Below are 115,343 nucleotides of genomic sequence, written 5' to 3' on the forward strand. Positions count from 1 at the left end.
TCGGATTATGAGGATTGTTTCATTCAATGAGCTGATACATAAAAAAAACCTGACAGATCGAGGAATTGTCAGGCTAAGGTGTAATATTTAGAGTATGTCGTTCTAAAGGAGCCTAAATATAATAAATATAAAAGACCAATGAAATTAAATTATAAAAAATAACCCAATGGACTACTCCATTGGGTCCTACCAAATGTAAATTATGCAACTAGCTATTTATACAAATATAAATAAAATTACAGAGGTATTGTTAACATTTCCATTATTGAGAACAGAGGTTGTGAACAAAAAAGTATAGTTATAATTTGTGAAATAATGATTAATATTTCATTGGATCTTTTGTCCTAACTTCTCTTTAATATATGTATCGTAAGAATTCAATATATTTAAAACTTTATAAATTAGAAAAGAATGAGTTTTTGAAAAGTCATTTTTATTAAAAAATTGGTAAGACTTAATGTGTTTAATGATGGAAAAATCAGAGTTATCGGCAGAAAAGGAAAAGATTTTCGAAATTATTTTGATTGATGATGATAGTATATTTTGCTTCCTTGTTTCAAAAATGATTCAATCATTTACCAACATGAAGATTGACCTGAAAATTTTTTCAGATGGAATTATTGCTCTTAACCATCTAAATGCGCTCCATATCAAGGGAGTCGCGTTTCCAAATGTTTTATTAGTGGATATTAATATGCCACTAATGAATGGCTGGCAGTTTTTGGAAGAGCTTGAAAGCATGAAAATCTTTGCTGGAATCGATGTACCAAGGGTCCTTATCGTAAGTTCTTCTGTAAGCCAGGAAGACCTAGCTCGTGCAAATAAAATTCCTTACATAGAGAGGTACTTGACAAAACCCTTTACCGCAGAGCAACTTTTTCAAGCATTAAATGTGTCCAATTGAATGGCACAGAATAATTAAAAGTTTATAAGATTTGGTTTAAATAGTGGTTAAGATAAGAGATTCTCAACACACTTCTCTTTTGGTTTCTATAATTAATTAATTCATTTTAAAATAATGTTTGTGATTTGTTGTAATTAATCATATGATCATTTTGACTTTTCTTCAATTAGCCACTTTGTTAATTCTCTGTATAAAATTGAGATACCATCGGAACCCTGAGGTACTGCTGAATGAATTGATTATTAGATTTGATATTGAATACAATCTGAAATTTTAATCTCGTTCTGGTTAATATTCCTTAAAAGAAATACTTTCTGGAGGGATTTTGAACTAAAACTTTAACCCTTATTTATTTCTATGGAAAGGACCAAACGTTCGTTAGAATAGCCCGAATTTGGCATTAAATCTGAAAATTTATATATTTTTGCTTTTCCGTGGAAATTCCAAAAATTATGAAAGATGAAAATTATAGTCTAGAAAATTATAAATTAAGGGAGAGGATCCTTGAGCTAGAATCAATTATTTCCTGCTTTGATGATATAGTTTTTGTGGTCTCTAGTGACGGTACAATTTTGGATTCTTGGACTCTTCAACCACAGGAACTTTTTTTGACCGTGATAGAATTTTGAACATTCCGATTGAAGACCTTTTTCCGGAAGAATTTGCCTCAACTTTGGTGGATATACTTGAAAAGACCATCAGGACGAAGAAGAGTCACCAAATAATTTATCAATCGCCTGTAGAGGCTTTTAAGGGAAGTTGGTTCAGATTGAAGACTAGATTTATGGAGAACTTTCCTGGAAAAGTGATGGTTGTTATTTCTAATATTACCAAAGAGATCGAACTTCAATACGAGGTTGAAATGGAAGAAGAGAAGTTCAATCAAGCTTTTATGCATTCTTCCATTGGAATGCTCTTGTTGGACGGAAGAATGAGAATTGTCGAACAGAACCGAGCTCTTTTGGAAATGTTAGGGATGGAGGATGAAAAGACTTTCCGGCACAAGGGATTTTCTGATTACATCCATCAAGACCATATTAAGGAATTAATGGTCGCAGTTACGGATTTAAGATTGGGAATTGTTCATAAAGCTGTTGTTGAAACTAGGGTTTGTACTAAAAATGGAAAATACTTATGGTGCTTAATTTCTTTTTCTTCTGTAAAAGATCAAGACGGACAGGTAACTTATTTTATTTGTCAAATCCAGGATCTTTCTGATTTCAAGGAAATTGAGAAGAAATTAAAATTCCAGAATTCGGCCCTTGAAAAAATAAATTTTGAATTGGAAATAAAGATTAAACAGCTTGAAACGATAAACCAAGTGCTTGCACATGATTTAAGGTCGCCTCTTGCAAATATTGAAATGATTACCGAACAATTAAAAACTGGCACTAAGTCTAGGCAGGATCGGAAGTACCTAGACATGATTTTATTGAGTGGTAACAAATTCAAAAATCATTTAGGTAGGATGATTGATTTTTTGGAAAGTTTGGATTCCTTGGATCATAAGTTTAAATGGAATGAAGTTAATTCTATTTTTAAGGACTCTGTAAATGAATTGGAAAAGCAAATAAAATGTAGTGGTTTCAATATTATTAAACAATCTCAACGCACAATGTTTTTTTTCCCAATGAAATATTTGAAAACTCTTTTTAAATATGTCATTTTGTGCAGCATAAAGGAAACGGGTAGTGAGAATAGGGCATCGCTATTGTTTAACGAATCTGAAAAAACACTGAAACTCCATATCAAATCCAATAACCAATCTGAAATGGATCCATATAATTATAATGTTGCGGCAGAAAAATTAAAAGAAGTAATGACCGTGGATTTTTTCATAGCTAAGCACCAAGTATTATCCGTAGGTGGGTCAATTAAATTTTTACAACCCGATTCACAGAACTATATTCTAGTCATCAAAATGCCTGATAATTACGTGGCTTAATGTTTAAAGAAGAGTTTGTTGGCTTACTATTTTGATGGATATTTTCCATAAAATAACTCTAAAAATATGAGGGTGTTACATTTTTACCAAGGGTAATTTTCAATTTTTTTGTATATCAAAGTATAAAGATACCATTTGAATTTTCTTACTAGCGAGCTAAGGTGTGTGTTGGTTAAATTTCACCATTGCCCCATATTTTTTGCTTTTTTTGCAAAAATATTGATAATCAGTTCGCAATTATTTATTTTGCAAAGAAATCACCATTAATAAAACTAGTAATTAGTTATGAAAAATTACAATAAGGGTCAAAATCTTTCTAAGGTTTACTCCCCTCCAAACCAAGATTATTTGGATATTTTACAGATTCAAGCATTGAAAATAGGGGAGTTAGCAGGATCCTTAGAAGGGGAAAAATTAATAATTGAAGGTTTAGGAAAGTGGCCAGAATTAATTAGATTTGAAGTTCATAGGTTTCAAGAGTCCATGCAGCGAAATGGAGAGAGTATTCCACTTCTGTGAAATAACTTATGTTTTATGAATTATAGTGAATATTTAACATAGTTTAAAAAAGAATATTTATCTTCGGATTTTTAAAACGTAGGTATTACATTTATTGGAATGAAAAGATTTTTATATAGGAATTGTAAAGCAACTCTTTTGTTCATAGGAACTTTTCTCATCGTATTCGGTCTTCTCATGCATTTTATTAAATAATCTGCTGACGGAATTTAAAACGATTATGGCTCCATTCATATTTTTGAACAAGATATTTTCGTAATAATAGTGGTATGGGTCATTATTCGACTCGTTATCAAATATAAACTTCAAACTTTCAAAGAATATATATTCTAAAATATATAGTGATTTTTTGAAGATCCTAAGTAGACCATCTCAATTATAAAAATTTATCTAATTACTTAGCTAATAGTTCCCAATGAAGGTGCTTCACTTCCATTAGCAAAAATATTGTCACGTGTTTATTCCATATGAAAATAACTATTGGCCCCTGAAGGTTGGTAAAAAACTAGATTTAATTACATGATTGATGTGGAGCTAAGATGGAAAAAATTCAAGAAAATAATGATCATGGATGGTAATAATAGTAATAGGAACTTTCAGTGTTTATATTGGGTATTTTTGTAATGTTTTGATTAATTCTTGATATTTCAGGTGAATCTAAAAAGGCTAACTTCTTTTGTTTTTCAATTGAAATAATTGGTTATTAATGCACATATATTTTAAGGTTAAAGAAAAACAACAATAAAGGTCCAATAACTGGATTGATATTGGACCTAAACTGAAATAATCAGAAAGCTTTGAAGATTTAAATATAGAAAAAATACAACATAATATCTTTAGTAAAAAGTCCTATCTATTTTAATTATATTCCCGTTAGTTGATAAGATTAAACAAAAACTGGACAACTTAAGTAGGTAATATATGCAAAACTTAAAATAATCTTTGATTTCAATCCTCTACTTTCATCTTGTCAAAGTTTCAGATTATTGATAAACTGAATGGAATTTGCCGCATAGTTCTTCATTTAAACCTAATGTGTATTGTTTTAATAAAATTATGCCATAAGGCTTTAGGATTAATTAGTCTTATATCTATTCATCTATTCTAACTCCCAAAATTCTATAGTTTTAACGGATTACGGCTCTCGTTAGATTTTAATAAATCGTAAAAAATATTTGAATTTTGCTGAAATAATACTTTATATTTGCAACTGTTTATAATTGGTCTAAATAAAAACAATTGTTTCATTTATTAGGTAATTTGAATGTAAAATAAGAATGATACAATTCCTATTTAAACAAAAGAGCGCCATACGTAAGACGGTAATCTTCGTATGACGCCTTCTTAAACCAGCGGTAACTAGTTTAAGAATCCATACTCATTCGTATGGGACCTTCAACATGCAATTATGGAAGGACATGCAATATAGGAAAATTCAAACAAATCTATAGCTGTTTGATAATTTGTCGTATGCTGTCCTTTCATATTCTTCAGATCGATTATTGATAATCTCAATGAAGAATAGAGAACAGATAATTAACAATTAAACGTAAAAGAATGCCAAAGCATTTTTTTTAAAAATTACAGAACGACAAATTCTTATAAAACATGAAAACCATAAAATTATTAATTATTTTTTTTGCCATTTTCGGATTTAAAATGGTTAGTGCCCACTCCCTGTGGATTGAAACAACACCTTTTGGCGAGAAGAATAAAACCCAAAATGTTAGAGTTTATTTCGGTGAATTCATTCATAATTTTATTGACCCAATCGAGAATTGGCATTCAGATGTTCACGAATTTAAATTATATCTAATTTCACCAAGCCAGCAAACAACAGCAATCCAAGCAACTGAACATCCAGATTATTTTAGCGCAACTATTTCTCCAACGGAAGAAGCTGTTTATATCCTTGAGGTTGGACATCCAGCAAAAGAAGTCTTTGGAACATCAGCTTCTGAATCTACTGTAAATTTAATAATTCAAGAAAGGAGAAAGTCAGCAACTCTTACCGAGCTATCGTCGACTTTAGATATTGAACCAAAGTATCACTATGTAAAGGATGTTTTCCAAGACATTAAACCCAAAGATGGACCATTTTTAGAGGCTAAAGTAGATGTGGTATTTCCGAGTGGATGGATTAAAAAGTTCAAAGAAAATGGCAAAGGAAAGATCTGCTTTAAATCTCTAAAAGCCGGAAAGTACGAGGTTGCCGAAACGGAGAATACAAAGAAAAACATGTGTAGCAAATCCATCGATAAGCATTGGAGCACAAACACTTCATTAATTCTTGTTAACTAACACAAACAGCACGAATCTCTAAAAACTTAACAAATGAATTTATTTGGTTTAACGTCGCTGTTAATCACTGATATTAATCTTAATATACAAGTGCTTAATCGATTTCGCAGAGAGCTTATCTTACTCTTATTTTTGCTCTTAAGCAATATGGTCCACTCACAGAGTAACTTCAGCCTAACCGGGACCGTTAGGGATAATCATAATCGAACCATTGAAGGTGTTACTATTCGATTAGCGGGGCATACGGTCCTAACCGATAGTTACGGCAATTTTAAAATTGAAAAAATCAAAAATAGCTCTTTTGAGATTATAGCTAAGGCGATTGGGTATGATATCTTTAAGAGGAAGATTGAGATTAAAGAGGGAAATAATCATCTTGATATTTTACTTTTTGAAAAAACCCAAAAAATTGAAGAAGTACCAGTGACTGGTTTAACCAAGCCTCAGATTACCAATCGCATGGCCTTTAACGTGACATCCATTGATGCTAAAAAGTATTATAACAGTACAATAAATATTTCTGATGCTTTAGATCAAGTGCCTGGTGTACGTGTCCGAGAACAAGGAGGACTAGGGTCAAATCTGAATTTAGCAATAAATGGATTTTCAGGAAATCATATTCGCTTCTTTATTGATGGCGTGCCAATGGATAACATGGGATCCACCTTTCAAATGAACACCATTCCAATCAATTTAGCGGAGAATATTGAAGTCTTTAAAGGTGTAGTTCCAATTTGGTTAGGATCAGATGCACTTGGAGGTGCTATAAACATAGTAACTAATAAATCTAACAGGAATTATATTGATGCTTCTTATTCATATGGATCATTCAATACCCATAGGACTACAATCAATACAGCAGTAACGAATAAGAGTGGGTTAACCTTTGAATTAAATGCCTTTCAGAATTATTCTGACAACAATTACAAAGTATTCATTGAAAAGCATAATAACAGGAGAGACAACTACGCAAATGATACTGAGGTAGAGCGATTTCATGATCAATTTCATAACGAATCTATCATTGCAAATTTTGGTTTGGTTAACAAATCATTTGCAGATCGGTTGGTATTTGGGATTACCCTTGGTCATAACTATAAAGATATACAAACTGGCGCCAGGATGGAGTCGGTATTTGGAGCCTGGCATCGAAAAGGAAATATTGTAATGCCGAGTTTGAGATATAGCAAGAATAACCTTATCAAGGGATTAGATGTTATGTTGAATGCGAATATAAACCTGGGAACGGAACAAACTATAGACACAGTTGCAAAGCGATTTGATTGGTTTGGGGACACATATGCAGACCTTCCATCCACATCAGGAGAGCGTTCAAGGACACTGTATAAATACAAGAATAGGGATGGTATTATCACGGCAAACGCAAATTATAATTTAGGTGATAAGCATGTTTTTACGATCAATAATGTATTCAACACATTCAATAGAAGTGGTTCCGATGAATTAAATCCTCAAAACAATGAATATGAATATGCCAAGCTATCACAAAAGAATGTATTAGGTTTTGGCTATCAAATAAATAAAGAGGGACGTTGGAGTGCCAATATTTTTGGAAAATTTTTATCTCAAAATAATAAGAATGGTAATTCAAGTTCTGTCAATTCAAGTCGGTTCGGTTACGGAACTGCGTTATCCTATTTCTTAGATACCAACTTACAATTGAAGGCAAGTTATGAGTTGACCAACAGAATGGCGACGCCATATGAATTGTTTGGGGACGTGGAAAACCAAGACGCGAATACAAATCTAAAACCTGAGAGCAGCAATAATATCAACTTTGGTATTATGTATCAATTTGATATAGATAGGGACGATCATTTTGGGATCACTGCCGGGGTGTTATATAGAAATTCCAAGAATTTTATTTACCAGAGATTAAATCAGAATCAGAGTAAGTACATGGCTGATAACCGTGAAGGAGTACGAACATTAGGTGCAGATTTTGAGTTGCAATATTTCCATAAAAAATGGTTGTCAGCATCTACAAGCTGGACCTATCAATATTTGCAGAATATGCAGAAATATGAGAATGGGTATACTGAGGTGAGCCCAGTTTATAAAGATCAAATGCCTAATATACCTTACTTATTTGGGAACCTAGATCTAAACGTTCATTTGCCAGTTTTTTCTGGTTCTGGAGATATGCTTAAAACCGGATACAACCTACAATATATTCATGATTTTTATCTGTATTGGCCTAGTCGAGGAGAGACCAAAAATACGATTCCTCAACAGTTGAGTCATGATTTTAATATTGTTTACAGCTTTAAAAAAGGCCGATATAATATAGGGCTTGAAGCAAGAAATATTACGAACGAGCGATTATATGACAATTTTAGTATGCAAAAACCAGGACGAGCATTCTATCTGAATCTACGATACTTTATCAATAAAAAATAACAATCTAATTAAAAAATAATTCCACATGAAAATTAAAAATTTATTATTCACGGCCTTTACACTAAGTACCATTGTTGCTTGTACAAAGGATAAAACAGAACCTGCGGCGAAGGGTAATTTTATTGTTGCTGTGACACCTGTTGCAGAAACTGGTGTTGCAGATTATCTACTTACAACAAGTAGTTTAGATACCGGCAAGGTATCCACTGCAGGCAGAGGAGTTGAGCAAGACGGAACCTATAGATACTATGTTACGCATAACAACAAGTTTTTTAGTATGCTTTATGGACAAGGGAATCCTGGAGCTGTTACGGTTTACAATATCCTGGATGGTAATCTGACCAAGCTAGCAAACTCGGTCACGGAAACAGTACAAGCATTTGCTCCAGTAAATGATGATATCTTGATGATGAAGATTTCAAGAAGTATTACTAATCCAGTAACGAACTGGTATCAGTTTAATACAAACACGCTCAACATTTCCAGCCAAGGGAATATCAATACAGCGGAGTTAAATAACAATGGTGAACTTGCTTTCTTCAGTTGGATTAAGCAAGTAGGTTCAAAGGTCTACGCTCCTTATTTTTCTGTAAAGGGATGTTGTTCAGCGACCTTTGGAACTGATTATCCTAATCAGGCTTGGGTAGCAGTTTATTCCTATCCAAGCATGAAGCTTGAGAAGATTATTAAAGATGATAGAACAAGCTTTATTGGAAGGTATTTTACGGATGGTTTGGAACTTGTAGAAAATGGAGATATATATGCGTTCTCTGCATCTGTAGCAACATCTATGGGAACAAATGCTACTATGAACAGTACAAAACCTTCGGCAGTAACGAGAATTAATTCAGGAAGTACAGAATTTGACAAATCATTTTATATCAATTTCGAAGAGCTATCCGGCGGATTAAATATTACTAACTGGTTATATGTTGGGAATAACAAGTTCATTACTTTTTCAAATACTAAAGAAGCTAAAGGTGCATACAATATAGGAAATATTATTGGTGTTCTTGATGTATCTGCAAAAACTTGGAAAGCAGTTACCGGATTACCAAAGACTACAGATGTTAAGGGAATTACAGATAATAATTATTCAGATAGAGCTGGCCGATTTGGCTATGTCGGTGTGAACTTAACTTCTGGAATAGGTTATGTATATAAAGTGGATGTAAATTCAGCAACAGCAACACAAGGTCTAAAAATTGAAGGTGGTACATTAACCGCAATAGAACATTTAAATTAAGCTAATTATCAACCATTTATTGCCTATCTGTAAGGACTAAAATTTATAGATGGGCAATATTATTCTCTATCAATTATGTATAGCATTATTTTAGGAATGATCTTAGTTGCCGCTTTTATTTGGTTTAATACGAGTAAAAAGGTAAAGTTTCCTAGGCGTACAGCATGGCTCGAAAAAATAGTATCCAATAGGAGGAGAGCTCAAATTATATGCACAATACTAACGATTTTTAGTCTACTATTCATTGTTTGTCTACAAGGTATTGGGGCGGGTATTTTTGCCTGGATAATTTATTGTATGGGACTACTCAGTTTAGTAGTCTTGCTTTTTCCTTATCAATACATTAAGTATAAACATGTGCTTTTTCTAATTATTTTTTGCCTTATTCTTGAACTAACCTTTACCTATATATCATCACAATAAAGCCATGCCAGCAAATAAAAAATATTTAAGTAGTCCGTTCCAACGGTTTCTAAAAATTTCCGCCGGATTTATTGGTGGATACTTAGTGATGATTAGCTTTCATTTGTTTTTGACTTATCTCTTTGAGAAGAAGAATGTCATTGTTACAGCAGGCATTACAGGTTACATATTGTGGGCCACGTTACTTTTAATTGCTTTTTTAGCTAAAAATGGTTGGAAAATATGGTTTCTATATCTTCTGCTAGCAACACTATTTTATCTTCCATTTTTAATCAAGTAAATCTCAAAATGAAAATTAGAAACTATAATATCTATTTTAATACACACACCATTTCAGGAATAATCATCTGTGCTCTCTTGTATGTTATTTTTTTTGCAGGTTCATTTTCATTTTTCAAAAAGGAAATTTCAGCCTGGCAAAACAATATCAGTCTTTATAATCAAAAAGTTGAAGCTCAGCAATACAGTGGTTTTTTAGATTCTGTTTCCAATGGTTACAATTTACAAGGTAGAGATATTATCTTTTATCTTCAAAAAAATGGGGCAAAGGGATATGTTAATTTTAGTGCATCTAAGGATACAATTATTAATAAGGAAAACTTAGCTGCACAAGCGAAGAAACCGGAAGGAGCTAGTAAAGGCAAAGGAAGGCGCGGCCGTGGGGGAGATGATGATAGTAAGTATTTAAATCATGATTTTATACATAATAAAACCGGTGACTATTCGGCAAACTATGATATGGGCGAATTCCTGTATCGCCTACATTTTTTGGCTCAATTAAATGAGGTCCCTATTCGAGTGGGAATAGCTCCTTTTGGATATTTAATCGCTGGAATTACATCTTTCCTATTTCTATTTGCTCTAATCACTGGATTATTGCTCCATTGGGATAAAGTTGTCTCAAATTTTTTTGTTTTCCGTCCGTTTAATAAATGGAAAACAGTTTGGACAGATATGCATACAGCTTTGGGCGTGATTGGATTTCCTTATCAATTCATGTTTGCGGTTACTGGGGTGGTTTTGATCATAAATACAGTATTAATTACCCCTTTTGCCAACGTTTTATATGAAGAGAAAACCGATAAATTGTATGAGGATTTAGAAACCATCCATACTTATCCATTAGAATACAGCTATAAAAAATTGGAAAAAGAGTTTAGGCTGTCGGATTATTTGGAAAAAGCCAAGAAAAAATGGCCCCTGAGTGAATATAAACGTATAAGCATCAAGAATTTTGGAGATGAAAATATGTACCTAGTAATTGAGGTTGAACCGCATTATAACCGGAGTTTTGCTGGCTCAGGCATTCTGGCTATTCAGGTTCTCAATAATAAGGTTTTGGAAGAAAAATCTCCATATACAGATGTTAACTACATCAATCGAGTCCGTAGTTTGATTTATCGTTTACATTTTGGGGATTTTGGAGGATATCCTGTAAAAGCTGTCTATTTTATATTGGGTGTCTTGGGGTGCTTAGTGATAGTATCCGGGATATTGATATGGTTAGTAGCCCGGGATAAAAATAATGTGATCCCAAGGAAGAGAAAATTTAATTTTTGGGCCGCTAATGTATTTTTGTCCATTTGTTTGAGTATGCTGCCTGTCACGGCTTTTACTTTTATTGCCATAAAAATAGCCTCTCCTGTTACACAGGAATTTATATATGCATTTTATTTTCGATCGTGGCTAATAATTTCTCTATACTATATCATTCGCAGGAATTTGAACCGGACGAATAGAGAAACCTTGTTTCTAGGGGCTGTCGCAGCCATACTAGTACCCATTGTTAATGGAATAAAAACCGGATGTTGGTTTTGGGATAATTTCATAAGTGGAAAGATGGATTTGTTCATTGTAGATTTTCTATGGTTATTGTTGGGAATAGTAAGTTTATCTGTATTCATGTATTTACTGTCCTCGAAAAGGGTTGGAGATGTTTCGCATCCAGTTCAATACAATTTAAGTCGGAAGGCAAAATAAGGCAAAAAAACTATTTTTACCTTACAGATTATTAGCTAATAACTTGCGCTCGAAATTCCATTCTCCTACAATTAAAACAGCTAAAAAAGTTAATTGAGAATCCAAAATTTAATATATGCTTATTGCCAGCTTTTGCTAGAATTCTGTTATGATATTTTTTTAGGGATTTTAATGAAACTACTAAAAAAGATAATAGAATATTATCCTTACCAATTTTCGGGTTAAATTTGGATTTGAGGAATTTGACTATTTCTAGGAATAAAAAAGCAGTAAAATTGTTTTTAAACAACCTATGGCAGCCCCAGCTCTATGATCTAGCCGGGGAAATTGATTGGGCTAATATGTGATTTTGTACTGCTTATTTAAAATTAATTTAATAGATATAACAATCTGAAATCCAAATAGGTTTTAGAAAATTCGAGTTTTTATCTCTTGATGATAAAGTGTAGCTTACGTGATTTTTTTAAAGTGATTTAATTGAAAAATAATAATATTGATAATCAACAATCTAGGTTACATGTTTAAACATCAGTACATTAAGTAATTGTTAACGAAGTAAAAATCGATAATTATTTTATAAAATTGCATCAAAATATACTGAGATGTTTGTAAATGGTTCAAAGAAACAAAAAATAGATTTCCTTAATGATTTTTACAAAACAAGATACGAGGAAAGAAATTTTAAATTTAGACCGGTAGAAATTAACTCAAATGTTAACTCTATTCTTCTTGAGGAAATGATTCATGATATTTCTCGGTATACAGAATTTAGAGCGATGAAATTTTATGATAAAGAAGGAGTCTATTTTGTGATCTGTAAATTATAAGGTCCATAAATGGGATAGGATATTTCTTTTACATATTTTTCCAAGAGTAAATGGTGAGAAGGATTTCCACATATTTCTTTTTTGATTTTATATGAGTGAGATTGTTGGCGACTGTAATAAATCATCACGTTTTAATCTAGAGAAATTCTCAATATATCGCAAATAATTTGAAGAATTCGATTCCTTTACTCCCGAAGGAAAAGAGGTATTAACCTTAACGTCTCATGATATTTCTAAAATTGAGCAATCAGATGAATTTTTATTGATTTATTTGGTTTTTATAGTTTTTCCATTTTTTTTTATAAACCTTAAACTTGTATAAAAAGATAATTTAAATCAACTGAATCCCCAAATTGAAGTGTATTTTAAGAAACAGTACAGAAATAGACATAACAAGGCTTGAACAATTTTAAGAATTGATCAGATCGATTAGGAATCATACTTTTTTTGTCAAAATTAATAAATTGAGTGTACATATAGGTTTTCACCAATTTCAATTTAAGTTTTAAACTATATGAGGATTTAAGAGGAATATGTGTATAATTGGGTTAATTAAATCAAACCGAAAAATCATTTAAAAATCAGGTAATCATCTTGCATCTCATAAGCTTTTGGGATATTTTTTGGATTTTTCCTGCGATAGGAGCTACCAAGCATTAACTAGCGGTCAATATAAACATTCTTAAAGAAATACTTAAATATGGTATCAATGGTAATAGTTCCTGTTTAAAAAATCTTTTTGAATGTACAAGGATCATTTAATCTGTTCAAGGGAAATTTACCTATGAAATTTTTGGCATGTGAAATAAGTTCAAATCCAATCTTTTCCATTACTCCATTAATATTAAAAAGTATTTTTATTTTCAAATTTCAATATGATAATCTGGGGTTTTTGCCACTATCTAGATGCAAAAAATATACTTTCAAAATGTCCTATTGTAGGTGAAGGGTTGTTAAGTTTCTAACTATTGAAAATGTTTCTAGTTAAATCTTATCAATTGATGGGGGATTAAATGAAAAAGATGTAGATAAATTACAAAAACCCAATAGAAATATATCTATTGGGTTAATAAAAACAATTCTGGTACTTATGAGACTATGGAATAATCTTATATGGAAGTAAGATAAGGCAAATAAATGAAATAAGAAAAGTACTATGATCATATTAAGATGAGTCCTAGCTTAATCATAAAATTAAGCCTACTAATTCCATTATGAAATAATATACGCTTTAAATTATTGGACAGTATCATGAGGCTACTTGGTGAAAACGATTGTGTTCATAAAGAGCAGAGGGTAAGGTGATTAAGAGCTCGACATTTGAGAGGTATCAACATAAAATAAAAAACCCAGTGGTTTTCCCTCTCCACTGGGAATTCAAACCGAATATCGGCATATTATCTGCCTTATCTTTTTCAAAGATAAAAAACCTTGGGGAAATGGCAAGGAGACATATAACAAATTTCAACCCAATGGATCACCCTGTTCCATTGGGCATGACTTACAATAAACTACAAATATGAATGTCATTTAAAGGTATCAGAAAAAAAATGATGGAAGGTTTTCAATGAATTAAGATAATCAGATCTATTGTAAGTTAGCATAACATTATGCTTGCATTTTAAGAATCATATATTATCAAAGAAAATATGAGATATAAATTATTATTCAAATAAAGAAACCAACAGCAGGGGACGCTATTGGTTTCCCAACAATTATAATATAATTAACGTTATTAAATATAGGAAATAAATAACAAAACCCAATGGAGTTCCTATCCATTGGGTCGAAACAGAGCTTAATCAGATAAACGATTAAGTCATTAAAGTTAATAAAAATATACAAAGAAGCCCAACACCTGGACCATTGTTGGGCTGAAGAAACCTTGAAACACACCATTTGGGATGGAGTTTCAAAGAGTTACTAAATTATGTTTATAGTGAATTCAAACTTTATTAATTTAAGAAAGATAAGAGAATACTCTATACAAGCCTAAATAGTATTTTAACCGTGTAGTCCAATGGCTACTATTTCCTTAATATTGTTAATAATTCATTGAAAAACGGGAAATACTAAATCTATTTATTTAGGGTAACGAAGTTTATAATTGGAATTCGGGAATTCCTGAACAAAAAATTGTTGATACAAGTATTTTCAATACTTGTGTAAGGTGTAATTTGATAGGGTAAGTACTCTAAAATCGGATAAAATTTTGTCCAGGGAGATTTATTTGAAGCTTAGGAAAGTGCCATGATTACTCCATTTCCTGCTTGTTTTTTGACTCTATCCTCTAGCGATCTTTTATTTACCCTGGTGGTGGAATTTGCCCACGGTCTAATTATTAAAAAAATTAAGTGGTCAATTAATAATAATCGTCTTAATTCCTAACTTCGACCAATATCAAAATCAGACTTGTTTCATACCTTTTTTTATCATTGAAGGGATAATCGTTTATCAAGTTAATAAGATTGCTCATTTTACCCTCTTTCTTCCTTGGCAATATTCTCTGTTAACAAATGATAATATGAATAATGTTATTCATATTATCAAAGCTTAAGAAGGGATTGAACTGCAGGTTTTTTCTTTTGGCACATAGATTGCAAAAGTATTTACAATACAACCTTTAAAAACTTTTTTTGACTGGAATTTGTACGTGCAGTTTAATTTTAGTGTTGAATAATCAAAACCATCCCTGTCAAGGGATGTTTTGCATCAGGTTTAAATAATCTTTTTTATCATGAACAAAAATTTTATTAAAAATGAGGTGTTGATTCATACAGACACCCTATTACAATATGCGAACAAATTTACCAAAGATCAAGAAGAAGCTGAAGATCTACTCCAGGAAACCTTGATTAAAGTTTTGAAATACCAGGATAGCTTTGAAAAGAATACTAACCTGTTAGGGTGGGTTTATACTATTATGAAGAACATTTTTATTAATGGGTGTCGAAAAAAGGTTTTAGAAAAAAATTACTTGTCAAAAGTTCAATCTATTGGAGAAACATTAAAGCAACAAAGCAATAACAAATGCTTAGATAATTTTATGAGAGAAGATTTGAATTTGGTTTTAAGATCGATTCCAGAAAAACACTACATACCATTTATGATGTTTTTTGAAGGGTATAAATACTATGAAATCGCCGACCACCTAGGATTGCCGGAAGGAACTATAAAGACTCGAATACACACTGCACGGAAACTTTTGAAGCAGAGGTTAAAAAGTTACAGGCAAACTTAATATCACTTAGTCAAGACGGAAAATAGGTCGCTGCAGGTATGTCTCTATAATTTTTGATAATTTGGTTTAACTAAATTAATAGTTTCTCATTGGATTGAAATTTAATATTTCTGCCATATCGCATAAATCAGACAAAACCTTACGATTATATATTTATCTTAATTTATGGGACTAGGAATAAAAAAAACTAACACCATGTGCAAGTTCTATAAAAAATGCCACCTATTTTTGGGGTTTTAGGTGGCATTGGAGTCAAATACATCATTATTTCTAAAGAAAACAGCATTTTTAATGAAATGGTTTTGGATTTTCTTTAAAAGAACTCTGGTAGTGTAATTAGCTATATCTAAACATAACCATAGTTTATACTTCTATAGTCAAATAGCCAAGCCTAAACATATAAATTTCTGATTTCATTTAATATGATTTCAATTTAGGTCGGATTCTTTAAATCTCAGCAAATGTTTGACGTTATTTAATTGCTCAAGTCATAGTTGATTTCCAAAACTAATAACCATTATCAATTTGGGTTTATTGATTATTTAATTTTTTGAGCCATACGTCCAGGTTCATTCTTTTAAAATATCTTAATATTGTCCTACTTAAAAAATGCTTATAATAAATCTAAATAAAATTCTAATTCCATGATAATATCCTGGTGCAATTTTTAATGTTGGATAAATTTTAAACCCCATAATCAATTAAAAATCTTAACTGCATTCTATTTTTCAACTTAGAAATCTATTCAAACTATTGGTAAGGTTATCATGTCTTGGTGATATGTTATACGGAGGATTGACTGGACTTTTATATTAAAGATCAATTTTGGTTAAATTTTTGTTAGCAATTAAGTTTAGCCTGTTTATGAGTAAAAAGAACCTATGTTTTCTGGTAAATGGAAAAGACCTGATTGAAATGGAGGACAGTAATCTAGCTACTTTCCTTACATATGATATTCTTGAGGTTTCAAAAATTTTGGAAACTGCTCCGTCCCAATATGTGCTCGACTCTAGGATCTTTTGTCCACCCATTCTTGAAAGGGAAAGTATCTGTCCTATTTCCGAGTATTTCTTTTTTGATATTGCATTATTCCAAGACAGTCATATAGAAGCGATTTTTAAAGGCAGGGAAAGTGATGTCCATTATTTCCGAATATCCAAAAAGGAGTTCCAACACTTAAGGGCTATGAATGATATGATCAAAACCTATCAGCGAAGTGATGAGGAATCCAGGTATTTGATTATATCTAACCTATTAAAAAACAACGTTCTTCATTTGAAGCATACATTTGAAAAGCAAAAAAGTTGGAGGATGGACGATACTGAAGTCAATATGGTCTCAGTGACGTACGTAAATATTGCCGATAAATTTAAAAAACTCGTTTCTCTCCACTCAACAAGGCATAAAGGAATTCATTTCTATGCAGAGTCTCTTAACATTACCGTAAGGACATTGTCATCCGTTACGAAAAAAGTCCTTAATTGTACTCCTAAAGAAATAATAGATGGATTTATCATGGATCTAGGAAAAAAAATGCTCGAAGATCCATTATTATCTATTAAGGAAATTTCGCAGAAATTGGGTTTCATCTCACCCAACGGATTCTGCATGTACTTTAAAAAAATATATGGAAATCCACCTTCTACATATAGAAAATGGATGCTAGGAGACGAGCCCCATTTATAAAATCTAGCCTGATAGATTTATTTTACGATATCATAATTTTTATGTGAAATATGTTTATTGTTTTTCTAAATACTTATTTTAATTGGCTTTAACATCCCGTTCTGGCCAAAATTTTGTATGAAAAATGCCACCTAACTTTTCATCTTCTATTAATAGGTGAAATAATTTAGGTCTAATTGTCGACAATTCTCAAATGAAATTGCAATGTTATCTTGAAATCAATTAGGTATTTAGAGAAGTAAAGTATTTTCTAGTTAAGGTAATTAAGGGGCTTATATGATTTGATAGAGGTTAAAAGTTTATATTGCGGATCTTACAAAAAATCTCAAATTGAATTCCCGAGCTCATGAAAAGACTCTTAGGGCGTACAGATTTCGGAAAATCAATTAACTATTCTGGAAAATTGAATATAAATACATTGATAAGCAATTTAATTTTGTTTACTTGAAAAGTAATTTTTGACGCAGATTTTGATTTAAGCAATTTGTTATTATCAATAGTTATTAGGTAATGGTTAATTTGCGATTTAACTAATTTACGCGATTGATGGTTTAGAAAAGTAAAATTGATAAATACTTCAAAAACTATAATTAATTATTAGGTGCATATATGATAACAAATAATCGCCATGCGTCATTTTATTTTTTATTATTCATACGGATATGAACAAGAAAATATTTATCTGTGAGGACAATATTCATGTCCTTAATGCTATTATGGATGTTCTTTCGGTGACAGGAGCTGAGTTAATCGCTGAATTGGATAGTACAAGGGCATTGGAGAGAATGCTTACTATCCGTCCTGATGTTCTAATTTGTGACATTGAGATGCCAATTGTCTCGGGTTCTGAATTAATAAGATTAATCCGGAAATCTGAAATTTTAAACAATGTATTTGTTCTCGGTATTTCGGCATCGCACAATGGAAAAGAAGCATCCATGTTAGCGGGAGCCAATGCATTTATTGAAAAACCCTTTGATATCTGCGATTTTATGGCTGCTTTGCCTTTTTAACCACAGAGGTTTAATTTTTGTTGATTATTATTTGTAAATATTTTTTTGTCGCGTTCAAATAGCGGTTTTATCAATATTAATTTACAAATAAGGCTTGGAGGAACTTCCTTAGGAATTGTTTTCCTTAGTTTTAGAAGATATGCTTTCTAATGATTTTTTAAGATATATATCCATTAACATAACTAAGCAATATATTGAATTTTGAGTATTCGAACTTGTTCAAATGGCTGGGAGTGCCCTGCGTGATCATTCTTCCCAATGTACCTGAATTCACCATCATTGACGCCAATGAGGCGTACCTCGACTTGGTCGATCTTAATAGTGAGCATGTGATTTCAAAAGGTTTTTTTTCTGTATTCCCTATTTCAGAATTTATTGACGAATTGGAATGGGAAACACTTTTTGATGAAGTCCTCAAGGAGAAACGGTTTGTTTCCAGGGGAATTAAGACCTGGTTAGATCCCCATGAAAAGAAGACATCAATTGAAAATGTGAAATACTTCGAAATAACCCATTTCCCTGTTTTTGATCAGGATGGAGAAGTATTGGTTATTGTTCGTTCATTAATTGATGTAACTGACTATGTTATAGACAGGAGACTCCTGAGCGAGGCGCAGTTTGACGTAAGGTTTGGAAATTGGTGGATCAATATCGAGAAACGAACAATCAAATGGTCGGTTGGTATGAATGAGCTGTTTGAGACAGGAAAAGAGTTTATGCCAAATTTTGAAAACGTGAAACAATTTTATCTCCATGCTGACGATGAAGTTTTATTCATGGCACAGCTCTTTGAAGCAATTAGAAACAAGAGGATACTTAAGACTTTTGTTTCCGTAAGGACCCGGAGTGGAAAATTGAGGCGGCTTAAGGTGGTGGGAAAACCAGATCATTTGGGTGACGCGTGCATCGGTATCCATGGTACTGCAATAGATGTTACCAAGCAGCATGAGGACCAAAATATACTAAAGGAAATGTACTTTCTCCATAACCATGAACTTAGGGCTCCCCTTGCCCGCATCATCGGCCTGGCTGAACACCTCAGGAGAGAAGGTAGCCATGATCAGCGATCCGAATTTTTACTTGATGCTTTATTAGATTCAGCAAATGAACTGGATAGGATAATACGTCAGATAGTTGATCGAGAAGAGCAAAAAGGAGAGAAAGATGTTTAGGATCATTTTGGTTGATGACGACAAAATCTCATCCTTTCTCTTGGAAAAGATGTTGGAATACCTAAAGATGGGAAATGTTTTCGAAAAATTTCTCAATGGGTCAGAGTTCCTAAACTGGTTAGACCTTCAACAAGACCATGACCATAGCTACCTTGTTTTCTTGGACATCATGATGCCGATCATGGATGGATGGGAAGTGATGGAAGGGCTTAAAAGGCATAGATTATGCAAAAGGGTTTCTGTAATTATGGTCAGTTCGTCCCTAAGTCCATCGGATAGGAAAATGGCCATGGAAAATGGAATGGTCCTGGAGTATTTAACAAAACCTGTAAGGCTCAATGAATTGGAAAGATTGAGAACCTTTCTGGGTTAGGAATAGTAAATGTTGTTGATAAAATAAGTCATATGGGGGCAAATTATTTTTAATTTCAAATGGAGGTTTTATGGGGGATTTTGCCTTATTTTTGATTTCCATGAATCTTTAAGAGTCCAGTGTCGTTTGAGAAATAACATAATATTTATTGAGGGGCCTTCGGTTGACTACCTAGCTGATAGTTGATTGATATTTTACGCATTCTTATAGTTTTGTTGAAATGCTAAAAATCATCACTCCATTTTTCTGGTACTATGTAGTAACTTTAAAGTGCTTGATCTTACTCTATCTAAATTTTATAAATTACCAGAAACCATTGAAATGGGAAAAGGTCAAACTGACTTTTTTTTAAAGCGGTTCATATTTAACCTAACCCTAGAATAAGAATATTGAACGCTTATTGAAATAAAAGATAAGTCAAATTTTTATTTAGAGTTTCAATTTGGGCTACAGTTTGTTAAATCATAAATATTTATTAAAATGAAATATAGACTAATAACTTTTAATAAACGCTGATGCATGGAATTAGTAGAAATCAAAATTATTATCGATCACAGATAGCGGGAAATTAACGCTAAAAAATCATCCCCATTCTTTCGTTATATATAGTAACGTCCAATCTTCTGTAATGAAAACCAACCATTAATCAAAGCGAAATGAATGATTATATGGGTTCTTGGGATCCAATTTGAACAATTCATTAAGTTTTCTTATTCCAATCCTATAATTTTCAATAATATTGATTTAATATTATTTAATTTGCAGCAAGAAATTAATGAAAAACATATGACCTTAGATGAAAGATTGAAAATTTTTAACGAATATTTTCATTATAAAGAACGTCCTGAACTATACGAGTTTGAAATCTCACCGGAGAAAATTGCTTATAGAAATGAAGCTTTGCGAAGTGGGGATAGAAATTTGTATTTAAAATATCTAACAGAAAAATATGCTGATAAATTAGAGAAAGAAATGGAGAGGTATGATCTTGCAGCACAAAACCTTGTCAAAGTTGATAGGGATTCAGCAAATGAATTATTTAATAGTTTTCAGGTCAACATGCTCAAATCTGACATCAGTTTTCTGGACAATGATGCAATTTATACGATGTATAAGGTTAGTCCAGAAAGTATAGAATTATTATTGGAAGGTTATCGAGAGGATCTTATTGATGTTTTCGTTCCAATTAATGAGGTTTTCCAAAATGGAAGAAAAGAAATTTATCTGGACAAAACCGGAATTTACGCCAATTGATAAGTTGCTGTTTGATTTCTAGTAACAGGGAGCTTTTGCATTAGGAGAATGTTTTAATTCCTAATCCCCTTGCCTTTTTTGAAGACACTTAACATTTTATTCTATCCTTGGAAACATAATTAGTACCTCCCAGGCTCTTTAATTGAGTCTGGGTTTTTTGAATTAGGGTCGCTATCCAATAGATCCGGAATTGTTCAACCTCCGACATTTTCCGCATTTTCTAGGCGCTCCATAGTTTTACCAAGGAGGTTGCTGCTGATGAATATAACGATGAAAATTTTCAACCGTCTAATCATGGATTATTATTTTGATTGAACTGTACCAATTCTGTAAAAACAGGCACCTCTCAACTTGCAACACAAACAAAATTCTCATTTAGCTTGTTATTTATCTGATGAGGAACAAAAAAAAAGTGCAAATTTGGAAAATCAGCATCGTTATTCTATCGACTCTGGTTTTATTGTTGTTGGTCGGATCATATTTTGTTTCTCATAAGTTAAAACCTTTGCTAGGTAAAAGGTTGGAGGATACTATCGCCGAATATTCGAAAGGTCTTTACAGCATAAAATATAGCGATCTGGATCTAAACATTGCTGGTGGTAATTTGTCTTTGAAGGATGTAAGGCTTGTCCACGACAGTATTATTTACAAGAATCTGGACATCTCCAAGAAAGCTCCAAACACCAGATTTCAAGGAAGAACAAATAGTTTGAGAGTAAGCGGCTTGAATCTTTGGGATATTTTTGTAAAGAAGAGAATCCAAATAAGTTCTATTGAGCTGGATTCATTAAAGTGTAAAGCTATTTTAAGGAGTCGTTCGTACAACATGGATAAATCAGAGAAAAATCTTTATGATAGGATAAAAAATCGTTTTAAGTCCATTGCTCTAGATGAATTCCGGGTGAATTCCATTGATTTGGAGTTTGTGAATCTAAATAATGAAAAGAGCAATTCAATTACTGTCAATGGGGCAAATCTGACTGTGACGAAATTTTTGCTTGATGAACAATCTCTCAAAGACAGCATGCGTATTTTATATGCAAAGGACATTGCAATTCATATTCCAGAATTCACTACCGATTTGAAGAGAGCTCCCTATAAATTTAGAATAGAAGATTTCAGGTTTAGTTCTCAGGACGGAATGATGAATATTGGTAATTTAGCGCTTCAGCCTACTTTAAATTTGGAGAATTTTGCCAAGCAGGATAAACTCAATAAGCCAAGGATCGATATGAAAATCGATTCTATCCATATTTCTGGTGTAAATAGCCAAAAGCTTTTGTTGGGAAAGATTTTTGAGGCTGACAGTATGCATGTTAAAGGGGGCCTATTTGAACTAGCAAAAGATAAACGATACCAAAAGGAAAATGTCTCTAAAATTGGTCAATCTCCTGCTCAGCAATTACTTGAGGTCGGTGTTCCCATTTCCATTAAGGGTGTCAAGGTTAGCCACATTGATCTGAGTTATGCGCAAATTAGTGACAAATATTTCAGAGAGGGGAAAATTGATTTCAAGAATATCAGCGGGACATTTCAGAATGTTAGTAATGTAGGATCTGTCCTACGTAAAAATAGAAATATGAATGCCGATTTGCAAGGAAGTGTTTATGGTCAAGGTCAGCTGAAAGTCCAATTTTCCTTTGACATGCTAAGCGATATCGGTAATTATTCTTATGCAGGCAAATTATCTGCCATGAAGGTTTCAGGGTATAACAGAATCTTAGAACCACTTCTCAACATTCGTTTGACGGAAGGCAATTTAAAAGCAATTACCTTTGACATGGAAGGAAATGACACCAAGAATTGGGGGGAATTCAATTTTGAATATGACCATCTGAAAGTTGAATTACTTAAGGATCCAGGTAAGGGTAGAGGTAAAAAAGGGATCTTATCATTTATTGCCAATAAATTCTTTATCAACGACAGTAACCCTGATGCAAATGGTAAACTCCATGTAGCTCAGGTGGATTATGATCGAAATCCAAATCATCCCTTTTTCAAGGTGGTTTGGAAAAGCCTATTGCAAGGGATAATTGAATGTACTGGGACAGATTCCAAATACTTTCCTGGTATTTAATATAAGTAACATATCTAAAAAAGAAGCCCCCTTGTATGGTCTTAATTCAAGCTCATTTCTTAAAATTGGTCAAATGGAGGAATTGAACCAACTACTTTTTTAGGATTTCAGCATTTAGCTTACTTATGACCCTCGTGCGAATCACAAAGGATTTTCATTAACAGTCTTCAGAAAATCTTTAGATAATAAATATTAACAACGTTGTGTTTACACGAATCTTACCGTTATTTGAATTAGAAAGTTTTTCCGCTAGAATTAAACATATATTTTGAAAACCATGAAAACCTATTTTGTCTTCATTATATCAACTTTATCGATACTACCTTCCATCTTCGCTCAAGAAATTAAATGGAATGGACCTTCCGTTGATTTCTCACATGGTAAATTAGTAGTAGATTCTAGCCGGAGATTTTTGGCCTTTGAAGATGGGGACCATTTTCCCTATTTTGGTGATACTGCATGGGAATTATTTCATCGACTTGATAAGAAAAGTACGGAAACGTATTTAGAAAATCGGCGACAGAAAGGATTTACGGTAATTCAAGCGGTAATTCTTGCGGAATTAGATGGATTGGTTGTTCCAAATAGTGAGGGGAATGTACCTCTTTTAGGAAGAGATCCTAGTCACCCCAACGAGAATTATTTTAAACATATTGATTGGGTTGTGGAACGTGCATGTGAAAAGGGGCTTTTTATTGGTCTGCTACCAACTTGGGGTGATAAGGTTGATAAAAAATGGGGGATAGGTCCAGAAATATTCACTGAAAAAAATGCCTTTGAATATGGGGAATTTTTGGGCCAGAGATACAAAAGTCACCCTAACATTATATGGATAATGGGAGGTGATAGGTCTGGAGGCGGGAAAAACTTTGATATTTGGTGCTCCATGGCGGAAGGTATTAAATCGATGGATAACGAACATTTAATGACCTATCACCCAATAGGTGAACGAAGTTCTGCTGAATGGTTTCATAATGAGGATTGGTTGGATTTTAATATGGTTCAGACTGGCCATGCCAAACGCACATCAGAAATTTATAGGCGTATCTTAGTGCCTGATTATCATCGCGTACCTGTAAAACCTATCATGGATGCAGAACCTCGGTATGAAAATCATCCTGTTAACTGGAACCCTAATGAATTAGGTTGGTTCGATGATGTGGATGTGAGGCAGTCGCTATACTGGTCAATATTTTCTGGTGGGTTTGGTTATACATACGGATGCCATTCGATCTGGCAAATGCGTGATGAGTCCAATGAACCCGTTGGTTTTGCAAGAAGTTTTTGGACTGACGATTTAGATCTAGAAGGGGCTTGGGATATCATCCATGCACGTAATCTCCTAGGTTCGAGAAAAGCTAACCAAATGAAACCGTTTCCAGAATTGATTCTGAATACTGATGGAGCAGATACTGATTGGACAGTTGCTTCAACGGGAAATGATTTCGCTATGGTTTATCTACCCAATGGTACGGATGTGATCTTGAATTTACCCGTACTTGATCGAATTGAGATTGAGACTGTCTGGTATAACCCACGCAATGGTAATTGGCTGACTAAAAAGAAGTTGAAAGGAAATGACATTGCCAAATTCTCTGCTCCTTCAAGAGGACGTGGAAATGATTGGATTCTGGTGCTCGACTTTTAACCTATAGATCGGCTTATAGTAGATTTAATCTTTAGGTCGTTCCAGAGGTTTATTTCTTAGAGGAAATAGGGATTATTAAGTATTTTGATAATCTTATATAATATCAGTCATTGATAAGCAGTTATTTTCACTTTAGTCTAACATTGGATACGTGTTGAACAATTTATTATGTTTTGCAAGCAGAAATATACCCAAACGAATTTCTTATTCAGGAGGTTATAGCAAATTGATAATTAACACATCCTATTAATTAGGGTAATTTGCGAAACTAATGTAAAATTTATCCAATAATCTATTGACATTTGATTTCTTAACCTCAAAAAAACCTGATAGGAAATATCCCATCAGGTTTCTTGATTTTCCTTTAAATGGTTGTATAGAGGATTTATCATAATTTACTAAAAAACGTTGAAAATTGCAATTAAAGATTTGATTTAGATAAAAATTATATCTTCATTGTCGCGAATTAAAATTATCATTTTAGTCAATTAAAAGGAGCGTCAATAGGTTGTGGTCTTAGTGGTTTTTAAAGATAGAATCTCAAATCATCAATTATAATATGAATGTTGGCGTCCTTCGGCCAAGCAGCCCAAGCAAAATTCTTTTTTCAGCCAAGTTCAGTATGGGGCAATTTAAGTTAGCCTTGGAGTAGAGCATTTTTGAGGAGTCCATAGCTAGGTGTGCTCGGCATGTACTATCGCATGATTCTACCTAACTAAGAATATATGTGTTTTTTCTTTGTGAATAAGCTGGACATTTGTGAAAGTGTAATGCAGGGAGAAAGATGAATTTTATTAATTTTCTTTATTAAAGGCCAATAAACACATATAGTTTGGAACTAGAAATCAAGAATTTTTTCATGACCATTTGAATATGGATAAAGTTAGGGGAGAAGAAAGCCTACATGACCTAAGTGCAATAAAAAGCTCAGCAATAAAATCACTGAGCCACCTGAGATTAAAAACCTATGAGAGGTTTGCATATTGCAAAGGTTAAGTTAAGGATAATAATTAAAAAAACCAATAACGAAAAAGTTATTGGGTAGCCTTATTTGATCAAATGTAAAAAATTGAACTTGTCAAATATAACAAAATTACCCAATGAACGTCCCTTTCCATTGGGTAAGATTGATAATAAAATGTATTTATGATTATACAATAAAGCTAGGAGAAATAATTTGAATAAAAAGCCCAAAAGCAAAAGCAGTTGGGCACAAACCGATCTATTGTAGAATTAATACTTAAAGATAACAAATAAAAATAAAATTCAATAGCGGGAAATGCTATTGGGTAAAAATCTAATTTTACTATCTGTGATATTATGAGATAATCTGTAACCTGTTTTTTTTCTTGAAAAAAATCTTGGTGAAACAAAAAACCAGCGGTGATCCCTCCACTGTGAAGATTGGGTGCTGACTTTTATGAGTTACTTAAAATTACTAATTAACTTATAAATAAAACAATGCCCAATAGCGGGGGACGCCATTGGGCACAAACCAATTATTGTAGAATTAAGGAGCTTAAAGGTACCAATTATATATATCCCATGCAATAACGTTTGTTCTAGTCAGGATTGTAAATAAACCGATATGTAATATAATAATTAGGCTTGATAAAGAGATTTTAATAATTCGGCTTTGCAGAAGTTGAATATTACGTAAGAATGGTCCGTATAGGTAATTATTCAGCTGGTTGAAATATAATAATAGACTAAAAGAAAGTAAATACCGATTGTCCAATCTGGAAAATAAAAAAGACAGTCTGTTTAAATCTAATTAACCTTTATCTAAATTAAAATGTGATGAATGGCATATAGAAATGTGAATTAATATTTGGACGAATACTTTGTTGTCATTATCGAATAGTATATAGAATACGAATTTTTCTCTTTCATTCCTTCTTGAAATTTTCGACGGAAATATTAAGAACAAAATGATAGAAGAGATTTGGAGTAAATAGAATTAAAAATAAAAAGTTACCGGAAATAATCATCCAATGAAAAAAACAACCGTATCCACGGCATTGAGCTTTTAGAATATAGTAGAGGGGTCTGTTGTAAGATTAAAAATAAAAGGATCCCTGATCAGATGTACACATAAAAATCCCAATGGATTCATCCAATTCATTGGGAATGATTATCAACAAGCTATTTTTTGGAAGACAATTTAAGAGAAGCAAAAACAATAGAGATCAAAGAGTCCAATAATATATATTGTACATTGTGGAGGCTTCTGGACAAAACCTTAATAGAGATCAAATTAGGCAATGAAACTAAAAAAGCCCATTGAAATTTTCCCAATGGGCCAAACTAAAAAACATACTACATTTTATGATACATTAAAAGTGCATAAATTATGGAATAAATTTAAAACCAGAACATTCCGGCGGAAGATCTGGACCTAATTTATTTTAATATTCGCTTTTTAAAGCATTTTTATAAATGTATCAAATAATATGGGAAATAAATCACGGTAATGTGAATGTTGCAAATAGAAAAATCTCAACAATTGAGGTCCATTGGGTGAATTATTCAGAAATTGACCTTGAAAAGAAAAAATAATAGAGATCCATGAAATTTTAGGAAAGGAATTTCGAAGGTAAAATTGAAATAAACTGATAGAATCCAAACGGAGCAGTTATTTATGGACGCTTTGGAAAGAACCGAAACTAACAGACGGTATACACACCTTCTATGCAATGTGACGAGGTTAATTTCTAAATTTTTATCAATTTTTACCAAGTTCTGTCCATTTGTCGACAGGTTTTATAAATTACAAGAAAATTGGTCACAAATTATGAGGATTAACATAGGATTTGATTTTAATGTCCATTGGGAAATTCCTTGAATGTCATTTTTTGGCTTTTAGTCGTTATGATTATTGTTAAATCCAATATTTCTTTTCTCACGTATTTCATCTTCGAGTGAAAATTTTTCTTTAAAATTTAGGGGATACTTATTATGGATTTAATCTTACAATTAAGCAAATATTAAGCGCGTAATTATCGTTTTTATTATTTAAAATTGAATTAAATTTCATCCAAATGTTTGTCAATGGAACAAAAAAAGATAAAATAGAATTCCTTACAGAATTCTACGAGAAGAGATATGCAGAAAGAAATTTCAGGTTCAGGTCAAATGAAATAAATAGCATTTTGGATCCTAATGTTCTTGAAAATATGATCATTGAAATTTCACGGCATACAGAATTCCGAGCAATGAAATTTCGTGATAAGGAAGGCGTTTATTTTGTTATCTGTAAATTATAAAGTTAGCAAATGTGGGAAAATCCTTCCTGAACAATTTTTCCAAATTACTGAATGAATTAGAATGACGTTTGTTTCCATATCCATTTAAACTTAATAAATTGTGGTAAAGTGGAGTCACCACCATTAGCCTTGAAAATAATTATTGTTTTTTCTAGCTTCTGTTGAAAAAATTTAATTCTTATGAGGACATGGAAAGGGAAGTTTTAACTTTTGTCTTTGATCAAGAGAGCCTATGTCGATAACTATTTTGGACAAGTAGTGAAAAAATATTAATTTGGTGGCATATTAGGATGAAACAAAACCTCATTTTTGCTGCCTTTGCACTATTACTCTTTCTACTGATTTCCATTGGACTAAATGTATTTTTGATAAAAAAAACAGATCAATTGAGAAAGGAAATTGATATGAGAGACTCTCTGATGGATCAAGCATTTGAAAAATCAAAAATAATATTAGAAAACCTTAATAATACCAATCCAATATATTGAACAAGCTGAATACTAGGATAAGTTGTTTTTAAAGGATAATTTCTCTCAGGTAAATATATCTCAAATACAATTCTGTGATTTTTGAAAACTAATAGGAATAATCACAGGATTCTTATTGTATATGACTTGTGTTTTGGGATATTATGGTTTATTCATAATTAATGATTGTATAAAATCCTGCAATTCAATTCAAGAAAATTACGAGTGAACATCTATTGGATAACCTATTCCCAAAAAGGTATTGGGAATATTCAAAATTTCAATTTTGAGATTAAAAAAACAGGAAAATCGGGAATATTTTATATTGGATACGAAAAAAATCATTTTCAAATTACCCTAAAAAGGAAAGAAAATTAAAACAATCTGAAGAGTAAGGAATAGAATTATTTGTGCATATCAAAAATACGCTTTCAGCAAATCAATTCAAGAGGTAAATGATGATATTTTAGGAATTTTATTAGGATTACAATTCAAAACCAATATTTAATAATACAGTGTATTGATCGCGGTCGGATAAGCAAATCCTTGAAAAATACAAAACCATTTATTCCAACATCCGTTTAATATAAGTTTTAAAATGAAACAGTGGAATCATTTTTGGTAATTTAGATCGGAAAATAAAAAAACCTAACATGAGGCTAATCCGTTAGGTTTTTTTTGATTTTCCTTTAATGGTTGTACAAAGAGAACTTAAATATAAGTAAAAACCCTGAAAATTCAAATCAGGGCTTTTAATATTTGAACAATGTTACTTTATGAACATTTAAATATAAATAAGTTTTTTCTTATTTTTTTATCAAAGTGAAACTATTATAATATGTGAATATTATTAAGTTTTTGAAATCTGGAATCATCCACGTCCATGATCCATCAATAACTTTATTCATATTCGAATGTATTAATTGTATTAAAGAAATTTAAAGACTAAAGTTTCTGTACTATGTATGAAAAAAGTTCAAATTTTATTTTGTTTGGCATACTATTTTCCTTTGATTGATCTTTCTACAATCGCTTATCATTGGTTAAGGTCTAATAGATCAATCATTTGAAGGAGATTGGAAATGAATAGGGATTAGGACCATTCTTTGCGTGTCCATCAGGTTTAAAAGAGAAAAGTATTGATTGAAGCGATTTGTAAAATTACCACTGCCACCACGGTCTAAATAGAGTTCAAAATCGAACTGAAAAGGTTTACTCATAAAATCTAAGCATATGAGCAGAAAACAAGACCTTGGGTTGAGGAGATGTTTTATATCGTTAAATTTCACATGTTATTCCTTATGTAAGTAAGAATTCAGTTCAGTGGTAATACTGATGAATTGCGAAATAAACATTATTGAATTCTGTAGCTTGCTAGATCTTGCTAATGAGGTTATACTTTTTAGAAATTTTAATCAAATTTAATCTCAAAGATTATATAATGCTTAATACCAAATTTTGCTCCCCATGAGTTTATATCTTTTCCGTGTTTATCCACTTCACAGTACATCTTTTGGCCATTTCTTTCATAGGGTAAAATATATGCAAAAGCAGGGAATGGATCACCTACTTTTATTTTCCAATCCACGCCAATGTCACGCATAGAATAATCATCAGACTGAATAGCCTCAAAATACCTTTCATTTCCTTGGCCTTGGAATTTAAAAAATACCTTAAGCCTTCCCTCCATCTTCTTTCCGGTAACTGAAAAACTGAGACTATCAGAGGCGATCCTCGGATCTCCGGTCTGCTTAGAGTTCACGATCGTATCTATATTTGTGTTAACACCATCCAAATATGTTTTTGAAATCAAGGAAAAATTTCTTCCCTTTAGCTCCTTCCCAGAGAAAACCACATTATAATGGTCAATATTTTCAAAACGCAAGAGTTCTCTCAATTCTTTATTCTTTGAACCGTACTCCGTTTTCATAATAATGTTTGAGGTTTCGGATTGGCCCAAAACCACAAAGGGATATAGAATAAATAAATGAACTAATAGAAGTTTCATATAATGATTTAAGTATGGTTCGAAAATATATAGTAATTTGGTTAAAGGCAAATATGGCGGTATAATTCTTTGGTTATATTTTTGTTTAATTGCTACTTAAAGCAAAAAATAGCAGAATGTTTTTTGGCTGGCGAACAACATTTCTGCTGTAACATTATTCATCCCTAGGATAAATTCTTTCAATACATAAAACATTTAGGAGTTTTTTTCTTTCATGACCAGATTTCTTCAAATAAAAATAAAACGATATGATTTTCGGACGACGATACTTGAAATAACCACCAATTAATTAACCAAGACATTTTTTGATAAGGATATTATTTTCTATAAAACTTTGCTGTGCGGATTCACATTAAATTTAATGGTGTAATTTGGTTGGTTACTGAAAAGAGTTCCCTATCAAACGTTCCACTGAAACTTTGAATAGATATTTTAATTAATGATCAAAAATCGCTAGGTTATAAATTCAATCAGTTTTTCGGATACTGATCGAGCCGCAATAACCGCCCCCTCCATATAACCAGGATATTGGGTTGCCGTTTCACTTGCTGCGAGGTACAAATTACCCTTCATATAACTGTGATGTAACAGCGGATGCCCGTTATCTTGATGCGGACGTTGGATTGTCAGATTACCAGTCAATATAAATTCATCTGACCAGACCTTATCAAAATAAGCAGTTGGGGTGAGAGCCTTTTTCCCAATCAATTCGCCTAATTGTTGTAAAACAAGCCCTTTTCTCACTTTGGGCATGTAAGCTGAAGCCCCTGTGTTTAGAAAACCCGTAAAGCCAAATCTATCCTCTTCAAAATTGGTATGGTCGTACATTTCAGTAATGATACCTGCATGGCTGTACAGCATTCCTGAATATCCCTGGTTCCGCCAAAAAGGTTGGTCATATTCCAATGTGAACTTTATTGATCCTGCCATCCAGGTTTGTACGTTGGGAAGAAGGGCCGTGAGTTCTTCAGGTAACAATGGTGAAAACATTATATTAGATACTAACTGTGGAGGAATGCACAGGATGACTTTGTCAGCCTCTATTTCTTTGCCCATATCATTTTCAAGCATCATACCTTCTCCTGTTTGTTTTATCGATCTGATCTTACAATTCAAAAAAATACGGTCTTGGGGTAGCTTAGCTCCCAAAGTATCGATCAACATTTGCGTGTCCCCGGTTAAACGGTAAGATGGTTTTTCAGCCTCGGGGATATAGAATTTCTGTGGTTGTTCAAACGATTTGGTCTGAAACAATGTTAAACCTTTTGAGAACTGTGGGTATTTTCGGAGTCCCAATTCATTTATTAAAAACAGAAGATTCGAATGCAGGTCGGAGAACCAGGTTGCGCCCAATTCCAAAGGAGTCTGTAAGGTTCCTGTGACGGTCTGTATCCTTCCGCCAAGTCTGGAAGATGCTTCCAAAATAATGAAATCTATATTCCTTTTTGTTAGCAGGTAAGCCAAAGTTAACCCACTCAATCCACCTTCTATGATAACAATACGTTGCTTTTCATTCATCTTATGGAACCGTTTTTGATTTTAACCTTCAAATTTCCATTTTTATCCCTTTGATATCAGTGGACAAATCGGAAAAATAATGGAACATATAGGAAAAAAAAGCGAATCTATATACTGGTGGATTTGGAGTATACACCAAATTTGTAAATTAGCAAAAAGGTACAGTGTTCTCAGTTGAGTGTCTATGGCAAAAGAAAAGTCGAACATAATCAATGAATATCATCTATAGGCACAAGCCTGAATGTCCACAGTTTGCTTTATATGATCTGAAGGCACATTTAATGGAAAATCAATGCCAAGTAGTAAGACCGCACATTCACAGCTTTTATCAGGTCATATGGTTTAAAAAAGGAAAAGGGAAACATTCTGTCGATTTCAAGACCTACGATGTTTTTGATAATTCGATTTTTTTCGTTGGACCCAATCAGGTGCATCACTTTGATGAAAATTACGATTATGAAGGTGTGCTATTTCATTTTAACCGGTTATTCCTGTTACAGGAACAAAGCCCATTAGATTTTTTCCTGCATTTCAATTTATTTAATAATTCCCTCCATCAATCCTCTTTAAACGTCAGTACGGGGATCGTCGATACCTTGGATAGGTATGTTTCACAGATAAAGGATGAATTGAACAATGAAGAAACATTTGGCAAGGAATTGATTTTGGGCAGCTACCTCAAATCATTCCTTATTCAGGTACAGCGCAAGAAGAACATTTTTGAACAGGGCTCTGAGGTCTGGTCTCCAACTTTCAACGACAAAAGATTGGTGCTTATGAGGTTCATCAATCTGATAGACGAAAACTATAAAAAAGGATATACCATTGCCGAGTATGCCAGTTCATTGCATATCTCTTCGAGGAGTCTGTCCGACCTCACCCACCAACAGCTCCATAAAACTCCTTCCCAAATGGTTCAGGAGCGAATTATTTTGGAAGCTCAGCGTCTATTATTGTATTCCAACTCCAATGTCAATCAGGTGGCTTACCGTTTAGGCTTTGAAGATGCCTCTTATTTTGTAAAATATTTTAAAAAATATACAGGTGTTTCACCGAAAGATTTTAGAAAGTCCATTTCTTAAAATTACCATTTGTTTTTCTATTTGCTCATTGTTTAAAAGCTGTAAATCAAAGACTTTTGTTAACCAAAATTTTACACCTATGGCAACGGCATATTTAGTGATTACACTTACGATTGTCGGTATGGATTTAGCGGGTGCAGCGGCAGTTTATTGCCTGTATAAACATCCCTTTCTAGAGACAATAAAAGGTGCTCTGTCGAAAGAACTATTATACCATATCGACGATGTGCTGCTGTTGCACGGTTTTGAGTGTGTAGAAGACGCTCAGGAATACCTGATGAGCAACCTTTTTAAAAAAAATGTGGTTACCTCCCTGAAACCATACATAAAGGGCAAGCCGAACATTAAGATTTATAGTGTATCTTAATATTTAGTACTGGAAGGAATGGTCCTTCAGGCCCTTTCGATTGTTGATTATTCATAAAGTATATAATGATGAAGACAATTAAAATGAAATGTTGATTTTTGAGTTCGGCACACAAGGCTGAATTGCTGGGAAATTTTCCATTTCAAAAAAACTATATGTGTTATCTTCACGGAGCTAGGCATTAATCCAAGTAGGCGAGGAGAAGATAAAAATGTTTCTGGGCGGCGCATGGCCAGGGACCAACCGTTATTTTTTACTATCGGATTTTTAATCTTGAATAAAGGTTGTCACTTTTTTATGTTAACCAATTCACTTTTTCCAATAAGCCTGAAGACTTTGTGTTTTTATCTTGAAGTTAAATTTGAATATCTTCTTTAAAACGTAAAAGGAACTATCATTGTATGCAGTAAGTTTTAGAGAAAGGTACCAAGTATTTGGCGTTAACTGGTGGAATCAAACAGTGATTTTTAGCATTTCATTAATGGGGGATTTTATTTGCAATCAAATGTGCTTTAAATTGTTAGCAATTTTAGGATTTCCAATTACTCATTGATAAAATATCATATTTATGATAATCAATCATATTCAGCTCTAAATACTACATTTAAATAGAAGAAAAAAGCAAGAAAACATCGCAAAAATGGTAACTATTTCAAAAAGGTAAAATAATCTTCTAATAAACCTACTTTCTGGCTCTAAATTAGCTCCCTCTTTTAACAGTGTTTCCTTAATCTTTTTTAACATTTCCTTAACCCTGGTTAAGAAATCAATAGTTGGTTTGGTACTCATGCTTTATTCCTTCCTATGACAATAAAAATGCTAGAATCATCAACATAACCGTAAAGGATATTTTGAAAAAATCAAATATGATTGATGTGAGCGGATCTTTATAATCCTCCTCTTCAATTTCATCAATATAAACCCTTTCAAATTTCTTGTAGGAAGTTTTTAATTCCTCAATTATCTTTTTCCAGTAAGATGGTTCCACAATCTATATTTAACGCAAAATTTAATTATTTTTCAAACCAAGTTACTTTAACGTCATTAATACATCCCTTTATATAAGTATTATAGCTATTACAGTATCAATTAATCGATGTTGGTTAAATTACTGTATATCTTAAAGTTATTCGGTTTAACAAATCCTGAACAATATCGGATAAAATACTCTTTTTTTAGAATAAATTTTTAAAAATATCCCCTCGTTGTGAAATAATATTTGCTTTAGCTCAGTTAAATAATTATTTAAAGTATTTTTTAAAGCTAATAAATTTGAAAATTTGAATGTACTGCATAAATCCGTTAGGAAAATCACCACTCCAGACTATATTGAAGATACCAATGAACTCTTGAACATAACTCTCGGAAATATGTTTAGTATTTTTCTTGAATATGACACAATGGTAGTTGTGGATTCAACCTATTTTGAACTATCTCAATACTACAAAAAAAAATAGCATAATTAAATAGATATTTTCAAGGAGTTGGCTTGCATTTACCAAGCTATATTGATATAAAATATTGGAAAGAGTATCTTTCTTTTATTTGGGTTAATAAATTCCTATGGATTGGTATTTATTAAAAACCATATTTAACTCCTCCTAAAATTCTAACAGATATAATTTATCTGTACGGAAAAATGTCCTAATTCTTTTTCTTCCTTAATGCTGATTATTTCGATTTATCGGTAATAGTTAAATTCAATTTATGATTGTAAATAAAAAACAATTAAGTTTTATTTTTATTTATTGATTAAATGCTTTAAAAATTCACTTTTTTGTTTAAAAAATCTTTTTTTATTAATCAATCGTAAACATGTTCTTAATATTGTATTAATAAACCGTAATTACTTTTGCCGTTATAAATCAACCTAATAGTGTGTACTATGAAAATGAAATTATCCTTAATTGGAATCTTCTTTTTTTCGGTTAGCTTATTACAAGCACAGACTGATGATGGCATTATGCGTTTAACAGAATTCGCATATCCAGTAAAACGGGAAAATCTAACTATTCCCGATGTCAATGGCTATCAAGTATTGAAATGTGATTTTCACATGCATACGGTATTTACCGATGGTCATGTATGGCCAAATGTGAGAATTCAAGAAGCCTGGCGTGAAGGGTTGGATGCTATTTCATATACCGAGCATATGGAATATAACCCCCACAGTGCGGATGTAAAGGTAGACCACAATCGTTCGCATGACTTAGCTGTTGAACTGGCTAAGGAGAATAATATTGTTTTGGTCAAAGGAACGGAAGTGACAAGACAAACGCCTCCAGGACATTTTAACGCTTTGTTTATTCAAGATGCAAACGAATTAGTATCAGATAACAATTCCAATTTAGATCAGGAAGCAATCTACAAGGCTTACGTCCAAAAAGCATTTATTTTCTGGAATCACCCTGGATGGAAAGCTACAGCAATTCCTGGATCCTATGAATGGATTGATTTTGTAGAAAAGATGTATCAGGAGAAAAAGCTGCATGGAATTGAGGTGGTGAATGGCTTAGGTTTTCATAAGAAAGCATTGGATTGGGCTTTGGACCGTAATTTAACCATTATTGGAAATACGGATATCCATAACCTGATTGCTCATGATTATAACATCGAGAAACAGGGGGTGCATAGAACGATGACACTGGTCATGGCGAAAGATCGTACAGCTGCCGGAATCCGCGAAGCATTGGAAGCTGGTAGGACGGTAGTCTGGTCAAGTAATTACCTGTTTGGAAAGGAAGAAAATGTTAGAGATCTAGTAAAAGCATCGATTTCAGTTTCTCCAGCCTACCATGAGAAAACCAATGTAAAAACCAAGGTAAGAACCAAATATTACGAAGTTAAGAACAATAGTGATCTATATTTTGAGTTGGAATTAAAAGGAGGGACTGGCACCAAGAGATTGGTTTTATATCCAGAATCCACTCAAATCTTGACTGCCGAAGCAGGGCAATCGAATTTAACCTATGAAATAATATCAACATTTATTCGGAGCGATAAGCATTTACAATTTGACATCAATTTAAAGTAAAAAGCGAATTCTAATTTTATGAAATCTTACATACCAATATTTCTATTGGCGGGGACTGTTTTGTCCTTACCAATCCAAAGCTCGGCTTCAAAATTGAGGACTGAGTTAATGAATTCAGTTGATTTTCAGCAAACTATTTCGGGGAGGGTAGTTGATGGGAGTGGAAATCCAATTGAAAGCGCGACGGTTGCTATTCAAGGCAGCAATCGTGCTACAGCGACGGATAAGAATGGTCAATTTACCTTGGAAAGTAGTAAATCCAATGTGACTTTGGTTGTCTCATTTGTCGGGTTTACCACCAAAACCCAACAGGTTTCTGGTGATTTGAACAATGTGGTTATACAGCTGGACAACAAGAACGATCTTGAAGAGATCGTAGTTGTCGGGTACGGAACCCAAAAGAAGATCAATTTGACCGGGGCCGTTTCACAGGTAACCTCAGAGGTCCTTGAAAACCGTCCTGCGGCAAGTTTAAGTAGGATGTTGCAAGGAGCACTTCCCAACTTAAACCTAAAGATGGTGGATGGAAGTCCGACGCGCGGAGCAACTTTCAATGTGCGTGGATCAACCTCGATTGGTGCTGGGGGAAGTGCATTGGTGTTGATTGATGGAGTAGAAGGAGACCCCAATATGATCAACCCGAATGATATCGAAAGTGTAACGGTATTGAAAGATGCCTCATCGGCAGCAATTTACGGATCTAGAGCCGCATTTGGGGTGGTATTGATTACCACGAAAAACCCGAAAGCCGGAAAAGCAACCGTAACCTTAAACTCTAACTTCTCCATGAATAACCGGGTGGTAGAACCAAAATTGGTGACCAATGGTTATGAATGGGCAAAGAATTTTAATGAAGCCTTCAATGCCTGGTATGATTATAAATCAACTCCAATTTCCGTAAATAACATATATCCATTTTCATTGGAATATTTGGAAGCTTTGAAAAAGCATTCCGAGAATCCAGGAGGCGAGGAAGTTGTTTTCAATAAGGCGACCAATCGTTATGAGTATTTTGGAAATACCGATTGGTACAATATGGTGTACAGGGAAAATATGCCGAGTACCGAACAGGCGATGAGCGTATCCGGAGGGGGAGAGAAAGCTTCTTATTTTCTTTCAGGCCGATACTTTCATCAAGGAGGTTTGTTCAATTTTAATCCAGATAAGTTCAACAAGTACAATATTCGTGGAAAAGGAGATATCAAAGTTACCGATTGGTTGACTTTCCAGAACAATACAGAAATCAGCAGTTATGATTATCACTATCCTATGTTTGCTGATGGCGATGGCAATATCTGGAGGCAGTTTGAGCACCAAGGATATCCCATGGCGGTAATTTATAATCCAGATGGCACCTTTACGCATTCTGCTGCTTATACCGGAATAGCATCCTTTATTGAAGGGAACAATGCTTCAGACCTGAATAATACTGTATTGAGAAATACTGCAGGAGTGATAATCAAACCAGTTAACGGATTGACTCTTAAGGGCGATTTCACCTATTCCAGAACTTGGGAAGATGAGCAAAGAACCAATAATTATATCAACTATAGTAATTCACCGGGCGTAATAGATCGTTTTGGACGTAGCTTATTGAGACAATTGAGCGAGCGTAAAAAATATCTAGGTGGAAACTTAACGGCAAATTATACCAAGAAATTTGCAGATAAGCATGATATCAATGCCTTATTAGGTTACAACGTAGAAACTCAAACTTTAAAAAGCTTGAATTCACAACGTGATGGTATAATTTTATCGAACAAACCGGATTTCAATTTAATGGATGGCTTGAATTTTAATATTACAGGAGGTGGAAATGAATGGGCATATTTGGGTGTATTCTACCGTTTCAATTATGCCTACGATAGCAAATACCTGATTGAGTTGAACGGTCGTTATGATGGATCCTCGAAGTTCCCTGAAGACCAACGATTTGGTTTCTTCCCTTCGGTATCAGCGGGATGGGTTGTTTCCAATGAATCGTTTTTCCAAGATGCAAAACCATTGGTTAGTAATTTGAAGTTCAGAGCTTCCTATGGTTCATTAGGAAATGGAAACGTAGCACCATACCGTTATCTTGAACAGATGTCGGTGGCCAAAACCGGAGTAATCCTAGGGGGTGTTCAACCAAGTTATACTTCCATTCCAGGAGTTATTCCATCTGGATTAACCTGGGAGAGATCCACAACGTTTAATGTGGGTGCAGATTTAGGGTTCTTCGATAATGCCTTGAACTTTACTTTCGATTGGTATAACCGGATGACCTACGATATGTTTACCGTGGGTGAGCCATTGCCAAATGTTTTTGGTGCCGCTGTTCCTTATGGAAACTTTGCGGACTTATCGACAAAAGGATGGGAATTGACGGTGAATTACAATAATCAATTTGAATTGGCCGGAAAACCATTTAACTGGGGAATCAATGGATCTTTATGGGATAGCAGATCCCATATTACTCGCTTCAACAATCCAAAAAAATTATTGAACAACTACTATGTAGGTCAGGAGATTGGTGAGATTTGGGGTTATGAAACCTTAGGTTTCTTTACATCTGAGGAAGATGTTGCCAACCATGCGGATCAAAGTTTTATCCGTAACTCGAACAACAATGTTTGGTTACCTGGAGATTTGAAATTTGCAGATTTACCAAATCCGAACGGAGATGTGGATGGTGTCATAAACTCAGGCGATAATACAGTAGATAATCCAGGAGACCGTCGAATTATTGGTAATAATTCTCCGCGCTACCAATTTGGATTTACCTTATCAGGAAAATGGAATGGGATTGGATTATCGGCATTTTTCCAAGGGATTGCAAAGCGTGATTATTATTTCTCACCAGAAGCAGGATTGTTCTGGGGTCCTTACAATAGACCCTATGGATACCAGCCAACCAAAATGATGGAGGATATGTGGTCAGAAGAAAATCCAGATGCTTATTTCCCTAGATATAGAGGTTATACCGCTTTGGGTACTGACCGTTCATTGGGTGCACCTCAAACTCGTTATTTACAAGATGCTTCTTATTTACGATTAAAATCATTGACCATTGATTATAATGTGCCACAAAAATGGTTACAGAAAACTAAGTTAGCCAATGTACAAGTCTTTGCAAGTGCGCAAAACTTATTCACTTTCTCAGGATTGTTTAAACATACCGAGAATTTTGACCCAGAAGTTATAGAGAAGCCAATTGGTGAATTAACCAATGGTTCAGGGGAGGGATACGCCTATCCACAATTAAAAACAACAACTTTTGGTCTTAACTTAACATTCTAATTCTACCATCATGAACTCAAAAATTAAATATAGTATATTAGGATTGGCTGCGCTGGCATTTACTTCATGTAGCAAGGATTTCTTGGACCGTGAGCCATTTGATAAATTAGTTCCAAACACTTATTTCACAACAGAGGCTGATTTACAGCTTTATGCAAATTCCTTCTATCAACAATTTATCCCATCTGGTTTATCCATTGTACAGGCGGATGAAATGGGTGAATATACCTCCAAGAATAATTCTCCGAAATTTATCTCGGGAAATTTCTCAGCTGTTGATCAAGGGGCATGGAGTTGGACGAAACTTCGGAATATCAATTATTTCTTAAGTAAATACGATAACCCATCCATTCCAGAAGAAGCAAGGAAGCATTATTCAGGGGTTGCCCGGTTGTTCAGAGCCATGTTTTATTTTGATATGGTCAAAGACTATGGGGATGTGCCTTGGTATTCAAAGCCATTGGCAACAGAAGATAAAGAGTTATTATATAAGGGTCGCGATCCCAGACATGCGGTAATGGATTCTGTTCTTGCGGATTTGAATTATGCGGTAGCCAATATTCGTGATAAGAAAGACAATACCTCTTCCATGATGACAAAATGGGTAGCCTTGGGGATGAAATCCAGAATTTGTCTATTCGAAGGGACCTATCGCAAATATCATCCAGAGATCAAGTTGACCAATACGGCAGAAAAATGGTTGACAGAGTCCTTGAATGCTTCCAAGGAGCTTGTGGATTCAAAGCAATATACCTTATACAGTACCGGCAATCCAAGCAAGGATTACCGAACCCTATTTACGAGTGAGAATCCCGTTTCAGGAGAGGTCATGTGGTCCAATGTTTATAACAATGCTTTAAAGAGATGGCATGAAATTACCTGGAAATTTAATTCAGCGACATTTGGTGCGAGATGGGGATTGAACAAACAATTTGTCAACACCTATTTGAATGTGGATGGAAGCCGTTTTACAGATCAAGTAGGATATGACGAGCTATTATTCGTAGATGAGATGAAGAATCGCGATCCACGATTATCACAGACGGTTCGCGGATTGGGTTATAAACGTTCAGATGGATCTGCAGCACCGGCGAATTTTGGGTATACCTTTACGGGTTACCATATTATGAAATTCAGTTTGGATGACAAGCGATTAGATGGTGTAACGGAGGGGTACAATTCCATTACGATGATGCGATATGCGGAGATCTTACTGAATTATGCGGAAGCATCAGCAGAATTGGGTAAATTATCGGGTGATGCTGCCCTGTGGAATGAGACCATTGGAGCGTTGCGGGTGCGTGCGGGAATCAGTTCAAAACCACCTGCTGATGTTGATCGTTATTTGCAACAGGTTTATTTTCCGGAAATTTCTGATAAATACTTGTTGGAGGTCCGTAGAGAAAGAGGGATTGAATTGGTTTATGAGGGTTTACGTTATGATGACCTGATGCGTTGGAAAAAAGGAACCTTATTAGAAATGCCATGGAAAGGTATTTATGTGCCGGGAATGGATCAAGAAATGGATCTAGATGGCAATGGAACGCCTGATGTATCCTTTGTGACCAAAACACCATCAAGTCCAAAACAAGGAGTGTCCTATTTTGTTGTTGATGGAAAAGCGGCGAAATTGACTGAAGGAACCAAAGGGCATATTATCTGGCGAGCAGACGAGAATCGGAGGTTTGATGATAAAAAATATTTGAAGCCAATATCAAATGCGGATTTAGTTGTAAATCCGGATCTTGGCCAAAATCCCGGATGGTAATCCACCTAACTGTACAATTGAAATTAAATCGTCCTTAGATTTTCTAAGGACGATTTAATTTAATAAGGCCATGGTAATCCATAGAAGTGCATTTTTGATATCGTTAATATACATTAGGATAAAGTGAGTTTTAACTTTCACGCATTACAACTTGAAATCTTTGTCAAACATAATAGCTTTTATGTGATTTAATGGTAGCATTGGTAATAATTGGGATGAAACTTGCTTTGGACAAAGCCCTAAAAAAACTATTATGAGATAAGGGAAAGGATCAGTGTTTCCCTAATTGTCCAAGTTTTGTTAAAGGATTTCAATCTACTATTTTCCTTGTAATATTTGATGAATAAATTTTATAAATTCATTCTACAGTAATTTCTCAAAAAAAAGCCTTTATGATGAGTTGTTGATGAATCTCATACAAATATGCATTAACTTTCTACTAAAGGGATTCCATGGCACTATGGGAAAGTTTCCTTAACAAAATCAAAAATTCAAGAATCATGTGGTGAAGATAAATTAATTTAGTCCTTAAACCCTTCCAATCAGGTGTTTTTTCGGAAAAAAAAGCCCCAATCGAATGCTGAAATACAATTGAGGCTCTAAACGATAATCATCATGCTAAAAGATGATGATCCAATATACAAAAAAATCCCCAAAACCTTGACGATCTGGGGAGCCTAATTAAACAAAAACATAATTTTCATATGTTTATATCTCTCTGTCAGTAACAAATGTCTTTAATAATGGTTTTAAAAAAGACCAGGAATTATAATTATATAGATTATGAATTAAAAAATCAAATATACCTTAAGACCTTTATCCGTCAATTATTTGGTTTTCCATTAATTTTAATAAAAGGGCTCCTTAGAACAGATTAAAAATTTCCTAGAATTCCAATTGGGAGGACTGCAGCTTGATAAGGTTTTTTGAAATTAGACAGAACCTATTCATCCTACCATTTGTCCAGTAAAAAAAGCAAATTTTATGGAAAAGCTCTTGAAATTGGACATTGAAAAATTCGTGCTGACACACGCTGAATGGATAAGAGATCATAAGTCATTGGAATTGGCCATTAAATATGTTGAAGAAGTCCTAAAGGATAACGATAGCCAATTAAAGAATGTAATAAAGAAACTATAGATAACTTCCGTGACGTTCAAAAATATAATCTTATAACTCAATTTTGGGTTCAGCCAAGTTTTTTTCTGTTATTTATTAATTCCTGGGGAAAATAGAAAACAGAGGTGTATCTAAATTGCCCAGTTAACAGCTAATGTTGGAGTTGGGAACAGTTGGTATCAAATGTTTATTTTTCTAAGGCTTTAAACTAATGAATGTTGCTATTGCCATTATCAAACGCGAAATTGAAAAAATGAATGAAAGGATTAAAATGGAAACAAAAATACAAGCGGGCAAAAGGCCAGAAATTGATAGTGAATAGGAGAACTTCGAAAGCGTTTCCCAAATTTAATAAACTGAACCAAGTCATAAAATATCTTAAAAATTTTAGAGTACGTGAACAACCATCACGCCAATTTCATCCTAAGATTAAGGTATTCGATTAGGGCTCGGATTTCTATTTGGAATGAAGATAAAAAAATATAGAACTATTATAAATAAGGGTTGTTCTTATTTAAAACAATCTAAAAATTTTCATTATGGCAACAACAAAATCAGCAAGTACAGAAACTAAAATTAAAGCAAAAAGTAATGCTGCTAAAGATTTAAAGGATCTATTTGAAGACGGTCTAAAAGATATTTACTGGGCCGAAAAGGAATTGGTAAAGGCGTTACCTAAAATGGAGAAAAATGCAACCTCGCAAAAACTAAAAACTGCCATTTCTTCACATTTGGAAGAAACCAAGGAACATGTTAGTAGGCTTGAAGAAGTATTTAAGTCAATCGGGGTTAAAGCTAAAGCAGAGAAATGTGATGCGATGGCAGGATTGTTAGAAGAGGGAAAAGGCATAATGGAAGAAACTGAGCCTGGTGCTGTCCGTGATGCAGGAATAATTGCCGCTTCGCAGAAGGTTGAGCATTACGAAATCGCTACTTACGGAACATTGGCAGCTTTCGCAAAGGTCCTTCAGCATAAGGATGCGTTAAAACTGCTTTTGGCAACCCTAAAGGAGGAAAAATCCTGTGATGAAAAATTAACCTCTATTGCCGATACCAACTTAAATTCCAAAGCCGAATAAAGAATATAGTATTAGAGTGCTTAACAAAATGCCAATCAAGAAAGATTGGCATTTTTTATTTATCATCCCTGCTTAAAAAATTAGATTCACTAAGAAGTGATTGCTTTTTCCTATTCTTTATATAAACTTTAGTTAATTTCAATAACTGATAAACCTTCTTTCAAATTATCTAATGGTAAAAACATCTCCAGAACCTAAAATTCTCCAAATATGAATTATCACAGGAATATTTGGCTAAAACCATCATTAACCCTACATCCTTTAAGATTCTTTAAAATTGCATTTCAAATTTTTCCATAGATATTATGGAGAATGATAAGGACAACTGTGACTAAAACAAAGACTTCTTGCTAGAAAAGCAAATTGGAGCAATTACTATAGAATTAAATCTAAGGATTTAAATAAAAACCCAATGGATTCACCCTATCCATTGGGAATTATTGAATAAACTCTCTATGATTGACTAGTAAAGTTAATGAAAAGATTCTTCACAAAAAAACCCAATAGCTACTATCCATTAGGCCCGTTAGTTAGAGTTCAAACGCTTTAGGGTCAAATATAGGAACGAGTGAGAAAAGATTGAAATTTCCCAAATGTTTTTTGCATTGATCCGGAAATTCCAGAAATAACATAACCCAATAATCTACTCTACGGGCAATGGAGTAAGTTGGCGAGAAAATGAACTATCGGATTTGTTTCTCTAACCTATGCTATATATGGTTATGATCGAAAAGATTCAAACCGTGGGCTTTTTTTGGTAATCTTTCCTTCTTACCCAGTTTCGATTTGGTTTTTAATATTCTTTCTCTGATCGAGAAATTCAACCCTAAGAATTGTGAAGATATCCGAAGGCGGTTCATTCCCTTGTTCGGGTAAAGATTAAAAGGGGAGGTCCATGCTGATGGTACCATATCAGTGAGGAGTTGGGAGTGTTGATAAAATCCCAATAAACTGATATTTATATAAATAATTTAATTCTGAGCAGAACTGGTCAATATGAACAGATATCTATATTGCAAACGGAATCTTTAGTTCCCTGAATTTTGTTCAGTGGGTTATCCTCGTGGATGGAGAAGATGAAGTCATTTGAAAACCCTGGATGTAAGAAATGTTCGATTGATTGAATTAAGACGTATCTACATTGTGAGGTCAATTGGCAAAAAAAACGCCTCGAGTGGCTGGAAGAGCTTGTTTTTTTATATATTTAGGAACTCCAAAATACTATAGTGGCAACCTCACGGCCAATAAATTTGTTAAGCGTATCCGGAGTAAGTCTACTCCGGATTTTTTTTATCATATCTATAATAGCAGCACTTGTTCTATCTTTATGGAATAATGGAAATCCAATATAAAATAATAGAATTCCTTATGCAAAGTATGAATCAGGGGGAAATCTCAACTGAACTCAAAGGTCAGGGCATCAGACCGAATAGCTTGAGTTTCATTGAAAAGTCCATCAATTCCATGAAGGCGAAGCATAATGCCAGAAGGATGTTCCAATTGGGGGTGATCTTATCCAGGTAAGAACGGTCAAGGAAAAAGCTTGTCCAAACTAGAAAGGTATCCAGCGGAAGTTATGAGGAAGTTTAAGCAATTCAGTTGGGATTGAATTTTAAACGCTTATTTTGAAGCCTCAACTAATTAGGGCAGTAAGTATCATTTTTAACTCCTCCAATTAACTTAAATTGGGTATAAATAACTATGTAATCCCAGTATTTTGCCAAAAAAATTGCTTATTAGTTTATTATTTCATACATTTGTTGCTCATTAATTATTTAACTGCAGAATTCTAAGCCAATATTCTGCAAATTAATCCCCAAAGTTTGATTGAAATAAGTGTTGTTGGTGGTGGAAGTTGGGCTACTGCTTTAGTAAAAATATTAACCGAAAACAAGATCCCAACATATTGGTACCTGCGAAGGAAAGAACAGGTAAACCATGTCAAGGAAAATGGAAACAATCCTAGTTACCTTCCGCAAGTTCAACTCAATCCTATATTTGTTTTTCCCAGTGGAAACCTGCGGCATGTGGTTGCTCAATCAAGGATTATCATTTTTGCCGTTCCAAGTGCCACCCTTAAGCAGGTCTGTTATGACCTAGATTGTTCACTTTTTGAAAACAAGATTGTACTAGCCGCAATGAAAGGTACTGTTGGAGCTAATTGTGAAGTCCCCAGCAGTTTTCTGAGCCAAACTTTGAAATTACCAGAGTCCCATATCGTGACCATTGCGGGACCTTGCCATTCAGAAGAAATTGCAGAAAACAAACAAACTTACCTGACCTTATCCTGCTCAAACCCAGATACGGCTGATAAGTTAGCTGTTTTGTTTAAAAGACCTTATGTTAAAGTGCGCAGCAACATTGATCCAATTGGAGTTGGTTATGGTTCTATCTATAAAAACGTATTAGGTATAGCTAGCGGTATGGCCAAAGGTTTAGGTTATGGCGATAATTTCCTGGCTGTTCTCGTTAGCAATGCTCTTTTCGAAATGCAATGTATCCTAGGGACTGAAAGGGATGCGCAAAGAGAGATCTTGAATTCTTCCTATGCTGGAGATTTGCTGGTGACGGCATACTCGAACAACAGCCGAAATCGTCGTTTTGGAGAATTTGTTGCCCAAGGGCATTCGGCAGAAGGAGCAATGGATAAATTAGGGATGGTAGCTGAGGGCTACTGGGCAACTAAAGGGCTTTTTTGCTATGCGAAAGAACAGGGATTGGGTTTACCCATCCTTGAATCTATTTATGAAATATTATACGGAAACCATTCCGTAAGATCAAAATTTAAGGAATTGGAAGGGAAATTAAAATGATGCTATTAGCGACTGACTTGGATGGAACATTTTTAGGGGGGTCAATGGAAGATCGCCTAAAACTCTATCAGATTATCAAGGGAAATAGGGATATTCAATTGGTCTTCGTTACGGGGCGAGGATTGGAATCTGTTATCCCTTTGTTGAACGATCCAACGATCCCAACACCACATTTTATAATTGCCGATGTGGGGGCTACTATTTGCGAGGGTGCTACACTCACTACGATAGACTCCATTCAACATGAAATCGAAAGTAATTGGCCTTCGGTATATGAACTTCAGGGGGATTTTTCAGAGATTCCCGGTTTGGTATATCAAAGAGTCCCCCAGCAGCGACGCTGCTCATATTATTACGATGCAAGTACGGATTTAGTTAAGGTTCGCGCTATTGCTGAAGGGAGAAATTGTGATGTGGTCACATCCTTGGGAAAATATTTGGATATTCTTCCTAAAGGCGTCAATAAAGGGAGTTCACTGAAAAAATTGGTGGCTCATTTGGGTGTGCCAGAAAACAAGGTTTTGGTTGCGGGTGATACATTGAACGACCTCTCCATGTTCCATACTGGATTTTTAGGTGTTGCTGTTGGGGAGTCTGAAACCGCACTTCTTGATGCTACTGAAGATCTGTTGAATGTATATCAGGCACGTCTTCCGGGAGCTGGGGGGATTCTTGAATGTATGGAAAAAATCGAATCTTTTGCCCCCTTCGTTGATAATTTCATTGAAGAACCCCTGCTTCGGCAATCTTCCAAAGATCGCCAGTTGGTGATGGTTTACCATCGACTGCCTTTCGAAAAGATCATGGTTGAAGGGAGCATGAAAAATGTTCCCCCGCAAAGCCCCAATGGAATAATCCCTTCTTTATTAGGACTCTTTGAAAAGGGGAGACCCGGCATTTGGATTGGTGAGGAAGTGGATCTTGGGGAAGGAAATCAGGATGTAAGGCAAAAGGTTGATATCGATAAATACCCTAACCTTGATGTCTCAGCTATCTCACTTTCCCAGAAAGACATTGATAAATTCTATAGGGTGTTTTCCAAGGAAGCATTTTGGCCAACAATTTTTTCTTTTGTCGATAAGGCTAAATTTAATCACCTGGACTGGGCTCATTATTTAAAAATAAATAAGCTTTTCGCCCAGCGGATAGCGAAAGAAGCCGAACCTGAAGCATTGGTATGGATTCACGAGTATAATCTTTGGATGGTCCCTTCATTCCTAAAAATGATGCGTCCAGATCTTAAAATTGGTTTTTTTCACCACACTGCTTTCCCCGCAGCAGATATTTTCAATACAATTCCATGGCGAAGGGAGATCATTGGGAGCTTGTTAATGTGTGATTTTATCAGTTTCCATATCCCCAGGTATGTGGAGAATTTTATTGATGTCCTGCGCAGTCACACTCCTTTTAAGCGGATGAGATCGGTGAATGTTTCCAAGCAGTTTCTTACCTATAGTATGGCGTTGGGTGTTGAAGAGATGACCAAAATAATCTCTGTTGATGGACGAACTATTCGATTAGGTGCACAACCGGTTGGAGTTAATTATGAGTTGATTGAGAGCTTGATAACTAAGGAAGGGATTGCGCAGCGGATCGAAAAATACAGAGCGGAGGCAGAAAATAAAGATATGAAACGAATTGTGTCAATTGAGCGGATGGATTATGTGAAGGGACCTTTGGAAAAGATATTGGCATTCGGGGAGTTTCTGAAGGAATATCCCGAATTTCGGGGAAAGGTCGAACTGATAAACGTCTGTACCCCACCATCGAAAGGCATGCGCATCTATGACAAGATCAGGGATCAGGTCAATCAGGCTGTGGGAGAAATCAATGGTAGGTACGCTACTCTGGACTGGACTCCAATTCAATATTTCTTCCAAGCGCTTCCATTCGAAGAAGTCCTTGTCCAATATGCTCTGGCAGATGTGGCTTGGATAACACCTTTGCGAGATGGTCTAAACCTTGTTTCCAAGGAATTTGTCGCAACGCAGGGGATCTTGAACCAATCGGGAGTTCTGGTACTTTCTGAATTTGCTGGTGCGTCTGTCGAACTCCCATATTGTGTCCCAACAAATCCCTATGATCGCCGAAGCATGATCGAGTCCTTACACCAAGCCCTTACCATGCCGGAAGAGGAAGCCCTTTTGCGGATCAAGAGGTCCTTACAACAAATTAAACATTATGATGTTCATTACTGGGGAGAGGATTTTGTCAGGGAACTTGAAACGAGCAATTACACTAACCAAGTAAAGGATCAAAACAAAAGAATGTAGATCAATTTGAAAATGTAATAAGGGAAATCGAGCAATTAATGATGGTACAATTGCGAATGCTCCTATTGTTAACTTTTCATTGGTGTCAGAAGAATAGGTACTGTTTTTTGAAAAATGGTTGATTTGCATGTTTCAAAACCTTGTCAAAATACCAATGGTGTGATCTAGAAAAAAAACAGATAATATTGCCTGAAAAGGCATAAATTTAATTTGATTAAAAAATAGAACCAGTCTATGTCAAAAACGAAAAATTTCAGATCATCCCTCAGCATGGGAGTCACCATTCCAAGCTTGATATTTATTGTAGGGGTATGTTTGGCATCAGCTATTTTCCCTGAGGCAGTGAACAAGATCCTAAATGATATTAAGGCCTTTATTTTTGTAAACCTGAATTGGGTATACGTCTGGTCGGTAACCATTTTTGTACTTTTCCTTTTATTTTTGATGGTCAGTAAATTTGGCGACATCAAACTGGGCAGGAACGACAGCTCTCCGGATTATTCATTTTTTTCATGGATATCTATGCTCTTTGCTGCAGGCATGGGAATAGGCTTGATGTATTTTAGTGTTTCAGAACCCATGCAACATTATACCAATGAGATTTTTGCCAAGAAGAGTTATGTCAATGCGGCTAAAAATGCCCAACTTTATACATTTTTCCATTGGGGTATCCACGCCTGGGCAATATATGGGCTTGTCGGTCTAGCACTGTCCTATTTTGCCTATAGGTATAAACTCCCCCTATCGCTAAGAAGTTGTCTGTATCCATTATTGAAGGATAGGATCCAGGGTAATTGGGGCAATGCAATCGATGTTTTTGCCCTATGCAGTACTTTCTTTGGCATAACGACAACCCTAGGCTTTGGGGTGGTCCAGGTAAATTCAGGATTGGAGATCCTTGGTATCGTTCCTAGTACCGATTTCATCTACCAGGTTTTCATTGTCGTTATCCTGGTATCGATTTCAGTTTTTTCAGCTACTACAGGAGTTGATAAAGGGGTAAGGATCTTGAGTAACATCAATATAGGGGTGGTTATTTTGCTGATGGTTTTCGTGCTCTTTCTTGGTCCGACCGTCTATCTGATAGGGAGCTTCACGGAAGGGATTGGAAATTACATCAATAATTTCTTCAGCCTAACGTTCAATACCCATGTTTATGAAGAAGAATCCTTGCCATGGTTCTACGATTGGACAATCCTGTACTGGGCTTGGTGGATCTCATGGTCCCCTTTTGTCGGCCTATTCATCGCCAAGATATCAAAAGGAAGAACCATTCGCGAATTTATCGCTGCGGTGCTTATCCTTCCTTCTATCTTCAATTTTATGTGGATGTCAGTGTTCGGCAATAGTGCCATATGGCTGGACAGCCATGTTGCGGAAGGTGCATTGAGCGCACTGGCAACTGATCCAGATTCCCTTATGTTCAGGTTTTTGGAATACCTGCCATTAACCAAATTGATCAGCTTTATGGTGATAGGGATCATCATGATTTTTTTTGTAACCTCGGCAGATTCAGGAATGTTCGTGATGAACAGCATCGCAACCAAGAATGCAAAGATTTCCCCTAAAAGGCAGATTGCAGGATGGGGCGGGCTGTTGGCCGTTTTGGCACTATTCTTATTGAATGCCGGAGGGTTGGAGGCACTGCAGAGCATGACCCTGATCACAGCACTTCCCTTTTCGTTAATCATACTGATGATGATAGTTTGCCTTGTTAAGGCCCTATCGATCGATAAGAAGTATTACGAACAAGAGTTCTCGGTATCGACTGTTCCGTGGTCGGGGAAATTCTGGAAAGAACGGCTAAAACAAATCGTAAATGCTGACGCCCGGAGCGATGTAGATGAATTTATCAACCAAATAGCTGCTGAAGCTATCCATGAGCTACAGCAAGAATTCATGAAGAATGGTGTCGAAGCTAAGGTTACCCAGGGTTCAGAACCAAAGTTCGTAGAGATCGAGATTCAGTATGACCTTGTCAACAATTTCCTCTACGGCATCAGGCGTGAATCCAGGGAAGTCCCTGAATATTTCCAGAGTGAAGAAAACCTTACGGATAGTGGGGAAGGGGAGGCCTACTTTCCTTTGGCATATTTTGGGGACGCCCGGCAGGGATATGATGTGAGATTTTTCACAAGGGAAGAACTGATCGCTGATATCCTTAAGCATTATGAAAGATTTGTGGCCATAATCTCTGAGGGAAAAAATGAAATGTTCATCAGCAGCAATGCCAATAGAAGGATCAGGTAGGAATTTCCTTTTCTTTGACCGGAAAAGGCAAACTTTTCCCAATTATCCTTGGGAGAGTTGATTATTTGACTTAGATATTTCTGTTTTCAATCGAACAGCTAGTTTTTCAATCTGCAATTTGATCATGTTTTCGGTTGCTTCTCTGACAATGTAGAGTCTTTGAACATAGATCTGCGAGGCATAAATTCCGCAAAGTACATAAACATCAGTTCCTATTGGCCAGCTCTCTTCAGAATGGAGTCTAGTATCTACTTTAGTTAGGCTGATGTCATAATAGTCAAAAATACCATCCAGCATTGACTTTAGGCAAACTAAGATAAATTGATTTCTCATCATAAACTGAATTGGTTCACTGGGCATTTTAAAAAACAAACCCAAAGCTAAAGCACTGGGACTGATTGAAAAATGATCTTGATCAGGATAATTGATGAAATTTTACATCAAATTTCTATAATTAACAAGGGTGCCAGTAATTATTCTATTAGATGTACCATTATATCCTGTCACTAATACCACAAAATATTTTAATCGAAAAAATACGTTAGGAATGCTCTCAAATAATTTTCCATGATGTAGTTACCCTTTGGGTTTGACGATAGAATCTATTTTACTCTTGAAATTTTCAAGAAATCCAATTCTATGGAAAAAATGTATCCATCGAGCATCTGTCATTAGTGGCAGGATATCGATTTAAGAAATCTAGGAATATTATTAAATCTTGAACCAAATCAAGTAGTTTTAATGAAGAGAGCCTAACTGATAAGGTTAGGCTCCCAGATTCTAAACTGTTATCTATGCTTCCTTATCCAAATCGTTTAACCATGATCTTACCTCTTCACGGGTCTTGCCCGTTTTTTCCTGCAGCCTTCCATAGAGTTCATCTTCTTTTCCTTCAACATAAAGAAGATCGTCATCCGTTAAATCTGCATACTTCTGTTTAACCTTACCTTTGAGGATGTTCCATTTTCCTTTTAAATCTAAAGAATCCATATATATTTAATTTAGTATAAACTAAATAACACATCCAATTAAATAAGGTTTTCGAAAATATTAAATTAGATAAAAAATAATGTTTATTCCACTTTGGATTACGAATAATAATAATTTTTTCAGTTTACGTTTATTCCATTTTGAAAGATGAGGGCCCTTATCATAATTTTTATAAGCACTGCAAAATCAAGAATATTATTTAAGGACAAAAAACGACGCCTGATTCGGTAACAGTGCCCAATTTTAAGGTGCAAAGCCGTATTTGGATGTGAAAGGCGAAGAGGTTTGATTGGGATGGGATTAAGTAAGTTTGGTGAACAAGGATATGCAATATTGTTATTTTCAAATTTAAAATCAAAATTTAAAAAAGTATAAAAAAATACTATTGTAAATAAAAATTAGTATAATTGTATAACAAAACAAACATGAAGTACGATATTTTAAAAAGTGTTATCGATCTAGTTGAAGAATTTGAGATAGAAAATTCGTTAGAAAACATATATCCTGATGATATCGAAGGTTTTAAAAGATGGATAAACGTCAAATATAACAGCCAGGAGATGGAGACCGAGCCTTATTGGGAAGGAAAAGAAAGTGGGCGCAGTGCAGAAAGTGTAATTAGTACCTTAATTGTCCATATGAACAGATATGCTAAAAGTTATTCCAAATCAGCCATATACGGTTCTGATTTCTCTTCGCAGGAAGACTTTATTTACCTGATTAACCTAAAGGCATTTGGTGAAATGACCAAAATGGATTTGATAAAAAAGAACGTTCACGAGAAACCTGCTGGAATGCAAATTATCAATCGTCTGATTTCTCAAGGTTGGGTCAATCAAACTGATTCTGAAATTGACAAAAGAAGTAAAGTTTTAAAAATCAGCTTCAAAGGATTGAATGTTTTAGAAAACCAAATGGACAGAATCAGGAAAGCGACCGAAATAGTTACAGGAGACTTAAACCATCCCGAAAAAATGGAGCTGATCAAATTGCTCAATAAACTCAATAAGTTCCATCAACGGATATATTACAAGAATATTGAAACAGAATATTTATTGAATGAAGCTTTAAAGGATAAAAGGCGATGAAGAAGAAAATAGCCATTATAGGGTCAGGATTCTCGGGACTATCTGCAAGTGCCTACCTGGCAAAGGCAGGTAATGATGTTCACGTGTTTGAAAAACATGATCGGCCGGGAGGTAGAGCGCGGCAGTTTTCAACCGATGATGGATATGTTTTCGATATGGGTCCCAGCTGGTACTGGATGCCGGATATTATGGATAGTTTTTTTGCTGATTTCGGTTGTCAAACTTCTGATTTCTTTGAGTTGATATCGTTAAACCCACAGTTTGAAGTGGTTTTTTCAGAAGGAAAAATTAGTATTCCCGAATGTCTGGAAGAGCTTAAAGTCCTGTTTGAAGGAATCGAAAAAGGAGCTGGAATGCAAGTGGATAAATTCATGCAAGCGGCAAAGTTTAAGTATGAAGTAGGAATGCAGGATTTTATTAATAAACCCTGTCACAATTGGAGTGAATTCTTCTCTCTCAAGATAGTCAAAAGTGCGATTAAATTGGATTTGTTGACGGGTTTCAGGCCTTACGTTGCTAAATATTTTAAAAGTGAAAAGCTAAGGACCTTGATGGAATTTCCCGTAATTTTCCTGGGTGCTTCTCCAAAGGATATCCCTGCATTGTATAGTTTGATGAATTACGGTGGTTATGCTTTGGGGACCTATTATCCGATGGGCGGGTTTTATCAATTGGTTTTGGCGATGAAAAAAGTAGCCGAAAGTCAAGGTGCTAATTTCCATTTCAACAAAACCGTTGAAAGTATAAACACATGTAGCGGAAAGGTTACCTCGTTAACCATAAATGGCAAGATCCATGAATTTGATGCTGTCATTGCTTCTTCGGATTATCATCATACAGAAACCCTATTAAGTAAAGAGAACAGAAATTATTCAGAAGAATTCTGGCAAAACAGAACCTTTGCACCCTCCAGTCTGATTTATTATTTAGGGATCGATCAAAGCATTCCCAACCTCGAACATCATACGCTTTTTTTTGAGAATGATCTTGATGAACATGTCGATTCTATATATGAAGAAAAAAAATGGCCACAGAGGCCTCTCTTTTATTCCTGTTGCCCTTCCAAAACAGACAGTACTTTAGCTCCCCCGGGCAAAGAGAACTTATTCCTTCTAATGCCGTTGGCAATCGGGATTGACGATGCAGAAACTACACGTGAACTATATTTGAACAACATGCTTTCAAGGATAGAAAGGCATACAGGGATACAAGATCTACGGTCAAAGATCGAATACAAAAGAAGCTACTGTGTCAGCGATTTTATTTCGGATTATAATGCCTATGGTGGGAATGCCTATGGATTGGCTAATACGCTAGGTCAGACTGCAGTCCTAAAGCCCAAAATAAGAAACAAAAGATTGAAAAATTTATTCTACACAGGTCAATTGACGGTTCCCGGACCTGGGATCCCTCCATCCATAATTTCAGGTAGAATTGTTGCAAACGAAATAATCAAACTAAAAAAATAAAACCATGAAACAGCTGTTTGACGAACTTTCATACTCGGTTAGCAAGATAACAACCCAGAAATATAGCACTAGTTTTTCCTTGGGAATCCTGTCGCTGAAACCCTCAATTCGATCTGCAATATATGCCATATATGGGTACGTGAGATTAGCCGATGAAATCGTGGATAGTTTTCATGGATATGATAAAGAGAAGCTCTTGAGCCGGTTAAAAACAGAAACCTATGTTGCACTTCACGAGGGGATATCCCTTAATCCAATCCTTCAATCCTTTCAAGAAACGGTAAATCTTTTTAAAATAGACATAATACTAATTGAAAAGTTTTTGCATAGTATGGAAATGGATCTGCGGAAAATAGACTACAATTCAGCGCTATATGAAGAATATATTTTTGGTTCCGCGGAAGTAGTCGGGTTGATGTGCCTGCAAGTTTTTACGGATGGCGACGCCGAAAGGTATAAAGAACTGGAACCTTATGCAATGAAATTAGGCTCCGCTTTTCAAAAAGTTAATTTTTTAAGGGATTTGAGGGATGATTATCAGGTTTTGGGAAGGACCTATTTTCCAGATATCGATATGCGCATATTTGATAATTGCGTGAAATGTCGGATTGAAAAGGAAATAGAAGAAGAGTTTAGAATTGCTTTTGTTGGAATTAAGAAACTGCCCAGCTCCGCTAGGTTCGGTGTATATTTAGCTTATAGGTACTATTTGTCATTGTTCCAAAAAATAAAAAGAAGATCCTCCAAAGAGATATTGAATAATAGGATTCGGGTTCCCAATGCCGAAAAGGCATACGTGGCGTTCAAAAGTTATGTACGATATAAAACGGCTTTTTTATGATGAATATAACTGGTTTGCTCATTAGTTCAGTATTCTTTTTAAGGATTTTTAGTCCAATTGCTGTAGAAGATGTGAGGTCTAATTACAGCAAGTTGGTATCAAACCGGGCATTGTGCGAAAGAATGATTGGAGAATTGATGGAATCTAAAAACAATTCGGCTACTCATCTGGGATATTTAGGTGGATTGCAAACTATTTGGGCCAATCATGTTTTTAGTCCGATTAGCAAACTCAAAACATTCAGAGAAGGAAAGAAAAACATCGAGAAAGCGATCAAAAAAGAACCTGAGAATGTTGAATTGAGGTTTATCAGGCTTTCTGTCCAAAAAAATGCTCCATCCTTTTTAGGGTACAAATCAAACATAAATGAGGATTCCGCTTTTATTAAGGAAAACAGTCTCCAAATTAGGTCGGAGATTCTTCTTAAGATGATAGGGACACTTTTAAAAGATTAATTTATGAGAAATCGGCTATACAGAGAGCAACAATTGAATTGTGACGTCGAAGAAGCCTGGCGTTTTTTCTCTTCTCCCAAGAACCTTTCCAAGATTACGCCTAAAGGTATTGGTTTTACAGTGCTGTCGGAATATGTCGCTGAGGAGATTGCTGAGGGTACGATCATCGATTATATCGTTTCTCCGTTACTTACAATCCCTTTGAAGTGGAGGACAAGAATCACCCATGTTGAACACAATAAATGTTTTATTGATTTACAGGAGAAAGGACCTTATAAGTACTGGAGGCATCTTCATGAATTCTTCCCCAATAAAGATGGGGTCTTGATGAAGGATACGGTAGATTACGAACTGCCTTTCGGCCTGGTAGGACAGATTGCACATTTGCTGTTAGTGAAAAGGAAATTGACGGATATTTTCGATTTCCGGCGCGACACCATAGAAAAACTCTTTAACCCAATTAACAACTGATATGGCTTTTTTAATCGTAATGATCACATTTACATTGATGGAAGGGGCAACCTGGATTATCCACAAATATGTCATGCACGGTTTCCTTTGGTTCCTGCACAGAGACCATCACGACCACAGCAGTGAGGGCGCTTTTGAAAAGAACGACTACTTTTTCGTAATATTTTCCATACCAACGATTGCTTTGATGTATTTCGGGTCGGTAGAAAATTTCAATTACCTGTTCCATATCGGTTTAGGCATTTTGCTGTACGGAATGGCTTATTTTTTTGTGCACGATATTTTTATCCATCAAAGGGTAAAATTTCTGTCCCAGACCCAAAATCCCTATTTTTTGGCACTCCGCAGGGCACACAAGCAACATCACAGGCATATCGGGAAAGAAGACGGTGAATGTTTTGGATTTCTTTTCGTTCCATTCAAATATTTTAAAATGTACTTTAACTCTGGAAAAAAATGATGGCTTATACCTATTCCGCAATATTGTTCTTTACGGTCATCATATGTTTCATTGCCTCATACGATAAACGAATTTATTTTAATCGTCATTTTGGGGAGTTTTTAAAATCTGCAATTATTGTTGCCATTCCTTTCATCGCTTGGGATATATGGTTTACGGCAAAAGGTGTTTGGTGGTTCAATACCGATTATACGCTCGGAATAGTACTGGCTGGGTTACCGATCGAGGAATGGCTTTTTTTTATCTGTATTCCGTTTTCATGTATATTTACCTATTTCTGTTTCGAGAAGTTCTTTAGGTTGGGATGGCTATCTGGGTTTAATAACCTGATTGTTTTTATCAGTGTGGTAATCTGTTCGGTTATGGCATTGTTGCATTATGATAAAATATACACACTTATCACGGCAATCGCTACCCTAACAACCTTAATCTACCTGCATTTTATTGTTCGGGCAGAATGGATTGGAAAAGCATCGCTAGTATTTACGGTTTTGATGTTGGGTTTCCTTCCAGTAAACGGCGTACTGACAGGAACCGGATTGGAATCGCCCATAGTGAACTACAACCCCCGGGACTTTCTTGGGGTACGCATATTAACTATACCAATTGAGGATGCCGTCTATGGATATACGCAATTCCTTTTGGTTCTCTATTTTTTTAAATTATTTAAAAAAAGAAATGATGGTCATAAAAAATAGGATTTTGGTAATCGCATTTTCTGTGGTTCTGTTTACGTTTCTAAATTCGTGTTCATCCATTCCCAAAGGTGCTGAAGCGGTAAAAAACTTTGAAATGGGTCGATACCTGGGAACTTGGTATGAAATTGCCCGGTTTGATTTCAGTTTTGAAAAGGATCTGGACAATGTTTCCGCTCAATACAGCTTGAACGATGATGGCTCTGTTAAGGTATTGAACAGCGGTTACAACTACAAGAAGGGGAAATGGAAAAAAGCCATTGGTTTAGCAAAATTTAGCGATAATATGCATATTGCTGAATTAAAAGTAAGTTTCTTCGGCCCTTTTTATTCGGGATACAACGTCATTGCATTGGACGAAAATTATCGATATGCGCTGGTTGCTGGAAAAAGTTTGAAATATTTATGGATTTTATCAAGGACAAAAGATATACCCGATGGGATTAAAAAAAGCTTTCTAGACAGTGCGCAAAGGATTGGTTATGACACCTCTAAACTGATTTGGGTAAAGCACGATAGGACCGATAACCCATTCCTAAATGAGAAATAAATTTTATAGGGATGGCTATATTTCTGTAGGTCTAAATCTTTTGAACCTTAAGGACTTCATTTTTTAAAAAAAATGTTTCAATTGCAAAAATTATATAAAAATAATAGTTCTTGTACAAAGATCTAAAGTTTAATCATTTTCAAGTAATTAATAGTTACCATGATTTTTAGTTGTTCCTAAATAAGTCTATCAAAAATTTAAACGTCAAATTTGTCCAGTAAATAGCTTCATCGCTATTTGTTATTGGGATATTGGAATCTAATATTGATTTAAATCGGTCCCAATCCTTTGGGGCAATATCTGATTTCTCGTTAAAATAATGATCGGTTGAAACGAAATCAAGTTTGTTAAGGATTTTAGCAATATATGGTCTTCCCAATGATGATCCTTGGAGAACATAATGCCTGTTGTTCAGAATGTAGATTCGTGAGGATTTTCATTTCCTTCAACTCAGGTAAATCTAATTTTAAGGCGACAAAATCATTCTCAATTTGTTTTAAGCCTAAGAAGAAAGGATAGTGCTCCGTAAATTGTTGTACATGTGAATTCGTAAAGTGATGTATCTCTTTGTTAAACACATAGAACTTTTTTTATAGATCCGTGTAATCTTTTTTAGAATTCATATTTCGGATATAATTAATAACCAATGCTTCGGAAATTTGATGGAATTTTTTAGTTTCTTGCTTTAAATAATCGGTGATTTTCATTAAATAAATTTAATAATATATGACTTGTCTTTAATCAAAATAAGGTTGGAATTCAATAGTTATTTGGGAGGGAACATCAGTTTTACACAAGTTCCGGTTCCAATTTTACTTTTAATGGTGATATCAATTCCCAATTTATCAGCTATTCTTTTTACAATGGACATTCCAATTCCTGAGCCTTCATAGCCTGAAGAGTTAGACATGCGCTTAAACATTTCATAAATAGATGTTAGTTCTTCTTCTTCAATACCTATTCCATTGTCTGAAACAGTATAGATTATGCCATTATCGGTAGTAAAAGAATCTACAGTGACCAATGAAGAATCCACTTTCGATGAATATTTTATAGCATTGCCAATAATGTTCAAAAACAATTGATAAAGCAAAGTTTTCTCACCGAGTACAGGGTGTAAGTTATTAACGACCACATGAACATTATTGGACCCGAATCTATTTTTGCTCATATTGATAATTTCATACACAAAGTTTTCAGGTTCTACCACTTCTTTTTCAAAATTAAATGAGCTTGCTTTTGAGAATTGATGGATCTTATCAAGCATATTCATAATGATGTGTACGGAATCCAGAATATTTGAGGTCATTTTCTTTAAGAGCTGAGGATTGACATCCTGCCGATATTGAAGAAATTCAGTTGAAACTTTTATTGCAGAAAGAGGATTCTTTAAATCATGGCTAATGGTATAGGCATAGGTATCCAGTGCATTGTTCATTTCAATCAGCTGGGTATTCAGCGAATCAATTTCAGCGGCTTTATTTAACATCGAGTCTCTTAGGATTTCTCTGATACGTAAGATAAAATGAAGGTGTTTGGAACTCCATTTTCTGGAGGTTCCGTTCACTTGTTCGCGCCAAACATTGAAAGAGGAACGCGGTGAAGGTTTGAGGGTTCCCGTCAGCATATCCTCTTCATAAAATTTTTCAGGTTTTCCTGCCCATTCTCTATTTAACAGGATTTCTTTTCTAAACCAAATGATAAAGAAGTCTTTTTTATGGTCAATATTGGCAAAAGTTAGACCGGCAATTGTTTTTCCAAAGGCTTCATATATTTGATTCTGAGAATCTAGAGCGTGAGTTGTAAAGATGTGATCTTGGGCTAATTCTTTTAGTTGGGGGACTTGAGATCTCAACGTTTCCTTTTCCGGATGTAAACCTTCCAGGAAAACAGAGTCTTCAAATCCAATGGCGATTCCATCCGCTTCCAAGATATGTATAAGGGTTTTTGAGAATTCCCTTAATTCAGGGAAAATATTGGTCTTTAGTAAAACCTTTTCTTTCAGCTGAAGTTCAAGTTCCTGAACTTCTTTCAGATAAATAATTCTTTCTCTATCTTCCGACTGTTGAAATTTATTCGCTGCAAAATTAGTGGCCATTAAAGAGAAATTGCGAATACTAAGATCAATATGTTTGGGTGTTTCATGTTGGCAACATACAAGTCCCCAAAGTTCTCCCTTGATTATTATGGAAAAACTAATGCTGGATCGAAACCCCGCATTTTTTAGATATTGTAAATGCACAGGCGACAATCTCCTGATAGAAATATTTCGAAGGTCGATATCCCTATTATCAAGAGAACTGATCACTGCCCCCTCTTCCTCCGTATCGACTATAAATCTGCAGTGTTTTGTTTTATAAAGTTCCCGTGCCTGTCTTGGAATATCAAATTCTGGATAATTCAACCCCAAATAAGAATGTAATTCTGGTCTATTTAAAGTTTCAGCGATGACGATTCCACTACTATCTTCATTGAATTGATAGACCATCACCCTATCTACCATTAGATTTTGTGAAAGTACTTCTGTTAAACCATCCCAGATGTCCTGCCCTTCATTTTGCAAGGCTATCAATTTATTGTTGATAATATTGCTAATGTTATTATTTTGAATGGTTGAGATCTCAAATTCCAAGTTTATAGCATCCAAGGAATTTGAGATGCTTAAATAGAATGGATTACCATCAATCGCTATTAAATTTGTGCATCTTTTGTGATCAGGGCGATTTTCAATTTCTTTAATGGTTTTGAGTATGAAATCCTTCTCTGCAATATTTAAAACAAATGCATCGGATAGGGATTTGCCTATAAGATCCTTTGAAGATATTTTTGGCAGGTACTTTTGGATATTTTCGCTAACTGCTTCAATATTTAAGGATTGATTAACAATTATTACAAATCCTAAATCTTGAATCTTACCTAGAAATTGGATCTTTTCATCCTCACAATTTATCTTTTCCATTTATGTTAATCTATTAGTTTGTAGAAATTCTTAAAAAGCAAATTAAGAAAATCAGTTCCTAACAAAGTAAGCAGAAAAATTTTAAAAATATGTTAAAACATATTGACAAATAATATAATATCAATCCCTGATCTTTCCTTTAACGTTTATGATATACGAAACGTGGTTTTATGGAGTGTGTATATTTCTCAAATTAAAAAATATTATTGGTTTTAAGACGGGCAATTAATTTAATTTTTGCCCTAATAATTCTTATTGCCTTCGTTTGTGGGATTTCAGGAAAAAATAGTTGTTTCCATATTTTGTTATCAAATCTTATGTTAGGAATGGAACTAAAATTGAAAATATCATTTTCTAGCATTAATAAAACCGGTTTAGAAACTGCATTATTTATTTAAAATGGATATGTTGTGGGTACCATTTCAAAAATTTGTTATTCTCGTTAATCGGAAGGGAGAAGATGAAGATTAGTGAAATTTACTGGATGCGGTGCTAATAGGGAATAAAAGATTAATATTGAAAGCCAGAAAAATTGTCTTTCCTGGCTTTTTGGTTATTTAGAGTTTTAATTCTCCTTCTTCACCAATACCTTCCTTACTTCCTGTAATCGCATTTTTCAACATACCAAATAAAGTTGCGATTTTATTGGAGCCAGAATCCCAATAGTGCGCTTCATCGGGTGTAACCTTAATTAATCTAATATTTGGATCTTCCTTTCCTTTTTCAAACCAGCCTTGCATCATCTTATTCCAATATCTGTCAATTCTTGCTTGATCTCTACTTAGTGTTGCAGTGCCATTAATACTTAAAAAGCTATAATTTTTAGGATCGGCATAAAACACTGAAATTTTATCATTCTTTTCTAAATTTTTATGCGTTTCACTTTCTGCAGAACAGATATACCATATATTTCCATCTTTATCCACTTCTTGTCTGCTCATAGGGACACCATGAGGATAGGGTGAATTTGGAGTAAATGTACAAATTGTACCGATGTCAATTTGATCAACAATTGATTTTAATTTTTTATGAGCTTCTTGATCTCTAATAATTTTCTCTGCCATAGTATGTTCTTTTGGGTTCAACACTTAATAGTTCACAATTGTTTAGATAAAAATTACCAGAACTTTTATTCAATTTTTTGTTAATGATTTTAAGCATTCTTCATGCTATTTAAAATAACAGGCTGCCTTTGACCTTGGAAGAGTAGTTACAGAAATTGATTTCTCTGATGATCCGCTCTTGCAAGGAAGGAATTTTTCATATATAGATCCTCAGAACTATAGACTGGGTGGTCCAAATTTCCATGAATTGCCCATCAATAGGCCGATAAATGGCACACACAACAATCAAAAGGATGTGTTTGCAAGAATGGATATCTTAAAGGGTAATACAAATTATTTTCCAAATAGCCAAGGAAATGGATGTCCATACCAAGCTATGCTTAAAGGGGAAAAAGCTTACCAAACAGGAAAACGACAGGTTGATGGTAAAGAAAGTAAGAGCAAAGTCGAGTTCATTTGCAGAACACTTTACTCAAGCTAGATTATTTTTTAATTATTTAAGTCCTGAGGAGCAAAACCATGTTATCAATGCTTTTAGTTTTGAGCTCTCGACAGTAAATAATGAAGATATCAGAAAGCGTGAATTGGCCAATTTAAATCATGTTCATCCAACATTGGCAAAAGCTATTGGGAAAAACTTAGGATTGACACCATAGAATCCCTTGATCCGCTTACTTTACAATTTGCAAGGCAAAATCACCCAAATTATCCATTAAAGCTTAATAAACCTGAGATTGAAAAGTCTGAATTCTTAAGTATGAAGGTTAAAGGTGAAGAGGGTAATATCCGTAGCCGGAAAATTGTATTTTAGTTGATGATAGTGTAAGTAAAGTATCGGTAGATTAAATGAAAAAATGACTTGAGAAAGATGGAGCTATTGCTGTGCTGATTTCTTCGCATGTTGGAAATTTGAAATATAAGGAAGGGGGGGGAAGAACCCATACAGCATAGTTATTTAACCGATGTATCAGTTTGTTTTGATGGTTTTTATACACCTAATGGCGACTCTGTATCCAAGTTCGCTCAAAATCCAGATTATCTTCAATTTATTAATAAAGGTTACCGTCACAGTAAAGTAATTGCATTTGCCAAAGGAACAGAGCAATTAGCAGCAAAATCTTTTATAGAAAAAGATCAAGGTGTAATATTTGAGTCAGATCCAAATTGGACAGATGCATTTGTTAATGCACTCAAAAAACATAGGGTATGGGAAAGAGAAAACCCTAGAAAAGTCCCTTCATAATAGATTACAATTATCTTTCCGCCATCTTAAAATCCGTTGAACTCTCAAAGCTTCTCCAGATTTGTGTCTGTTACTCAATATAATTACTTTAAAAGAAATTTCGAAAACCAATTCTGATTTTAAGGTTTGCAAAGATTCAATTTGTTTTTTTCTGGGCAATTGTTCTAACATCTCACTGATTTCCGTAATAGTAACATTACTGGTATCGGAATAAACTATTTTCAATAGTTGCCAATTCTTTATCAACTAAAACAACAAAACAATAGAAGGTAAATTGACCATTGCATCTCCCGGAACTAGATAGGTCATAAATCTAAATATGGATGATTTGTTACTTTTTTTCCACAGTTAACTAAGTTCTGATTTTAAATTATCCCTGTTGAAAGTAAAATTATTTTCTTGTAAATAATAATGTATAGTTTGTTCATTTGCTACCCAGAGAACATGAATATCTTGAAATTGAACAAAAATTTAAATTACCTTTAATTAACGCTAATAAAATTAGTAATTTTGTTTCAACTTACTAATATATATAGCGAATGTTTGGGTTTGATGATAAATTGGAAATATTAGCTGATGCGGCAAAATATGATGTTAGTTGCAGTTCCAGTGGAGGAAAGCGAAAAAATAATGGTGGGATCGGAGATGCCTCTACCAGTGGAATTTGCCATACCTATACTGAAGATGGAAGATGCGTTTCATTACTTAAGATTTTAATGACCAATTATTGTATTTATGATTGTTCATTTTGCGTTAGCCGTAGGAGCAATGATGTTCAAAGGGCAGCATTTTCGGTAAAAGAGGTTGTGGATCTTACCATGAACTTCTATAGGAGAAACTATATTGAGGGATTGTTTTTAAGTTCAGGAATTTTTAAATCTGCAGACTATACAATGGAACGAATGATGTTGGTGGTGAGGAAACTTCGAAGCGAAGAAAGGTTCAACGGCTATATCCATTTGAAAGCAATTCCCGGAGCAAGTGAGGCTCTATTAAAAGAAGCAGGGTTATATGTGGATCGTATGAGCGTAAACCTAGAGATACCCACGGAAAAAGGCCTGAAATTGGTCGCTCCTGAGAAAGACCATCAAACTGTAATCGAGCCATTATCCATCGTTCAGAATGAAATCGAAACCATTGAGCGAGATAAAAGGAAGTTCAAAAAGGTTCCTCATTTCGTTCCAGCAGGACAAAGTACACAAATGGTAATTGGCGCCACTCCAGAAAATGACCTTCAGGTCATGGAAACCGCCAGCAGGTTCTATAAAGAATTCAATCTCAAACGGGTTTATTACTCAGGATATATCCCAATAAATTCTAATGATAGCCTATTGCCTAAAATTGGCACAGCTCCGCCATTGGTGCGGGAAAATAGACTTTACCAAGCTGATTGGTTATTGAGGTTTTATGGATTTTCTCTTCATGAAATCTTAAACAATAGCCATCAACATCTGGAATTGGAAATTGACCCCAAACTTTCATGGGCATTGAGGAATCCACAATTCTTCCCAATTGATGTCAATACTGCGGAATATAAATGGATAATTAGAATTCCTGGGATTGGAAGGCAATCAGCCCATAAAATCGTTCAGGCCAGGAAATATGGAAAACTTCGGGAATATCAATTAAAGAAAATGGGAATAGCCTTTAACAGGGCCAAATATTTTATGGTTTGCCAAGATATGATTGTCAATACGGGATTTATTTATCCAGATGCTATTAAGAAGGCTTTATTGGATCACCATCCGGAGCCTAGGGTCTCGAATTCCGAATCACAGTTAAGCCTGTTCTGATGGATTACGTTTTTGATGGTAGTTTCAACGGTTACCTATGCTGTGTATTCGAGGCATTTGAGAGAAAAGAGTTTTATGTTACTCCTAAAGTGCTGGACATGATAGAACCAAATATTTTCAATCAACAGAGACAAGTTATGACCGTCCCTGAAAAATCTTCCCGTATTTTGAAAGGAATCGAAAAGATAATAGGAAAGAAGGACCTGAATATTTTCTATCATAATTTTCTTGCAGATCAAAAAGGAGCATGGGAAATAGGTTTTAGGACTATCATTCGTTTATTTAAGTATGGTAAAATTGACATTCGGGACTACGGAAACCCTGAAATTTTGCAGTTACACAAAACCATTAAGCAAGTAAGTCGAGAAAGGCATAGAATGAAAGCATTTGTGAGATTCGTCAAATCTTCAGATGGTCTCTACACAGCGCTCATTGAGCCAGATTTAAATGTTTTACCTTTGATTATCCCATTTTTTAAGAATCGGTTTTCTGATCAGGATTGGTTGATTTATGATATCCGAAGAAATTACGGATATCATTATGATGGACGGGAGATTCACGAAGTCCTTACCTCTGAGAACCAGGAAATCGAAAATCCATATGCCTTAGAATTGGATCTTGACTCAAGAGAAACGGAATTTCAACATTTATGGAAAACCTACTTTAAGAGTACGAATATTGAAGAAAGGAAAAACATCAAATTACACCTGAGACATGTACCCAAAAGATATTGGAAATATTTAGTGGAAAAGCAATAATTGCGCAATTCCATGCCTAGGTATTTCAACTTCTTTTCAGGTTACTTATCGAAAATTTGCCACCAAAAGCTTGTAATGAACAAAACCTAGATTTGTGGCTTGTATTGGTTCATTTTTCAAATATGTATAGGTTAAAACATTTTTTGAAAACAAGCCTGGGCGTATATCAAGAAGTACCGTGAATTGGAGTTTTTTATGTCGACAGCTTCCACTTGTTATAGGATTTCTTGTAGGGCAATTATGCCCTCTTCCAGCTCTTTTTCAGAAAGTGAACCATAGCCTAACCTGATACCATATATGGTCTCATTGAAGCTATAGGTATCGGGACTGATGATCTTGATTCCCTTGCTATTAAGTTTTTTGGGAATTTGGGACCAATCCATGGACTTATTGGGTACAATCCAGAAAGCCAAACCACCTTCGGGAACTGAATAAGTTGCTCTGTCCTCCATGTATTTTTTGAGCAAACCGGCCATAAAATCCCTTTTGGCTTTGTAGTGGTGAGACGCCTTTTTGATATGGCGTTTTATGGTGCCATCCTTGATAAGTTGTAGAACTGCCTGTTCCATAATACTGTCTCCTTGAACATCAATAATCTTTCGCAAACTACTTACCCTCTCCATCAGGGCTTCGTCATGGGTTACTAAATAACCTATGCGAAGGGCAGGCGCAACCACCTTGCTCATGCTGCCTATATATACATAATTTTTCAGTTCGCCGAAACTTGACAAAGGCAATACAGGGCGGTAACCAAAATGGAACTCGTTATCATAATCATCCTCGATAATCGTAAAACCGTATTCGTTGGAAAGCTGTATCAATTCCAACCTTCTCTTCAGACTCAATGTCACAGTGGTCGGATATTGATGGTGTGGGGTAACGTAAATTGCCCTTACCTTTTTACCCGATTTCAGATAGGCAATAACCTCCTCGATCAGCAAGCCGTCCTTGTCTACGCCTACCGGCAACAATGTTGCCCCAGCATTCTCAAAGGCGGACCAAGCAGGCTTATATCCTGGGTTTTCAACGATTACGTAATCATTTTCTGTAAACAAATATTGAGCTGTCAGATACATCGCCATTTGACTGCCTCGGGTGATACAGATATTATGATGATTGACCTGCATGCCTCTCTGGTGATTGAGCATTTGCACTATGGATTTTCGAAATTCCAGATCACCTAATTCGTTGCCATATCCCATCATTTGCCAACGTGCTTTTTGGTTGAAGATCTGGCGGTAAGCCCTTGCCAATTCTGTGATGGGAGCAATTTTACTGTCTGGGCTTCCATCATCAAACTGCAAATGATAATGTTTGTTTATGGCATTTTTTGCATTAAGAGTGCCACGTTTGCTTTTTTTGCCTCCCATAAAATCGGGCAAGGTATCGGACACAAAAGTACCCTGTCTCTCTTTGGGAGTTAACCAGCCTTCCATGATCAGTACGTCCAACGCTTCTACAACGGTATTCCTATTGACCTTCAAGAGCTGTGCAAGTTTTCTGCTTCCGGGCAGCGCCTCGCGTGGCATTAACCTGCCGGATTGGATATCATTTATAATGGCATCGGCAATCTGCAGATAAATGGCTTTATCTGATTTTCCATCTAATAATATTTCAAATTTCCAACCTCTCAGCATCTGGACTATCTAATTATATAAAAACTGTATCATTTTAATGGTCCAAATGTACGATACTTTTGTATAGCAATATTGCAATAACAATAAATAATTTAATTATGTCAAAATTAGAAACTGCCACAGAAGTAAAAAAATCGATCCACGCAGAACAGAAACAGTTCAGCTCAAAGGATTTCCATCAGACCTTTGCAAGACCATCCTTTGTTAGAACCTCACACGTCATCCACAAAAATGTTGAAAATGCAGGTATCCACAATCAGTTTTCGGAAGAAAGAAAGCACCCAGTTTTCTTTGTGGACCTGCCAAGCAAAAACGTAAGCATGACCATAGGTGGCCTGTTGCCAGGACAAAAAACTCACAAACACCGCCATACATACGAAACCATTTTGTATGTGCTTGAGGGAAAAGGATCTACGCTTGTAGAAGATGAAATCGTAGATTGGCAAGCAGGGGATGCAGTTTACATTCCATCTTGGGCTTGGCACCAGCACCACAACCTAAGCGAAGTCGAGGCTGCAAAATACATCGCTTGTGAGAATGCCCCGCAACTTCAAAACCTAGGTGTGGCATTACGTGAAGAAGAGGGAAGAGATTTTTAACCTTAAATCGAGAAAAGAAATGAATGAAGTGCCATTTAAAGGTGTAATTGCATATCCGGTTACACCATTCGACAACAACGAGAATATTGATATCCCACTATTCAGAAAACAAGTGGAACGCTTGATTAGGGTAGGTTCTCACGGCATTGCGCCATTGGGAAGTACGGGTGTCATGCCTTACCTCAGCGATGATGAAAAAGAGTCTTTGACCGAAACCTGCTTACGACAGGTAGCCGGCAGAGTACCAACATTGGTCGGTGTTTCAAACCTTACCACGGAGAAAACTGTTTACCATGCGCAATTTGCCGAAAAAGCCGGTGCCACGGCCGTAATGGTTATCCCTATGAGTTATTGGAAATTGAGCGATGATGAAATTGCAAAACACTATGACACTGTTGCGTCTAAGATTTCCATTCCGATTATGGCCTATAATAACCCTGCCACCAGTGGCGTGGATATGTCCCCAGCACTTTTGAAGCGTTTGTTAGAAATCCCAAATGTTACGATGATTAAGGAAAGTTCGGGTGATATTCTACGTATGCATTCTTTAAGAAAAGAATTAGACGATGGAGTGGCTTTTTTCAACGGTTCCAATCCCTTGGCATTATCCGCTTTTGCAGCAGGTGCAAGAGGATGGTGTACGGCTGCGCCGAATCTGATACCAGAACTCAATCTAGCTCTTTATGATGCTATACAGGAAAATGATCTTGAAAAAGCACAGCAGGTATTCTACAAACAGGTTGACCTGTTGAAATTCATTGTTGCCAAAGGTTTGCCCCGTTCCATCCAGGCAGGTCTAGATCTATTGGGAGTTGGCGGAGGGGGATTCAAAAGCCCATTGCAACCCCTTGATGCAGATGAAATAGCAGAACTGGATAGGATACTTTCAACAATAGACAATGAAGTCTACCAATATTAAATGTCATATAATCAAAGTAAAATGGAAAAAGCAATTTTTTATCACGCAGGTTGCCCTGTATGCATAAGTGCGGAACAGGACATTTTGACCCTCATACCCGAAGGTCAGATTATGGTAATCCATTTGGGTATGGAAAGATCTAAAGTAGACGAAGCGGCGGCATCAGGTGTAAAATCTGTTCCAGCCTTAGTTCTCCCCAATGGGAATGTATTACATATTAACTTTGGGGCTTCCATAGAAGAGCTAAGGTAATAACTATCTATAGCCCGAAGATGTGAATTTTTCGGGCCTATAGTTCATTGTCCACAGCTAAATGATATACCATATGAATCCACATTCAAAAAACAAACATCCAGATGCTAAGGCATCGGACAAGGTTAAAGTAACCGTGACCATCAATGGCACCACATACCAAATCCCATGGAATAAGCAGATGCCTTTGCTGTCTGCCATGCTAAATGCTGGGATTGACGCACCGTATTCTTGTGGCAGTGGAAGATGTGGCAGCTGTACTTGTAAATTGGAGAAAGGGGAGGTACGTTTAATGAGAAATTCTGTTCTGTCTGAAACCCACATACAGCAAGGCCTGATCTTGGCCTGTGTAGCAATGCCCATAAGTACGAGGATAAAGATAAATTATGACGAGTTCTAATCGTACTAAAACAACTGTACGGTTACCACTTTTTGGCCTGGACTACCTAATTATCCATAAACTGTACCGACATGATACACCGGAGATCGGATACTTTTGAGCAAATATTTAATCTTAACAAAATGGAGATCAACATCAGGAAAGTAGGTCTGGAAGATTTGGACGCTACAGCAGAGTTATTCAATCGCTATCGGGTCTTCTACCGACAGCAAGACGATTATGAAAAGTGCAAAAAGTTCATTCAAGACCGGATGGAAAACGATCAATCCCACATTTTTGTGGTTTATGCTGATGGCACTGCAGTTGGGTTTGTCCAGTTGTACAAACTTTACCATTACATCAAATTGGCCAAGCAATGGCTATTGAGCGATTTGTTTGTTCATCCCGACTACAGAGGCAAGGGCTTTTCGGTAGCGCTGATAGATAAAGCTAAGCAATGGTGCGATGAAACCGGTGCTTGCGGATTGATGCTTGAAACCGAAAAGACAAATGATATAGGCAACAGATTATATCCACGTTGCGGATTTGAATATGATGCCAACCACAACTATTACTATTGGTGGAAATAAGAAAAGGGGCAAACTTGAGCGGTTTGCCCTATACAAAAAATGCTATTGCGGTTCGAGCAGCAAAATTCCAAAAAATACAAAAATTGAAATGGAAACAACGGATCAACATCAGAGAACTAGAACCTCAAGCAACCAGATCTTATTTGAAATGGAAAAATACCTTTCAAATTTCGATCTGAATATAACAAACAAAGAGGTTGAAAAATTTCGTGCATCCCAAATAAATAAATGTCCCTAGTGCATTAAAGTCCATACCCAAGAGGCACGAATAACAAGGGAAACGGAACAGCCAATCTATGCACTGTCAGCATGGCAAGTGAGTTAACTTTTTACCGTAGCAGAGAAAGCCGTATGGGTGATGGTGGAAGAAGTTAACCATATCGCTGTCCATGGTTGGAGAGATGAAACCTTTCATAATTTGAATGGGTTTGATACAGAAATCAGGTAGTACAGCTCATCATCGCGATCAATCAGATCAACTTTTTAAACAGGATTGAAATACGTACCCGAAGGTTTACGTTCAACAGTATGCCCCATTCTGTAAAATGATTTAGAGGGAAAGAGAATGCTTGCCTTTTTTACATTATACCTTTTATTTATGATGATATTATCCACATTCAATGTAGTAACATAAACTTAGCAATTATTGAGTTACAAACAGAAGATTTAGTCATGATACAAGGGGGGTGATTAAAAATAGAAAAAATAAATCCGAAACCTAGGAGTTCTCGTATATAACCTAACGATACATTATAAACAAAAAACAAATAGGTTATGAAAGAAACAACCACTAAACAAGAGGGCTTTATTGAAGAGAATGATCGACAAATAAGCGAGCGATTAGGCAGAAGGAATTTTCTGAAGATTGCCGGAGCCGGTGCTGTTGGGATAGCAGCATTTGGATTGGTCGGGTGCCAGAAAGACGACCACGGACCGGATATGAGCGGTAATGGATTGTATTTCGGTAGCGGCGATATTGCTATATTGAACTATGCATATGCCCTGGAGCAATTAGAGGCAGCATTTTATATAGAGGTCATGAATAAACCCTATAGCGGAATCAGCGATTGGGAGACGATGTTATTTAGTGACATCCGTGACCATGAAATTGCCCATCGGGAGTTTTTCAAAACCGCATTAGGAAAGAGCGCTATTGCGAATTTGGAATTCAATTTTTCGGGCATCAATTTCTCCAATCGTGCAAACGTGTTGGCTACGGCCAAGGCTTTTGAAGATTTGGGCGTGTCGGCATATAACGGAGCAGGATGGTTAATCAAGAATGAAGCCTATCTGGTTTTGGCAGGCAAAATTGTCTCGGTGGAAGCAAGACATGCAGCTTTAGTTCGCGATTTAATTGACAACGGTACTTTTGCCAACAACGAGGTAATTGATAATCAGGGTTTGGACCTTGCCTATAGTCCGACGAAAGTATTGGAAATCGCAGCCCCATTTATTAAATCTAAGATAGATGTAAGAGATTTACCAACCTATTAATCCACTTTAAAATTTATTAAAATGAATTTATTTAACATCTTTGACCAGATTATGCAAGTCGATCCAGAGTTCGACGAGCGAGTGAGCCCTCGTCGCCGGGCGATCCGAAATATGATGTCCTTTGGCAAAAAGGTGAGCATTGCCGCGATGCCCTTTGTACTTAGCGATCTTTTTAAACGTGCCTATGGCCAGGCACCTACCGATGTGAACGGTGTTCTGAACTATGCGCTAACGCTTGAATACCTTGAAGCGGAGTATTATACAAAAGGTGCAGCAGCATCAAATTTAGTGCCCTCAGGCAAACCCGCGGGGGCTATTGCAACCATTCGCAACCATGAAGTTGCCCATGTGGCATTTTTAAAACAGGTACTTGGAGAGAAAGCGGTTTCCAAACCAATATTCGATTTTACAGCTGGAGGTGCTTTTCCCAATGTTTTCAGTAATTATGACACCTTTCTGGCGCTTGCCCAAGCCTTTGAGGACACCGGTGTACGTGCATACAAAGGACAGGCCGGCCTATTAAAGGGTAATCAAGTTGTGTTAACGGCAGCATTGCAGATCCATTCGGCAGAGGCTAGGCATGCCTCCCATATCCGACAGATGCGCAAAGCCAGAGGAGGAGCTGCAGCCGATCAGAAACCGTGGATAACAGGAGCAAACGATTCAGGCATAGGCGCTGCCGTAGATCCAGTTTATGCGGGGGAAGATAACAAAGTTCAGGCTGATGTGGATATAACAATGTTGCCAGGAATAGGTGGTAAAATTTCCACTGCCGCTGCGACACAATCGTTTGACGAACCGTTGTCTGCTTCAGCTGTTCTAGATATCGCGAAACTTTTCATAAAATAGTAGGGTTGATTTGATGTAACGGTAAGCCCGTATCGGAAGGTGCGGGCTTTAATTGGTAACATAATAGATTGTGTTATTCTTTGGGATTAAATACGTAATAACATGTACTAAAACATTCAATATGCTAATTTTCTATCATTTTAGCTACCATGGAAAAGTTGATGGGGATCTGCATAATATTTTTGCACTTTAATTTGTTAGTTGCAATAGCATAAAGAAAATATAACTCACCGCTTATTCCTATGATAATAAACTTTTTGGATTATCAATAGTTTGTGGTAAACTTAAACTTTATAATTTCCTCTCAAAATAGAATTGGTTTTCTTTTTATCTACCATTAGTAAGTAGATGTCCTTCAGTTCTGTTGAGTTTTTCGAGAATATTCCATAAACATCAATATCTTCTAGGGCCAAATAAATCCTGATAAATTAAAAAAGCTTATGAATTTTTCTATAGACCTAAACGTTTTACAATTTTCTAAATTAACCATAATGTTTAAATTAATTTTCTCTGTGAACTGGTTATCATTTACCCGGTAATTTTTGCTGACTAAATATTTCCCATCACATACATTTCTGTAAGGGTCGGTACTAAACTGCCTCCTTCATTTTCCAATGTTATTGCAAAAGCCTCTGCCTTGTCAATATGGTGCATTTTCACCATGGAATGATCATTGGAAAGAGGGAGTAGTCCTGCATCAACTGGCTGACCATCAACAATAGCCCAAAGTTGGTACTGTTTTCCTGAAGGTACCAGGGGTAGGTTTGATACAGATAAAAAAACATCGGAAGTTTTAGTGTCCCAAAAGAGAACCGCTTTGGCCTCAGGATATTTTTCAATACCATGCAAGGTGATGGTCTCAACCGAAGGACGTTGTATTATTTGCCAACGTTCGTTTACATCTTTCAACTTGTCTAGGGATTCTTGATTTGAAGAAATTGCTTGTTGCATTTTTTCTAGATCTCTTTCCCTATAGTTCAAGAGTAGAATGTTCGAGGCTAAACTTAGGATTAATAGGACTGAAGCTGCTATGGTCAATGGCATCCATCTTTTTGTTCCCAAATTCGGAAGAGTATTTCTCTTTTCCATTTCTTTGCCTTCAATCTGAGTATTGCCGTTGACGGTAGCAGAGAGAGTGGCTTGCTCCTCCACTGTTAATGTGGACAATCGATCCCATATCGATGGTTTAATATCTTCATGGGGAGCAATGGCTTCATTGCTAGCCAGATCTTCCAGGAGTAATTGCACATCAAGAATCGCCTGTTGGACTTCTGGTGAATTTTTACGTATGCATTCCAGGATGCCCACTTCCTCCTCGGTGGCGAGCCCCAAAACGTATGATTCAATAATCCCAGACGATATGTATTCCTTAATGTTCAAATCTATTATTGTTCTTTCAAAATCTCACGTAACTGAATTAAAGCCGACCTTACCCTTGTTTTCACCGTACCTAGCGGGATATGAAGTTGGTCGGCGATTTCTTGCTGCGAATAACCGTGATAATATGCCATTTCAATGAGCTTTCTCCACTCAGGTTTTAATTTATCCAGCACGGTACCAAAACCAATATAATCAGACTTATCAGCTTGGTCAGTACTCGCAAAAATATGACTTTCTTTATTATTTACGATATCTGGAAATGATTGGTTTTTTTGTTCGTTCTGAACACCCTTTGATCTAAGGTAGTCCAGGGAAGCATTGCGTGCAATGTTTATCATCCAGGTATACAGCCTGCCTTTGTCCTGATTAAATAAGTCGACGTGCTTCCATATTTTGACAAACACATCCTGTATTACCTCCTCTGCATATTCTTTATGTATTACAATGCGGATTATGATACCGTATAATGCGCCTGCATAATTATCGTATAGATAATTAAACGCACGCCGATCTCTTTTCTTCAATAAATCGATTAGTGTATCTTCAGATAAGTGCTGTATTGGACTCAAGTGGTATATTCTATACGCGAAATCGAATATACAAAAATATAATTGAATGTGATCCTTTTTCCAATAGAGTTTAATAATGGATTGTTCAATGGGCACAGGATTTGAGCCCCGGAGAAAAAAAAACACTACCCCGGCAGCAGTGAATAGATTGTGTTTAATTTAAAATGAACCTCAATAAAATTATTGCATAAAACAAGCTTTACTTCAGGAATGTCGAATATGGTTGCTCATTATCCACCAATGAAGTGGATTTGTAACTTGAGTTAACTAATTTCTACAATATATTTTTCCATAACTAAACCTTTGAAAAATCCCATAAATCCACAGGCAGAAAAGGAAGATTAAAGAGCCTAAAAGCACAACAATTGGTTCATTTTTCACGCTATACGTAAATATCCATTCATGCGAATGGATGTTTACCTTATATTAATATTTTGATTTATTAATTTTCTAAAAACAATTCCTCAACATAGTGGGTTAGGTTTATGACATTTTTATATTAATACAGATTCTTGTTGTTTTGTCAGATTCAATAATATATGATGGAAACTCCATTGCCTATAAAGGATTTAATATTATTCAGGTTATATACTGGTAAACCAATCTTTGAATTGGAAATTTTTGAAAATTTTACAGAGGATCTAACATTTCTTCTGGAGGAGAAAATGATCGTTCCATTAAATAAATATATACAATTTGATTATCCTTATGACTTTGAGCTTACCGAAAGGGGTTTAAAGCATCTTTTTAGGTAATCTATGTTTGAAACAGCATAAAGTCTATTTTCCTGTTTTCCTATGTGGACTGTCAACTGGTTTGGATTCTGGTGAGCCTTTTTGACGAAGAAAAATTGTTAATATAACTATTGAAGCAACCGATAGAAATTCGCTTTGCCAATTCTGAAAAGTTTCGAACCAAAAAGTGGGTTCATACAAATATTCACTTATCGATATGGAAGGCTTACCTTCCAGTGCATTCTCCTCCATTTTCCCCTTATAACTGCCGAATAAATGTAATCCCCAAGATGCTATAAAAAGAATCAAAAACGCAATAGAAAGTGAGTGTTTGTATATTAAGAGTCTCCATCCGCCACTTTTCACTGGCGCTGGAGCGCCTGGTCTGTAAATGGGTTCCCGATCCACCTCTTCTTTTTTGTCTATTTCCTTTGATTCAGCTGATCCAACTTGGCGAAGGAAAATAGTAAGTATAACATAAAGCGCCATCTGAAGGAATTCGCTTTGAAAATTTTCAAATGTCGCTGATATAAAATGGCCAGAAAATAAATAATCACCAAATAAAAGTTCCTTCCCATGTTTTTGATATTCACTAACACTTTCCTTCCAACCAAAGTAAATCTGACCAATCAGGGCCAACAAGAACAAAGAAATAAAAACGATTGATAATGAATTCCTGTAAAAAAAACTTCTATTTGCTTTCATTTACATTATTAGATATATATAAGGAACATTTAGATCAATAATTGGTTTAGGCAACTTTTATTTTTTGATAAGCTGGCTGGTTAATGGTATAAAAAAATCCCCTCGGATAGGGAGGGGATTAAAACTCAACAAATATATTCAACATTAGATTTTATTAAGATAAAGCTTGAATTTCCCTTTTACTACATCAAATCCCTCGTCTTCCGCAAACGATGGAATCGTGAATTCAAAAGTGCCTTCAATATCCTCAGCTCCATTTTCTTTCTTTGTTATTTTGGTAAAATAGACCTTACCATCACCAAAAATGTATTGAGAATAATCTAAGAATGGATTATATCTAATAAATGAAAGGTTCTCCCTTTCATTAATTGATATATAATCGTCCATTTTATTAATTATCTGTTTCCCTGGGAGTGATCTGATAACATACTCATGGTTCAGAAGGATCTCCTTACCGACAGGAATCTTTACAAAGATAGTATGTATGGGAGATTCTTTTGAACCTTTCTTTTTCAAGGAAGCATGTAATGTAATATACCTAACTCCATTTGCATATTGGGGCAGGTTATGATAATTATAATCAAATTTTGGCCCACTGCGATAGTTCAAGTCAAATGCCCTTCCTTGTTGAATAAAGGTTTCTCCATTATAAGCTATTTCGACATACCTATCATCTGGCAGGGGATTTCCTTCTTTGTCGCAGCTATTGAAAAAAATGGTTGATAGTAATAATAGAAAAAGTGTAAAGGTGGTGAATGCTTTATTTTTCATTTTAGATCTGGTTTCTAGATGAAACGAAACCTTTATCTTGAATGCTACATAGTAAAACTGTTTTTTTTTGAATTACAATAAAAAAAAATTCTATTCCCATTAAAGAAAGGTGAGAAACAAAAAAAACTCGGCGTAGAGGGTTATATTTCTGTATTTTCTTTGATTCAATGATTTTTTGTCATCCACTTTATCAACATAGACCGGAAGGCTAATTTTCTTAATTGATATTAGGAATCAATTTTATCTAAAGATTCAAACTGTAGGAAATAAAAACAGGCCCACTATGTCGAAGAAACGAAGGCTCCGGATAAAGGTGCGTTATTCGTCAACAAAATAGGTTGGCCTTTGGGATAGTCCTGATCGCTTGGTGGTCCCTCGGTATCGGAATGAAGGGGTCAAGGTCAGGGGGAAATGGTCTAAAGTGACGTTATCCACACACATGTTCATCAGAAGTCTCCAATCAGGTGGGCGCGACCGTCAAGGGAAGATTGGCAGAAAAGAGCTCTATGCGCCATGATTATGAAGATGAGATCTATACCGACCGAATATCTCACATCTTACTACATCCTGGACGGGTTGGATTAAATCTGGAAGAAATTGACCTCTCAGTGGGAATACGGATTCTTGAACAATAATATCATACTTACAACACAAGGCTGATCAAAGGCATAAACGATGCATTTGTTTCCTAGGGATGGTTCAACGATTTTGTGCATTGGCACAGGTAGCTGACAGCTACGGCAGGCATCCAGTTATTAGAGCATCTCTAGCCGCTAATTTTCGATACTGTAGGAGGCAGCAAGGCTCGGTCTGCCGGATTATGGGTAGCTCTGGAATATGATTGGATCAGGAAGATTACCAGAACGGTGAGGGAGGGTGTCATAGATGGCAAATTATATCTAATGGCTTATTATGGCGATGTTTTCATAAATATTAGATTAGCTGGTGTTGGCAAAAATTCCTTTACTGCACGATCAAGCAACCATTGCCCTTAATATTGACCTGAGAGGTATTTCAGTGTATAAATTGCTCTGAATGAGGCCGATTTGATCCATCTAAGTAACAGTCAATTTATTGTTGACATGTCTTTCTTGGTAGGGTAAAATGGCTTCAATCCCGTTGTCCTTTCTCTAGCCACATCTCCGGTTATAAAAATTTCAGCACGCCTGGCAAAGTCTCAAATGTTTCCCGGGTGGTCCCTTCAAACGTACCAACTAAAGCTTTCCTGTTCACCTGGTATTTTTCCGACAAATGACCTGTCCGGGGAAAGATACTATCCCAATTAAAAACCGATTATTGGGATTATTTAGCTATTTATGCATTTTACTTAACAACCAATATAAGAAAAGGTTTTTAAATAGTTTACTTTTATGGTGGTTCTCTGGACTTAGGTGGAGGCCATGTAAATCTCAGGCATATAAAATACCTAAGATTGGGTATATCCCGATTTAGGAACTTTTTCTAAATTCGTCCCAAAACCAATTTTATGAAATTAATTAGAATCACCTGCATGGTTGTTTTTACAGTATTGATAGCCATGTTTTTCTCCTGTGAACCAGAGGACAATGAATCCGATATCGAGCCAGCTGCAAGAGCAAATGGAAGATATATCCATACCCAAACGGGACTTATTATTGATATGCATTATGATATTGGTTTAAAATGGGGCTATGTGGAAATAGACGAGGTCGGCACTGCATTTCCTCCTGGCGCAAAGGGATTTCATGTTGTTGTAGACGTCAAATATATGGGGGAGAATCTATGGCAAGGTGAAAACTTCATGTATGTTCCGGGAAGGAATCCCGAATGGAGTTCCAATGGATTTGTTAGAATTTGGAGAGAAAAAGGAAATGGTTTGAGGATCGGTACTCAATTTTATGATAAATTGGAATAAAAATTAGAAAGACGTGGTAAGCTATATCCTACAATAAAAAGTAGATTTTTTATTTTAATTAGTTGCAATAATATGAAGGATCTTGAAAAATCGTAGTTATAGCATGCTTCAAAGGGCATAGAATACTCCCAGTGGAGTGTTCTCTAATTAAGACGGCTAAGTTCAATGTGTGCGGTATATGTTAAGGGATGCGGTACGGCTCTGTGCTAAATGGTTGGATATAGGCAATAAATGAAGCCAGTAAATACTTGCTTAGCTGAAAGGATACCAAGGGAACTCAAAACAAAAACCTAATATTAGATTAGGATACAAGAAATCTTTTATTAGATGCCTTAATTGAAAAGTCAATAAGAGACCAAATATGTAATTTATCATTTTCTCTAATTCTGGGATCTCCAAATCTCTGCTGGATATTCTTTAGGGCTTAACACAAATTCCTGTTTGATTTTCTTTCGTTATTTCCTGTACGACAGGGCTTAATCTGTACATAATCCAAATTAACTTATTTTTTGCAAAAATATATTCTCCCCCACATTTAAGATCATCTAAATCAACATTGTATTTTAAATCTCCTTTATATTCCTGAATTAGTAAAGAAGGTTCATTTTCTTAACCTCCTCTACTATCATTCCCTATGAAGTATTGCATAATTGAGAAAATAAGGAAAGGGAAAAGAGAAGTAACACAATAGTGAAATCGATTTTCATTATTTCGAAAATTTGGTTTTACAAATCATTAAATAAAAAAGCCTAACGATATGATTGACTTTTTGGTAACTTAACATTCTTAATCGACTCAATAATTGGTTCGATATATATAAGATCCTGATCATTACGGGTGTCCAATTTAAATGCAACCTTCTCCGGTATATAAGTTAATCTGTTCTCATCAATATCCAAAATAACTGCAAGCCTCATTCTAGTTTCACTTACACTAAATGTTTCACCATTGATGACAAATGTTTCCATTTCGTTAAATGTTTCATCTTTCTTACATGAACTTAAACCTAGCAAAAGCAACATGAGTTAATACATGAGTTTTTTCATAAATTATGGTTTAAAACCAGTTAAGACCTTAAAATTAGAAATAAATACAACAGATTTAATTTAAACCTATTTTTTATTATCAAATGATACCAATATCGTAGGTGGTAGTCGTGTAATTTTTTAATGTAATTTTGTCCATTCACCTTGAAAGGTTTGAATATTAATCATGCAATTGCCCCAAAGCTTTCACAATTTCTTTAAATAGGCATTCTGGTGAATTGTAATATACCCAAAAGGGTTGCCAAGATCTAAACCGGAACCATGAACTAGGCATGATTTCGATATGCCATAATCCAAAACCTTCAAAAATCAGGTTTAAGTATTATGGAAGTAACAATTCTGATCAGGTTTTTCCCATCCTTTATTTTAAGTTTCTTTAAACCAAAAACATGGAAAACGTTTTCAGCGATTTTCAGCTCTTTGTCTCGCTTAATAATTATACTTCCATAAAAATATTCTATTTCTAAATAGATTCCTTAAATTTAAGTTCTCTACCTAAAGAATTGATTATGAATCCCTCAGAAATAATATCCAAATTGAAAGAACTTCAAGCAAGGGGAGAACACATGGTCTCCATATCGGAATTGTTGGACTTTATTCAGCGGCGAAATGAAGAGCTGCTGTATGGAGTAGACCTTTTTAATGAACGGTTTTCCTTAGACCCACAATTAGTAACCCTTTTAAATGACCATGGAATAAATACGGTAGGTGATTTATGCAGTAAATCCATAACCGATCTATTGAGAATAAAATCTTTTGGTAAAAGGAGGGGCTACCAAATCTATGATTTTCTGAGGCAGTTTAATCTAAAATTGGCTCCCTGAAAAAATCTTCATTATGGAAAAGAAATTAACATCATTATGTTCAAAGAAAGATCACGATTCAGGCGAGGATAAACAATTGAGAAGCTCATCTCAAATCCCGGTTTCCTATATCGCATTAAAATGGACTTTCTTCGGTCAATATTGACACATCTTTACATCCAATTATTTCTTAACCAATAAATAGGCCAGGGAAGGGCTATCGGAAATGCGCCTCATTTCATGGAATGCCAAATCTTCGATATCCTTCTTTATCTGATTGAAGTTTGTGATTACCTGCTCAGTGGTTAGCTGGCGAACGATTGGTATCTTTTTATAATCTTTAATCTCCTTTTCCAATAAATGATGATCATTGATTATGGAACAATGAAATGCTTTGAGCATTATCTTGCTTTTTGGATTGTCGGCAACCATGCCCACAAACTCACCGGAACTCAGAGAAGAGATTTTAGATGCCGGAATAGCATATTCGAGCTGCTTGGAACGACTGATCGAAGTGTCGGCACTGTTCAGCGAATAGCTTTCCCTGTCCTGCAATATCTTTCCGAAACGCTCGGAAAGCTGTTTTGCCGTATCTCCATTTACCTGCCCGGACAACACGTTTCCAGATATGTTCATGATCACGTCGGACTGCTCACGGCCATAATCCTTGCGCAGTTGACTTAGGTCCTGAATGGCGATGCTGGTGGAGACTAAATTGTCGCGGGCCGTTGCGATCAGACTATCGATATTATTGAGGTATATTGTTGGAAACTCATCAAAGATCAAGCTTGACTTGATCTTTCCTTTCTGGTTGACCAATTTGACCAATCGGTTGATGTACAGGGAAAGCACGGCTCCATAGATCTGAATTTTCTGGGGATTGTTGCCCATGGTCAATATCTTGGGCTCCTGCGGGTTATTGATGTCCAAAGTAAAGTCATTTCCCGAAAGGATGTAATATAATTGGGGGGAGGAGAGCCTTGCCAAAGCAATCTTGGCCGATGCAATCTGTCCTTCGAGTTGATCCATGGCATCATTGAGGTAAGCGTTGGTGAAGGGATTGACGAGTACCTCGATTTCTTTATCGGCGCGCAGAAGTGAAAATAAGGTGTCGTAATCCAGCTGCAGCAATTCGATAGCATGGGGAAGTGTACAAAATTCCCCTTGTCGATACCGCCGTAAATACCAAATGATGGCCGTCAAGAAGTTGATGGGCGACTCCACAAAAAAATCACCTTGGCGCTTTATCCATTCCCGGTTCAGTCCCAAAAGAATTGTCCGAGCACTTTCTGCTGCATCAGTAATGTCGATCATGGAGCTAGGATCAAGGGGATTGCAACGACTCGACCGGCTCAGGTCATCGAAATTGATGCTGTAAAATTTTAAGGGACTATCATTAGTTTTGCAATACTTCAAATAATGATTATAGGCAATGGTCGTCAAATCATCGAACTTGAAATCATAGATGAACATCGAAAATCCTTTTTGAATATGCTGGCTTATAATGTGCCGAATGATGAAATAAGATTTACCTGAACCTGGACTTCCCAGAACCAATATCCCTCGGAATGGATTAATGATGTTGACCCAACTTTTGCGCACCTTATTCTTTAGCAGGTAGGTCGCCGGCAGGTTAATGGAATATTCATTTTCCAGGAGTTCTTCATGCTGTGGAAAGGTTTCATTTTCCCTGTTAAAAATGTCGGATTGGAGTATTTTAGCAGAAATTACCCTAGTCATCCAAGTACCGCCCATTAGAAAGGTCAAAAAGCCGCAGCTTGCCAGCAACATATATCCATATAACCGAAACTCAAAAGTAAGCGGTATGTGGAAAGCTACATCGCTAAAGAAATATAATAATAACCCGATTAATATATAGGCAATGGGTTTTTGATATGTGATTTTTTCATCTTTTTTTCCTTTTGCACCCATCAAGGAGATCAATAAAAATCCCAGTGCGAGCATCTTCGAGGTCAGCATGCTGCTGAAAAGACCGGTCCTGTGCAGCATCAGCATGATGCGATCGGTGAACGCATGTTGCCAACCTAACTCCCTAAACCAATTGTATCCTTTCGCATAGAAGTGAATCAGGAGCAGTCCGATTGCTATCCAACGTGTGAGGTCGACTATCTTTCGAAGTGCCTGTTCATTTTCTCCGGTCTGTAGTGCCATGCTCGGTCATTTAATTTATCTATTGCTCATCTATTATACAACTATTAAATCATCCCTTCTCAAACCATCAATACTGGATTTTTCGCTTCTTCTTTTTCCTTCGTTTCTTAAAGGCATGGGGAATGTAATCTGCGGAATCTGGGACATTGAAAAGTGTTTCAAAAGGGTTCTTAGCTATCGAAACAACCTTCATCGTAATTCCAGACCTACCATTAACCTTATTTGGTTCGGATCTAGCTGGGGCAATATTCAACCTAACGAAAGGATGGTCCTGAAGCTTTATGGAATTCTTCTCAAGGACTGGATCAGCCAATCGTGCTAATATAGCCTTGGCACTGTATTGCTTGCCAAGCTCGCTTCCATTGAATACGCACTTGTTCTTGTGGTCTACATAGGTAATGCCATAAACAATCCCACTGGAACTTTCTCGGAGCATCACATGAATGGCCTGTCGTTTAAGCCTTTCCTTAAATTCCTCGATATCCTTAAATTGCCCCAGCATGGCCTTATCGATGGAGTATATTGTCCGTACCTTGTGCTGCTTTCGAAATGGTTGCTTTTGCTCAAAGCGACCCTGTAAATTCTTTAATGTGGGTCTGCTGAATAAATCACTAGCCTTGATTGGGACGCCAACCTTATTACCATGCTCATCCATTAGACGATACAGCAAACCCTTGTTGGTATAGATCCTAGAACGTTCGCTTCCTCGGTCTGCTAGCACATTGAACTGTCGAAGAATGGCATTCAACTGATGGAGATTACTAAAGCTGTAGGAATTCAGTACCTCCTCCAATACATGCTGAATGGCTGCTCGGGTCTCACTCCGTCCATAATGTACCTTGGTGAGATCTATACCTTTGGGAATATGCGACAACTTCAGCGTACTTTGACCTGCTTTGACCAAATCGAATTCCCGCTCAATCAAAGACCTGATCTTTTCGGATTGGTTGCGGCCCATGTTGTGCATGTCGATGCGACTTCCATCTGAGCGTACCTTGATACTTACTATATGAATATGAGGATGTGCAGCATCAAAGTGCCGGTAAATGAGAAAGGGCTGATCCGAAAAACCGATCCCTTCCATATAACGTTTAGCGATCTCGATCAACCTATCATCAGATAGATCCTTTTCGGTCGGATCAAAGTTCAAGGAAATGTGAACGCTATTGCGCATAACCTTACTGTTCAAGGCAGCTTGTTGCAAGAGCCTATTCAACCGCATGGAGGCATTCATCTGGTGCGCCTCCATCGGATAATTTATAGCGGAGAGGCACCTTGCCACTCCAAGCTCAATTTTGTTTTCATTGTACAAAAATATCCGGCGGATGGAACTTCCAGTCTTGATCACTGCAACCATGTTTCCCCCATCTTTTGAATGAGCAATTTAATCTCCGCTAGTTTATTGGAAAGTAACCTAGCCTGGAGCTGATGATTCAGGATCCAAGACTTCAGATCTGATTGAGGAGAGAAGGTATGCAGCTTCTTTACCGACTGATTGAGATTGATTCCAATGGCATTGAGTTCATTACGAAGCTGAATGAGCAGGGTCATGCTCTCGTCCAAGGACTTATTGCGATAGGACCTGATAATTGGCTTTCCTAACAAAACCGAACGAGCATATTCACTCAGCTTTCTACAGGTTGAACCTCGCCACTGCTGCTCCAATTTATGGAATTCAGAAACTGTTAACCGAACACCAACGATTCTGTTTCTATTTTGATTTTTTCTATCCATTACATTCCCTTTCTGCACAATTCCATCAAAACACCTAAATCCACAAAACCACGAGTTTCGAGTCAAGTTTATTATTGCGGTTGTTTAACAACCGGACATCTTGCCGATTGCAAAAGAATCAGCAATCCATTTCGTTAAATCTATAATAAGAATTTCTTATTTATAAAACCTAATTAATAATTGATTAGGATCGATTTGGTCAATATTAATGTTTTATGGAAAGCTTACAAAAGAGCTTTTTAGGGAGTTTGGAACTTACAATTCTTTAAGATAAATCCGTAAGTCGCATTAAACAAAATGGAAAAAAAAAGAAAAGTTCAAATCCTGCCACGTTTCACAAGTATTTGGAATTAGTATTCATAACTTTCATGAGTGTTAGAGATTTAGCTGTCATGGTTGTTTTCAAATATAGTATCGCTTCTTTTGTTTTCTGCTGTAGCCGATTCGAACATTATCTTTATACTAGGGAACATCAGGTCTAGGAAAATGAATCTTTATCCTGAAGCAATCCCTACTAATTTATAAAGATATTATACCGAAAGTTTGAATGCGAATGTTGCGGACGCTTTTCCCATTACGACCGCCTTTTTTCAATAAACAAAGCCAGTGTAAATACAGCACCTAATGCAACGATGATTCGCCAATCCAAATCTTTATCAAATGTCTTCGTATTATTGTTTTTTAACAAGGTTTTTTCCTCCATTTTAAATCCTTTGACAGTAGAGTTAGTTGTAGGTGATACATCTGGTTTTGCGGATGACTTTTGTTTTCTAGGGTTTTGGTTGCTTGGCTTTGAAATGTTCTTTTGGTTCGGGCGAGAACCAAGAGGAGCCTGCTCAGGAAACGAATAAATATTCCCCAAATGTTGATGAAGAGTCCATAAGGAGTTTTTTTCTGTAGCTCCATACGTATTGCTTTCGATGTATTTTAATAGCTTTCCATTATTACATACTTGGCCAGAACATGAAAGTCCAGTTGCTTCAACGGTTTCCAGATAGGATGAAATCAACTTCTTTTTTGTTTCTTCATCTGGTTTCCAATATTCCTTTCGCACGACTTCCAGCATTTTCGCCAGCATGTTTTGGTAGGCATAAGTGTTTTCAGCATCTGCAAAACGTTTCTTAATATCCAGATCATACTTGTCAGCCACATATACATCATGCCATTGCTGCCAGTCTTCCGCTCGTATAGCCTGGTCGGTAGTCGCCTGCCAGCCCCACATATTATCGGTCACCTGACCTATCATCCTCGCACCGGCATAGCCTTCGTCCATCATCTTTTTTATCCATTCCGGGTTGAGATAACGGGTATTCATTTCTCGACCAATAAATTTACCCAAAGATTCCTGACTTAAATTAGCAGGATCAATGAGGTTACTGATGATGACATCAGGCTCCTTGCCATCAATGGTCTTAATAGCTAAAGTCATTCCGCCCAAATACTGAAAGAAATCATCATTGTCCAAAGCCCCATATACATTGGTTGAACGGCTATGTACCACGGTATTTGTTCCGGATAGCGCCTTTTTGAATATGGAGAGCGCGAGACTCTTTAACTCTGAAATTTGATCCTCTTGAACACCCCAGAATCCCTGTCCATAAAGATGTCCCGAACGGTTAAAATAGACTTCGGCAATCTCTTTATTGTCCTCCCATTTATCGGTGGCCTGGACGGCATTATCCACACCGATACCATAGCTTCCGGTCGCTGAACCGAAAAGTCGAACCAAAGCCAGTCGTTTTCTCAGATCTGCATCCTTAACGCCTGATTTTTCCAATTGCTGTTGTGTTGCATCAACATGCGTTCTAATGATATTGTCTTTTTCATCTGCAGAATAAGCTAGGCTAACGGCATTATCCAACATGGTCATCATGTTTGGAAACATATCCCGATATAATCCTGATGGAGTAACCACAATATCCACCCGAGGTCCTTTCAAATGGCCACGAGGAATTAATTCAAGTCCACTGATCTTACCAAAGCCATCGTAGGTAGGTTTTACACCTAGCAGGCTGAGTATCTGTGATTCCATAATTCCTTCATGGCGAATGGTTTCTACAGACCATAGATTGAAAGCAACCTTTTCAGGATAGGCTCCATGATGTTTCTCCGTATATTGTTTTATTAACTGTTCCGCCATCTCTTGTCCCTTTTTAAATATTTCGGGAGAAGGCATTCTGGAAGTGTCAAAGGCATAAAAGTTCTTACCAGTAGGGAGGGCATCTGGATTGCGTATCGGGTCATTTCCTAAACCTGGCTCTACGTATTTCCCATCCAACGCATCCAGTAAAGCCTGCATCTCGGAAGGTCCACTTTTTAGTAGCTTGTCGAGATATTCCGCGATAAATTCTTCCTTTTGATTTGCGGACAATCCCGTCTGTTTGCTTGCCATGGCCTCAGCGGTCAAAAAAGCCTGTTCTTTTGTCGGAGAAATACCGAAGGTATGCATACCCATCGGGGTAATTTTCTCATTCAGTTCTTGGAGATAATGTTCCAGCTTTTGAATATCCGATTCCAATATTTCCTCACTCATGTTTAAATCCCTGGCAATATTAGCCTCCTTGGCCCAATGGTTAACCGATTTTAGGTTCGCCTGAGCCAATAGCGGGCTTTTTTCTTTAGCAATATTAAAATCATTGATGGATCCGGCCAGTTCCCGGAGTTCGGGTCGAAACCCTGCTTTTTGAAAAGGTGGTGTCAGGTGATCAATAATGACAGCCCCGCCACGACGTTTTGCTTGGGTCCCTTCACCAACATTATCCATGATGTACGGATAAATATTAATCATGGAGCCAAGTAAGGCATCCGAGGCATCCTTTCCATCCATACCGGCCTCACGCCCGGAGAGCCATTCAAGTGTACCATGTGTTCCTAAATGAATCAACGCATCCGTCTCTCCTTTTTGCTGAAGATGGAGGTAAAAAGCAATGTATTGATGGTGTGGCGGTAGCGACACATCGTGAAATAAGGCTTCCTCATTTTCCTCCCAACCTCTGGCAGGTTGTGGCATAAGGTTGATATGACCAAACCGTACTTGTGGAAGGACAAAAAACTTTTGTTGTTTCCCATTTGTCCAGGTCATTATTTGGGATGAATCCGGGATTCCCCATTTCTTGATGACCTGTTCCTGGAAATCCGGGTTTAATCGGGAAAACCATTCCTTGTACTGTTTTATCGGAATTAAAATGGGTTGGTCCTCTCGGACCATTCTTGATAATTCAGCAGGTGCCCAGGTGCCAATGTTCCTCCCACCCGACATGACTCGGTTGAACACTTCTTTTTCTGTGATCTTCTGCCTGCCTAAATCATAACCTTCATTCCCCAAAGATCCCAAAATATGAAATATACTTTTCGGTAGAACATTTAAATAACTCGCTCCAATATTGTGTTTCCCTGATTGACCGTTGTAATAAATGAGGGTCACTTTCTTATCATCGTTACTCTTTTTTCTAATTGCAGCCCAGGCTTTAATCTTTTCTACCAGATGCGGAACACGGTCTGGCAGTTCTTTTTTTTGTTTATAAGAATTACCCAAATTGTCAACCAGTATTTCCTGCGTTGCCAGAATGGTAGGCTGGATTTGCCCCATGATTTCGGGGCGTGCCAAGGTCATGCTCCTATCAGCTACACTTAAACCTATGGAAGTGTTGTCCCATTCTTTTTTATTTTGGGCATAGGTAATACCATTGATTACAGGCACGCCTAATTTGGAGAAGATTTTGGATAATTTCTCCGGAGATCCGCCAGGCAGGGAGGAGGTGTTCAACAAAACCTCAATCCCTGCTTGGCCATGACTATCGATGCAAAACTGTTGTACGGCATGGTCCAGAGGAAATCCATAGAACATCAAAACATTGAAGCCTTGCTCAGTGAGTGCTTTAGCATACGTTTTCAGGTAGTCATATTGCCCCGTGACAAACTCATAGCGAAAGCCGTAAATCCCTATCCAGGGAGCATTTGCTAGGGTTTGGAACTCCCGTTTAAAGGATACGGTATCTTGATAAATTTTATTGGTTTGCCAGTCTACAATGGCATAGTTAGGGAATGTTATTGGACCTTCAGGTTGAAAGGAACTTCCCAAATGTCTGTCGCAGAGAAGTTGTACCATGCGAACCAGGTTCTCAGAACTTGGATTCTCAAAATAACTATCCAGCTTGCTGTCAAATTGCATTCCCCAGGCTTGGTAATTGGCAGCTTCAGGAGTAATACCGACAGCATAAACTTTCCCCCCACGTTTTACAATGGCTTTCAGCTTTTCGGTATACCGTTGGATGACCTGACCTGTATGAACATAGCAGACGACTAAGTCTGCTTGTTCTATACTGGAGGGGTCCTCATTCGCCGTTAAAACTTCAAACTGACGGTCAAAGTCAGGGAATTTTTCCAATTGTATGATCGCGTCTGATAAGGGTTTACTATAATTATCGGATACCAATATGGCGATTCTGTTTTTTGATTTAAGCTGTTGGGCATGGGTTGCGAATGAAAATAAATTCCAAACCAATAATAACCCATAGATACTCTTGATCATTTTCATAATTTATTTTTCGGGAACATAAATTACCTGGCCATCCTCGAGTTGGTATGCGGTTCCCAGACGTTCTCCCTGTCCGGAGGCCTCCTCAGGATATATCTTTTGGACTCTTATCTCTTTACCTTTTTTAGTGATGATTTCCATCTGACCATCTTTATTTTTCTTGGTCAAGGTCATGTCCGCTTCGGGATTAAGGAGGTCGAGAACATTCAGTGCAGACATCAAAGCGATTATCATAGCTACAATTAATACAATGCTGATATCGAAAAGATTGGCAACTCCACTAATAGGGTCTTCCAAAGGAGTCTGGCTATATTCAGATTTATTACTCAATAATTTCCTCATGATTTTAAATATTCCTTTTTTAATAAAGATGACTGGTCTGCTTTTTGGGAAATTCGCAATCTACGTTCGAGGATCGCCTCACAGGTTAAAAAATCACGAGATAACCATTGTTCCTTTTTGAGAGAGATCAGGTAAGCGACAATCCCGCAAACCAGACCAATGATGGTCGCCGTAAAGGCTGTTACCATATGATTTGCCATCGCCGACATATCTCCTGTTGCCAAAGTGGACAAAGATTGTCCCATAGGAATCAATGTGCCGACCAACCCTAGGGATGGGGCTATTTTTACTAGAAATCTAATTTTGTCCAACTCGGCATTTTCTTTCTTCTCCCATCCTTGAACCAATTCCGTTAGATTAATCTCTGCTTCTTCCTGATGAGAAAAAATACGTTTGATTTCGGAATCGTTTTTCCTCAGGAATTCATGTACGCGTTTTTGCTTTTTGTTATTCCAGCATTCCACCACAAAGGTGCCAAGTGACCAAACCACCCAGATGACCATAAGGATAAGTCCAAGAAATACCGGGATGTGAAGGAGGTTCCCAATTTGGAACAAGAGGTTCTCAATAAATTGAATCATAGTTAAAATATCTTTTATAGTTGATAATTAATACCTAACAACAAAGTCCTTCCTGGTGTGAAATAATAGGATGTAGGGGAGGAGTAGGTCCCATAATATTGTTTGTCAAACAGGTTGTTGACGGTAAAATTTAAACCTACAGGACCTATTTGTCTAGCTAACTTTAGGTCGAAGAGACTGACAGCATCCATTCTCTTCTCTTCTGTATTTTCGAGATCCCCAAAGTAAGAGCTAGAATGTCGTGCCCAGAAACTTGCCTGCCCAATTTTTGGATTGTCATAAATGATTGCACCCGAATAAATGTTATTCGGATTGTCATTCATTTGTTTTCCTTCATATCCAGGTTTAGTCTCATATCTTTTGATTTTCGATTGGTTGTGGAAATAGCTTCCCTGAACTGAAAGCGAGGGACTAACCTGGTACTTTAGGGAACTCTCCAAGCCCCAAAGGTTCACCTTCCCAATATTGATGTATTGTCTGACTGGTAAATTTCCAGGGTCGAAATAATCCGGTACCTGGGAGGCATCAATCAGGATGGCAGAAAGAAAATCACTGTATTGGGAGGTATATACCGTTCCTGATAATTCCAGGTTTTCAACAGCTTTCCAATCTGTGCCTAATTCCAAAGAGTACTTCATTCTTTCAGGTTTCAAGGCTGGATTTCCTAATCGGAAGGAACTTCCCAATGCGGTGGAATTATACATGTAATAGGCTCCAGGGGCACGGAAACCGGTCGCATAAACCGATCTTAGTCGGAAGTTCTGCCTAACATCATAGGTTAAACCAATTTTTGGGGTCCAAACCGAGGAGGTGGCGTCGTCGTATTGGATAATGATTTCTTTTCCGGAGATATCATCGGAAAAATACCCGTTTCTGTTTGCCCAATGGTCAAAACGAAGACCTAAGTTGACATGTAATTTCTGTGTGATGCTGACATCGTCATTTAAGAAAAAGGAGATGAAATCTTGCCTTCCGTTGAAGTTCTGATCGCCCTTATTAGCGTAATTTTTCTTCGAAACCACTTCTGTAAAGCGCAGATCAGCGCCGATAGTTAGGTCATTGTTCCAAAAGTTATGACTTACTTTGGCAATCACTCCATAAGTATCCAATGGGATATGGGAGTTATAATTCTCTGTGTTGTATTGATTATCCTTTATATTCCAGTTTAAAGCTTGAGAGGTTCGGTTTTGGACGTTGTAATACATCAAGACATCAGGAGCAAATTTGGCAGACATGTTTTTATAACGTACCTGATAATTGCCGGTGAAAGTATAATCGTCGTAGAGTGTGGTTGTTCCGGAAAGAGGTTCTTGGGTATTGAAATCGGCCGTGGCTAATAAAATGCCTCCGTTTTCAAAATTGTATGTCAATCGGCTATTAACATTTAATAATGCCATTTTTGGCTTCTGGTAATACTCTTTCCAGAGGTCGTCGGCCATATATTGGTAGCCATCTGTTCTTTTGTATTCGGCAAAAGCTATTGCTCCAAAACGTTTGCCGAATTTTTTTCCGGCTTTGGCACTTGCCTGGAAAGTGTTCATGGAGCCATATCGTACCTCCGCACCTAGCACTGGTCGCTCAATGGGGCTTTGGGTGATTAAATTTATCGTCCCACCCATGGAGCTAGACCCATAAATGGAAGAGCCAGGTCCACGAATTACTTCAATCCGTTCTATACTATTGGCAGCAAGGCTGTTCCATTCCGAAACTCCGCCGATATAGGCATCATTAATGGGTACGCCATCTTTCATAACCAAGGTGCGATTGGCAGCACCAGTCCCTCGAAGGACAACTCCCGTATGTGTGCCCGTTGTAGTCAAACCTCGATTTCGATCCACCATTACCCCGGGAATAAAGGCCAATGCCTCATCAATAGATTGAATCTGGCTTAACTCCGGGTCATCGTTTTGCAAAACGGAAACGCTGGAAGCAACCTGACGTAGTTCCCTGGAAACGGTAGAGGCAGTGACGGTGATTGCATCTAAGAATTGTGGTTTCTTTTTTAAAACCCAGTGGACGGTCTGGTCGGATGAAATCACATCTTTTGAGATGGATTTTGAAAGGGTTTCAAAATTAATGTGCCTAATTTCAATTTTTATAGGTTCTTTCAGGGAAAGGCTAAAATTTCCGTTTTTGTCGCTGATGGCAATGGTGCCTTTCCCAAAACGATTTATAGTGGCACCTGAAATAGGCTGTCCAATGCTGTCCAATAAGGTAACGGTTAATTGATTTGAAACCTTGCGATTCGTTTCCTGGGATGAGGCTAAAAAATTTGAAGCAAAGAGAAGGAAAACAGTAAAATAAACTTTCAAGTTTATTTTAATTTGTAATGGATAGAGTAGATGAGACATAAAATAATTGTATAATCCTATAAATGCAATAATGTTGCAAATATATATACTAGAATTTATTAATGCAACTAAGATGCAATAACTAATTTATCCACATGGCCCTCAATACACCCACATTCGGAAAATTCCAAATTATTTCACTTTAACATCCATCTCCTTTTCAGCTCTATCCATTGTTTCCAGTCATGAATGTATTTCTATCAATTCCTATTGATAAATATTCATCATTTTAAGTTTCTTAATTAGAAAACAAATTTCCAATGTTATGTTAATCCATAATAAAACACTTGTTAGTTATTTTACTTTTCCTTCCCTTGGTTGTTATGTCCCGTTAGAAGAGGAAAACTAAATTTGACACTGAATGGGTTTTAAAAGGCTGATGCGAGCTTTTTAAAACTTAGCTTCTGTTTTACGTCAAGTTTATAAGCATTGAGTTGTGCGCCTAGAATATCAATTCAATTTTCGCAGTCTGACTTTATTGAATAATTATCTTACTTTTCAATTGTACCTTTCACTAAAACCTCCCTTGCATCAGCAACTAGTTCTACCATTTAGGTAGCGATCAATTGATATTGGATTTATCTATTGATTATTGTTGGTATAATGTGTCGTAAATCTATTTAATATGAACTACCAATTTCGGAGTATATCCACCATTTGATTAACGGCATTTTGGCAAAATAATAATCTAAAACTCCTGCGGACGTCCGGTAAAATTGAATACAAAGATTAAGGAACGGTATCGTTGATGACGGATTCCGTTTTTGGCTGGGGTACCCTGGTTTCCTTTTTCGTGTTGTTATCACAATACACGAGGAAAAATGGTGGTATCAAAAAATGTATAGTTAATCGCTTCATTTCCTCAAGCACATGCTGAATGGCTGCTCGGTTCTCACTCCATCCATGTTGCACCTTGCCAGATCTTTACCTTTGGGAATATTAGACAGCCTCAGCGTCCTTTGTCCTGTTTTGTCCCAATTGAATTCCCGTTCAATCAAACACCTCATCTTTTCTGTCGTATTACGACCCATGTTGTGCATTTCAATGTGACTTCCATCGGAGGGTACATTTATATCTACTAGATGATTATTAAGATGTGCAGCATCGAGGTGTAGGTAAATGAGAAAGGCTGATTCGAAAAGCTGATTCCTTCCATATAACTTTTGGCGATCTCGATCAACTTATCATCGGATAGATCCTTTTCGGTTGGATCAAAGTTCAAGGAAATGTGAACGATATTTCGTGTAACCTTGCTGTTCAACGCTGCTTTCTGCAACAGCCCATTCAACAGCAAAGAAGAACTCGGCTGGTGCGCTTCCTTCGGAATATTTATAGCCGAAAGGAACCTTGCTTTGTCCAAATCAATCATAATATCATTGTACAGGGATATCCAGAGGATGGAACGTCCACATATCCATTATCGTCAAATAGATAGGTAGAGTCTTATGCTGAGGGTAGTTTGAAATTCATTTTAAGCAGGAAATTGAAAGCGGGCCAAATATGTTGTAAAATTGTTATTTTTATCTAAAATCAATATAAAAGAAGAGACAAAATCCCGGAATAGCAAGAGAGGCAGGAGGTTGCCTTATTGATTATAGGAAGGAAGAGAAATTAGAATTTTACTAAAATGGAGAGAAAGAACATTGCTTTTTTTGAGCATGGTCAGTTTAGCAAAGTAAAGGAATATCGATTCGATCCAGATCGGATGCTGAAAGATTATGTCAAAGAATTCCTGATTGTGGAGGCTTCAGATTTGGTTAGCTTAGAAACCCTGCCAAGTACATCTGTATCTCTAAACTATATCATTAGTGGTTCGATAGAAATGAAACAAAAAGGTGATGCAACAATCAAATTGCCAAAGGCTTTTGCTTTTGGTGTAGCTAGAACTTCTCTACATTTTGATTTCTCTGAAGGTACGACTTTATTTGCCATTATCTTTAATCCAGGGATGGCTCCTTCCTTAATTAGATGCCCTATAAATGATTTTTTTGAGAAGTTTATTGCTTATAGTAATTTTTTAAATCCAAACCAATTGTCCCAAATTGAGCAAATATTTGCTGAACAGGGTAAATATGCTGATCTGATAAAAAGGATTGAAAAATTCCTGTTCGATGAAATCCTATTTACGCAAAAAAAAGATAACATTAAAGAAGCCGTAAATGAAATCATTCATAGTCAGGGTTCTACTTCCATTAAAAAAATAGTAGATGTATTAGCCGTGAGTCGGGATTCTTTTGAAAAAAAATTCAGGAAACAAGTAGGGACTTCTCCGAAAAAATTTTCAAACATTGTGAGGTTCAGGAACCTATTTGAAAATGGATATAAATATACCACTCTTACCGAAATGGGGCTAAATGCTGGTTACTATGATCAATCTCACTTTATTAAAGATTTTAAAGTTATTACAGGCAAAAATCCATCTAAATTCCTGTAACCTAACATATCTCTTCTTTAGGAATAAACCATTGATATTTTGGAAATGATATTCCAAAAAAACAAATTCATTTTAAGCTTATTAGCCCAAGTTAATATTTCTAGAGTACTGGTGTATTTTGTCAAGACAAAATTTAACTCTCTTGAAAAAAAATGATATTTTACAATTTCTAGTTTTTGAAATTCCATTTATTTGTTTACTTATTTCATGGTGCCATGCATCTTTAGAAGAAAACTAATTCAAATGCTCGGATAATTGCCTACTGATTTATGATTAAGCGCTAGCACCAGTAAATTAAAAAAACTATAATGTATTTTAATATGAAAAAAATAACCAAGATGTTAATCGGATTTTATGCAGGAACGGTAACAGTGGCTTTTCTTATGCTTTTATATTCTTTTAAATCATTAAATGAAAATTTTGATGAAATTACCGTAAAACGGATTAATATTGTTGATGACAATGGCATAAACAGAATGATCATTTCCAATCAAGAGCGGATGGAACCACCCATTTTGTTCGGCAAAAAATATAAGCGAGCTTTAAATCCTGCAGGGATTATATTTTATAATGAAAAAGGTGATGAATGTGGAGGGATTGCAATATCTAAAAATCCTGAAACAAATACCTACGCTTTGGCATTTGATTATGACAATGCGGATGCTATAGGTTTCTTGACCCAGCAAAATAACAAGACCAATACCTATAAATCAGGGATTGTAATTAATGATAAAGACTTGTCTGGCAAAATTGGTGGTAATACAAATCGAATCAACTTGATGACCGAAAATGGTAATTCTAGCTTGATAATTAATGGTCCAGATGAAAAACCTAGAATTATACTTTCTGTTGACACCTTGGGGAATCCCATGATAAAAATGATGAACAGTGATGGTGAAATAGTTAAGGAGATTGGTCCCTTAAGAAAATAATAAGAGTAATCAAACTATTTGAGAAATCACCAATTAGGCAAATTTTTCATTCCAGGTCATTTTGAAGGTTCAGGAAGCACGCCCTTGAGCAGACTTATTGGAACATGTAGTAAGCAATGGATAAAATTAACATCCAATTCCATACTGGCAGGCTTTGACAGATACGAAATTATCTTGGACATAGAGTTTATTTGACATAAAGCTGTTGTAAATTGGGAAAGGAGAGTAGTGAAACATTTGAAACTATAGATGTAACCCATTCCGTTGATAATTGTAGAATTGAATATTTTATCTCAAAGGTGAAAGCGTGGGGATGGCACGTTCAATTTTAAATGATAAGTATTTTATTGAATGTCACACCTAGATATTCGAAAGGGGTTTTATTAATAACGATGAAGGATTTGTTGGAAAAGGATATATGCAAATCAATTTCATTTGTTAAAATAACAAAAAACTTGTCAGTTTTTTAGCCCAATAGGCGAAATCTTCAGAATTTTTTAGCTAATGAAAATGAAGGATTTCCTTAGAATGAAAGGAAATATTAAATACTGAAATATATTAATTAACAGGCGTATGAAAACTAGATTTGAAGCGGGTATTAACATTGCCATAAAAATACCCAAAAGTAAATATGAGAGTACGATTGCTTTTTATAGAGATATTCTAAAACTAACTGTAGAAGAGAAACCGATTAGTAATCCAACAGTCTCAAGAACACATGAGGTAATATTTGGTGGAAATGTTATCTGGTTGGACTGTGTCGATAATTATACACATTCTGAAACCTGGTTACAGCTTACAGTCCCTAATATCGAGGAGGCAACAAGCTATTTAGAATCACAGGGTGTTCAAACTTGTGACGAAATTGAGGAACTTCCCAAAAATATGCATTGGATCCAAGATCCTGCAGGAACAGTATATAACTTGCAGGAAAGATGATGTTGTTTCTTCTTTTTTAAGTTGGAAAAGAATGACTTAAAATTTATTATACAGTCATATATCCAATTTAAGCCTGCCTAAGAAATAAAGTCTTTTATATTAATATAGGTAAAGAAATGAAATTTAGGATTGTTTCGAGACAATAATTCAATAGTATATATTTTCCTGATTTTAAACAAAAAGAATATCATAAAATCAATCAATCGTTGCATTAAATCATCCTATTTTGGGAATCAATGGATTGGTTTGAATCGACCCATTTGCCAACGACAAGGTCCAAATTGAAATGTAAGAAATGGACAGATATATTTATCTAATATAGAACACATTGAACTGGATATTGCAGATTGCTAAAACAATTGGTTTCTGTTAGAAATGAAAAGATTCATTGGTCAAGATCTATTAAACAAATAATTTAAAGGATGAACATTCGACAAGAAGAGAAAAAGGATTATAAGGAAGTTTTCAAGCTAATTGAAAATGCTTTCAAAGGTGAAAAATTCACTGATCACAAGGAACAATTTTTAGATGAAAGGTTAAGAAAATCCGAATCATTCATTCCTGAGTTATCTCTGGTAGCTGAAATAGATGAACAGATCGTTGGATATATTTTACTGACTAAAATTAAGATTATTGATAATAATTCAAAGGTAACATCTTCCTTAGCTTTAGCTCCTGTGGCTGTATTGAAAAATTTTCAAGGGATGGGGATCGGTGCTGGTCTGATAAAAAAGGCCCATGAAGTAGCCAAAAAATTAAATTATGGATCTATAATATTATTAGGCCATGAGAAATACTATCCGAAGTTCGGATACAAAATGATGAAAAATTACGGGATAAAACTACCTTTTGATGTTCCTGATAAAAACTGTATGTTGATAGAATTGACAGATAATGCATTGGAAAATGTACAGGGAATGGTGGAATATCCAAATGAGTTTTACGGATGATTGTCGGGATTGATGCTCTATAGTACAGGAGAGGTGTTTTTAATGCATCCACTGTTTTAAATAAGGCTATTGCAAATTTGGCTTGTGCATTTTAATACCTTTCAATATTTTCACATTTTTTTGCATTTCTTCCTTTTTTCATGTTCTGAATGTGTGAACGGTGATGCTTGATTCGTTGGTTTTAGATAGCTTAGATTAACTTTTTATTTAATCTCCGTTTTCTATTGAATCTAAAACATATCCGGTTTCGTTTATATGTTCAAAATTTTTAAAATGAAAATGTCTGGAGGAGCTTGAAATATCTAAAAAATCAGCAATATGACGTTGGCCCTTAATTGTTATTCGCAATTCCCTGACGATTGGTGTATGCATCAAGATTGCAGGCCCCTTCATCTTCATTAAGACCATCTCACTAAGAGTTGATGAGTGGTTCCATTTCGAGGTAGAAGAAGTGGATTCAGCTGTTTTTAATATATTTTCATTACAGCCTGTATAAACTAAAGAACTTTTCCGTGCCACAGAGAATCCAATAGAAACCACTGATCTTCCTTTTTTAATGGTTTCCTTTAATTTTAAAATAGATTCTGGAATATGATCATCCTGAGTCACCTGAGCGAGTCACCTGAGCCTGAGTAAAGTGAAGTTGGGCATACCCTACTTTTAATCATTATTTTGATATCCTAGAAATCAATATTTTTGTGATTGATTTCTGCTAGAAGTCAAAAAAATAGCTAATTGGAAGGTTAAGTTTATCTGCTAAATTCTTTATTGTTAAAATTGTTGAATTGGATTCACCTCTCTCAATTCTCCCCAACTGCCTCGTATCGATATTACAAAAGGAAGCAAATTCCTCCTGAGACATTTCTTTCGATTCTCTTATGGACCTAAGATTTTGCCCAAATTGTTTTAAAAAATTTATATCTCTAATTTTTTCCGACATTGAATACTAATGTCAAAAAATAAGTTAAAAATTATTAGGACATTTATGTCCTTTTATTTATATTTGTATCATCACACCATTATTTGGTGTAAGTGCATTAGACTAAAAGAGTCTCGACAGCAAATTCCGACAAACTGCAAACAGACGAGACGGTAGTGTAATGCCCAAGAATATTTTGTGTACCTTAGGTATTCACTATAGTTCTTGGGTTACTGCTGTAATTCCGCTCTGTTTGGCTGTCGGAAGCCTGCTGTACGGTTGGCAGTAACCCACTATAGGTTCCTTTCATTAGAGACTCACTTTATAAACTAAAACAGTGAGTTATGAAAAAACAATTCTTAAAAAACCTTATCAAATCGCCAGTTTGATTTTTGATAGGATTGATGTATCTACCATTTGGTGTTGATACTAATTTCTTAATCCCCACTTATTCATAGATTTTCTAATTCCGAAACAATTAATAATCCTAAAAAATGAAGAATTTTTATTGGGGCAGGAGAGAACTGTCCAAAAAAATCTGTCTAATAGAGCATACTGCTTTAAATAATCAAACATGTACCTTGAGAATTTTCATTGCCTTGCTCTTGGCGTTCCAAATGTTGTTGTTTAGTAATCCTGTGCTGGCACAGTCTCCAATCCCGGAGGCTGCTGCTTGCCCTTGCACTCAAATCCCTGAATTAAGGGTAGGTGACAAAGTTCCTGCCGGCTTTTGGAGTCATAAACATCTTTTTGTATCGCAGGGCGATACGCTCAGAAGAGATTTTACAGAGCATAAAGGAAAAATGCTAGTTCTGGGTTTCTGGGCAACATGGTGCTCTGCATGCCTCAAAAACCAACCTGAAATAGAAAGCTATGTCCAAAGTCATATAAAAGACCTAGCGGTTATTAGAGTAAACCCGAACCGTTCTAAGGACAATCTGAAAACGATTGAAAAGGCCTTGAATGGTCAGGTTGGTAAATTTACCGGTATCGGATTTAAGGATATGGTTTCGGTCATCGAGGATGGCTATCTTCAGCAGCTGTTTCCCAATCGCGGATTTCCGTATTATGTATGGATCAACAAATATGGTGTTGTTCAGCTGATCACGTATCGAAACCTATTGGATCAGAAATTCGACAAACCTTACATCGATTGATTATGAAAACAATTGTTATTTTAAGTCTATTGTTTTTTACGTCGATAGATGTCTGGGCACAGTATAGGGTTCATGGTAAAATTATAAATGAGAAAGAGCAAACTATTACTGGAGCGACGATCGAGGTAATTGGATCGGACAAGCGAACGTTGAGCGATAGCAATGGAATGTTCTCTCTTGCTGTTTCTTCGGATAAAGGTAAAATCGCTGTCAGGCATTTCGGATATGAAAAGCAGGTACTGATATTTGATGTGGAAAGGCCTGAAATTTTGGTTACTCTTCGCCCAACCAGCGATAGCCTGGAGACGGTCAATATCGTTCATACAGGGTATCAGCAGATTTCTAAAGAGAGATCGACGGGAAGCTACATTGTTCTCGGATCCGATCAGATCGATAAGCGTGTCGGGAGCTCGCTCATTGAACGCCTTGAAGGCTCGATGCCCGGACTTCAGTTTGAGACCCGGGCAGGGAGCAAGGAGCTCATGGTACGTGGCCTGAGTACCTTTACGACGACGATGACCTCACCGCTTATCGTGGTGGATAATTTTCCATTCGACGGCGACCTGAATTCGATCAACCCGGCCGACGTGGAGTCCGTTACGCTGCTTCGGGATGCTGCTGCGACCAGTATCTGGGGATCGCGTGCCGGCAACGGCGTCCTGGTGATCACCCGAAAAAAAGCTTCCGGCCAAAACATGGCTATAGACTTTCGAAGCAATTTCAAGATCTCGGAGAAACCACGGATTTTGAAATATTCTATCATGAACAGTGCGGAATTTATTGAGGTGGAGCGCATGCTCTTCGAAAAGGGTTTTTTTAATTCCCTGCTTGATCCTGCCGTTAACCGAAGCATTATTATATCTCCGGTTGTAGATCTGTTAAAACAGCATCAGGAAGGTTTAATTACTAAGGGATACCTTGAGAAAACACTTGAAAGTTTATCGAAGAATGATTACCGGGAAACTATGCTAAAGCATTACTATCAGAATCCTTCCGTCTTCCAGCAGTATGTGTCTTTTGGAAAGCAAATGGATAAATTAGGGTTTAGGGGAAGTGTTGGCTATGACCGAAACAGTGCGAATTTACACACTTCCAATTCAGGGAGGACGACGTTTTCGCAATACATATCTTATGAACCTTTTCAGAAAGTCAAAATTGATCTAAGCCTTGATCACAGTAGCAGCAAGAGCACATTGCCACTAGGTGGAAATGATTTTCCTATTTCCATCGGCGGGGGACGGGCTAACTTATATCCCTATGCCGAACTGATCGGAAAAGATGGAAGGGCATCGAGTATCCCCCGTACATATAATTCTTATTATCTGGCTCAGCTAGATAATAAAGGCTTAATGGATTGGGAATATCGCCCGCTGGAAGAAATCGGTTTGAGCAGGTCAATAAATAGGATAAGGCTAACAAATGCGAATGTTAACGTTCAATATTCTGTTCTGAATTGGATGAATCTTAACCTGATGTATAGCCTTGGGAGACAGTCCGCTGATAAGTCCGGTATCTATGATGCAGAATCATTTTACGTTCGCGATCTGGTCAATCTGTTTACTCAGGTTGATGAGGGGAATTACAGCTATCCGATTCCTTATGGTGCCATTCATGATATGGGTTTTAATGATCTTACCGCACATCGGGGAAGAGCTATGGTCAATATTGACCAACAATTTGGAGAAGGTCACCAGCTCAACATGATCTTTGGAACGGATATAAACAGTATGGCCGTAAAAACAAATTCCTTCCGATACTACGGGTACGATGAGCGTACGCTTACCACCGTTCCTGTAGACCAACATAGTCTTTTTCCTACCTACAATGGACTAATGGGTAGCCAGCGGATTGCAACTGGTGAGAACATCACACGGAACGACAAACGCTTTGTCTCATTTTATGGAAACGCAGCCTATAGGTTCCGGGAAAAATATAGTGTCAGTGGATCCTTTAGAAAGGATGCCTCGAATATTTTTGGCGTGAACACGAATCGTCGCTGGAATCCCTTATGGTCTGTTGGAATGAGCTGGGAACTAAGCAAGGAACGCTGGATGCTGCTTAGCAGCGTAATTGATCTTTTAAAAATCAGGGGAACTTTTGGCCATAGCGGAAATGCAGGCGGGACCACCTCGACATTGCCCATTATCGCTTACCTCAATTATTCCTCGCGCTGGATGAATAACTTTCCGCAGGCCCAAGTGCGCAGTCTACCGAATGCGGACCTTCGGTGGGAGGATGTTGCGATGTATAATCTTGCAGCAGACTTTTCCCTTTTCCGGGGTATACTGTCGGGCAGCTTTGATTATTATTGGAAAAAATCGACAGATCTGCTGGCAGACGATCTTTTGGACCCTACGATGGGCTTTACAGACGTAACCAAGAACGTAGGGGTGATGAAAGGAGCGGGTTTCGATGCTACCCTTAACTTTAGAATTCCGATCGGAGCATTTTATTGGTCGTCGTCACTCAATCTTTCCAAAAACCGGAACACCATCGTTAAATATTACGGAGCATCGGTCAACGGATCTTTCTATACCCAAAACGTGGGGTCGTCGATGAGGCCTTTGGAGAATAGAAGTCCCTACCCGGTTTTTGCCTATTACTTTGCGGGACTTGATCCTGAAAACGGAGACCCTCAGGGATTGATGGATGGCTCGCTATCCAAAGATTATAGTGCTCTCATGCGGGATTCGGTAGAAAACTTAAACTATTTCGGAACCTCTATGGCGCCTTATTTTGGTAATTTTCAGACATCTCTCAGATGGAAGGATTTGGAAGTCTCCTTGCAGCTGACTTATAAGTTCGGTGCTTTTGCGCAAAAGCAAACGATCATGTACGGCGAAGTTTACAATTTATGGCGAACGCATGGCGATTATGCTAAAAGGTGGAAGGAGCCAGGAGACGAGCTGAGGACAACGGTTCCAAGCATGACCTACCCTGCCAACTCCAGCAGGGATGCCTTTTATGCTCAGTCGGAGGCCAATATCTACGCGGCAGATTATATCCGGGTAAGGGATTTAAGAGTCAGTTACGCATTTTATCTGAAATTGGCAAAACGCAGCTCCAGAATTACAGTTTTCGGAGTGGCCAATGATTTGGGATTGTTATGGACCAAAAATTCTGAGCATCTCGATCCAGAGGCTTATCCCTGGCAGCAGCCGAGAAGTTTCAGTTTTGGCATTAATTGGAGATATTAAATCAATAGCATGATGAAGAGTTTATATATACTAATGCTGGCAGCAATTGTCCTGAATACGGGATGTGAAAAATTTCTGGATCAGAAATCTGACGGTTCGCTGTCCATTCCCGAAAATGAAAAGGACATAAGGGCCCTGCTTGATAACGATGGTTTGATGAATAGCGCCTTTCCCGGGCTGAATGATCTTTTCAGTGATGAATATTTCATTGATTATACGGTATGGAAGTCCCGATCTGAGCTTGACCAAAGGTTTTACGTGTGGGACGGAGATGTCTCAACATTTCAAAATTCAAGCTGGTTTTCTTCTTATAAAGCAGTCATGATTTCCAATGTCGTGCTGGAATCAATCGAAAAGCAGATCAAGGACCATGGAACCACGTACAACCTCAACCTCATGAAAGGCGAAGCACTTTTTTCACGAGCCATGCGTCATTTTACGGTCTCTCAGCTCTATTGTGCACCATACGATCCCAATGGAGACAATCGCTCTGCGGGTATTCCGATCCGTACATCCTCAGATATCAACGAAACCTTTCAAAGAAATACCGTCGAGGACACCTATACATCTATACTGGATGATCTGAAAGCAAGTTTAGAACTTTTACCTGTTCACTCAGAAACTATAACTAGACCCAATAAGGTGGCAGCATTTGCCTTGCTTGCCAGGGTTTATTTATCTATGGAAAAATACGCGGAAGCGCTGAAATTCGCAAAAGAAGCTTATTCTTTGAATAATAAGCTTTTGAATTACAATACGATAGACCTTTCTGCAGTTAATCCTTTTGAAGTTTCCAAGAATGTGGAAATTATTTATTTTGCAAAAAATGTATCTTCGGCAACATACATTACCAAAAGCCGTTCAAATATGGACACGTTGCTTCTTAGCCAATATCAGCAAGGTGACCTGAGGAGGGAAGCTTTCTTTGAAGAGAAATCCAATGGTTATTCCGCATTTAAAGGTTTTTATAGCGGACTTGAGCCCACATTGTTCTGTGGTCTTGCTACTGATGAGCTCTACCTTATCATCGCCGAATGCGAAACCCGTAGGGGAAATGTGGCTCGAGGAATGGAGATCTTAAACTTGTTGCTTGCCCATCGATATGATCCAAACATATTTGAACCGATGGGACAACTTGATCAAGACCAGCTTCTAGACACGGTCCTTGCAGAGCGCAGAAAGGAACTGTTATTTCGGGGGGTGCGATGGAGTGACCTAAGGAGGCTGAATCGGGATCCTAGATTTCGGAAGGATCTGAAGCGCAGAGTTTTCGATGGTGCTTCGTGGGAGGAGTATGAACTTCCTGCCGGTGATTTGCGTTATGTTTCTGCTATACCGGATCAGGTTATTGAACTTTCTGGGATGCAACAAAACCCTCGTTAATCCATGGCCCAGTTTATTAATCAACAAGTTCCCATATCTAATGGAAGATATGGGAACTCTAAAAAAGGGGTGCTTCACTATTCGCTGCGGAATCCCGTTACGGTGTTGTTCGTAGAGGGAACCTCATTGTTATCCAGTGCATCGAGAACTTCTTGAATGTCGGCCTTTCTTTCAGGAGTAAGATCTGGGTAGCTGCCGCTGGCGTCAGCTTCTATACTGCAGATCTGTTCAGGAACGTCGTTACACGGCAGGGGCTGCCCTAATGTGTAGTGGCTTGAATCCAGAGGATTTGTTCCGGTGAAACTCCAAGTTGCAGGGATTCTTGTTTCATTTTCGCTGGCTTTCTCTCCTGCTTTTATGGATGTTAGCGTTATGGCGCTTAGTGCTATGAGCGACAGTACTAGTCCAAATACTGACGTTCTATTTTTATGGATTGATTTCATTTCTATTTCTTTTATTGGTTATGTATTCGGATTACATTCGCTGGGTTTGCTGTTGAAAATATCCAGCAAACCCTTGATGGGGAACAGAGCAAATTTTCTGGTATGTTTCGGCGTGCTTAACATGGTTCGTTATTCGGTTGTCCAATCTATTTCAAAAGTAAGCAGGAAAAACATCTGAGGTTAACCAACTTTGATGCGTATTATTTTTTTACTTTTTCGAAAGTGGTTGATTTTTATAGGTACCTCGGAATTTTCTCATGGTTGTTCCGTAATGTTTTTTAAACGCTCTGTTCAAGGCGCTGACAGAGCTGAAATTGAATTTCATCGATAGCTCCAAAAGTGATATTTCTGTTTTTATTAATAGGTCAGAGATGAGTTCAAATTTCTTTTCGTTGATAAACTTTCGGACCGTTGTCCCATACTTCTCTTTAAACAGACGTTCCATTTTGGAAATGGACATTCCGTTTTTTCTGGCCAGCCTTCGAATAAACTGGTTGTCGGCCTGTAAAATATGAATCGTTAAATCGCTATGAATTTCATTGATTTTTAATGAGGTGTGCTGAACACTGTATTTCCCGTTCAGTCCTTTGTAGGCAGACAGTAATTTAGAAAAGCGATTGATGAGATAATTTTCGTAGCGTGTTTTGTTGTTTTTCGGAACCTTGAGTAATCTTTTTAAAGACATGATGAAATAGGTGTCCATTTTTTGAGGCAGGGTTCCATTTATTTTCTTATTGTTAAAATCTGCAACAAAATCAGGTAGCAGGCTGTTTCGATGAAAGAGTATCGGAGAAAATGTGTCTAATATGCTAATGGTATAGAGTTCAATCTTCTGGTCAAGAAAGGTGATATTATACATGTCCTGGCGGGCAAACAGCAGTATCGTCTCTCCAGGATGCAGGACTATGGAACTGATGCCGTTTATATTGGTATAGGCTATCGAACCTTTAAAAAGCATGAGCAAAACATAAACATTCGAGGTAGCCTGTATGGTTAGGGAATATTCTTTTTCACAGCTAATAATATAATGTTCGATCAGCAGGCATTCTCTGTCAAAACTGGCATTTTTGATCTGGCAACGACCACCTTTTAAGTACATGTAAGCCGAACAGGGTAGTGGGAGAAAGACAGTATCTACTATTCCTTTTAGCAGTAGCTCTTTGGAGGTTATTTCAGGAAGGGTAAGTATAAATTTCATGATACATTTCATTTTGAAATGCCCTTCATTAATAAAAGTGATGGGCTTCTATTCAAGGGTTATCCGATCGAATAGACGTTCTTTGAGTTTTACCGAAAGGTCGACTGCCTCTGCGAGTGGTATTTTTGATGTTATGTTTAAGTGACTTAGTATCGTTTTCAGCCTGTTTTCGAGTGTTCCGGAAACATATATCGGGGTAATTTGAAGACTTCGATACGTATTTATCAGTATCCTTTCTGATTCCTCTCGGAAACGCTCCGAGGTAGGTCGGTGGCCATCTTCAATAAAAGGAAATTCGACTGGGAGATGAAAGAAGATGTCATAACTGTTCTTTGTATAGGTCTTGGCCATCTTTTCAAAACCAGCCAGCAACAGTTCAAAATCCCGAAATTCGCGATAGTTCTTGAGTTTCTTCCACAGCATGGTCCAACTATTCTCCTCGGGATAAGCACCGGTGATCAGCCTGGTGCTGCCATAGAGCCATTCCTGAAGTGGACAGCCGTCGCTGATGAAGCCTGTGGACAATCCAGCTTCGGCATGAACGCGCCGCTCAAAGCGTTCCATCCCCAAACGAAGCAACTGTGCATAGGAACAATCCTTTAGCGAGGTGCCCGGAAATAACCAAGGAAGGATCTCACGCATGGTTGGGGCATGGGTCGTTGGAATCCCGGTAGCTAGGGAAAGGGCGATCGAGAGGCTGGTCTTTCCAGTGCAGTAGGTCCCGCTGATCACGATCCGGGGCTTATGTTCAGGGCATCTCATGGCAAATCTTAAATTTTGCATCCATGTTGCCCATCTGGCTCATGAGCGAAACGGTCTGCCAAGCTTTCCCGCGCAGCATGGTCTGCTGGCGGAGGTCGAACTGCAGATCAACTCGGTAACAATCGGATCGGTAGGGACGCTTAAAGTCGATTTCCATGCTCCTAAGCCAAATATTGGGACAATCCAACCGATCTTTGGACAGAAGGGTATACAGCAGTACCTGCATCAGCTGTCCTGATATCCGAACGCTGTCCAAAGGGCTGAGGGGATTGTCATAGGCACTGAATCCCCAAACATCCGAAGGGTAGGGTAAAGGTCTCGATAATTGGGCAGAAATGGATTCAGTCTGTAGGTCCATGTAGATTTGGTCCAATTCGAGGTTGCGCTGCCTGTATAGCTCTCGGTGGAGGGAACCTTCCCCAAAAGGCCAGAGATCAAAATCCCGAAAATCGATCTGGGTTGGGCCGGGATGGTCGATGACGATTTGCATCTGGGCATTCTGGATCTTTAGTTCCATGCTTGTCAAGCCAATGTTGATCGAATTGAGATCCTGATGGGATTCAGCAATGGATATTTCAAACGGTACGGTCATTCCGCTCGTGATGTCCATTGGTTTTTTTATTTGGAGCGTAAGGTTCCGCAGGATGGAGCGGTTAATTTCATGCCTGGTCAGCCGTTTCTGCTTGATGAGTATGCCCTCTGCCAAAAATAAGCCCATGGCAACATATTCCATGCTTCCCAAGTGTAGTGCCTGTTGGTTTGGCCTTTGCGGACCATCATAATGAACGGAAAAGGATCCTCGGATCTGGTTTTGTCCACCCAGGCTGAAATTGGAAACCTGAAATTGGAACCTGCTGAATCCAAAGGAAAAATAGCGGGTCTGGGAAGGACCCAATATGCTGTCTAAGCTATCAATTGGCTGTTTCATGGTTAGCTGTATTGCTTTTAGCTAAAAGTAGGGCAGGGAACAATGATAATTTTGGCGAATGCCGTAAGAGGTCCAGTGACATTCGCCGTTTCTGCAATTATTTAACTGAATAAAATATTTGTTAACCAATGCAGCAAAAAGATTGTGATATTAATTATTAATTTATATTTTGCAAATTCGTCTAGTTTTTGAACCTAAATTTTCCAGTTATGGATATTCAAAAATTGTTATTTGAGGAAATTCGGTCAAGGATTTCCAATCCGGCCGCCTGGTCAAAGGAAATTTCCGAACTGCTGCACCTGGGCAGGGATGCGGTTTACCGCAGGGAGCGTGGTGATGTGCAGCTCACTGCCAGTGAACTAGGGAAGCTCTGCCGCCAATATGGCATTTCGCTGGACAGTTATCTGCTTAGTGACCGGCACAATGTAGTATTTAAGCACACGAGCCTCAACCATCAGGATAGCTATAACTATAGCCAATATATCCACCAGATGCTTCTCCAACTTCAGCACATGGTTTCTTGCGAGCAAAAGGAGATTATCTTCTGTGCCGACGACGTCCCAATCTTCCATTTTATGGAATTTGCCGAGCTAACCTATTTTAAGCTCTACTCCTGGAACCAAGCAGTGCTGAACCTTGGGGTCAGTTATGAGGATTTTGTTTATGAACTCAAAAAGCAGCACCTGGAACCGGTGTTTAAAAACCTACATGAAACCTACTGCAGGATCCCATCCAGGGAAATCTGGTCAAGGGGCACGATCGGGCCAATCCTGGAACTCCTGGAATACCATTATGACATCGGTAGCTTTCGAAATCAGGATAGCATTGGCCTGCTACTGGAGCAGCTCGGCCATCTCATAACGAATCTAAAAAGATGGACCAAAAGGCAGGAAAAACACGAGGGTGTGCACTTTGACCTCTACCTATCGCCCGTGAACCTGGGCATAAGCCAGATGCTGTGCCGATTTGATGGCGAGCAGTCCGTATCGGTCAAGCTCTATACCATCAATAGCATCGCTACTTTGGACATGAGGTACGTTACCGAAACCATTGATTGGATCCGTGGCGTATTGAATAAGTCCAGCTGCCTGAGCAAACTTTCGGAAAAGGAGCGGATCCATTTCTTCAACCATTTGGATGGCTGTATTGATGGCCTGGCCGGTCGATTGAACCTTCCTCAGGCCTGAGCATAGGGATGATTGTCGATTGGAAAAAAATTTTCATGCAGTTCGGTGATTATGGGAAAGGATTTAACGGAAAAATTGATGGCACTGGTTGGGTGGTACGATTCCGCTTCAATGTGTGCGAATGGTGGTTTACTTGTGGATACATCTCTATCAGAACTACTGACCCAAACCGCAATATCAATCCAACGAATGTACTTCTTACGAAAAAAGGAATACCAATTTGAAAGGGAATTCAGGAAAGTACGGAATACAATCCTTTATATGTTGAAGAACCTTTCAAAGGAAATTGAACCTGATGGTTTACAAGGCAGGCCTTTCGAATGTGTCAATCTATTAGAGACATTTTTAGGGGAAATCGATGAACGGTTTTCCCAGCATTTGAACGGAAATGATCCCTTGAGCAAACGGATGGTAAAGGCATTCCAAAGGGAGCTTGACGAGTCTTTTGACCCCGCTCAGGTGCCCCTTCCAACCAATGTAGGAGATACTATCGATTTGCTCAAAAAGGTCCTCAGTGAACGGTTGGAACAGAATCCTAGCTATGGCGTATTGAAAAAACTGAGAGTCTTTATGGATAGATTTAAGCAGCATGTCCCTCAGAGTTTCCATCACCCTCCGTTAACCTGGGTCGATGCGAACCTGATCCTGTTGGATTATCGGGATGGGCTGTACCTGAGCAGTTTACTCGAAAGGGTTAAAAGGGGAATCGAAAAATCGGATCCCAGTGAGCAGATTTCCTTTATGGAATCATTCGGTAAATACCTTCTGATACTGAAGAAAACCTCAAGGTTGAACGGTGTCAGAAAAAACCGAATGATAGGGTTGTTGGAACAGTTTATCGAAAGGTATTTGTCCTCTGAAGACAAAAAAGGTGTTCGACCTCCATTTCAGGATGGAGTCAAGGCCAAGCAAAGTGGTATGGAGAAAATTACCTGCAACCTTTCTGCTGACCAGCTTGCGCTCATCCTGCGTGCCATGGATGAAAGCCGATTGGTCGGCGCCAAATCCATGAACGCGGTCTTTCGGCAAATCATCCCATTCCTAAGTACCGACCGCAAGGTAAATCTTTCCTATGGAGCGGTCCGCAGCAAAGCGTACTCTCCAGAAGATAGGGACCGACAGGTTGCTGTTGGCCTGCTGGAGAAGATGATCGAAAAGATCCAAAGCTATTGAAATCTGCAATTATCCCTTACTTACTTATTTACTAACTTCATCTCGTTTAAGGACCGAATCAAACGATTTATCCTTTTGAATGTTCTCTGTTCTACCTAAAGATCGGTTCCTATTCCTAAACTTGCTGTAGAAGGGAAGTAATGAGCGGATCAAAGAACATAACTTTCAAACTGGTGGAATCAACATAAACCCCTCAACTGAACTATCATTAAGTTGAAAGTTAGCCTTATTTATCCATGCACAGCGGGTTTGCTTTTAAGTTGTGAATTTTCAAATTCCATAAAAAAAGGCTTATGGAACCCTATCCTATAAGCCTCAATAAGGAGGAGGAAGTCTGTAATTATAGCCTTCCGGAATCCTTGAAGGAATAATAACCATCTGGAGATATGATCAGATGGTCCAGTACGCGGATGTCCAGCAACCGTGCTGCCTGGTCGATCTTCTTTGTGAGCAGGATATCAGGGTCACTGGGAACCAGGTTTCCCGAGGGGTGGTTGTGCACCAGGATCAAAGCTGAGGCATTCGCCTTGAGGGCTGCGGTAAATATCACTTTGGCATCCACTGGAGTGGCATCAATACCACCTGCAGAAACTTGATAGATTCCTAACACCCTATTTCCTGTATTGAGCAATAGAATCTTAAATTCTTCGGCATACTCTATCCTTTCTGCATTCCAACAGGTGAGCAGTAGGGAATAAACCTCTTTGGAAGATGTGAGCTTTGGTCTTTGGGAAGGTCGAACTGGGTTTTGGTAAGATATGCGTACTTCGGCAACCTGTTGCCATTCCTGTTGATTTTGTTGAGTTTCCATAGTTTTCAGTTTTAAGTTTACGAATGGAATGAATTATGGCATCTGGTGCGGATGAAGGGAAGCAAGGGCAAAAAGCAACGGAATAAATGAAGGGAAGTTGGCTGGGACAGTGTTTATGCCGGAATTTTTTGTTCCGCCTCCGACCCGAAGTCCGGACTTCATGGCAGAATTCAGTCCAGGGAGTAAATGATAAAAATGCCGCTCTGGAATCATATGGAAAGAGAACAGGGAACAGAAAGGGAACAAAGCGATAGTTGTCCTTTTGACAAGCCGTCAGAGTCCGTTCCTTTGGATAAGCTTCTTTCTGCAAGGATTGCGGAATAGCGAAAATGTTGGATTAAATGTGTAAAAATATGCTTAAGGATATCTCATGGATGGAATACATCAAGCTTGTCTCTGCAATGACCCTCCTATATTATTTAACGGTTACGGTCATCATCTATCGAAAGAAGATCCTGTCACTTTTCAAAACACGGTTTGAATTTGAAGGGAATGACGATGCAGGCGCAGTTACGGAATCTTCCGGTACTATCCCATCGGGCCTTCCAGCGGAAAGGGAATTTGAAGATTCCATTCCCCAAGGAGAACCGATTGAGCGGTTTGTCAAAGATCTGCGCGTGCTATTGGAGTCCAAGACTTCTGGAGTGCATGGGTCAAAACAACTCGTTGAGGAAATCAGGTCGGTACTCAGTAGATTCCCATCACTTCATGATTTGGGATTAAGGGACACGTTGAACGAGTTTATCCTTTCAGAATGTGAGCGTTTTCAGGTCATTATACCCGATGGGGATGAATTGGGTGCGATATGGAAAGGTGCGGTATGATAATTTAGCGGATGTCCCCCCGTCCGACCATCAGCGTTAGGGCAATCGGGATGTAGGAGTATGGTCCGTTGACGGCTGGGACATACCGCTTAATGGCAGTGGGATTTAATAATCAGAGATTGAACGGATATGGTGAAGTTAAAGACATTTGAATGGGAGCTCGAACATAGGAAGGTATCTGTCCTTGTTCTTTGCAGCTGGTTCCTGCCGGTACTGGTCTATGGGCAGGATGGCGTTGCGGGCATCAATGAGGCGAACAATATGGTCAGGAGCTACTTTGATTCTGGAACGAAGTTGATGTACGCGGTTGGAGCCCTATTGGGCCTTATCGGCGCTGTGAAAGTCTACCAAAAATGGAATAACGGCGATCCGGATACCGGAAAGGTTGCCGCTGCATGGTTTGGGAGCTGTGTTTTCCTAGTGCTGGTGACAACGGTCATTAAAACTTTTTTCAATGTCAATTAGCAATGGCCAGCCAGGTTTTTAAAATCAATAAAGGAGTCAATCTATCCGTTGAGTTTCGTGGGTTGAAGGCGCAGTATATAGGGTACTTAGGAATTGGTGTGGTTTTATTGGTTGTCCTTTTCTCCATGCTGTATTTTTTCGGGATCCCCTCACTCATCTGTGTAGCCATCATCGGTGTATCAGGATCGCTGTTTTTCATGCAGGTATATCGGCTCAGTCAACGGTACGGGGAGTTTGGTCTGATGAAAGCGCTTGCAAATAAGCAATTGCCAAAACATGTGGTGTGCATGGAAAGGCGTCTATTTCGTTTTGAAGGACATACATTTATTAGAGATCATAAAAGCAAGAGTTATGGTGAAGAGCTTGGATAAAATTTTCCCCATTCTAGAAGTAGATCAGAACTGTATCCTCAGCAAGATGGGGGACCTGACTGTAGCCTATGAACTGAGGCTGCCGGAAATCTTCACGCTCTCAGAAATGGAGTTTGAGCTGTTCCACCAATCGTGGGTAAAGGCCATCCGTACCTTGCCAAACCACTCTATCCTGCATAAACAGGACTGGTTTATCAAGGATATGCACAGGGAGCATCCTACTGACCGAGAGCCGAGTTTCCTAGATTTGGCTTCGGGACGACATTTTCATGAGCGCCCCTTTCTAGATCACCGCTGTTACCTAATGCTGACCAAAAAACCTAAAGGTCGAAAGCTTTCCAGCTCGATTTTTTCCAATCTGATCAGGCCGAACCTGGTTCCCAGAGAATTGCTCGATGGAGGATCCTACAAGCGGTTTTTGGAATCCTGCGGTCAGTTTGTGAGCATCCTGCAAGAAAGTGGTCTTGTTCGGCTCACCCAGATTGGCAATTCCGAACTGAGCAGCCAACTTAAAAAGAAAGGCCTGATCGAACGGTACTGCTCACTTTCAGATAGAGCCGATGATCTCAGGCTAAGGGATATGGATTTTTCTCAAGGCATCCGGATCGGGCATAAACACGTTCAGCTGTACACACTTTGTGATGGGGAATCCCTGCCATCGCTCTGCGGGAGCAGACTGACCTATGAGCGGTATTCGACGGAGCTGAGTAAGTTCAGTATTGGTTTTGCCTCACCATTGGGGCAGCTACTTCCTTGCAATCATATCTATAACCAATATATTTTCATTGAAGACGCCGATAGGACGATGAAAAGACTGGAGAGCAAAAAACTGCGACTGCAGTCCCTTGCAGCCTACAGCCGGCAGAACCTTATTGCTGGGGAAGCGACGAACGATTTTCTGAACGAAGCCATCTCCCAACAGCGTCAACCTGTAAAAGCACATTTCAATGTGTTGGTCTGGACCGAGAACCCGGAACAACTACAGGAAGTGCGCAACAGGGTGTCCTCAGCGCTGTCGCAGATCGACTGTCCTTGCAAGGAGGAAACCGTAGGGGCCGCCCAGATCTTCTGGGCAGGAATCCCGGGTAACAGCGCTGATTTCCCGATGAATGACAGTTTTGATACGTTCGCTGCCCAGGCAGCCTGCTTCCTGAACCTGGAGACGGGTTACCGTAATTCGGTCAGTCCGATGGGCCTGCGTTTGGGGGACAGGCAAACTGGCCGGCCGATGCATGTGGACATCAGTGACGAACCTATGCGCAATGGCATATGTACGAACCGTAACAAGTTTATCCTGGGTCCCTCAGGAAGCGGGAAATCCTTTTTTACGAACCATATGGTGCGCTCGTACTACGAACAGGGAACCCATATTGTCCTGGTGGACGTGGGTCATTCCTACAAGGGGCTCTGTGAGATGGTCGGTGGCTATTACTTTACCTATACAGATGAGCGCCCGATCCAGTTTAATCCATTTTATATAGGAGTGGGAGATAGCCTGGATACCGAAAAAAAGGAAAGCATCAAAACCTTGCTCTTGGCATTGTGGAAAAAGGACGATGAGTCCTTCAGAAGATCCGAATATGTCGCCCTATCGAACGCCATTTCGGGTTATTATAACTTTTTGGCTGGATCTACATCGGTCATACCCTGCTTTGACTCGTTCTATGAATTCCTGAGGGACGATTATATCAAGGAACTCGAAAAGGAGCGGGTCAAGGAAAAGGATTTCGATGTACATAATTTCTTGTACGTGCTGCGCCCTTTCTACCAAGGTGGAGAATTCGATTACCTGTTGAATGCCAAGGCGGAACTGGACTTACTTAACGAGCGCTTTATCGTTTTTGAGCTGGATAACATCAAAGATCATCCGATCCTGTTTCCAGTGGTGACGATCATTATCATGGAAGTATTTATCAATAAGATGCGCAAGAAGAAAGGAGTGCGCAAGATGATCCTGATCGAAGAGGCTTGGAAGGCCCTGATGAAAGAAGGGTTTGCGTCCTATATCAAATACCTGTTCAAGACGGTCCGTAAATTCTTTGGGGAGGCCGTTGTGGTCACCCAGGACGTGGAAGATATCATTTCTTCTGCGATAGTGAAACAGGCGATCATCAATAACAGTGATTGCAAGATCCTGTTGGATCAGAGCAAATACCAGAATAGGTTTGAGGAGATCCAGCAGCTCCTTGGATTGACAGAAAAGGAGCGAGCGCTTGTCCTTTCCATGAATAAATCGAACGATCCGCTAAATAAATATAAAGAGGTATTTATCAGCTTGGGCGGCGCCTTGAGCAAAGTCTACCGTACAGAGGTCTCTGCAGAAGAGTACCTGATCTATACGACCGAAGAGAGCGAGAAGGTACAACTGAATAAATGGATCGAACATTATCGGGGAGATGTCAAGATGGCCCTGAAAGCCATGGTCGAGGGACTAAAAAAGTTCTGATAGATAGAATTTACCTGATGTTTAGCTTAATTATAAGTTATGTAAACTAATATGAATAAGGTAGTTAAAATTATATTGATCCTATTGGTCGCTCTCCTCCCTCTAGCCAATCAACCAAGCTATGGTCAGTTGGTCCTTGCGGAAGTCATCCGTAGCGCGATTAAAAAAGTAGTTAAGGCGGTGGACCTGAAAATCCAGCGCCTGCAAAATAAAACCATCTGGCTGCAGCAGGCGCAGAAAACAATGGAAAATATCCTTTCGAAAACCCGTCTGGACGAAATTGCCCTGTGGTCGCAA

Annotated in this window: 90 protein-coding genes and 1 pseudogene (1 of these 91 cut by a window edge); 64 read left to right on the plus strand and 27 right to left on the minus strand. The window is 37.0% G+C overall.

The window, feature by feature from the left end; translation table 11 throughout:
• Positions 1-466: 466 nt before the first annotated feature.
• From ACWICE_RS05060 to ACWICE_RS05130, 15 genes are all read left to right on the plus strand, one after another.
• On the plus strand, positions 467-904 hold the full coding sequence (locus tag ACWICE_RS05060) for a response regulator (RefSeq protein ID WP_157739437.1): 438 nt from the start codon (positions 467-469) through the stop codon (positions 902-904).
• Positions 905-1,484: 580 nt separating this feature from the next.
• On the plus strand, positions 1,485-2,849 hold the full coding sequence (locus ACWICE_RS05065) for a PAS domain S-box protein (protein WP_454297806.1): 1,365 nt from the start codon (positions 1,485-1,487) through the stop codon (positions 2,847-2,849).
• A 285-nt stretch (positions 2,850-3,134) separates the two neighbouring features.
• Positions 3,135-3,368, plus strand: coding sequence for a hypothetical protein (locus tag ACWICE_RS05070; protein ID WP_093095646.1), 234 nt, complete (start codon positions 3,135-3,137; stop codon positions 3,366-3,368).
• A 1,608-nt stretch (positions 3,369-4,976) separates the two neighbouring features.
• Positions 4,977-5,669: a hypothetical protein gene (locus ACWICE_RS05075; RefSeq protein ID WP_454297807.1), complete on the plus strand. Its 693-nt coding sequence runs from the start codon at positions 4,977-4,979 to the stop codon at positions 5,667-5,669.
• A gap of 147 nt (positions 5,670-5,816) precedes the next feature.
• Complete coding sequence (locus ACWICE_RS05080; protein ID WP_433896666.1) at positions 5,817-8,090, plus strand: TonB-dependent receptor; 2,274 nt, start codon at positions 5,817-5,819, stop codon at positions 8,088-8,090.
• Between the two features lie 25 nt (positions 8,091-8,115).
• The gene (locus ACWICE_RS05085; protein WP_313516294.1) at positions 8,116-9,336 is read left to right on the plus strand and encodes a DUF4374 domain-containing protein; all 1,221 of its coding nucleotides are present in this window, start codon (positions 8,116-8,118) and stop codon (positions 9,334-9,336) included.
• A gap of 711 nt (positions 9,337-10,047) precedes the next feature.
• Positions 10,048-11,739 (plus strand): PepSY-associated TM helix domain-containing protein, encoded by a 1,692-nt coding sequence (locus ACWICE_RS05090; protein WP_454297808.1) that lies wholly within the window; start codon positions 10,048-10,050, stop codon positions 11,737-11,739.
• 3,564 nt (positions 11,740-15,303) lie between these two features.
• Complete coding sequence (locus ACWICE_RS05095) at positions 15,304-15,807, plus strand: RNA polymerase sigma factor (protein WP_093095656.1); 504 nt, start codon at positions 15,304-15,306, stop codon at positions 15,805-15,807.
• A gap of 864 nt (positions 15,808-16,671) precedes the next feature.
• Entirely contained in the window at positions 16,672-17,493 is an 822-nt protein-coding gene (locus ACWICE_RS05100) for a helix-turn-helix domain-containing protein (protein WP_454297809.1), read from the plus strand.
• A 662-nt stretch (positions 17,494-18,155) separates the two neighbouring features.
• Positions 18,156-18,506, plus strand: a complete 351-nt coding sequence (locus ACWICE_RS05105) for a response regulator (protein WP_093095659.1) — start codon at positions 18,156-18,158, stop codon at positions 18,504-18,506.
• Positions 18,507-18,700: 194 nt separating this feature from the next.
• A complete protein-coding gene (locus tag ACWICE_RS05110) occupies positions 18,701-19,678 on the plus strand; it encodes a histidine kinase dimerization/phospho-acceptor domain-containing protein (RefSeq protein WP_313258366.1) in 978 nt (325 codons plus the stop codon).
• The gene (locus ACWICE_RS05115; RefSeq protein ID WP_093095662.1) at positions 19,671-20,051 is read left to right on the plus strand and encodes a response regulator; all 381 of its coding nucleotides are present in this window, start codon (positions 19,671-19,673) and stop codon (positions 20,049-20,051) included. Before ACWICE_RS05110 ends, ACWICE_RS05115 begins: the two co-directional genes overlap by 8 nt.
• A gap of 759 nt (positions 20,052-20,810) precedes the next feature.
• Entirely contained in the window at positions 20,811-21,305 is a 495-nt protein-coding gene (locus tag ACWICE_RS05120; protein ID WP_139185418.1) for a hypothetical protein, read from the plus strand.
• A gap of 412 nt (positions 21,306-21,717) precedes the next feature.
• Positions 21,718-23,382, plus strand: coding sequence for a hypothetical protein (locus ACWICE_RS05125; protein ID WP_433896668.1), 1,665 nt, complete (start codon positions 21,718-21,720; stop codon positions 23,380-23,382).
• Positions 23,383-23,659: 277 nt separating this feature from the next.
• Positions 23,660-25,030 carry a glycoside hydrolase family 140 protein gene (locus tag ACWICE_RS05130; RefSeq protein ID WP_093095666.1) on the plus strand — a complete coding sequence of 457 codons (1,371 nt, stop codon included), beginning with the start codon at positions 23,660-23,662 and terminating at the stop codon, positions 25,028-25,030.
• A 5,144-nt stretch (positions 25,031-30,174) separates the two neighbouring features.
• Here ACWICE_RS05130 and ACWICE_RS05135 read toward each other — a convergent pair.
• Together ACWICE_RS05135 and ACWICE_RS05140 are read right to left on the minus strand one after the other, a co-directional pair.
• On the minus strand, positions 30,175-30,771 hold the full coding sequence (locus tag ACWICE_RS05135) for a hypothetical protein (RefSeq protein ID WP_093095673.1): 597 nt from the start codon (positions 30,769-30,771) through the stop codon (positions 30,175-30,177).
• 453 nt (positions 30,772-31,224) lie between these two features.
• Positions 31,225-32,289 carry a flavin monoamine oxidase family protein gene (locus ACWICE_RS05140; protein ID WP_454297810.1) on the minus strand — a complete coding sequence of 355 codons (1,065 nt, stop codon included), beginning with the start codon at positions 32,287-32,289 and terminating at the stop codon, positions 31,225-31,227.
• Between the two features lie 212 nt (positions 32,290-32,501).
• On the opposite strand from ACWICE_RS05140, the gene ACWICE_RS05145 reads away from it, so the two are divergent.
• From ACWICE_RS05145 to ACWICE_RS05195, 11 genes are all read left to right on the plus strand, one after another.
• The gene (locus tag ACWICE_RS05145; RefSeq protein ID WP_197700994.1) at positions 32,502-33,371 is read left to right on the plus strand and encodes an AraC family transcriptional regulator; all 870 of its coding nucleotides are present in this window, start codon (positions 32,502-32,504) and stop codon (positions 33,369-33,371) included.
• A 79-nt stretch (positions 33,372-33,450) separates the two neighbouring features.
• Positions 33,451-33,738 (plus strand): hypothetical protein, encoded by a 288-nt coding sequence (locus ACWICE_RS05150; RefSeq protein WP_093095676.1) that lies wholly within the window; start codon positions 33,451-33,453, stop codon positions 33,736-33,738.
• Between the two features lie 1,885 nt (positions 33,739-35,623).
• Entirely contained in the window at positions 35,624-36,772 is a 1,149-nt protein-coding gene (locus ACWICE_RS05155; RefSeq protein WP_185216970.1) for an Sb-PDE family phosphodiesterase, read from the plus strand.
• A 108-nt stretch (positions 36,773-36,880) separates the two neighbouring features.
• The gene (locus tag ACWICE_RS05160) at positions 36,881-40,051 is read left to right on the plus strand and encodes a SusC/RagA family TonB-linked outer membrane protein (protein ID WP_197700995.1); all 3,171 of its coding nucleotides are present in this window, start codon (positions 36,881-36,883) and stop codon (positions 40,049-40,051) included.
• A 10-nt stretch (positions 40,052-40,061) separates the two neighbouring features.
• Positions 40,062-41,819, plus strand: coding sequence for a RagB/SusD family nutrient uptake outer membrane protein (locus ACWICE_RS05165; RefSeq protein ID WP_093095684.1), 1,758 nt, complete (start codon positions 40,062-40,064; stop codon positions 41,817-41,819).
• Positions 41,820-42,803: 984 nt separating this feature from the next.
• Positions 42,804-42,959 (plus strand): hypothetical protein, encoded by a 156-nt coding sequence (locus ACWICE_RS05170; protein ID WP_157739439.1) that lies wholly within the window; start codon positions 42,804-42,806, stop codon positions 42,957-42,959.
• A gap of 518 nt (positions 42,960-43,477) precedes the next feature.
• Positions 43,478-44,017 (plus strand): YciE/YciF ferroxidase family protein, encoded by a 540-nt coding sequence (locus ACWICE_RS05175; RefSeq protein WP_093095687.1) that lies wholly within the window; start codon positions 43,478-43,480, stop codon positions 44,015-44,017.
• Positions 44,018-45,385: 1,368 nt separating this feature from the next.
• Positions 45,386-45,541 carry a hypothetical protein gene (locus ACWICE_RS05180; RefSeq protein WP_157739441.1) on the plus strand — a complete coding sequence of 52 codons (156 nt, stop codon included), beginning with the start codon at positions 45,386-45,388 and terminating at the stop codon, positions 45,539-45,541.
• 299 nt (positions 45,542-45,840) lie between these two features.
• Positions 45,841-46,830, plus strand: a complete 990-nt coding sequence (locus ACWICE_RS05185; protein WP_093095691.1) for an NAD(P)H-dependent glycerol-3-phosphate dehydrogenase — start codon at positions 45,841-45,843, stop codon at positions 46,828-46,830.
• Positions 46,827-49,103, plus strand: coding sequence for a glucosylglycerol-phosphate synthase (ggpS, locus tag ACWICE_RS05190; protein ID WP_236736442.1), 2,277 nt, complete (start codon positions 46,827-46,829; stop codon positions 49,101-49,103). Before ACWICE_RS05185 ends, ggpS begins: the two co-directional genes overlap by 4 nt.
• Positions 49,104-49,337: 234 nt before the next feature.
• The gene (locus ACWICE_RS05195) at positions 49,338-51,353 is read left to right on the plus strand and encodes a BCCT family transporter (protein WP_433896672.1); all 2,016 of its coding nucleotides are present in this window, start codon (positions 49,338-49,340) and stop codon (positions 51,351-51,353) included.
• A 42-nt stretch (positions 51,354-51,395) separates the two neighbouring features.
• Here ACWICE_RS05195 and ACWICE_RS05200 read toward each other — a convergent pair whose 3' ends face one another.
• Both ACWICE_RS05200 and ACWICE_RS05205 read right to left on the minus strand, forming a co-directional pair.
• Positions 51,396-51,713, minus strand: coding sequence for a hypothetical protein (locus tag ACWICE_RS05200; protein WP_454297811.1), 318 nt, complete (start codon positions 51,711-51,713; stop codon positions 51,396-51,398).
• A gap of 432 nt (positions 51,714-52,145) precedes the next feature.
• A complete protein-coding gene (locus ACWICE_RS05205; protein WP_093095696.1) occupies positions 52,146-52,343 on the minus strand; it encodes a CsbD family protein in 198 nt (65 codons plus the stop codon).
• 425 nt (positions 52,344-52,768) lie between these two features.
• On the opposite strand from ACWICE_RS05205, the gene ACWICE_RS05210 reads away from it, so the two are divergent.
• The 8 genes from ACWICE_RS05210 to ACWICE_RS05245 are packed head-to-tail and all read left to right on the plus strand — an operon-like array spanning position 52,769 to position 58,372.
• Complete coding sequence (locus tag ACWICE_RS05210; RefSeq protein ID WP_185216961.1) at positions 52,769-53,431, plus strand: MarR family winged helix-turn-helix transcriptional regulator; 663 nt, start codon at positions 52,769-52,771, stop codon at positions 53,429-53,431.
• Complete coding sequence (locus ACWICE_RS05215) at positions 53,428-54,900, plus strand: phytoene desaturase family protein (protein ID WP_093095700.1); 1,473 nt, start codon at positions 53,428-53,430, stop codon at positions 54,898-54,900. Before ACWICE_RS05210 ends, ACWICE_RS05215 begins: the two co-directional genes overlap by 4 nt.
• Positions 54,901-54,904: 4 nt before the next feature.
• Positions 54,905-55,741 (plus strand): phytoene/squalene synthase family protein, encoded by an 837-nt coding sequence (locus ACWICE_RS05220; RefSeq protein WP_093095702.1) that lies wholly within the window; start codon positions 54,905-54,907, stop codon positions 55,739-55,741.
• Positions 55,738-56,196, plus strand: a complete 459-nt coding sequence (locus tag ACWICE_RS05225) for a hypothetical protein (protein WP_093095703.1) — start codon at positions 55,738-55,740, stop codon at positions 56,194-56,196. Before ACWICE_RS05220 ends, ACWICE_RS05225 begins: the two co-directional genes overlap by 4 nt.
• Positions 56,197-56,199: 3 nt before the next feature.
• A complete protein-coding gene (locus tag ACWICE_RS05230; protein ID WP_093095705.1) occupies positions 56,200-56,667 on the plus strand; it encodes an SRPBCC family protein in 468 nt (155 codons plus the stop codon).
• 1 nt (position 56,668) lies between these two features.
• The gene (locus ACWICE_RS05235; RefSeq protein ID WP_185211797.1) at positions 56,669-57,127 is read left to right on the plus strand and encodes a sterol desaturase family protein; all 459 of its coding nucleotides are present in this window, start codon (positions 56,669-56,671) and stop codon (positions 57,125-57,127) included.
• Complete coding sequence (locus ACWICE_RS05240; RefSeq protein WP_093095708.1) at positions 57,124-57,825, plus strand: lycopene cyclase domain-containing protein; 702 nt, start codon at positions 57,124-57,126, stop codon at positions 57,823-57,825. The genes ACWICE_RS05235 and ACWICE_RS05240 overlap by 4 nt, the downstream gene beginning before the upstream one ends.
• A complete protein-coding gene (locus tag ACWICE_RS05245) occupies positions 57,806-58,372 on the plus strand; it encodes a lipocalin family protein (protein WP_236736443.1) in 567 nt (188 codons plus the stop codon). The genes ACWICE_RS05240 and ACWICE_RS05245 overlap by 20 nt, the downstream gene beginning before the upstream one ends.
• 356 nt (positions 58,373-58,728) lie before the next feature.
• Here the strand turns inward: ACWICE_RS05245 and ACWICE_RS05250 are convergent, their stop codons facing one another.
• From ACWICE_RS05250 to ACWICE_RS05260, 3 genes are all read right to left on the minus strand, one after another.
• Positions 58,729-58,950, minus strand: a complete 222-nt coding sequence (locus tag ACWICE_RS05250) for a hypothetical protein (protein ID WP_139185420.1) — start codon at positions 58,948-58,950, stop codon at positions 58,729-58,731.
• 188 nt (positions 58,951-59,138) lie between these two features.
• Positions 59,139-61,331 carry an ATP-binding protein gene (locus ACWICE_RS05255; protein ID WP_454297812.1) on the minus strand — a complete coding sequence of 731 codons (2,193 nt, stop codon included), beginning with the start codon at positions 61,329-61,331 and terminating at the stop codon, positions 59,139-59,141.
• 557 nt (positions 61,332-61,888) lie between these two features.
• Positions 61,889-62,395, minus strand: coding sequence for a pyridoxamine 5'-phosphate oxidase family protein (locus ACWICE_RS05260; RefSeq protein WP_093095710.1), 507 nt, complete (start codon positions 62,393-62,395; stop codon positions 61,889-61,891).
• Between the two features lie 130 nt (positions 62,396-62,525).
• Between ACWICE_RS05260 and ACWICE_RS05265 the strand changes: the two are divergent.
• The 5 genes and pseudogenes from ACWICE_RS05265 to ACWICE_RS05285 form a co-directional block, all read left to right on the plus strand.
• Positions 62,526-62,735, plus strand: a pseudogene (locus ACWICE_RS05265) (catalase); the annotation flags it as partial.
• Positions 62,736-62,751: 16 nt separating this feature from the next.
• The gene (locus ACWICE_RS05270; protein ID WP_236736444.1) at positions 62,752-63,051 is read left to right on the plus strand and encodes a catalase-related domain-containing protein; all 300 of its coding nucleotides are present in this window, start codon (positions 62,752-62,754) and stop codon (positions 63,049-63,051) included.
• 284 nt (positions 63,052-63,335) lie between these two features.
• Positions 63,336-63,638 (plus strand): type 1 glutamine amidotransferase family protein, encoded by a 303-nt coding sequence (locus ACWICE_RS05275; RefSeq protein ID WP_313259087.1) that lies wholly within the window; start codon positions 63,336-63,338, stop codon positions 63,636-63,638.
• A 539-nt stretch (positions 63,639-64,177) separates the two neighbouring features.
• Positions 64,178-65,431: a putative DNA modification/repair radical SAM protein gene (locus ACWICE_RS05280; RefSeq protein WP_093095713.1), complete on the plus strand. Its 1,254-nt coding sequence runs from the start codon at positions 64,178-64,180 to the stop codon at positions 65,429-65,431.
• The gene (locus ACWICE_RS05285) at positions 65,431-66,189 is read left to right on the plus strand and encodes a TIGR03915 family putative DNA repair protein (protein ID WP_454297813.1); all 759 of its coding nucleotides are present in this window, start codon (positions 65,431-65,433) and stop codon (positions 66,187-66,189) included. The genes ACWICE_RS05280 and ACWICE_RS05285 overlap by 1 nt, the downstream gene beginning before the upstream one ends.
• Positions 66,190-66,404: 215 nt before the next feature.
• Here the strand turns inward: ACWICE_RS05285 and pdxR are convergent, their stop codons facing one another.
• Complete coding sequence (pdxR, locus tag ACWICE_RS05290; protein ID WP_093095716.1) at positions 66,405-67,826, minus strand: MocR-like pyridoxine biosynthesis transcription factor PdxR; 1,422 nt, start codon at positions 67,824-67,826, stop codon at positions 66,405-66,407.
• Between the two features lie 98 nt (positions 67,827-67,924).
• Here pdxR and ACWICE_RS05295 point away from each other — a divergent pair, with 98 nt between their 5' ends.
• The 7 genes from ACWICE_RS05295 (at position 67,925) to ACWICE_RS05325 (ending at position 72,908) form a co-directional block, all read left to right on the plus strand.
• Complete coding sequence (locus ACWICE_RS05295) at positions 67,925-68,425, plus strand: cupin domain-containing protein (protein WP_093095718.1); 501 nt, start codon at positions 67,925-67,927, stop codon at positions 68,423-68,425.
• Between the two features lie 19 nt (positions 68,426-68,444).
• Entirely contained in the window at positions 68,445-69,344 is a 900-nt protein-coding gene (locus ACWICE_RS05300; protein ID WP_093095719.1) for a dihydrodipicolinate synthase family protein, read from the plus strand.
• A gap of 129 nt (positions 69,345-69,473) precedes the next feature.
• Positions 69,474-69,596, plus strand: coding sequence for a hypothetical protein (locus tag ACWICE_RS05305; protein WP_261771996.1), 123 nt, complete (start codon positions 69,474-69,476; stop codon positions 69,594-69,596).
• A 73-nt stretch (positions 69,597-69,669) separates the two neighbouring features.
• A complete protein-coding gene (locus ACWICE_RS05310; protein ID WP_157739443.1) occupies positions 69,670-69,996 on the plus strand; it encodes a 2Fe-2S iron-sulfur cluster-binding protein in 327 nt (108 codons plus the stop codon).
• Between the two features lie 122 nt (positions 69,997-70,118).
• Positions 70,119-70,565, plus strand: coding sequence for a GNAT family N-acetyltransferase (locus ACWICE_RS05315; RefSeq protein ID WP_093095722.1), 447 nt, complete (start codon positions 70,119-70,121; stop codon positions 70,563-70,565).
• Between the two features lie 774 nt (positions 70,566-71,339).
• The gene (locus ACWICE_RS05320; protein WP_093095725.1) at positions 71,340-72,059 is read left to right on the plus strand and encodes a ferritin-like domain-containing protein; all 720 of its coding nucleotides are present in this window, start codon (positions 71,340-71,342) and stop codon (positions 72,057-72,059) included.
• Positions 72,060-72,170: 111 nt separating this feature from the next.
• Positions 72,171-72,908, plus strand: a complete 738-nt coding sequence (locus ACWICE_RS05325) for a ferritin-like domain-containing protein (RefSeq protein WP_454297814.1) — start codon at positions 72,171-72,173, stop codon at positions 72,906-72,908.
• Positions 72,909-73,457: 549 nt separating this feature from the next.
• On the opposite strand, the gene ACWICE_RS05330 is transcribed toward ACWICE_RS05325, so the two are convergent.
• Entirely contained in the window at positions 73,458-74,240 is a 783-nt protein-coding gene (locus tag ACWICE_RS05330; protein ID WP_254771288.1) for an anti-sigma factor, read from the minus strand.
• A gap of 53 nt (positions 74,241-74,293) precedes the next feature.
• Positions 74,294-74,857, minus strand: coding sequence for an RNA polymerase sigma factor (locus ACWICE_RS05335; RefSeq protein ID WP_093097722.1), 564 nt, complete (start codon positions 74,855-74,857; stop codon positions 74,294-74,296).
• Positions 74,858-75,396: 539 nt separating this feature from the next.
• Between ACWICE_RS05335 and ACWICE_RS05340 the strand changes: the two genes are divergently transcribed.
• Complete coding sequence (locus tag ACWICE_RS05340) at positions 75,397-75,612, plus strand: hypothetical protein (protein ID WP_093095729.1); 216 nt, start codon at positions 75,397-75,399, stop codon at positions 75,610-75,612.
• Positions 75,613-75,636: 24 nt separating this feature from the next.
• Here ACWICE_RS05340 and ACWICE_RS05345 read toward each other — a convergent pair whose 3' ends face one another.
• Together ACWICE_RS05345 and ACWICE_RS05350 are read right to left on the minus strand one after the other, a co-directional pair.
• Positions 75,637-76,296, minus strand: coding sequence for a DUF6766 family protein (locus tag ACWICE_RS05345; RefSeq protein ID WP_093095731.1), 660 nt, complete (start codon positions 76,294-76,296; stop codon positions 75,637-75,639).
• Positions 76,297-76,440: 144 nt separating this feature from the next.
• A complete protein-coding gene (locus ACWICE_RS05350) occupies positions 76,441-77,067 on the minus strand; it encodes a hypothetical protein (protein ID WP_454297815.1) in 627 nt (208 codons plus the stop codon).
• A gap of 1,486 nt (positions 77,068-78,553) precedes the next feature.
• On the opposite strand from ACWICE_RS05350, the gene ACWICE_RS05355 reads away from it, so the two are divergent.
• From ACWICE_RS05355 to ACWICE_RS05365, 3 genes are all read left to right on the plus strand, one after another.
• Positions 78,554-78,961 carry a hypothetical protein gene (locus ACWICE_RS05355; RefSeq protein ID WP_139185421.1) on the plus strand — a complete coding sequence of 136 codons (408 nt, stop codon included), beginning with the start codon at positions 78,554-78,556 and terminating at the stop codon, positions 78,959-78,961.
• A gap of 1,555 nt (positions 78,962-80,516) precedes the next feature.
• On the plus strand, positions 80,517-80,831 hold the full coding sequence (locus ACWICE_RS05360) for a DNA-directed RNA polymerase subunit alpha C-terminal domain-containing protein (protein WP_093095738.1): 315 nt from the start codon (positions 80,517-80,519) through the stop codon (positions 80,829-80,831).
• 13 nt (positions 80,832-80,844) lie between these two features.
• Positions 80,845-80,976 carry a hypothetical protein gene (locus ACWICE_RS05365; protein WP_261771997.1) on the plus strand — a complete coding sequence of 44 codons (132 nt, stop codon included), beginning with the start codon at positions 80,845-80,847 and terminating at the stop codon, positions 80,974-80,976.
• Positions 80,977-80,993: 17 nt separating this feature from the next.
• On the opposite strand, the gene mobC is transcribed toward ACWICE_RS05365, so the two are convergent.
• From mobC to ACWICE_RS05405, 8 genes are all read right to left on the minus strand, one after another.
• A complete protein-coding gene (mobC, locus tag ACWICE_RS05370) occupies positions 80,994-82,982 on the minus strand; it encodes a conjugal transfer protein MobC (RefSeq protein ID WP_093095740.1) in 1,989 nt (662 codons plus the stop codon).
• 67 nt (positions 82,983-83,049) lie between these two features.
• Positions 83,050-84,339 carry a relaxase/mobilization nuclease domain-containing protein gene (locus ACWICE_RS05375; protein ID WP_093095742.1) on the minus strand — a complete coding sequence of 430 codons (1,290 nt, stop codon included), beginning with the start codon at positions 84,337-84,339 and terminating at the stop codon, positions 83,050-83,052.
• Positions 84,327-84,716, minus strand: coding sequence for a plasmid mobilization protein (locus ACWICE_RS05380; RefSeq protein WP_093095744.1), 390 nt, complete (start codon positions 84,714-84,716; stop codon positions 84,327-84,329). Before ACWICE_RS05380 ends, ACWICE_RS05375 begins: the two co-directional genes overlap by 13 nt.
• 574 nt (positions 84,717-85,290) lie before the next feature.
• Positions 85,291-89,253 (minus strand): cobaltochelatase subunit CobN, encoded by a 3,963-nt coding sequence (locus tag ACWICE_RS05385; protein WP_454297816.1) that lies wholly within the window; start codon positions 89,251-89,253, stop codon positions 85,291-85,293.
• Positions 89,254-89,256: 3 nt separating this feature from the next.
• Positions 89,257-89,595: a DUF2149 domain-containing protein gene (locus tag ACWICE_RS05390; protein WP_093095748.1), complete on the minus strand. Its 339-nt coding sequence runs from the start codon at positions 89,593-89,595 to the stop codon at positions 89,257-89,259.
• Positions 89,592-90,176, minus strand: a complete 585-nt coding sequence (locus tag ACWICE_RS05395) for a MotA/TolQ/ExbB proton channel family protein (RefSeq protein WP_454297817.1) — start codon at positions 90,174-90,176, stop codon at positions 89,592-89,594. Before ACWICE_RS05395 ends, ACWICE_RS05390 begins: the two co-directional genes overlap by 4 nt.
• 14 nt (positions 90,177-90,190) lie before the next feature.
• Positions 90,191-92,488, minus strand: coding sequence for a TonB-dependent receptor (locus tag ACWICE_RS05400; RefSeq protein WP_454297818.1), 2,298 nt, complete (start codon positions 92,486-92,488; stop codon positions 90,191-90,193).
• A gap of 1,117 nt (positions 92,489-93,605) precedes the next feature.
• Complete coding sequence (locus ACWICE_RS05405; protein ID WP_093095753.1) at positions 93,606-93,896, minus strand: relaxase/mobilization nuclease domain-containing protein; 291 nt, start codon at positions 93,894-93,896, stop codon at positions 93,606-93,608.
• A gap of 258 nt (positions 93,897-94,154) precedes the next feature.
• Here ACWICE_RS05405 and ACWICE_RS05410 point away from each other — a divergent pair, with 258 nt between their 5' ends.
• The 4 genes from ACWICE_RS05410 to ACWICE_RS05425 all read left to right on the plus strand — a co-directional run bounded on the left by ACWICE_RS05410 (position 94,155) and on the right by ACWICE_RS05425 (position 97,782).
• Positions 94,155-94,961: a helix-turn-helix domain-containing protein gene (locus ACWICE_RS05410; RefSeq protein WP_093095754.1), complete on the plus strand. Its 807-nt coding sequence runs from the start codon at positions 94,155-94,157 to the stop codon at positions 94,959-94,961.
• A gap of 320 nt (positions 94,962-95,281) precedes the next feature.
• Positions 95,282-95,893: a hypothetical protein gene (locus tag ACWICE_RS05415; RefSeq protein WP_093095756.1), complete on the plus strand. Its 612-nt coding sequence runs from the start codon at positions 95,282-95,284 to the stop codon at positions 95,891-95,893.
• A 573-nt stretch (positions 95,894-96,466) separates the two neighbouring features.
• Complete coding sequence (locus ACWICE_RS05420; RefSeq protein ID WP_093095758.1) at positions 96,467-96,832, plus strand: VOC family protein; 366 nt, start codon at positions 96,467-96,469, stop codon at positions 96,830-96,832.
• A 422-nt stretch (positions 96,833-97,254) separates the two neighbouring features.
• Positions 97,255-97,782: a GNAT family N-acetyltransferase gene (locus ACWICE_RS05425; protein WP_454297819.1), complete on the plus strand. Its 528-nt coding sequence runs from the start codon at positions 97,255-97,257 to the stop codon at positions 97,780-97,782.
• A 207-nt stretch (positions 97,783-97,989) separates the two neighbouring features.
• Here the strand turns inward: ACWICE_RS05425 and ACWICE_RS05430 are convergent, their stop codons facing one another.
• Positions 97,990-98,391, minus strand: coding sequence for a hypothetical protein (locus ACWICE_RS05430; protein ID WP_093095761.1), 402 nt, complete (start codon positions 98,389-98,391; stop codon positions 97,990-97,992).
• A 103-nt stretch (positions 98,392-98,494) separates the two neighbouring features.
• On the minus strand, positions 98,495-98,722 hold the full coding sequence (locus ACWICE_RS05435; protein WP_093095763.1) for a helix-turn-helix domain-containing protein: 228 nt from the start codon (positions 98,720-98,722) through the stop codon (positions 98,495-98,497).
• Between the two features lie 473 nt (positions 98,723-99,195).
• Between ACWICE_RS05435 and ACWICE_RS05440 the strand changes: the two genes are divergently transcribed.
• Genes ACWICE_RS05440 through ACWICE_RS05450 form a run of 3 tightly spaced genes read left to right on the plus strand, consistent with a single transcriptional unit; the run spans position 99,196 to position 104,438 of the window.
• Positions 99,196-99,858 carry a TlpA family protein disulfide reductase gene (locus ACWICE_RS05440; protein WP_454297820.1) on the plus strand — a complete coding sequence of 221 codons (663 nt, stop codon included), beginning with the start codon at positions 99,196-99,198 and terminating at the stop codon, positions 99,856-99,858.
• Between the two features lie 2 nt (positions 99,859-99,860).
• The gene (locus tag ACWICE_RS05445) at positions 99,861-103,055 is read left to right on the plus strand and encodes a SusC/RagA family TonB-linked outer membrane protein (protein WP_157739449.1); all 3,195 of its coding nucleotides are present in this window, start codon (positions 99,861-99,863) and stop codon (positions 103,053-103,055) included.
• 9 nt (positions 103,056-103,064) lie between these two features.
• On the plus strand, positions 103,065-104,438 hold the full coding sequence (locus tag ACWICE_RS05450) for a RagB/SusD family nutrient uptake outer membrane protein (RefSeq protein WP_093095766.1): 1,374 nt from the start codon (positions 103,065-103,067) through the stop codon (positions 104,436-104,438).
• 77 nt (positions 104,439-104,515) lie between these two features.
• On the opposite strand, the gene ACWICE_RS05455 is transcribed toward ACWICE_RS05450, so the two are convergent.
• The 4 genes from ACWICE_RS05455 to ACWICE_RS05470 form a co-directional block, all read right to left on the minus strand.
• Complete coding sequence (locus ACWICE_RS05455; RefSeq protein ID WP_454297821.1) at positions 104,516-104,881, minus strand: hypothetical protein; 366 nt, start codon at positions 104,879-104,881, stop codon at positions 104,516-104,518.
• Positions 104,882-105,089: 208 nt separating this feature from the next.
• Positions 105,090-106,079, minus strand: coding sequence for a helix-turn-helix domain-containing protein (locus ACWICE_RS05460; protein WP_454297822.1), 990 nt, complete (start codon positions 106,077-106,079; stop codon positions 105,090-105,092).
• A 48-nt stretch (positions 106,080-106,127) separates the two neighbouring features.
• Positions 106,128-106,862 (minus strand): ATP/GTP-binding protein, encoded by a 735-nt coding sequence (locus ACWICE_RS05465; protein WP_093095771.1) that lies wholly within the window; start codon positions 106,860-106,862, stop codon positions 106,128-106,130.
• Entirely contained in the window at positions 106,828-107,769 is a 942-nt protein-coding gene (locus tag ACWICE_RS05470) for an AvrD family protein (RefSeq protein WP_454297823.1), read from the minus strand. The genes ACWICE_RS05465 and ACWICE_RS05470 overlap by 35 nt, the downstream gene beginning before the upstream one ends.
• 209 nt (positions 107,770-107,978) lie before the next feature.
• Between ACWICE_RS05470 and ACWICE_RS05475 the strand changes: the two genes are divergently transcribed.
• Complete coding sequence (locus tag ACWICE_RS05475; protein ID WP_093095774.1) at positions 107,979-108,956, plus strand: helix-turn-helix domain-containing protein; 978 nt, start codon at positions 107,979-107,981, stop codon at positions 108,954-108,956.
• Positions 108,957-109,007: 51 nt separating this feature from the next.
• Positions 109,008-110,129, plus strand: coding sequence for a hypothetical protein (locus ACWICE_RS05480; protein WP_093095775.1), 1,122 nt, complete (start codon positions 109,008-109,010; stop codon positions 110,127-110,129).
• Between the two features lie 340 nt (positions 110,130-110,469).
• Here the strand turns inward: ACWICE_RS05480 and ACWICE_RS05485 are convergent, their stop codons facing one another.
• The gene (locus ACWICE_RS05485; protein ID WP_093095777.1) at positions 110,470-110,940 is read right to left on the minus strand and encodes a JAB domain-containing protein; all 471 of its coding nucleotides are present in this window, start codon (positions 110,938-110,940) and stop codon (positions 110,470-110,472) included.
• A 353-nt stretch (positions 110,941-111,293) separates the two neighbouring features.
• Here ACWICE_RS05485 and ACWICE_RS05490 point away from each other — a divergent pair, with 353 nt between their 5' ends.
• From ACWICE_RS05490 to ACWICE_RS05510, 5 genes are all read left to right on the plus strand, one after another.
• Positions 111,294-111,764 carry a hypothetical protein gene (locus ACWICE_RS05490; protein ID WP_139185423.1) on the plus strand — a complete coding sequence of 157 codons (471 nt, stop codon included), beginning with the start codon at positions 111,294-111,296 and terminating at the stop codon, positions 111,762-111,764.
• Positions 111,765-111,893: 129 nt separating this feature from the next.
• Positions 111,894-112,229, plus strand: a complete 336-nt coding sequence (locus tag ACWICE_RS05495) for a DUF4134 domain-containing protein (protein ID WP_093095781.1) — start codon at positions 111,894-111,896, stop codon at positions 112,227-112,229.
• A gap of 2 nt (positions 112,230-112,231) precedes the next feature.
• Positions 112,232-112,600, plus strand: coding sequence for a DUF4133 domain-containing protein (locus ACWICE_RS05500; protein WP_093095783.1), 369 nt, complete (start codon positions 112,232-112,234; stop codon positions 112,598-112,600).
• Positions 112,581-115,046, plus strand: coding sequence for a TraG family conjugative transposon ATPase (locus ACWICE_RS05505; protein WP_454297824.1), 2,466 nt, complete (start codon positions 112,581-112,583; stop codon positions 115,044-115,046). Before ACWICE_RS05500 ends, ACWICE_RS05505 begins: the two co-directional genes overlap by 20 nt.
• Positions 115,047-115,097: 51 nt before the next feature.
• A protein-coding gene (locus ACWICE_RS05510; protein ID WP_093095788.1) for a conjugal transfer protein TraI crosses the window boundary here: on the plus strand, positions 115,098-115,343 show its beginning. Its footprint extends 435 nt past the window's final position; 246 of the gene's 681 nt are visible here — the first part of the coding sequence; the start codon lies at positions 115,098-115,100; its stop codon lies beyond the right edge, outside the window.

This window comes from Sphingobacterium sp. NPDC055346 (assembly GCF_053645235.1).

What these genes read in the sequence shown, in the direction of transcription:
- ACWICE_RS05060 (WP_157739437.1), top strand. Translation starts at nt 467, where the DNA reads ATGATGGAAAAATCAGAGTTATCGGCAGAAAAGGAAAAGATTTTCGAA.
- ACWICE_RS05070 (WP_093095646.1), top strand. Translation starts at nt 3,135, where the DNA reads ATGAAAAATTACAATAAGGGTCAAAATCTTTCTAAGGTTTACTCCCCT.
- ACWICE_RS05075 (WP_454297807.1), top strand. Translation starts at nt 4,977, where the DNA reads ATGAAAACCATAAAATTATTAATTATTTTTTTTGCCATTTTCGGATTT.
- ACWICE_RS05080 (WP_433896666.1), top strand. Translation starts at nt 5,817, where the DNA reads ATGGTCCACTCACAGAGTAACTTCAGCCTAACCGGGACCGTTAGGGAT.
- ACWICE_RS05085 (WP_313516294.1), top strand. Translation starts at nt 8,116, where the DNA reads ATGAAAATTAAAAATTTATTATTCACGGCCTTTACACTAAGTACCATT.
- ACWICE_RS05090 (WP_454297808.1), top strand. Translation starts at nt 10,048, where the DNA reads ATGAAAATTAGAAACTATAATATCTATTTTAATACACACACCATTTCA.
- ACWICE_RS05095 (WP_093095656.1), top strand. Translation starts at nt 15,304, where the DNA reads ATGAACAAAAATTTTATTAAAAATGAGGTGTTGATTCATACAGACACC.
- ACWICE_RS05100 (WP_454297809.1), top strand. Translation starts at nt 16,672, where the DNA reads ATGAGTAAAAAGAACCTATGTTTTCTGGTAAATGGAAAAGACCTGATT.
- ACWICE_RS05105 (WP_093095659.1), top strand. Translation starts at nt 18,156, where the DNA reads ATGAACAAGAAAATATTTATCTGTGAGGACAATATTCATGTCCTTAAT.
- ACWICE_RS05115 (WP_093095662.1), top strand. Translation starts at nt 19,671, where the DNA reads ATGTTTAGGATCATTTTGGTTGATGACGACAAAATCTCATCCTTTCTC.
- ACWICE_RS05130 (WP_093095666.1), top strand. Translation starts at nt 23,660, where the DNA reads ATGAAAACCTATTTTGTCTTCATTATATCAACTTTATCGATACTACCT.
- ACWICE_RS05135 (WP_093095673.1), bottom strand. Translation starts at nt 30,771, where the DNA reads ATGAAACTTCTATTAGTTCATTTATTTATTCTATATCCCTTTGTGGTT.
- ACWICE_RS05140 (WP_454297810.1), bottom strand. Translation starts at nt 32,289, where the DNA reads ATGAATGAAAAGCAACGTATTGTTATCATAGAAGGTGGATTGAGTGGG.
- ACWICE_RS05145 (WP_197700994.1), top strand. Translation starts at nt 32,502, where the DNA reads ATGAATATCATCTATAGGCACAAGCCTGAATGTCCACAGTTTGCTTTA.
- ACWICE_RS05150 (WP_093095676.1), top strand. Translation starts at nt 33,451, where the DNA reads ATGGCAACGGCATATTTAGTGATTACACTTACGATTGTCGGTATGGAT.
- ACWICE_RS05155 (WP_185216970.1), top strand. Translation starts at nt 35,624, where the DNA reads ATGAAAATGAAATTATCCTTAATTGGAATCTTCTTTTTTTCGGTTAGC.
- ACWICE_RS05160 (WP_197700995.1), top strand. Translation starts at nt 36,881, where the DNA reads ATGAATTCAGTTGATTTTCAGCAAACTATTTCGGGGAGGGTAGTTGAT.
- ACWICE_RS05165 (WP_093095684.1), top strand. Translation starts at nt 40,062, where the DNA reads ATGAACTCAAAAATTAAATATAGTATATTAGGATTGGCTGCGCTGGCA.
- ACWICE_RS05170 (WP_157739439.1), top strand. Translation starts at nt 42,804, where the DNA reads ATGGAAAAGCTCTTGAAATTGGACATTGAAAAATTCGTGCTGACACAC.
- ACWICE_RS05175 (WP_093095687.1), top strand. Translation starts at nt 43,478, where the DNA reads ATGGCAACAACAAAATCAGCAAGTACAGAAACTAAAATTAAAGCAAAA.
- ACWICE_RS05180 (WP_157739441.1), top strand. Translation starts at nt 45,386, where the DNA reads ATGCAAAGTATGAATCAGGGGGAAATCTCAACTGAACTCAAAGGTCAG.
- ggpS (WP_236736442.1), top strand. Translation starts at nt 46,827, where the DNA reads ATGATGCTATTAGCGACTGACTTGGATGGAACATTTTTAGGGGGGTCA.
- ACWICE_RS05195 (WP_433896672.1), top strand. Translation starts at nt 49,338, where the DNA reads ATGTCAAAAACGAAAAATTTCAGATCATCCCTCAGCATGGGAGTCACC.
- ACWICE_RS05200 (WP_454297811.1), bottom strand. Translation starts at nt 51,713, where the DNA reads ATGCCCAGTGAACCAATTCAGTTTATGATGAGAAATCAATTTATCTTA.
- ACWICE_RS05205 (WP_093095696.1), bottom strand. Translation starts at nt 52,343, where the DNA reads ATGGATTCTTTAGATTTAAAAGGAAAATGGAACATCCTCAAAGGTAAG.
- ACWICE_RS05210 (WP_185216961.1), top strand. Translation starts at nt 52,769, where the DNA reads ATGAAGTACGATATTTTAAAAAGTGTTATCGATCTAGTTGAAGAATTT.
- ACWICE_RS05215 (WP_093095700.1), top strand. Translation starts at nt 53,428, where the DNA reads ATGAAGAAGAAAATAGCCATTATAGGGTCAGGATTCTCGGGACTATCT.
- ACWICE_RS05220 (WP_093095702.1), top strand. Translation starts at nt 54,905, where the DNA reads ATGAAACAGCTGTTTGACGAACTTTCATACTCGGTTAGCAAGATAACA.
- ACWICE_RS05225 (WP_093095703.1), top strand. Translation starts at nt 55,738, where the DNA reads ATGATGAATATAACTGGTTTGCTCATTAGTTCAGTATTCTTTTTAAGG.
- ACWICE_RS05230 (WP_093095705.1), top strand. Translation starts at nt 56,200, where the DNA reads ATGAGAAATCGGCTATACAGAGAGCAACAATTGAATTGTGACGTCGAA.
- ACWICE_RS05235 (WP_185211797.1), top strand. Translation starts at nt 56,669, where the DNA reads ATGGCTTTTTTAATCGTAATGATCACATTTACATTGATGGAAGGGGCA.
- ACWICE_RS05240 (WP_093095708.1), top strand. Translation starts at nt 57,124, where the DNA reads ATGATGGCTTATACCTATTCCGCAATATTGTTCTTTACGGTCATCATA.
- ACWICE_RS05245 (WP_236736443.1), top strand. Translation starts at nt 57,806, where the DNA reads ATGATGGTCATAAAAAATAGGATTTTGGTAATCGCATTTTCTGTGGTT.
- ACWICE_RS05255 (WP_454297812.1), bottom strand. Translation starts at nt 61,331, where the DNA reads ATGGAAAAGATAAATTGTGAGGATGAAAAGATCCAATTTCTAGGTAAG.
- ACWICE_RS05260 (WP_093095710.1), bottom strand. Translation starts at nt 62,395, where the DNA reads ATGGCAGAGAAAATTATTAGAGATCAAGAAGCTCATAAAAAATTAAAA.
- ACWICE_RS05270 (WP_236736444.1), top strand. Translation starts at nt 62,752, where the DNA reads ATGGATGTCCATACCAAGCTATGCTTAAAGGGGAAAAAGCTTACCAAA.
- ACWICE_RS05280 (WP_093095713.1), top strand. Translation starts at nt 64,178, where the DNA reads ATGTTTGGGTTTGATGATAAATTGGAAATATTAGCTGATGCGGCAAAA.
- ACWICE_RS05285 (WP_454297813.1), top strand. Translation starts at nt 65,431, where the DNA reads ATGGATTACGTTTTTGATGGTAGTTTCAACGGTTACCTATGCTGTGTA.
- pdxR (WP_093095716.1), bottom strand. Translation starts at nt 67,826, where the DNA reads ATGCTGAGAGGTTGGAAATTTGAAATATTATTAGATGGAAAATCAGAT.
- ACWICE_RS05295 (WP_093095718.1), top strand. Translation starts at nt 67,925, where the DNA reads ATGTCAAAATTAGAAACTGCCACAGAAGTAAAAAAATCGATCCACGCA.
- ACWICE_RS05300 (WP_093095719.1), top strand. Translation starts at nt 68,445, where the DNA reads ATGAATGAAGTGCCATTTAAAGGTGTAATTGCATATCCGGTTACACCA.
- ACWICE_RS05305 (WP_261771996.1), top strand. Translation starts at nt 69,474, where the DNA reads ATGGAAAGATCTAAAGTAGACGAAGCGGCGGCATCAGGTGTAAAATCT.
- ACWICE_RS05310 (WP_157739443.1), top strand. Translation starts at nt 69,670, where the DNA reads ATGAATCCACATTCAAAAAACAAACATCCAGATGCTAAGGCATCGGAC.
- ACWICE_RS05315 (WP_093095722.1), top strand. Translation starts at nt 70,119, where the DNA reads ATGGAGATCAACATCAGGAAAGTAGGTCTGGAAGATTTGGACGCTACA.
- ACWICE_RS05320 (WP_093095725.1), top strand. Translation starts at nt 71,340, where the DNA reads ATGAAAGAAACAACCACTAAACAAGAGGGCTTTATTGAAGAGAATGAT.
- ACWICE_RS05325 (WP_454297814.1), top strand. Translation starts at nt 72,171, where the DNA reads ATGATGTCCTTTGGCAAAAAGGTGAGCATTGCCGCGATGCCCTTTGTA.
- ACWICE_RS05340 (WP_093095729.1), top strand. Translation starts at nt 75,397, where the DNA reads ATGATGGAAACTCCATTGCCTATAAAGGATTTAATATTATTCAGGTTA.
- ACWICE_RS05345 (WP_093095731.1), bottom strand. Translation starts at nt 76,296, where the DNA reads ATGAAAGCAAATAGAAGTTTTTTTTACAGGAATTCATTATCAATCGTT.
- ACWICE_RS05350 (WP_454297815.1), bottom strand. Translation starts at nt 77,067, where the DNA reads ATGAAAAATAAAGCATTCACCACCTTTACACTTTTTCTATTATTACTA.
- ACWICE_RS05355 (WP_139185421.1), top strand. Translation starts at nt 78,554, where the DNA reads ATGAAATTAATTAGAATCACCTGCATGGTTGTTTTTACAGTATTGATA.
- ACWICE_RS05360 (WP_093095738.1), top strand. Translation starts at nt 80,517, where the DNA reads ATGAATCCCTCAGAAATAATATCCAAATTGAAAGAACTTCAAGCAAGG.
- ACWICE_RS05365 (WP_261771997.1), top strand. Translation starts at nt 80,845, where the DNA reads ATGGAAAAGAAATTAACATCATTATGTTCAAAGAAAGATCACGATTCA.
- mobC (WP_093095740.1), bottom strand. Translation starts at nt 82,982, where the DNA reads ATGGCACTACAGACCGGAGAAAATGAACAGGCACTTCGAAAGATAGTC.
- ACWICE_RS05375 (WP_093095742.1), bottom strand. Translation starts at nt 84,339, where the DNA reads ATGGTTGCAGTGATCAAGACTGGAAGTTCCATCCGCCGGATATTTTTG.
- ACWICE_RS05380 (WP_093095744.1), bottom strand. Translation starts at nt 84,716, where the DNA reads ATGGATAGAAAAAATCAAAATAGAAACAGAATCGTTGGTGTTCGGTTA.
- ACWICE_RS05385 (WP_454297816.1), bottom strand. Translation starts at nt 89,253, where the DNA reads ATGAAAATGATCAAGAGTATCTATGGGTTATTATTGGTTTGGAATTTA.
- ACWICE_RS05390 (WP_093095748.1), bottom strand. Translation starts at nt 89,595, where the DNA reads ATGAGGAAATTATTGAGTAATAAATCTGAATATAGCCAGACTCCTTTG.
- ACWICE_RS05395 (WP_454297817.1), bottom strand. Translation starts at nt 90,176, where the DNA reads ATGATTCAATTTATTGAGAACCTCTTGTTCCAAATTGGGAACCTCCTT.
- ACWICE_RS05405 (WP_093095753.1), bottom strand. Translation starts at nt 93,896, where the DNA reads ATGATTGATTTGGACAAAGCAAGGTTCCTTTCGGCTATAAATATTCCG.
- ACWICE_RS05410 (WP_093095754.1), top strand. Translation starts at nt 94,155, where the DNA reads ATGGAGAGAAAGAACATTGCTTTTTTTGAGCATGGTCAGTTTAGCAAA.
- ACWICE_RS05415 (WP_093095756.1), top strand. Translation starts at nt 95,282, where the DNA reads ATGAAAAAAATAACCAAGATGTTAATCGGATTTTATGCAGGAACGGTA.
- ACWICE_RS05420 (WP_093095758.1), top strand. Translation starts at nt 96,467, where the DNA reads ATGAAAACTAGATTTGAAGCGGGTATTAACATTGCCATAAAAATACCC.
- ACWICE_RS05425 (WP_454297819.1), top strand. Translation starts at nt 97,255, where the DNA reads ATGAACATTCGACAAGAAGAGAAAAAGGATTATAAGGAAGTTTTCAAG.
- ACWICE_RS05435 (WP_093095763.1), bottom strand. Translation starts at nt 98,722, where the DNA reads ATGTCGGAAAAAATTAGAGATATAAATTTTTTAAAACAATTTGGGCAA.
- ACWICE_RS05440 (WP_454297820.1), top strand. Translation starts at nt 99,196, where the DNA reads ATGAAGAATTTTTATTGGGGCAGGAGAGAACTGTCCAAAAAAATCTGT.
- ACWICE_RS05445 (WP_157739449.1), top strand. Translation starts at nt 99,861, where the DNA reads ATGAAAACAATTGTTATTTTAAGTCTATTGTTTTTTACGTCGATAGAT.
- ACWICE_RS05450 (WP_093095766.1), top strand. Translation starts at nt 103,065, where the DNA reads ATGATGAAGAGTTTATATATACTAATGCTGGCAGCAATTGTCCTGAAT.
- ACWICE_RS05455 (WP_454297821.1), bottom strand. Translation starts at nt 104,881, where the DNA reads ATGAAATCAATCCATAAAAATAGAACGTCAGTATTTGGACTAGTACTG.
- ACWICE_RS05460 (WP_454297822.1), bottom strand. Translation starts at nt 106,079, where the DNA reads ATGAAATTTATACTTACCCTTCCTGAAATAACCTCCAAAGAGCTACTG.
- ACWICE_RS05465 (WP_093095771.1), bottom strand. Translation starts at nt 106,862, where the DNA reads ATGCAAAATTTAAGATTTGCCATGAGATGCCCTGAACATAAGCCCCGG.
- ACWICE_RS05470 (WP_454297823.1), bottom strand. Translation starts at nt 107,769, where the DNA reads ATGAAACAGCCAATTGATAGCTTAGACAGCATATTGGGTCCTTCCCAG.
- ACWICE_RS05475 (WP_093095774.1), top strand. Translation starts at nt 107,979, where the DNA reads ATGGATATTCAAAAATTGTTATTTGAGGAAATTCGGTCAAGGATTTCC.
- ACWICE_RS05480 (WP_093095775.1), top strand. Translation starts at nt 109,008, where the DNA reads ATGGGAAAGGATTTAACGGAAAAATTGATGGCACTGGTTGGGTGGTAC.
- ACWICE_RS05485 (WP_093095777.1), bottom strand. Translation starts at nt 110,940, where the DNA reads ATGGAAACTCAACAAAATCAACAGGAATGGCAACAGGTTGCCGAAGTA.
- ACWICE_RS05490 (WP_139185423.1), top strand. Translation starts at nt 111,294, where the DNA reads ATGCTTAAGGATATCTCATGGATGGAATACATCAAGCTTGTCTCTGCA.
- ACWICE_RS05495 (WP_093095781.1), top strand. Translation starts at nt 111,894, where the DNA reads ATGGTGAAGTTAAAGACATTTGAATGGGAGCTCGAACATAGGAAGGTA.
- ACWICE_RS05500 (WP_093095783.1), top strand. Translation starts at nt 112,232, where the DNA reads ATGGCCAGCCAGGTTTTTAAAATCAATAAAGGAGTCAATCTATCCGTT.
- ACWICE_RS05505 (WP_454297824.1), top strand. Translation starts at nt 112,581, where the DNA reads ATGGTGAAGAGCTTGGATAAAATTTTCCCCATTCTAGAAGTAGATCAG.